At 73.4% G+C, this 113,574-nt stretch carries 107 protein-coding genes and 1 pseudogene (1 of these 108 only partly in view); 28 read left to right on the forward strand and 80 right to left on the reverse strand.

What is annotated here, in order from left to right; all coding sequences use genetic code 11:
• Window positions 1-544: 544 nt before the first annotated feature.
• The 13 genes and pseudogenes from tyrS to VR894_RS15895 all read right to left on the reverse strand — a co-directional run.
• The gene (gene tyrS / locus VR894_RS15835; protein ID WP_324653077.1) at window positions 545-1,813 is read right to left on the reverse strand and encodes a tyrosine--tRNA ligase; all 1,269 of its coding nucleotides are present in this window, start codon (window positions 1,811-1,813) and stop codon (window positions 545-547) included.
• 107 nt (window positions 1,814-1,920) lie between these two features.
• Window positions 1,921-2,532: a DNA-3-methyladenine glycosylase gene (locus VR894_RS15840; protein WP_324653079.1), complete on the reverse strand. Its 612-nt coding sequence runs from the start codon at window positions 2,530-2,532 to the stop codon at window positions 1,921-1,923.
• Window positions 2,529-3,965, reverse strand: a complete 1,437-nt coding sequence (gene argH, locus VR894_RS15845) for an argininosuccinate lyase (protein WP_324653081.1) — start codon at window positions 3,963-3,965, stop codon at window positions 2,529-2,531. The genes VR894_RS15840 and argH overlap by 4 nt, the downstream gene beginning before the upstream one ends.
• The gene (locus VR894_RS15850; RefSeq protein WP_324653083.1) at window positions 3,958-5,247 is read right to left on the reverse strand and encodes an argininosuccinate synthase; all 1,290 of its coding nucleotides are present in this window, start codon (window positions 5,245-5,247) and stop codon (window positions 3,958-3,960) included. Before VR894_RS15850 ends, argH begins: the two co-directional genes overlap by 8 nt.
• Window positions 5,244-5,816, reverse strand: coding sequence for an arginine repressor (locus VR894_RS15855; RefSeq protein WP_324653084.1), 573 nt, complete (start codon window positions 5,814-5,816; stop codon window positions 5,244-5,246). Before VR894_RS15855 ends, VR894_RS15850 begins: the two co-directional genes overlap by 4 nt.
• The gene (argF, locus tag VR894_RS15860; protein ID WP_324653085.1) at window positions 5,813-6,754 is read right to left on the reverse strand and encodes an ornithine carbamoyltransferase; all 942 of its coding nucleotides are present in this window, start codon (window positions 6,752-6,754) and stop codon (window positions 5,813-5,815) included. The genes VR894_RS15855 and argF overlap by 4 nt, the downstream gene beginning before the upstream one ends.
• Window positions 6,751-7,995: an acetylornithine transaminase gene (locus VR894_RS15865; RefSeq protein ID WP_416380855.1), complete on the reverse strand. Its 1,245-nt coding sequence runs from the start codon at window positions 7,993-7,995 to the stop codon at window positions 6,751-6,753. Before VR894_RS15865 ends, argF begins: the two co-directional genes overlap by 4 nt.
• Window positions 7,992-8,918 (reverse strand): acetylglutamate kinase, encoded by a 927-nt coding sequence (argB, locus tag VR894_RS15870; RefSeq protein WP_324653087.1) that lies wholly within the window; start codon window positions 8,916-8,918, stop codon window positions 7,992-7,994. The genes VR894_RS15865 and argB overlap by 4 nt, the downstream gene beginning before the upstream one ends.
• Window positions 8,915-10,111, reverse strand: coding sequence for a bifunctional glutamate N-acetyltransferase/amino-acid acetyltransferase ArgJ (argJ, locus tag VR894_RS15875; RefSeq protein WP_324653088.1), 1,197 nt, complete (start codon window positions 10,109-10,111; stop codon window positions 8,915-8,917). Before argJ ends, argB begins: the two co-directional genes overlap by 4 nt.
• A complete protein-coding gene (gene argC, locus VR894_RS15880; protein WP_324653090.1) occupies window positions 10,108-11,184 on the reverse strand; it encodes an N-acetyl-gamma-glutamyl-phosphate reductase in 1,077 nt (358 codons plus the stop codon). The genes argJ and argC overlap by 4 nt, the downstream gene beginning before the upstream one ends.
• 59 nt (window positions 11,185-11,243) lie before the next feature.
• Window positions 11,244-11,741 carry a flavodoxin domain-containing protein gene (locus VR894_RS15885; protein WP_324653092.1) on the reverse strand — a complete coding sequence of 166 codons (498 nt, stop codon included), beginning with the start codon at window positions 11,739-11,741 and terminating at the stop codon, window positions 11,244-11,246.
• Between the two features lie 25 nt (window positions 11,742-11,766).
• Entirely contained in the window at window positions 11,767-12,885 is a 1,119-nt protein-coding gene (locus VR894_RS15890) for a winged helix DNA-binding domain-containing protein (protein ID WP_324653093.1), read from the reverse strand.
• Window positions 12,886-12,911: 26 nt separating this feature from the next.
• Window positions 12,912-13,145 (reverse strand): annotated as a pseudogene (locus VR894_RS15895) (response regulator transcription factor); the annotation flags it as partial.
• Window positions 13,146-13,376: 231 nt separating this feature from the next.
• Between VR894_RS15895 and VR894_RS15900 the strand changes: the two are divergent.
• Window positions 13,377-13,835, forward strand: a complete 459-nt coding sequence (locus tag VR894_RS15900) for a hypothetical protein (protein WP_324653095.1) — start codon at window positions 13,377-13,379, stop codon at window positions 13,833-13,835.
• Between the two features lie 76 nt (window positions 13,836-13,911).
• Here the strand turns inward: VR894_RS15900 and VR894_RS15905 are convergent, their stop codons facing one another.
• The 4 genes from VR894_RS15905 to thpR all read right to left on the reverse strand — a co-directional run bounded on the left by VR894_RS15905 (window position 13,912) and on the right by thpR (window position 19,170).
• On the reverse strand, window positions 13,912-14,709 hold the full coding sequence (locus VR894_RS15905) for an SDR family NAD(P)-dependent oxidoreductase (RefSeq protein WP_324653097.1): 798 nt from the start codon (window positions 14,707-14,709) through the stop codon (window positions 13,912-13,914).
• Window positions 14,702-17,287, reverse strand: a complete 2,586-nt coding sequence (pheT, locus tag VR894_RS15910) for a phenylalanine--tRNA ligase subunit beta (RefSeq protein ID WP_324653099.1) — start codon at window positions 17,285-17,287, stop codon at window positions 14,702-14,704. The genes VR894_RS15905 and pheT overlap by 8 nt, the downstream gene beginning before the upstream one ends.
• Window position 17,288: 1 nt before the next feature.
• Complete coding sequence (pheS, locus tag VR894_RS15915) at window positions 17,289-18,356, reverse strand: phenylalanine--tRNA ligase subunit alpha (RefSeq protein WP_324653101.1); 1,068 nt, start codon at window positions 18,354-18,356, stop codon at window positions 17,289-17,291.
• Window positions 18,357-18,534: 178 nt separating this feature from the next.
• Entirely contained in the window at window positions 18,535-19,170 is a 636-nt protein-coding gene (thpR, locus tag VR894_RS15920) for an RNA 2',3'-cyclic phosphodiesterase (RefSeq protein WP_324653103.1), read from the reverse strand.
• A 58-nt stretch (window positions 19,171-19,228) separates the two neighbouring features.
• Here thpR and VR894_RS15925 point away from each other — a divergent pair, with 58 nt between their 5' ends.
• Window positions 19,229-19,663: a CBS domain-containing protein gene (locus VR894_RS15925; RefSeq protein ID WP_324653104.1), complete on the forward strand. Its 435-nt coding sequence runs from the start codon at window positions 19,229-19,231 to the stop codon at window positions 19,661-19,663.
• A gap of 22 nt (window positions 19,664-19,685) precedes the next feature.
• On the opposite strand, the gene VR894_RS15930 is transcribed toward VR894_RS15925, so the two are convergent.
• From VR894_RS15930 to infC, 4 genes are all read right to left on the reverse strand, one after another.
• Window positions 19,686-20,528 (reverse strand): RNA methyltransferase, encoded by an 843-nt coding sequence (locus tag VR894_RS15930; protein WP_324653106.1) that lies wholly within the window; start codon window positions 20,526-20,528, stop codon window positions 19,686-19,688.
• Between the two features lie 7 nt (window positions 20,529-20,535).
• The gene (gene rplT / locus VR894_RS15935) at window positions 20,536-20,916 is read right to left on the reverse strand and encodes a 50S ribosomal protein L20 (protein WP_324653108.1); all 381 of its coding nucleotides are present in this window, start codon (window positions 20,914-20,916) and stop codon (window positions 20,536-20,538) included.
• Between the two features lie 28 nt (window positions 20,917-20,944).
• The gene (gene rpmI, locus VR894_RS15940) at window positions 20,945-21,139 is read right to left on the reverse strand and encodes a 50S ribosomal protein L35 (protein WP_324653110.1); all 195 of its coding nucleotides are present in this window, start codon (window positions 21,137-21,139) and stop codon (window positions 20,945-20,947) included.
• 80 nt (window positions 21,140-21,219) lie between these two features.
• On the reverse strand, window positions 21,220-21,861 hold the full coding sequence (gene infC, locus VR894_RS15945; RefSeq protein WP_416380862.1) for a translation initiation factor IF-3: 642 nt from the start codon (window positions 21,859-21,861) through the stop codon (window positions 21,220-21,222).
• A 374-nt stretch (window positions 21,862-22,235) separates the two neighbouring features.
• Between infC and VR894_RS15950 the strand changes: the two genes are divergently transcribed.
• Window positions 22,236-22,784: a hypothetical protein gene (locus VR894_RS15950; RefSeq protein WP_324653114.1), complete on the forward strand. Its 549-nt coding sequence runs from the start codon at window positions 22,236-22,238 to the stop codon at window positions 22,782-22,784.
• Entirely contained in the window at window positions 22,781-23,515 is a 735-nt protein-coding gene (locus VR894_RS15955) for a serine protease (protein ID WP_324653115.1), read from the forward strand. The genes VR894_RS15950 and VR894_RS15955 overlap by 4 nt, the downstream gene beginning before the upstream one ends.
• Window positions 23,516-23,522: 7 nt before the next feature.
• Here VR894_RS15955 and VR894_RS15960 read toward each other — a convergent pair whose 3' ends face one another.
• The 10 genes from VR894_RS15960 to VR894_RS16005 all read right to left on the reverse strand — a co-directional run bounded on the left by VR894_RS15960 (window position 23,523) and on the right by VR894_RS16005 (window position 32,165).
• Window positions 23,523-24,389, reverse strand: coding sequence for an SseB family protein (locus VR894_RS15960; protein ID WP_324653117.1), 867 nt, complete (start codon window positions 24,387-24,389; stop codon window positions 23,523-23,525).
• A complete protein-coding gene (gene priA / locus VR894_RS15965; RefSeq protein ID WP_324653119.1) occupies window positions 24,386-25,117 on the reverse strand; it encodes a bifunctional 1-(5-phosphoribosyl)-5-((5-phosphoribosylamino)methylideneamino)imidazole-4-carboxamide isomerase/phosphoribosylanthranilate isomerase PriA in 732 nt (243 codons plus the stop codon). The genes VR894_RS15960 and priA overlap by 4 nt, the downstream gene beginning before the upstream one ends.
• Before the next feature lie 37 nt (window positions 25,118-25,154).
• Window positions 25,155-25,802: an imidazole glycerol phosphate synthase subunit HisH gene (gene hisH / locus VR894_RS15970; RefSeq protein WP_324653121.1), complete on the reverse strand. Its 648-nt coding sequence runs from the start codon at window positions 25,800-25,802 to the stop codon at window positions 25,155-25,157.
• A 56-nt stretch (window positions 25,803-25,858) separates the two neighbouring features.
• Window positions 25,859-26,395, reverse strand: coding sequence for a hypothetical protein (locus tag VR894_RS15975; RefSeq protein WP_324653123.1), 537 nt, complete (start codon window positions 26,393-26,395; stop codon window positions 25,859-25,861).
• Window positions 26,392-27,003, reverse strand: a complete 612-nt coding sequence (hisB, locus tag VR894_RS15980; RefSeq protein WP_324653125.1) for an imidazoleglycerol-phosphate dehydratase HisB — start codon at window positions 27,001-27,003, stop codon at window positions 26,392-26,394. The genes VR894_RS15975 and hisB overlap by 4 nt, the downstream gene beginning before the upstream one ends.
• Entirely contained in the window at window positions 27,000-28,118 is a 1,119-nt protein-coding gene (locus VR894_RS15985) for a histidinol-phosphate transaminase (RefSeq protein ID WP_324653126.1), read from the reverse strand. Before VR894_RS15985 ends, hisB begins: the two co-directional genes overlap by 4 nt.
• A gap of 118 nt (window positions 28,119-28,236) precedes the next feature.
• Entirely contained in the window at window positions 28,237-28,995 is a 759-nt protein-coding gene (locus VR894_RS15990; RefSeq protein WP_324653127.1) for an ABC transporter ATP-binding protein, read from the reverse strand.
• A complete protein-coding gene (locus tag VR894_RS15995; RefSeq protein WP_324653129.1) occupies window positions 28,992-29,993 on the reverse strand; it encodes an iron chelate uptake ABC transporter family permease subunit in 1,002 nt (333 codons plus the stop codon). The genes VR894_RS15990 and VR894_RS15995 overlap by 4 nt, the downstream gene beginning before the upstream one ends.
• Complete coding sequence (locus VR894_RS16000; protein ID WP_324653131.1) at window positions 29,980-31,110, reverse strand: ABC transporter permease; 1,131 nt, start codon at window positions 31,108-31,110, stop codon at window positions 29,980-29,982. Before VR894_RS16000 ends, VR894_RS15995 begins: the two co-directional genes overlap by 14 nt.
• Window positions 31,111-31,181: 71 nt before the next feature.
• Window positions 31,182-32,165: an ABC transporter substrate-binding protein gene (locus VR894_RS16005; protein ID WP_324653133.1), complete on the reverse strand. Its 984-nt coding sequence runs from the start codon at window positions 32,163-32,165 to the stop codon at window positions 31,182-31,184.
• 367 nt (window positions 32,166-32,532) lie between these two features.
• Here VR894_RS16005 and VR894_RS16010 point away from each other — a divergent pair, with 367 nt between their 5' ends.
• Window positions 32,533-34,749 carry a RecQ family ATP-dependent DNA helicase gene (locus VR894_RS16010; RefSeq protein WP_416380856.1) on the forward strand — a complete coding sequence of 739 codons (2,217 nt, stop codon included), beginning with the start codon at window positions 32,533-32,535 and terminating at the stop codon, window positions 34,747-34,749.
• A 44-nt stretch (window positions 34,750-34,793) separates the two neighbouring features.
• On the forward strand, window positions 34,794-36,263 hold the full coding sequence (locus VR894_RS16015) for a gluconokinase (RefSeq protein WP_324653137.1): 1,470 nt from the start codon (window positions 34,794-34,796) through the stop codon (window positions 36,261-36,263).
• Between the two features lie 6 nt (window positions 36,264-36,269).
• On the opposite strand, the gene VR894_RS16020 is transcribed toward VR894_RS16015, so the two are convergent.
• The gene (locus VR894_RS16020; protein ID WP_324653139.1) at window positions 36,270-37,031 is read right to left on the reverse strand and encodes a SurA N-terminal domain-containing protein; all 762 of its coding nucleotides are present in this window, start codon (window positions 37,029-37,031) and stop codon (window positions 36,270-36,272) included.
• A 64-nt stretch (window positions 37,032-37,095) separates the two neighbouring features.
• Window positions 37,096-38,424: a histidinol dehydrogenase gene (hisD, locus tag VR894_RS16025; RefSeq protein ID WP_324653140.1), complete on the reverse strand. Its 1,329-nt coding sequence runs from the start codon at window positions 38,422-38,424 to the stop codon at window positions 37,096-37,098.
• Between the two features lie 61 nt (window positions 38,425-38,485).
• Here hisD and VR894_RS16030 point away from each other — a divergent pair, with 61 nt between their 5' ends.
• Together VR894_RS16030 and VR894_RS16035 are read left to right on the forward strand one after the other, a co-directional pair.
• Entirely contained in the window at window positions 38,486-38,722 is a 237-nt protein-coding gene (locus VR894_RS16030; RefSeq protein ID WP_324653142.1) for an RNA-binding S4 domain-containing protein, read from the forward strand.
• 101 nt (window positions 38,723-38,823) lie between these two features.
• The gene (locus VR894_RS16035) at window positions 38,824-39,396 is read left to right on the forward strand and encodes a biotin transporter BioY (RefSeq protein WP_324653144.1); all 573 of its coding nucleotides are present in this window, start codon (window positions 38,824-38,826) and stop codon (window positions 39,394-39,396) included.
• A gap of 155 nt (window positions 39,397-39,551) precedes the next feature.
• On the opposite strand, the gene VR894_RS16040 is transcribed toward VR894_RS16035, so the two are convergent.
• The 24 genes from VR894_RS16040 to dinB all read right to left on the reverse strand — a co-directional run bounded on the left by VR894_RS16040 (window position 39,552) and on the right by dinB (window position 65,959).
• Entirely contained in the window at window positions 39,552-40,613 is a 1,062-nt protein-coding gene (locus VR894_RS16040; RefSeq protein ID WP_324653146.1) for a hypothetical protein, read from the reverse strand.
• Between the two features lie 52 nt (window positions 40,614-40,665).
• Window positions 40,666-41,472, reverse strand: a complete 807-nt coding sequence (locus VR894_RS16045; RefSeq protein WP_324653264.1) for an endonuclease/exonuclease/phosphatase family protein — start codon at window positions 41,470-41,472, stop codon at window positions 40,666-40,668.
• 114 nt (window positions 41,473-41,586) lie between these two features.
• Window positions 41,587-45,150, reverse strand: coding sequence for a DNA polymerase III subunit alpha (gene dnaE / locus VR894_RS16050; protein ID WP_324653148.1), 3,564 nt, complete (start codon window positions 45,148-45,150; stop codon window positions 41,587-41,589).
• 84 nt (window positions 45,151-45,234) lie between these two features.
• The gene (locus VR894_RS16055; protein ID WP_324653150.1) at window positions 45,235-45,705 is read right to left on the reverse strand and encodes a GNAT family N-acetyltransferase; all 471 of its coding nucleotides are present in this window, start codon (window positions 45,703-45,705) and stop codon (window positions 45,235-45,237) included.
• Window positions 45,702-46,628, reverse strand: coding sequence for an RluA family pseudouridine synthase (locus tag VR894_RS16060; RefSeq protein WP_324653152.1), 927 nt, complete (start codon window positions 46,626-46,628; stop codon window positions 45,702-45,704). The genes VR894_RS16055 and VR894_RS16060 overlap by 4 nt, the downstream gene beginning before the upstream one ends.
• Window positions 46,621-47,517: a signal peptidase II gene (locus VR894_RS16065; RefSeq protein WP_324653154.1), complete on the reverse strand. Its 897-nt coding sequence runs from the start codon at window positions 47,515-47,517 to the stop codon at window positions 46,621-46,623. The genes VR894_RS16060 and VR894_RS16065 overlap by 8 nt, the downstream gene beginning before the upstream one ends.
• Window positions 47,518-47,581: 64 nt before the next feature.
• A complete protein-coding gene (locus VR894_RS16070) occupies window positions 47,582-48,250 on the reverse strand; it encodes a DivIVA domain-containing protein (protein ID WP_324653156.1) in 669 nt (222 codons plus the stop codon).
• 109 nt (window positions 48,251-48,359) lie between these two features.
• The gene (locus VR894_RS16075; RefSeq protein ID WP_324653158.1) at window positions 48,360-48,653 is read right to left on the reverse strand and encodes a YggT family protein; all 294 of its coding nucleotides are present in this window, start codon (window positions 48,651-48,653) and stop codon (window positions 48,360-48,362) included.
• Window positions 48,654-48,656: 3 nt separating this feature from the next.
• A complete protein-coding gene (locus VR894_RS16080) occupies window positions 48,657-49,127 on the reverse strand; it encodes a cell division protein SepF (protein ID WP_324653160.1) in 471 nt (156 codons plus the stop codon).
• A gap of 111 nt (window positions 49,128-49,238) precedes the next feature.
• A complete protein-coding gene (gene pgeF / locus VR894_RS16085) occupies window positions 49,239-49,991 on the reverse strand; it encodes a peptidoglycan editing factor PgeF (RefSeq protein WP_324653162.1) in 753 nt (250 codons plus the stop codon).
• Between the two features lie 14 nt (window positions 49,992-50,005).
• A complete protein-coding gene (gene ftsZ, locus VR894_RS16090) occupies window positions 50,006-51,217 on the reverse strand; it encodes a cell division protein FtsZ (protein WP_324653163.1) in 1,212 nt (403 codons plus the stop codon).
• Between the two features lie 204 nt (window positions 51,218-51,421).
• A complete protein-coding gene (locus VR894_RS16095; protein ID WP_324653165.1) occupies window positions 51,422-52,360 on the reverse strand; it encodes a cell division protein FtsQ/DivIB in 939 nt (312 codons plus the stop codon).
• A complete protein-coding gene (murC, locus tag VR894_RS16100) occupies window positions 52,357-53,727 on the reverse strand; it encodes a UDP-N-acetylmuramate--L-alanine ligase (protein WP_324653166.1) in 1,371 nt (456 codons plus the stop codon). The genes VR894_RS16095 and murC overlap by 4 nt, the downstream gene beginning before the upstream one ends.
• On the reverse strand, window positions 53,724-54,839 hold the full coding sequence (gene murG / locus VR894_RS16105; protein WP_416380857.1) for an undecaprenyldiphospho-muramoylpentapeptide beta-N-acetylglucosaminyltransferase: 1,116 nt from the start codon (window positions 54,837-54,839) through the stop codon (window positions 53,724-53,726). The genes murC and murG overlap by 4 nt, the downstream gene beginning before the upstream one ends.
• Window positions 54,832-56,112, reverse strand: coding sequence for a putative lipid II flippase FtsW (ftsW, locus tag VR894_RS16110; protein WP_324653168.1), 1,281 nt, complete (start codon window positions 56,110-56,112; stop codon window positions 54,832-54,834). Before ftsW ends, murG begins: the two co-directional genes overlap by 8 nt.
• A complete protein-coding gene (gene murD / locus VR894_RS16115; protein ID WP_324653170.1) occupies window positions 56,109-57,560 on the reverse strand; it encodes a UDP-N-acetylmuramoyl-L-alanine--D-glutamate ligase in 1,452 nt (483 codons plus the stop codon). Before murD ends, ftsW begins: the two co-directional genes overlap by 4 nt.
• On the reverse strand, window positions 57,557-58,651 hold the full coding sequence (gene mraY / locus VR894_RS16120) for a phospho-N-acetylmuramoyl-pentapeptide-transferase (protein WP_324653172.1): 1,095 nt from the start codon (window positions 58,649-58,651) through the stop codon (window positions 57,557-57,559). The genes murD and mraY overlap by 4 nt, the downstream gene beginning before the upstream one ends.
• On the reverse strand, window positions 58,645-60,042 hold the full coding sequence (locus VR894_RS16125) for a UDP-N-acetylmuramoyl-tripeptide--D-alanyl-D-alanine ligase (protein WP_324653174.1): 1,398 nt from the start codon (window positions 60,040-60,042) through the stop codon (window positions 58,645-58,647). The genes mraY and VR894_RS16125 overlap by 7 nt, the downstream gene beginning before the upstream one ends.
• A 64-nt stretch (window positions 60,043-60,106) precedes the next feature.
• Window positions 60,107-61,858: a penicillin-binding protein 2 gene (locus VR894_RS16130; protein ID WP_324653175.1), complete on the reverse strand. Its 1,752-nt coding sequence runs from the start codon at window positions 61,856-61,858 to the stop codon at window positions 60,107-60,109.
• A complete protein-coding gene (locus VR894_RS16135) occupies window positions 61,855-62,238 on the reverse strand; it encodes a hypothetical protein (RefSeq protein ID WP_324653177.1) in 384 nt (127 codons plus the stop codon). The genes VR894_RS16130 and VR894_RS16135 overlap by 4 nt, the downstream gene beginning before the upstream one ends.
• Complete coding sequence (gene rsmH, locus VR894_RS16140) at window positions 62,235-63,236, reverse strand: 16S rRNA (cytosine(1402)-N(4))-methyltransferase RsmH (RefSeq protein ID WP_324653178.1); 1,002 nt, start codon at window positions 63,234-63,236, stop codon at window positions 62,235-62,237. The genes VR894_RS16135 and rsmH overlap by 4 nt, the downstream gene beginning before the upstream one ends.
• A 164-nt stretch (window positions 63,237-63,400) precedes the next feature.
• Complete coding sequence (gene mraZ / locus VR894_RS16145; protein WP_324653180.1) at window positions 63,401-63,832, reverse strand: division/cell wall cluster transcriptional repressor MraZ; 432 nt, start codon at window positions 63,830-63,832, stop codon at window positions 63,401-63,403.
• Window positions 63,833-64,209: 377 nt separating this feature from the next.
• The gene (locus VR894_RS16150) at window positions 64,210-64,584 is read right to left on the reverse strand and encodes a DUF3040 domain-containing protein (RefSeq protein ID WP_324653182.1); all 375 of its coding nucleotides are present in this window, start codon (window positions 64,582-64,584) and stop codon (window positions 64,210-64,212) included.
• A gap of 100 nt (window positions 64,585-64,684) precedes the next feature.
• Window positions 64,685-65,959: a DNA polymerase IV gene (gene dinB / locus VR894_RS16155; RefSeq protein WP_324653183.1), complete on the reverse strand. Its 1,275-nt coding sequence runs from the start codon at window positions 65,957-65,959 to the stop codon at window positions 64,685-64,687.
• 26 nt (window positions 65,960-65,985) lie between these two features.
• Here dinB and VR894_RS16160 point away from each other — a divergent pair, with 26 nt between their 5' ends.
• A complete protein-coding gene (locus VR894_RS16160) occupies window positions 65,986-66,876 on the forward strand; it encodes a fused MFS/spermidine synthase (protein WP_324653184.1) in 891 nt (296 codons plus the stop codon).
• A gap of 58 nt (window positions 66,877-66,934) precedes the next feature.
• Here the strand turns inward: VR894_RS16160 and VR894_RS16165 are convergent, their stop codons facing one another.
• From VR894_RS16165 to VR894_RS16185, 5 genes are all read right to left on the reverse strand, one after another.
• The gene (locus VR894_RS16165; protein WP_324653186.1) at window positions 66,935-67,138 is read right to left on the reverse strand and encodes a cold-shock protein; all 204 of its coding nucleotides are present in this window, start codon (window positions 67,136-67,138) and stop codon (window positions 66,935-66,937) included.
• Window positions 67,139-67,372: 234 nt separating this feature from the next.
• On the reverse strand, window positions 67,373-68,341 hold the full coding sequence (locus VR894_RS16170; protein WP_324653188.1) for a PAC2 family protein: 969 nt from the start codon (window positions 68,339-68,341) through the stop codon (window positions 67,373-67,375).
• A 71-nt stretch (window positions 68,342-68,412) separates the two neighbouring features.
• Entirely contained in the window at window positions 68,413-68,835 is a 423-nt protein-coding gene (locus VR894_RS16175) for a response regulator (protein WP_324653268.1), read from the reverse strand.
• Between the two features lie 5 nt (window positions 68,836-68,840).
• The gene (locus VR894_RS16180) at window positions 68,841-70,445 is read right to left on the reverse strand and encodes a sensor histidine kinase (RefSeq protein WP_324653189.1); all 1,605 of its coding nucleotides are present in this window, start codon (window positions 70,443-70,445) and stop codon (window positions 68,841-68,843) included.
• Complete coding sequence (locus tag VR894_RS16185; RefSeq protein ID WP_324653190.1) at window positions 70,442-71,584, reverse strand: SpoIIE family protein phosphatase; 1,143 nt, start codon at window positions 71,582-71,584, stop codon at window positions 70,442-70,444. The genes VR894_RS16180 and VR894_RS16185 overlap by 4 nt, the downstream gene beginning before the upstream one ends.
• Window positions 71,585-71,723: 139 nt before the next feature.
• On the opposite strand from VR894_RS16185, the gene VR894_RS16190 reads away from it, so the two are divergent.
• The 3 genes from VR894_RS16190 to mgrA all read left to right on the forward strand — a co-directional run bounded on the left by VR894_RS16190 (window position 71,724) and on the right by mgrA (window position 76,279).
• On the forward strand, window positions 71,724-73,931 hold the full coding sequence (locus VR894_RS16190) for a HelD family protein (protein ID WP_324653192.1): 2,208 nt from the start codon (window positions 71,724-71,726) through the stop codon (window positions 73,929-73,931).
• Between the two features lie 80 nt (window positions 73,932-74,011).
• Window positions 74,012-75,229, forward strand: coding sequence for a phosphoglycerate dehydrogenase (gene serA, locus VR894_RS16195; RefSeq protein ID WP_324653194.1), 1,218 nt, complete (start codon window positions 74,012-74,014; stop codon window positions 75,227-75,229).
• Window positions 75,230-75,247: 18 nt separating this feature from the next.
• Window positions 75,248-76,279: an L-glyceraldehyde 3-phosphate reductase gene (gene mgrA, locus VR894_RS16200; protein ID WP_324653195.1), complete on the forward strand. Its 1,032-nt coding sequence runs from the start codon at window positions 75,248-75,250 to the stop codon at window positions 76,277-76,279.
• Between the two features lie 70 nt (window positions 76,280-76,349).
• Here mgrA and nrdR read toward each other — a convergent pair whose 3' ends face one another.
• Both nrdR and VR894_RS16210 read right to left on the reverse strand, forming a co-directional pair.
• Window positions 76,350-76,865: a transcriptional regulator NrdR gene (gene nrdR, locus VR894_RS16205; protein ID WP_324653196.1), complete on the reverse strand. Its 516-nt coding sequence runs from the start codon at window positions 76,863-76,865 to the stop codon at window positions 76,350-76,352.
• Window positions 76,866-76,963: 98 nt separating this feature from the next.
• Window positions 76,964-77,425, reverse strand: a complete 462-nt coding sequence (locus tag VR894_RS16210; protein WP_324653197.1) for a LysM peptidoglycan-binding domain-containing protein — start codon at window positions 77,423-77,425, stop codon at window positions 76,964-76,966.
• 171 nt (window positions 77,426-77,596) lie between these two features.
• Between VR894_RS16210 and lexA the strand changes: the two genes are divergently transcribed.
• Window positions 77,597-78,307 (forward strand): transcriptional repressor LexA, encoded by a 711-nt coding sequence (gene lexA, locus VR894_RS16215; protein ID WP_416380858.1) that lies wholly within the window; start codon window positions 77,597-77,599, stop codon window positions 78,305-78,307.
• On the opposite strand, the gene VR894_RS16220 is transcribed toward lexA, so the two are convergent.
• Genes VR894_RS16220 through hflX form a run of 3 tightly spaced genes read right to left on the reverse strand, consistent with a single transcriptional unit; the run spans window position 78,304 to window position 82,851 of the window.
• Window positions 78,304-79,257 (reverse strand): L-lactate dehydrogenase, encoded by a 954-nt coding sequence (locus VR894_RS16220; protein WP_324653198.1) that lies wholly within the window; start codon window positions 79,255-79,257, stop codon window positions 78,304-78,306. The two genes, lexA and VR894_RS16220, sit on opposite strands and share 4 nt — an antisense overlap.
• 25 nt (window positions 79,258-79,282) lie before the next feature.
• Window positions 79,283-81,367, reverse strand: coding sequence for an ATP-dependent DNA helicase (locus tag VR894_RS16225; RefSeq protein ID WP_416380859.1), 2,085 nt, complete (start codon window positions 81,365-81,367; stop codon window positions 79,283-79,285).
• Window positions 81,364-82,851, reverse strand: a complete 1,488-nt coding sequence (gene hflX / locus VR894_RS16230) for a GTPase HflX (protein ID WP_324653274.1) — start codon at window positions 82,849-82,851, stop codon at window positions 81,364-81,366. The genes VR894_RS16225 and hflX overlap by 4 nt, the downstream gene beginning before the upstream one ends.
• Before the next feature lie 91 nt (window positions 82,852-82,942).
• On the opposite strand from hflX, the gene VR894_RS16235 reads away from it, so the two are divergent.
• Entirely contained in the window at window positions 82,943-83,554 is a 612-nt protein-coding gene (locus VR894_RS16235; protein ID WP_324653199.1) for a class I SAM-dependent methyltransferase, read from the forward strand.
• On the opposite strand, the gene dapF is transcribed toward VR894_RS16235, so the two are convergent.
• From dapF to miaB, 3 genes are all read right to left on the reverse strand, one after another.
• On the reverse strand, window positions 83,546-84,439 hold the full coding sequence (dapF, locus tag VR894_RS16240) for a diaminopimelate epimerase (RefSeq protein ID WP_324653201.1): 894 nt from the start codon (window positions 84,437-84,439) through the stop codon (window positions 83,546-83,548). The genes VR894_RS16235 and dapF overlap by 9 nt on opposite strands.
• Before the next feature lie 10 nt (window positions 84,440-84,449).
• Window positions 84,450-85,361, reverse strand: a complete 912-nt coding sequence (gene miaA / locus VR894_RS16245) for a tRNA (adenosine(37)-N6)-dimethylallyltransferase MiaA (RefSeq protein ID WP_324653202.1) — start codon at window positions 85,359-85,361, stop codon at window positions 84,450-84,452.
• A 146-nt stretch (window positions 85,362-85,507) separates the two neighbouring features.
• A complete protein-coding gene (gene miaB / locus VR894_RS16250) occupies window positions 85,508-87,028 on the reverse strand; it encodes a tRNA (N6-isopentenyl adenosine(37)-C2)-methylthiotransferase MiaB (protein ID WP_324653204.1) in 1,521 nt (506 codons plus the stop codon).
• A gap of 90 nt (window positions 87,029-87,118) precedes the next feature.
• Between miaB and VR894_RS16255 the strand changes: the two genes are divergently transcribed.
• The 4 genes from VR894_RS16255 (at window position 87,119) to VR894_RS16270 (ending at window position 90,470) form a co-directional block, all read left to right on the forward strand.
• On the forward strand, window positions 87,119-87,889 hold the full coding sequence (locus VR894_RS16255; RefSeq protein ID WP_324653206.1) for an amino acid ABC transporter ATP-binding protein: 771 nt from the start codon (window positions 87,119-87,121) through the stop codon (window positions 87,887-87,889).
• Between the two features lie 53 nt (window positions 87,890-87,942).
• Window positions 87,943-88,839 carry a glutamate ABC transporter substrate-binding protein gene (locus VR894_RS16260; RefSeq protein WP_324653208.1) on the forward strand — a complete coding sequence of 299 codons (897 nt, stop codon included), beginning with the start codon at window positions 87,943-87,945 and terminating at the stop codon, window positions 88,837-88,839.
• Window positions 88,840-88,944: 105 nt separating this feature from the next.
• Entirely contained in the window at window positions 88,945-89,619 is a 675-nt protein-coding gene (locus tag VR894_RS16265; protein ID WP_324653210.1) for an amino acid ABC transporter permease, read from the forward strand.
• A complete protein-coding gene (locus VR894_RS16270) occupies window positions 89,616-90,470 on the forward strand; it encodes an amino acid ABC transporter permease (protein WP_324653212.1) in 855 nt (284 codons plus the stop codon). Before VR894_RS16265 ends, VR894_RS16270 begins: the two co-directional genes overlap by 4 nt.
• A gap of 6 nt (window positions 90,471-90,476) precedes the next feature.
• Here VR894_RS16270 and VR894_RS16275 read toward each other — a convergent pair whose 3' ends face one another.
• From VR894_RS16275 to VR894_RS16285, 3 genes are all read right to left on the reverse strand, one after another.
• Complete coding sequence (locus VR894_RS16275) at window positions 90,477-90,965, reverse strand: regulatory protein RecX (protein ID WP_324653213.1); 489 nt, start codon at window positions 90,963-90,965, stop codon at window positions 90,477-90,479.
• A 92-nt stretch (window positions 90,966-91,057) separates the two neighbouring features.
• Entirely contained in the window at window positions 91,058-92,095 is a 1,038-nt protein-coding gene (recA, locus tag VR894_RS16280) for a recombinase RecA (RefSeq protein WP_324653214.1), read from the reverse strand.
• Window positions 92,096-92,337: 242 nt separating this feature from the next.
• Complete coding sequence (locus VR894_RS16285; protein ID WP_324653215.1) at window positions 92,338-92,568, reverse strand: DUF3046 domain-containing protein; 231 nt, start codon at window positions 92,566-92,568, stop codon at window positions 92,338-92,340.
• Between the two features lie 74 nt (window positions 92,569-92,642).
• Between VR894_RS16285 and VR894_RS16290 the strand changes: the two genes are divergently transcribed.
• The 3 genes from VR894_RS16290 (at window position 92,643) to VR894_RS16300 (ending at window position 98,998) form a co-directional block, all read left to right on the forward strand.
• Window positions 92,643-97,439 (forward strand): DEAD/DEAH box helicase, encoded by a 4,797-nt coding sequence (locus VR894_RS16290; RefSeq protein ID WP_324653217.1) that lies wholly within the window; start codon window positions 92,643-92,645, stop codon window positions 97,437-97,439.
• Window positions 97,426-98,205 (forward strand): DNA-formamidopyrimidine glycosylase family protein, encoded by a 780-nt coding sequence (locus tag VR894_RS16295; protein WP_324653218.1) that lies wholly within the window; start codon window positions 97,426-97,428, stop codon window positions 98,203-98,205. The genes VR894_RS16290 and VR894_RS16295 overlap by 14 nt, the downstream gene beginning before the upstream one ends.
• Window positions 98,206-98,296: 91 nt before the next feature.
• Entirely contained in the window at window positions 98,297-98,998 is a 702-nt protein-coding gene (locus tag VR894_RS16300) for a hypothetical protein (RefSeq protein WP_324653220.1), read from the forward strand.
• Between the two features lie 52 nt (window positions 98,999-99,050).
• Here the strand turns inward: VR894_RS16300 and VR894_RS16305 are convergent, their stop codons facing one another.
• From VR894_RS16305 to pgsA, 3 genes are all read right to left on the reverse strand, one after another.
• Complete coding sequence (locus VR894_RS16305) at window positions 99,051-99,389, reverse strand: helix-turn-helix domain-containing protein (protein WP_416380860.1); 339 nt, start codon at window positions 99,387-99,389, stop codon at window positions 99,051-99,053.
• Window positions 99,390-99,499: 110 nt separating this feature from the next.
• Window positions 99,500-100,003: a CinA family protein gene (locus tag VR894_RS16310; RefSeq protein WP_324653221.1), complete on the reverse strand. Its 504-nt coding sequence runs from the start codon at window positions 100,001-100,003 to the stop codon at window positions 99,500-99,502.
• Complete coding sequence (pgsA, locus tag VR894_RS16315; protein WP_324653222.1) at window positions 100,000-100,605, reverse strand: CDP-diacylglycerol--glycerol-3-phosphate 3-phosphatidyltransferase; 606 nt, start codon at window positions 100,603-100,605, stop codon at window positions 100,000-100,002. The genes VR894_RS16310 and pgsA overlap by 4 nt, the downstream gene beginning before the upstream one ends.
• A gap of 59 nt (window positions 100,606-100,664) precedes the next feature.
• Between pgsA and VR894_RS16320 the strand changes: the two genes are divergently transcribed.
• Window positions 100,665-101,966, forward strand: coding sequence for a CapA family protein (locus VR894_RS16320; RefSeq protein ID WP_324653224.1), 1,302 nt, complete (start codon window positions 100,665-100,667; stop codon window positions 101,964-101,966).
• A 105-nt stretch (window positions 101,967-102,071) separates the two neighbouring features.
• Here VR894_RS16320 and VR894_RS16325 read toward each other — a convergent pair whose 3' ends face one another.
• Together VR894_RS16325 and VR894_RS16330 are read right to left on the reverse strand one after the other, a co-directional pair.
• A complete protein-coding gene (locus VR894_RS16325) occupies window positions 102,072-104,696 on the reverse strand; it encodes a DNA translocase FtsK (protein ID WP_416380861.1) in 2,625 nt (874 codons plus the stop codon).
• A 102-nt stretch (window positions 104,697-104,798) separates the two neighbouring features.
• A complete protein-coding gene (locus VR894_RS16330) occupies window positions 104,799-105,209 on the reverse strand; it encodes a hypothetical protein (protein ID WP_324653228.1) in 411 nt (136 codons plus the stop codon).
• 76 nt (window positions 105,210-105,285) lie between these two features.
• On the opposite strand from VR894_RS16330, the gene VR894_RS16335 reads away from it, so the two are divergent.
• On the forward strand, window positions 105,286-105,858 hold the full coding sequence (locus VR894_RS16335) for a TetR/AcrR family transcriptional regulator (RefSeq protein ID WP_324653230.1): 573 nt from the start codon (window positions 105,286-105,288) through the stop codon (window positions 105,856-105,858).
• Window positions 105,859-105,875: 17 nt separating this feature from the next.
• On the opposite strand, the gene VR894_RS16340 is transcribed toward VR894_RS16335, so the two are convergent.
• Together VR894_RS16340 and dapA are read right to left on the reverse strand one after the other, a co-directional pair.
• Window positions 105,876-107,561 (reverse strand): ribonuclease J, encoded by a 1,686-nt coding sequence (locus tag VR894_RS16340; RefSeq protein WP_324653232.1) that lies wholly within the window; start codon window positions 107,559-107,561, stop codon window positions 105,876-105,878.
• The gene (dapA, locus tag VR894_RS16345; RefSeq protein WP_324653233.1) at window positions 107,558-108,457 is read right to left on the reverse strand and encodes a 4-hydroxy-tetrahydrodipicolinate synthase; all 900 of its coding nucleotides are present in this window, start codon (window positions 108,455-108,457) and stop codon (window positions 107,558-107,560) included. Before dapA ends, VR894_RS16340 begins: the two co-directional genes overlap by 4 nt.
• An 81-nt stretch (window positions 108,458-108,538) precedes the next feature.
• On the opposite strand from dapA, the gene VR894_RS16350 reads away from it, so the two are divergent.
• From VR894_RS16350 to VR894_RS16370, 5 genes are all read left to right on the forward strand, one after another.
• Complete coding sequence (locus VR894_RS16350; RefSeq protein WP_324653278.1) at window positions 108,539-109,159, forward strand: GNAT family N-acetyltransferase; 621 nt, start codon at window positions 108,539-108,541, stop codon at window positions 109,157-109,159.
• Window positions 109,160-109,530: 371 nt separating this feature from the next.
• A complete protein-coding gene (locus tag VR894_RS16355) occupies window positions 109,531-111,927 on the forward strand; it encodes a nitric-oxide reductase large subunit (protein WP_324653234.1) in 2,397 nt (798 codons plus the stop codon).
• On the forward strand, window positions 111,924-112,553 hold the full coding sequence (locus tag VR894_RS16360) for a hypothetical protein (RefSeq protein WP_324653235.1): 630 nt from the start codon (window positions 111,924-111,926) through the stop codon (window positions 112,551-112,553). Before VR894_RS16355 ends, VR894_RS16360 begins: the two co-directional genes overlap by 4 nt.
• On the forward strand, window positions 112,546-113,412 hold the full coding sequence (locus tag VR894_RS16365) for a slipin family protein (RefSeq protein ID WP_324653237.1): 867 nt from the start codon (window positions 112,546-112,548) through the stop codon (window positions 113,410-113,412). The genes VR894_RS16360 and VR894_RS16365 overlap by 8 nt, the downstream gene beginning before the upstream one ends.
• Window positions 113,409-113,574, forward strand: the 5' portion of a protein-coding gene (locus VR894_RS16370; RefSeq protein WP_324653239.1) for a hypothetical protein. Its footprint extends 134 nt past the window's final position; the window shows 166 of its 300 coding nt (coding positions 1-166); the start codon lies at window positions 113,409-113,411; its stop codon lies beyond the right edge, outside the window. The genes VR894_RS16365 and VR894_RS16370 overlap by 4 nt, the downstream gene beginning before the upstream one ends.

Genomic DNA, 113,574 nt, shown 5'->3' on the forward strand with positions numbered 1-113,574 from the left:
TGGCACACTGTTGAGTTCTCAAGAAACAGACACACACCGCCAGAACCAGCCCACCAGGACCAGCCCCGGACCGGGGCGACTCTCCATGCTACCCGAGCGGGCCCGTCTCGCCAACCTCGGTCGACGTGACCTGCACCTCTCGGTGTCCACACCCGTCGGGCGAGACTGTGTCTCACTCCCTCGGTGTCGGACTCGCCTCCCCGGGACCGGCCACCGGGCCTCAGGCCCTGGTGTCCGTGCCTCCCTGGGGGGCAACGAGGTGAAACATTACGCGGGCCGGGGGGTCGCGTCAAACGTGCGGCCGAAGGCTGGCTTGCCGCTCGGAACCCCCGTCTGACCTGGGCTTTTGTCGTGTCGGTGGGCCTTCCGAGCCCGCACGCCGCCCAGCTCGGGTCCTGAGAGGTCGTTCACACGGCGTGGTGCGCGGGCCTCCGGAGGACGTCTGCTAGGCGGTGGTGCCCGTTGCCACCGGCCGGCACGGCGAACGCCCCGCCGGTGGTGCCGGCGGGGCGTTCGGGTGGACGGGGTGAGCTGGGGGTGCGTGTCAGGCGCGCGCCACCTCGGCCACGGCCAGGTTGCGGCGGCCGCGGCGCAGCAGGACCCAGCGCCCGGCGAGCAGGTCCCGCGGTGCGAGGACGTGGTCCTCGTCGGTGACCTTGGCGTTGTTGACGTAGGCACCGCCCTCGGCGACGGTGCGCCGGGCGGCGGACCTCCCCGGGGCTAGACCCGTGGCGACGAGGAGGTCGACGACGTTCGACTCCCCCACCACCGCGTCACCGCGTGGGAGCTCGGCGACGGCGTGTCCGAGGGTCTCCTCGTCCAGGTCGTGCAGGTCCCCGCGGCCGAAGAGCGCCCGCGAGGCACGCTCCACGCGATCGGTGGCCTCCGGGCCGTGGACGAGGCTCGTGACGTCCTGCGCCAGGACACGCTGGCCCTCCCTGGCCTGGGGTCGCTCGGCCACCGCGGCCGCGAGCTCGGCGATCTCCTCCCGGCTGCGGAAGGTGAAGATCTTGAGGAAGCGCTCGACGTCGGCGTCCTCGGTGTTGAGCCAGAACTGGTAGAAGGCGTACGGGCTCATCATGTCCGGTGCCAGCCACACGGCCCCGCCCTCGGTCTTCCCGAACTTCGTCCCGTCGGCCTTGGTGATGAGCGGCGTCGTGAGCGCGTGGACCGTGGTCCCGTCGGCCTTTCGTGCGAGCTCCACCCCGGAGAGCAGGTTGCCCCACTGGTCGTTCCCGCCCGTCTGCAGGGTGCAGCCGTACCGGCGGTTGAGCTCGAGGAAGTCCATGCCCTGGAGGATCTGGTAGCTGAACTCGGTGAACGAGATGCCCTCGTCACTGGCCAGCCGGCGCGCGACCGTGTCCTTGGCCAGCATGGTGCCGAGCCGGTAGTGCTTGCCGATCTCGCGCAGGAAGTCGATGGCGGTCAGCCCGTCGGTCCAGTCGAGGTTGTTGACCATGCGGGCGGCGTGCTCGCCCCCGAAGTCGAGGAAGGGCTCGATCTGCGACCGGAGACGCTCGGTCCACTCGGCGACCACGGCGCGGTCGTTGAGCGTTCGCTCCCCCGACATCCGGGGGTCCCCGATGAGCCCGGTGGCACCGCCGACCAGCGCGAGGGGGCGGTGCCCGGCGAGCTGCAGGTGGCGCAGCGTGATGAGCTGGACGAGGTGGCCGTGGTGGAGGCTCGGGGCGCTCGGGTCGAAGCCGCAGTAGTAGGTGACGGGCCCCTCGGCGAGTGCGGCGCCGATGGCGTCGCGGTCCGTGGTCTGGGCGATGAGCCCGCGCCACTCGAGCTCGTCGAGGATGTCACTCACGTTGCTTGCCTCCTGATCGGTGAGGACCGGGGACCGGCCCGGGGTCTAGTGTGCCTCGTCCGCTCCGGTGGATCGTTCCCGTTCCAGCCGACGCGACGGGTCCGGTGCTATCGACGACGACGACGCACGCCGGGCCGGTAGGTCGAGACGGTGGGGTCGTCGGTGAGCCAGAAGCGCCACGGGAACGCCTCGGCGTCGCCGCCGGGGCCTGCGACGCCGACCCGTGGTCCGGTCTGCACCCGCGCCGCGGGCCGGTCCGGCCCGGACAGCTCGGCGCGTCCTCCGGCGCTGAGCGTCACGCCGTTGTCCTCGCCCGTCAGGCCCAGCGCCTGGGCCATCCTGGCCGGCCCGCGCGCGAGGTCGATGTCGCGGCGGGCAGCCGCCCGGCGGGACCGGGCGAGCTCGAGCCCGTCGACGACCTCGCCGCCGCGCAGCAGCACCGCGCTGGCGCGGCCCTCCTCGCCACACACGACGTTCGCGCACCAGTGCATGCCGTAGGTGAAGTAGACGTAGAGCCGGCCGGGCGGCCCGAACATCACCTCGGTGCGCGGGGTGAGCCCGCGGTAGGCGTGCGAGCCCGGGTCGTTGCCGCCGTCGTAGGCCTCGACCTCGGTGAGGCGGACCGTCACCGCGCCCCGGTCGTCGCGCACGGTGAGGTGCGCGCCGAGCAGGCGCGGTGCCACGTCGAGCGAGGTGCGGGTGAGGTCGAGCGCGGTCACGACGCGGCCGGTGCTCCGCTCTGCGTGCCGGCCCACTCCCGCAGCCGGCCGAGCTGGGCCCGGGCGCCCCGAAGCTGCTCGGCCACCCGGTCCGGCGCGGTCCCGCCGCGCCCGTTGCGCGACGCGACGGAGCCCTCGACGGTGAGCACCGAGCGGACCTCCGCCGAGAGGTGCGGGGAGATCCGCGCGAGCTCGGCGTCGGTGAGGTCGGCGAGCTCCTTGTCCGCCTCCTCGCACACCCGCACACAGGCCCCGGCGATCTCGTGGGCGTCCCGAAACGCCACGCCCTCGCGCACGAGCCACTCGGCGATGTCGGTGGCCAGGGAGAAGCCCTGCGGCGCGAGCTCGGCCATCCGCTCCGTCTCGAACGTGAGGGTGGCAACCATGCCGGAGACCGCGGGCAGCAGCACGGACAGGGTGTCGACGCCGTCGAACACCGGCTCCTTGTCCTCCTGCAGGTCACGGTTGTACGCGAGCGGCAGGCCCTTGAGCGTGGCGAGCAGCCCGGTGAGGTCACCGATGAGCCGGCCCGCCTTGCCGCGGGCGAGCTCGGCGACGTCGGGGTTCTTCTTCTGCGGCATGATCGAGGAGCCGGTGGAGAAGGCGTCGTCGAGACGGACGAAGCCGAACTCACGGGTGGCCCAGACGACGACGTCCTCGCTGATCCGCGACAGGTTCACGCCGACCATGGCGACGACGAAGGCGAACTCGGCGACGACGTCCCGCGCGGCGGTGCCGTCGATCGAGTTCTCCACCGAGTCGGCGAAGCCGAGGTCCGCGGCCACCGCGCGCGGGTCGAGACCGAGCGACGAGCCGGCGAGCGCGCCGGAGCCGTAGGGCGAGATGGCGGCCCGCCGGTCCCAGTCCGCCCAGCGCTCGACGTCGCGCAGCAACGGCCACGCGTGCGCGAGGAGGTGGTGGGCCAGCAGCACCGGCTGGGCGTGCTGGAGGTGGGTGCGTCCCGGCATGACGGCACCCGGGTGTGTGTCCGCCTGGTCGACGAGAGCGGCGACGACGTCGAGCACCCCGTCGGCGAGGAGGCGGGCCTGCTCCCGCAGGTAGGAGCGCACGAGCGTGGCGATCTGGTCGTTGCGCGACCGCCCGGCGCGCAGCTTGCCGCCCAGCTCGGGCCCAGCCCGCTCGATGAGGCCGCGCTCGAGCGCGGTGTGGACGTCCTCGTCGTCGGGCTGCGGGGCGAAGGAGCCGGAGACGACGTCGGCCTCCAGCCGGTCCAGCGCGGCCAGCATGCCGGTGAGCTCGGCGTCGTCGAGCAGGCCGGCGGTCGCCAGCGCCCGGGCGTGGGCCCGGGACCCGGCGATGTCGTGGCGGGCCAGCCGCCAGTCGAACTGCGTGGAGCGGGACAGCTCGGTGAGGGCGTCGGCCGGCCCGCCGGAGAAGCGCCCTCCCCACAGGCTCAGCGGCGCCTCAGCCATGGTCGGCGGCCTCCAGCTCGGTGCCCTGGCCGAGGTCGACCGCGTTGCCGAAGGTCGCGTCCCGGGCGGCGGAGAGCTTGGACGTCATGCCGTAGATCTCGATGAAGCCCTTGGCGTTGGACTGGTCGAAGGTGTCTCCGGAGTCGTACGTGGCGAGGTTGAAGTCGTAGAGGCTGGAGTCGCTGCGGCGGCCGGTGACGACGGCACGGCCCCCGTGCAGGAGGAGGCGGATGTCGCCGGAGACGTAGCGCTGGGTGTCGTCGATGAACACGTCCAGGGACCGCTTGAGCGGGGAGAACCACTGGCCGTCGTAGACGAGCTCGGTCCAGCGCTGGTCGACACCCTTCTTGAAGCGGGCCTGCTCGCGCTCGACGGTGACGTTCTCCAGCTCCTGGTGGGCGGTGATGAGCGCGATGGCGCCGGGGGCCTCGTAGACCTCGCGGGACTTGATGCCGACGAGGCGGTCCTCGACGATGTCGATGCGGCCCACGCCCTGGGCGCCGGCGCGACGGTTGAGCTCCTGGATGGCCTGGAGCGGAGTCACCGGCACGCCGTCGAGAGCGACCGGGACGCCCTCCTCGAAGGTGATGACAACCTCGTCGGGGACCGGAGGGAAGGCCGGGTCGTCGGTGTAGCTGTAGACGTCCTTGGTGGGGGCGTTCCAGATGTCCTCGAGGAAGCCGGTCTCGATGGCCCGGCCCCAGACGTTCTGGTCGATGGAGAAGGGGTTGTTCTTCGTCGTCTCGATGGGCAGCTGGTGGCGCTGGGCGTAGTCGATGGCGACGTCGCGGGTGAGCGCGAGGTCACGGACCGGGGCCAGGCACTTGAGGTCCGGGGCGAGGGAGGTGATGCCGACCTCGAAGCGCACCTGGTCGTTGCCCTTGCCGGTGCAGCCGTGCGCGACCGTCGTGGCACCGAACTGGCGGGCGGCGCGCACGAGGTGCTTGACGATGACGGGGCGGGAGAGCGCCGAGACCACCGGGTAGCGGTCCTGGTAGAGGGCGTTGGCCTTGAGCGCCGGCATGCAGTACTCGGTGGCGAACTCCTCACGTGCGTCGGCGACGTAGGCCTCCACCGCGCCGCAGTCGAGCGCGCGCTGGCGGATGACGTCGAGGTCCTCGCCTCCCTGGCCGACGTCGACGGCCACGGCGATGACCTCGGCGCCGGTCTGCTCCCCGATCCAGCCGATGGCCACCGAGGTGTCCAGCCCGCCGGAGTATGCGAGGACGATCCGCTCCTTGCCGGAGGCGGAGGCGGTGGCGGGGGCGGTGCTCTCAGTCATGCGTGGTCTCTTTCGATGGATGGTGCGGTGGGACGCCCGTTCGCGGCACGGGCCGCAACGGGGTTGCTGGGGGCGGCCAGGGACAGGAGCCGGTCGGTGAGATCGGCGCCGGCCTCCGGGTCGCGGGCGATGACGAGGACGGTGTCGTCCCCGGCGATGGTGCCGAGGACACCGGGCAGGACCGCGGTGTCGACGGCGGAGGCGAGCAGCTGGGCGGCGCCGGCGGGGGTGCGGAGCACGACGAGCGCGCCGGCGTGGTCGGCAGAGACGAGCAGCTCGCCGCACCAGCGCGCCAGGCGGGCGGCACCGTGCCCCTCCTCGGGGGCCACCGGCGGGGCCATCGCCCCGGCGGCTCCCTCCTGGGGCAGGGCGTAGACCTGCCGGCCGTCCGGCGTCGGGACCTTGCCGGCGCGCAGCTCGACGAGGTCCCGGGACAGGGTGGCCTGGGTGACCTGGACGCCGTGGTCGGCCAGCTGGGCGCTGAGCTCGCTCTGGGAGGAGATCCGCTGCTGGCTGAGCAGGCGCGCGATGAGCGCGTGACGCGCCGGCCGGGTGACCGGGATGCTCATGTCAGCCCGCCCAGCAGGTGGAGCAGGACGGCCTTCTGGGCGTGACGACGGTTCTCCGCCTCGTCCCAGATGACCGACCGGTCGCCGTCGACGACCTCCGCGGTCGCCTCCAGCCCCCGGTAGACGGGCAGGCAGTGGAGGAAGACCGCGTCGTTGCCACGGGCCATGAGGTCCTCGTCGACGCGGTAGGGCACGAAGGGCGACTCGCGGTCGCCCGCCTCCTGCTCCTGCCCCATCGACACCCACGTGTCGGTGGCGACCGCCGTGACCCCGTCGACGGCCTCCCGGGCGTCGGTCGTGACAAGGACGCTGCCGCCGGTCCGGGAGGCGATCGCGTGGGCGCGGTCGACGACGGCGGGGTCGGGCGCGTAGTCCGCGGGGGCGCCGATCCGCACGTCCAGGCCTGCCGTCACCCCGCCGAGCAGGTAGGAGTGGGCCATGTTGTTCGCGCCGTCACCCAGGTAGGCGAGGGAGCGCCCGGCCAGCGCGGGGCCCTCGGCGGCCAGGCCGCCGCAGTGCTCGGCGACGGTCTGCAGGTCGGCCAGCACCTGGCACGGGTGGAACTCGTCGGTCAGCGCGTTGACGACCGGGACGGCGCTGACCGCGGCCGCGCGCTCGAGCCCGGCCTGGGCGTAGGTCCGCCACACGATGGCGGCCACGTGCCTGTCGAGGACGCGCACCGTGTCCTCGACGGACTCGCCGCGCCCGGACTGGGTCGTGGCGGAGTCGAGCACGAGGGGGTAGCCGCCGAGCTCGTGGACGCCGACGGAGAAGGAGACCCGGGTGCGCGTGGAGGCCTTGTCGAAGATGACGGCGACCGCCCGGCCCTCGAGGGGGCGGGGCGCGACGGCCCCGGACTTGAGCTGCTGGGCGAGCTCGAGGACGGCGCGCTGGGCGTCGGGGGTGAGGTCGTCGTCGCGCAGGAAGTGGGTGGTCACTCGGCACCTCCGGTGTGGAGCACGGTGGGCAGGTCGGTGAGGAACTGGGCGGCCTGGTCCTGGCCGAGGATGAACGGCGGGGCGAGCCGGACGGCGTCGGGGGCGACGGGGTTGACGATGTAGCCGGCCGCGAGCGCCGCCTGGGCGACCTGCGCGGCGACCGGCCGGTCGAGCATGACCGCCAGGAGCAGGCCTTCCCCGCGGACGCCCGCGACGAGCGGGTGCCCGAGCGCGGCGATGCCGTCGGCCAGCTGCCGGCCACGCTGGGTCACGGCGGAGAGGAGGCCGTCGCGCTCGATGACGTGGATGGTGGCCAGGGCCGCGGCCGAGGCGACCGGGTTCCCGCCGAAGGTGCTCCCGTGCTGGCCGGGCCCGAGCAGCGTCGCGGCCCGCTCCCCCAGGGCGACGACGGCGCCGATGGGCAGCCCGCCCGCCAGGCCCTTGGCGAGGACGACGACGTCGGGCACGACGCCGCCACCGACGTGGTCGTGGTGGTGGGCCATCCAGCGGCCGGTGCGGCCCATGCCCGTCTGCACCTCGTCGAGGACGAGCAGCGCCCCGTGGCGCGACGTGAGCTCGCGGGCGGCGGCGAGGTAGCCGGGCGGCAGCGGACGCACCCCGGCCTCGCCCTGGAGCGGCTCGAGGACGAGGGCGGCGACGTCGTCGTCCATGGCGGCGGCGAGCGCGTCGACGTCGCCGAAGGGCAGGTGCTCCACGCCGCCGGGCAGGGGGGCGAACGGGTCGCGGTAGGCAGCCTTGTGGGTGAGGGCCAGGGCGCCCATGGTGCGGCCGTGGAAGGCTCCCTCGAGCGCGAGGATCCGCGGGCGGGTGCCCTCCCCGTGGCGCCGGGCGAGCTTGAAGGCCGCCTCCATCGCCTCGGTGCCGGAGTTGGCGAGGAAGACCCGGGACCCGGCGGGAGCGCCGCCCGGCTCGACGATCTCCAGCAGCCGCTCCGCGAGGTGCACCTGGGTGGGGGTGGCGAAGAAGTTGGAGACGTGGCCGAGGGTCCCGAGCTGCGCGGACACGGCCGAGACGAGCGTGGGGTGCGCGTGGCCGAGGGAGTTGACGGCGATGCCGGCGAGCAGGTCGAGGTAGCGCCCGCCGTCGGCGTCCCACACCCAGGCGCCCTCGCCGCGCACGAGGACGCGCTGCGGCGGGCCGAAGGTGTTCATCAGGGCGTTGCCGTAGCGCTCGGCCCACACGGTGGCGGACTGGTGCGTCTCGAGGACGATGTCGGTCACGGGACCTCCGGGTGGGTGGACGTGCTGGCCCAGTCGGGCAGGACGAGGGTGCCCACGCCCTCGTCGGTGAAGATCTCCAGCAGCACCGAGTGCGGCTGGCGGCCGTCGATGATGTGCGCCTGCGGCACCCCGCCGCGCACGGCACGCAGGCAGGCCTCCATCTTGGGGACCATCCCGGACTCGAGGTCGGGCAGCATGAGGCTGAGGTCGGCGGCGGTGATGCGGCGCACGATCGAGGAGCGGTCGGGCCAGTCGCGGTAGAGGCCCTCGACGTCGGTGAGGACGACGAGCTTGCGCGCTCCGAGGGCGACGGCGAGGGCGGCGGCCGCGGTGTCGGCGTTGACGTTGAGCACCTGGGTCCGGTCGCGGACGTCGGGCGCGATGGTGGAGATCACCGGGATGCGGCCGGCGGCGAGGAGGTCGTCGACGGCGGCCGGGTGGACCTCGACGACGTCGCCCACCAGGCCCACGTCGACCGGCTCGCCGTCGACGACGGCGGTGCGGCGCTCGGCGCGCAGCAGGCCGCCGTCCTCCCCGGATATGCCCACCGCGTGGGCGGTCTTCTCGTTGAGCAGCGAGACGAGGTCGCGCTGCACCTGGCCGGTGAGCACCATCCGGACGACGGCCATGGCCTCGGGGGTGGTGACCCGCAGCCCGCCGCGGAACTCCGAGGCGATCTGCAGGCGGTCGAGCATGGAGGAGATCTGCGGGCCGCCGCCGTGGACGACCACGGGCTGCATGCCGACCTGGTGGAGGAAGTGGACGTCGGCGGCGAAGGCGCGCTGGAGGCGCTCGTCGACCATCGCGTTGCCGCCGTACTTGATGACGACGCGGGTGCCGGAGAAGCGCTCGAGCCAGGGCAGCGCCTGGATGAGCACCTCGGCCTTCTGGTCGGGGCGCAGACTGTCGGGGAGCTCGCTCATGTGGAGTACGCGCTGTTCTCGTGGACGTAGTCGTGCGTGAGGTCGTTGGTCCACACCGTCGCCTCCGCGTCACCCGCGTGCAGGTCGATGTCGATGTGCACCTCCCGGTGGGCGGCGAGGTCGACGGTGGAGGGGTCCGCGGCGGGCCCGCTCGCCCGGCACACCTGGACGCCGTTGATCGTCACGTCGAGCCGGGTGGGGTCGAAGGGTGCGACGTCCTCCGGGACGGTGCCGACCTGCGCGATGATGCGGCCCCAGTTCGGGTCGTTGCCGAAGATCGCGGCCTTGACGAGGTTGGAGCGGGTGACGGCGCGGGCCACGGCCACGGCGGCGTCCTCGCTGCTCGCACCGACGACGCGCACCGCGACGTCGTGGCTCGCTCCCTCCGCGTCGGCGATGAGCGCGCGGGCGAGCCGCGCGCAAACCTCGCGGACGGCGGCGGCGAAGGCCGCGGGGTCGGGGGCTGCTCCGCTGGCACCGGACGCGAGGAGGGTGACGGTGTCCGACGTGGACATCGCACCGTCGGAGTCGATGCGGTCGAAGGTCGTGCGGGTCGCGGCCCGGAGGGCTGCGTCTGCCTGCTCCGCGTCGACCACGGCGTCGGTCGTGACGACGACGAGCATGGTGGCGAGCGAAGGAGCGAGCATCCCGGCCCCCTTGGCCATCCCGCCGACCGTCCACGTTCCGGTCTCGTCCTCCACGGTGACGTGCGCCGTCTTGGGCACCGTGTCCGTGGTCATGATCGCGGTCGCGGCGTCGTGCCCACCGTCGGCGGACAGGGCCGCGATCGCGGGGCCGATGCCGGCGAAGAGCTTCTCGTGGGCGAGCCGGACGCCGATGAGGCCGGTGGAGCAGACGACGACGTCACCCGCGCCGATCCCGAGCCCCTCGGCGACCCTCTCGGCGGTCCCGTGGGCGTCCTGGAAGCCCTCGGGCCCGGTGAAGACGTTGGCCCCGCCGGAGTTGAGCACGACGGCGCCGATGACGCCGTCGGACGCGACCTGACGCGACCAGAGCACGGGGGCGCCGACGACCCGGTTGGAGGTGAAGACCGCGGCGCCGGTGCGGAGCGGTCCGTCGTTGACGACGACGGCCAGGTCGGGCCTGCCCGACGCCTTGAGACCTGCCGTGGTGCCCGACGCCCGGAACCCGGCCGCCGCCGTGACTCCCGCCGAGACTACGCCCTCGCTCACGGCGCCACCCCCACGGTGGTGAGGCCCGCGTCCTCGGGCAGCCCGAGCGCGAGGTTCATCGACTGGACGGCCGCGCCGGCGGTGCCCTTGCCGAGGTTGTCGATGGCGCAGACGACGACGACGCGTCCGGCCCGTTCGTCGACGGTCACCTGGACGTGGGCGGTGTTCGTGGCCAGCGTCGCGGCCGTCGTCGGCCACTGCCCCTCGGGCAGCAGGCGGACGAACCTCTCCGCGGCGTAGGCGCCGGACCAGGCCTCCCGGACGTGGTCGGGCGTCGCCCCCGCCGCGAGCGGGGCCGAGACGGTGGCGAGGATTCCCCGGGCCATCGGCACGAGCGTCGGGGTGAAGGACAGGCGGACGTCGGCGGCGCCTGCGCGGCGCAGGTTCTGCTCGATCTCGGGGACGTGCCGGTGGCTCCCGCCGACGCCGTACGGCGTGGCGGTGCCCAGGCCCTCGCTCGCGAGGAGGTGCGGCTTGAGCGACTTCCCGGCGCCGGAGTACCCGTTGGCAAGGACCGCGACGACGTCGCTCGGGTCGACGACACCCGCGCTCACGCCGGGCTGGAGGGCGAGGGTGACCGCGGTGACGTTGCAGCCGGGCACCGCGATCGTCCGCGCGTCGCGAAGGATCTGCCGCTGCGCGGCGGCGGTCCCCGACTCCCCCGCGTGACGGAGCTCGGCGAGCCCGTACGGCCACGCCCCGGCGAAGGTGCCGCCGTAGAACTGGTCCCACGACTCGGCGTGCTCGAGGCGGTGGTCGGCGCCGCAGTCGACGAGCAGCGGTGCCGGCCCCCCGAGGGCGCTCAGCGCGTCGGTGAGCTCACCGGACGCGCCGTGCGGCAGCGCGAGGACGACGACGTCGTGCTGGGCGAGCCGGGCGGGCTCGGTCGGCTCCAGGACGCGGTCGGCGAGGGGCAGCAGGTGCGGCTGGTGCCGGCCCAGGCTGTCGCCGGCGCTGGCGTTGGCGGTGAGGGCACCGATCTCGACGTCGGGGTGCGCGAGGAGGAGGCGCAGGACCTCACCCCCGGCGTACCCGCTGGCCCCGGCTACGGCTACTGACACAGTCACCCGCATAACTATACACAGTGGTGAATGGCTCGCCAGTCAGTGGCCGCCCGTGTCGGCGCCCGGCGTCACCCGGAGGTGGCGAGGTGCTCGCTGAGCTCGGTGTCGATGAGGCGGGCCCAGGTCTTGACCGCGTCCCAGTCGCGCTGGTCCCCCTCCGCGGCGCGGGTGAGGCGGGTGACCGAACGCTCCCGGAGGTTGAGGAGCGTGGGGTCCAGGCGGCCGGGGAAGGTCGCGGTCCCCACCGGGTCGATCGCCTCGACGATCCGGGCCTCGACCTTCTCGGGCTCGTCGGCCTCGGCGCCGGCGAGGCCGACGGAGAACACCCAGGTCGGCAGGGTGGCGAGGGCGGCGCGGTGACGCTCGGCGAAGTCGCGCGCCGGTGCCATCCAGCGCGACATGTACACGGCGGAGCCGAGCACGACGGCGTCCGCACCGCCGATGCCGGCCGCGTCGATCGGCTCCCGTCGCACGACGTGCCCGAGGGACTCGAGCTCGCCCGCGATCGTGTCCGCGATCTCGGCGGTCGAGGAGTGCTTCGAGGCGGCGACGACGAGGATGTCCATGCCTCCACTGTGCCGGGCGGCACAGCTACGCGCGAGGGACTTTCGTCCGTTCTGCCCGGTCCGGGAGCCACACGTCGAGGTCGTGCTCGAGGCCCAGGAACGCGCCGTACCGCGCGGCGGCCTCCTCGAGGGCGGCGAGCTCCGGCGGCCGCAGGGGACGGTAGGGCATCACCTCGAACCGCACCCGGGACCCGACGGTCCGCTTCATGCCCCCGACCAGCTGCGCGTCGACGAGCGCCATCCCGATCGCCGTCTCCCGGCCGCGCGGGGCGATCCCCTCCGCGTCGAGGACCATGCGGCTGTCCTGGTAGCCGCGGTAGGTCTCGTCGAGGATCTGCAGCAGGTGACCCACGGGCCGGCCGGCGTCGCGGGGTGGCTCCGCGTCCGGGGCGTGCCAGAAGGTCCGCCCGTCGTGGGTGAAGGACGCGAGCCGGTCCCGGTTGAGCTCCAGCCCAAGCCGCACGTCGGTGAGCGTGAGCGTCGCCCAGTAGGCGAGGTCGCGCTCGGTGGCGGGGCCGTGCCCCGAGACGTAGCGGCGCGTGAGCTCGGCCAGCGCCTCCTCGCGGTCCAGGTGCACGGGCGCCGTCACCCGGTCGGCGAACAGCGCGTACGTGTGCGTGCTGCCCCGCTCGCGCCCGGAGCAGACGAGCCGGTCGAGCTCGGTGAGGGCGAGCAGCAGCATGAGCTCGTGACCGCTGATCTCGAGCCCGTCGGCGCTCAGCGCCTCGGTGAGCTCGGCGCGGTCCTGGTCGGTGCGGGCGCCGAGGCTCTCCGTCACCACCGTGACCGCCCGGTCGAGCTGCTCGGTGGTCCACCCGTGGAGGTCGGTGAGCTGCCGCAGGACGACGGGCCGGACCCGCGGCGCCGTCAGCTCGATGAGCCAGCTCGCGTCGGCGGCGGCCACGACGTGCCAGGTCGGGCGGAGCACGTGGGTGCGGATGACCTCGCCGGCGTCGAGCAGCGAGTCGAGCTCGCCGGCGTCGGGCCGGGCGGTCCGGCAGGCGACGGCCCACGCCGCCTGGCTGCGGTTCTCGGCCTGGACGGCGAGCAGACCGCCGACCGCGTCCAGGGCCGTCGGGGCGTGCGGCTCGACGAGGCGCTGGCTGCGCAGCCGCCACCGTGCGATGTCGTGGTCGCTCAGCATGGAAGGAACCCTAGGACCGGATGCGGTCAGCGGGCGTCCTCATTCGACCGGAGCCACTGGAGCACCGCGAGCACCCGGCGGTGGTCGTCACCGGAGGGCGGCAGGTCGAGCTTGTCCAGGATGGCGGCGACGTGCTTCTCCACCGCGTTGGCGGTGACGACCAGCGCCCGGGCGATGGCGCCGTTGGTCCGTCCCTCGGCCATGAGCGCGAGCACCTCCCGCTCCCGCGGCGTGAGGCGGTCCAGCGGCCGCGCGCGCCGAGCGGCGGGTGTAGACCACCACGGCGGGCCGGCGGGCGGGTCCGGGCGCCGGGAGGTGCGTCGAGGGGAGCATGCTCCCAGCCTTCGCCTCCGCCGGGCCCGGATCACTGGTGCCTCCCGGCGTCCTCGCCCGGGGGCACGCCCTACCGGGAGGGAGGTGGGCACCCCCTCGGGTCGCGGGGACGCACGGTCTCCAGTTGCATGGGGGTTCCCGACGAAGAGGAGCTAGTCATGGAACCGTGGATCTGGATCGTCATCGGCGTCGTCGTGCTGGCGATCGTCATCGCCCTCGTGCTGACGGCCACCAAGAAGCGCAAGCAGCGTGAGCAGGAGGAGCGTGCCCTCCGCGAGCGCGAGAACCGCGAGCACGCCCGCGACCTGCGCAGGCACGCCGAGGACCAGGACATCTCCGCGCGGGAGCGGGAGGCGGCCGCCCTCCAGGCACAGGCCGACGCGCAGCGGGCCAAGGTGGAGGCCGAGCGCAAGGAGCAGGAGGCGCGTCAGCGCACCGAGTCGGCCGACGAGGTGCGGGCCCAGGTCGAGCGTGAGCGCGCCGACGCGGACGCGCTGGACCCCGACCTGACCGGTGACTCGCTGGACGAGCGCCACCCCGCAGAGGGCCCGACCCACGGCCGGCACGCCGCGGACGGCGACGTGACCCGCGAGGGCGGCTCGTCCGCGACTCGCTGACCGCGCCCGGTCGGGGGGCACCGGTCGAGTCCCGCACGGTCCCCGCGAGCACCTCTGCTCGCGGGGACCGAGCACGTCAGGCGGGTGGTGCGACGACCCGCAGGCGGCGCTCGTCCGGCCCCAGGCCCCGGGCGGCGAGCGCGCGCAGCGACTCCGGGGTGTCCGCCCCGGCACGGAGGTAGCAGCCGGACAGCGCGTCCAGCTCCCCGCGGGCGACCGAGACGGCGAGGGCGACGACCTCCGCGGGTTCGGTCCACTCGGTGCGGTCCTCGTGGGCCCGCATGGACGCGGTCATGTCGGTACGCACGACCCCCGGCGCGAGCTCGAAGGCGCGCAGGCCGCTGCCGAACCCGGCCTCGTGCAGCGCACCGCCGATGCGGAACAGCGCCGTCTTGGACACGTAGTACGCCGATGCCTCGGGCGCGTCACGGGTACCGGCGCCCGAGTTCAGGTTGACGACGCGGCCGCCGCCGCGCGCCAGCATCCCGGGCGCGACGGCGTGAGCGAGCAGGAACGGACCGCGGACGTTGGTCTCGACGACCGCCCACCACCGCTCCGGGTCGGCCTCCCACAGCGGGACCTCGGGGTCGATGACGCCGGCGTTGTTGACGAGCAGGTCGATGGAGCCCAACCCGGTCTCGGCCGTGGCGACGGCGCGGCCCACGGCGTCCGCGTCGGTGACGTCCGCGGTGAGGACGACGGCCCGCCGTCCGGCCGCCTCGACCTCCTCCGCGGTCGACACGAGCAGCCGCTCGTCCCGGGCGAGCAGCGCGACGTCCAGCCCGGCCCGCGCCAGGCCGATGGCCAGCTCGCGGCCGATCCCCCGGGACGCACCGGTGACCAGCGCCGTCTGGGCGGCGGGAACCTCAGCCACGGAGCACCGCCCCGACCCGCTCGGTGGCGAGCGTGACGATCCGGTCGCGCACCGCGGCGGTCTCCTCCGCCGTCAGCGTGCGGTCCGCGGCGCGCAGCCGCAGCGCGAAGGCCAGCGACTTCTTCCCCTCGCCGAGCTGCTCGCCGGTGTAGACGTCGAAGAGGCGCACCTCCTCGCCGAGCTCCCCGGCACCCTCGCGGACGACGGCGAGGACCTCGGCGGCGGGCACGGCCTCGTCGACGACGAGCGCGATGTCCTCCTTGCCCGGCGGGTAGGTGGACACCGGCGTGGGCTGGACCGGCTGGTCGTGCCCGGCGGCGGTCAGCGCGTCGAGGTCGAGCTCGAAGGCGACGGCGTCGGGAGGCAGGTCGAAGGCGGCGACGACACGCGGGTGCAGCTGCCCGGCGTGTCCGACCACCCGACCACCAGCCGACACCGCGGCGCACTGGCCGGGGTGCCAGGGGGCGTGCTCGGCGGCGGCGAGCTCGACGCTCACACCGACCGCGCCGGCCACGGCGTGGACGGCGTCGACGGCGTCGGCCCAGTCGGCCCGGCGGCCGGGGCCACGCACGCCGTCGGGGACGATCGCGCCGGTGAGGACGCCGGCGACGTGTCGCGGCTGGCGCGGGACGGCGGCGTGCAGGGCGGCGATCTCCGCCGGCGACGGGCGGCGGTCCACGCCCGGTGAGGACGCGGTGCCCACCCCTGCGGGACGGGTGACCAGGCCCAGCTCGAAGACGCGGGTGTCCTCCAGGCCGCGGCTGACGTTGCGGCGCGCGGTGTCGAGCAGCGAGTCGAGCAGCGAGGTGCGCATGGCGGGCGCGTCCTCGGCCATCGGGTTCGCCAGGCGCAGGGTCAGGCGCCGCTCGTCGTCGGCAGGCAGCTGCTGGCGGTCGTGGGTGTCGCCGACGAACGGGTAGGACAGCACCTCGACGAGGCCGACGTCGGCCAGGGCGCGGGCGACGTCGCGGCGGTGACGCTGCCCGGGCGTGAGCCCGCGGCCCGCCGGGGCGGCCGGCAGGATCGAGGGGATCGTGTCGTAGCCGGCCAGGCGCGCGACCTCCTCGACGAGGTGGGCCGGGCCCACGAGGTCGGGACGCCAGCTCGGCGGGGTCACGGTGACGACGCCCTCGGCGTCGGCCTCGGTGACGGTCGCGCCGATGCGGGTGAGCAGCTCGACCACCTGGGCGGCCGGGTAGTCGACGCCGGTGAGCCGGCGGGGCTCGTCCAGGCGCAGCCGCACGGGCGAGGGACGGGAGGTGGCGTCGAGGTCGCTGACGGCCGGGTCGGCCGTGCCGCCGCCGTGCTCGACGAGGAGGTCGACGACGCGCTGGGCGGCCACCGCCTGCAGCTCGGGGTCCACCCCGCGCTCGAACCGCTTGGCGGCCTCGCTCGGCAGCTTGTGCCGGCGCGCGGTGCGGGCGACCGAGACGGGGTCGAAGTGCGCGGCCTCGACGAGGACGTCGGTGGTACCGGGACCGACCTCGGTCTCCGCCCCGCCCATGACGCCGGCGAGGCCGAGGACGTGGCTGCCGCGGGCGCCACCCGGGGAGTCGGTGATGAGGAGGTCCTCGGGGTGCAGGGTGCGGCGCACGTCGTCGAGGGTGGTCAGCTCCTCCCCCGGCGCGGCACGGCGCACGACGACCGGCGCGCTCACGGCGGCGAGATCGTAGGCGTGCAGCGGCTGGCCGAGGTCGAGCATGACGTAGTTGGTCACATCGACGGCCAGGGAGATCGGGCGCATGCCCGCCTGGACGAGCCGCTCGGTGAGCCACGACGGCGACGGCGCGGCCGGGTCGATGCCACGCACGACGCGCGTGACGAAGCGGTCGCAGCCGACGTTCCCGTTCACGGGCGCGGCGTCGTCGACCTCGACGGCGAAGCCGTCCTCGGTGGCGGCCGGCGGCGGCCCGGCGGGGAGGTTCTCCGGCAGGCCGGGGTCGGTGAAGGCCGCCCCGGTCGCGTGGGAGTACTCGCGGGCGACGCCGCGCATGGCGAAGCAGTAGCCGCGGTCGGGGGTCACGTTGATCTCGAGGACCTCCGCTCCCAGGCCGAGCAGCGCGACCGCGTCCGCGCCCGGGGACGGCGTCGGGACGTCGGGGAGGAACTCGCCCAGCACGATGATGCCCTCGTGGTCCTCGCCCAGGCCGAGCTCGCGCGCGGAGCAGATCATGCCGTCGGACGTGTGCCCGTAGGTCTTGCGGGCGGCGATGTGGAAGTCGCCGGGCAGCGTCGTGCCGGGCAGGGCGACGACGACGTCGTCACCGACGGTGAAGTTGTGGGCGCCGCAGACGATCCCCCGGGAGGGCACATCGGCGGGCTCCTTGCCCTCGCCGGGGGCGTCGTTGTGCTCGGGTCCGACGTCGACGCGACAGTAGTTGATCGCCTTGCCGTTCTTGTGCTCCTCGGTGACGACCGAGAGCACGCGGCCGACGACGAGCGGGCCGGTGACGGCGGGCGGGATGATGTCCTCCTCCTCCAGCCCCACGCGCACGAGGTCCGCGGCGAGGTCGGCGGCGGTGGTGCCCTCGGGCACGGCGACGTGGTCGGCGAGCCAGGTCAGCGGGACGTACGGCATGTCAGTGCCCCTTTCCGGTGGTGCCGAACTGGAGGGAGAAGCGGACGTCGCCCTCGACGATGTCGTGCATGTCGGCGATGCCGTGGCGCAGCATGAGCGTGCGCTCGGTCCCCAGGCCGAAGGCGAAGCCGGTGTAGACGTCCGGGTCGATGCCCGCGGCGACGAGCACCTGGGGGTTGACCATCCCGCAGCCACCCCACTCGATCCAGCCCGGGCCGCCCTTCTTCTGCGGGAACCACAGGTCCATCTCGGCGCTGGGCTCGGTGAAGGGGAAGAAGCTCGGGCGCAGGCGGGTGCGGGCCTCGGGGCCGAACATCGCGCGGGCGAAGTGGTCGAGGGTGCCCTTGAGGTGGGCCATCGTCAGGCCCCTGTCCACGGCCAGCCCCTCGACCTGGTGGAAGACCGGGGTGTGGGTGGCGTCGAGGGCGTCGTTGCGGAAGGTCTTCCCGGGGCAGGCGATGTAGATGGGCAGCTCCCGGCTGAGCATCGTGCGCGCCTGGACCGGGGAGGTGTGGGTGCGCAGCACGAGGCCGGGGGTGTCCTGCTCGGCGGTGCCCTGGACGTAGAAGGTGTCGGCCATCTGCCGGGCCGGGTGGTCCGGGCCGTGGTTCAGGGCGTCGAAGTTCAGCCACTCGTGCTCGACCTCGGGCCCTTCGGCGATGTCCCAGCCCATGGCGGTGAAGAAGTCGCCGATCTCCTCGTGGAGGGTCTCCAGGGGGTGGCGGGCGCCGCGGGGGCGCCGCTCGACCGGAAGGGTGACGTCGACGCGCTCCTCGCGCAGCCGGCGCTCCTCCTCCTCGACCTCGAGCTCGGCCTGCCGGGCGGCGATCGCCTTCTGCAGGCGGCCACGGGCCTGGCCGAGGAGCTTGCCGGCGGTCGCCTTGTCCTTGGCCTCCAGCCGGCCGATCTCGCGGTTGGCGAGGGTGAGCGGGGCGTGGTCACCGGTGTGGGCGAGGCGTGCGGCCTTGAGCTCCTCGAGGGTGGTCGCCGCGGCGACGGCCGCGAGCGCCTCCTCGACGGCTGCTGCGACGCCGTCGGCGTCCAGCGGGGACAGGGGTGGGGGTGTCATGCGTACCTTCCGAGCGTCGTCGTGCCTGACGGCATCCAGCACAGGACTGTAGTCGTGCTGCCCGCTCGGGCTGGTCGACGTCCGCGACCGCGGGGACGTCGGTGCGCGTCAGCGCGTGACCCGAACGGGCCCGCTAAATCGACGCATGCACATGGCGACCATGCTGCCACACCCGGCCTCAGTGGCCCAGCGGAAAGCTCGCCACCACCTCGTGCTGGGGGCCGCCGCCCCGTCCGGCGCCGAGACGCGACTGGACCAGCTCGAGGCCCCGCGCCTCCCATACCGGACCGCGGTAGACCGACAGGGCGTGGGCGATGGCGGGCAGGTCGACCGCCGCCGGGCGCGTCGCGCGCCGCGAGCGGCTGCGGCGGCGCCGCTGGGCGGTCTCGCGCTGCTCGCGGGCGCTCAGTCGCGCCACCGTGAGGTGTGCCCGGTGCCGGTCGCGCGGCTCCAGCCGGGAGATCCCCTCCCCCGCCGCCTCCGCGTCGGCCATCAGCCGCACCAGGGCACGCTCGTCGTCGACCGCACGCACCCCCATCCACAGGGTCGCGCCGGAGAACACGCCCGCCCCGGTGACCTGGACACGCATCGGCGTCGTGCCGGCGGCGACGGCGGCGAGCGCGTCGGTGAGGTCGTCGAGCGCGCCGTCGGGCACCTCCCCGTAGAAGGCGAGCGTCACGTGCCGTTGCTCGGGCGCCACCCACCGCAGGGGTGGTGGGCCGTCGTCGAGCGGGACCGGCTCGACGCCCACGAGCGCCTGGTGGAGATGGTCGAGCGCGGCTGCCGGCGGCCGGAGGGACGCGAAGAGTCGCATCCCGCCATCGTGCCACCGAGTCCCTGTGATCCACGTCACGTCCGCGATAGGCTGGGGTATGCGCATCCACGACATCCTCCGCCGCAAGGGTGACTCGGTGGTCACCATCCGCAGCGACGCCACCCTGAGCGAGCTCCTCGACCTCCTCACCGAGCACCGGATCGGCGCCGTCGTGGTCTCCGACGCCGAGGGTGAGGCGACCGGAGTCGTCAGCGAGCGCGACGTCATCGTCCACCTGCAGGCCGAGGGCACGTCCCTCGGGGGCGTCCGGGTCCGGGACCTCATGACCGCGCCCCCGGTCACCTGCTCCCCCGACGACGACCTCGAGGCGCTCGCCCGCACGATGACCGAGCGCCGCATCCGCCACCTGCCCGTCCTCGTCGAGGGCAGGCTCGCCGGCGTCGTCAGCATCGGCGACGTCGTCAAGCAGCGCCTGGACCAGCTGCAGGACGAGCGCGACCAGCTCGTGGGCTACGTCCAGCAGGGCGGCTGACCCACCCGCCTACGACGTCGCGTCAGCGGCGCTGGGCGCGGGCCGACGCGTACAGGCACAGCGTGGCCGCCGTGGCCACGTTGAGGGACTCGGCGAGGCCGTGGATCGGCACGCCGACGACGGCGTCGGCCAGGGCACGCTCGTCCTCCCGCAGCCCGTGGGCCTCGTTCCCGAAGAGCCACGCGGTGGGGCGGCGCAGGTCCGGGTCCGTCGTCGCGGCGGGACCGGGGAGCAGGGCCCGGTCCGCCAGGTCGTCGAGGTCCCACGCGCCGTCGGCCGCGGCGGCAAGGACCTGGGCACCGTCCGCGCGCACCCGTGCGACCAGCTCCCCGACGTCCGCGACCGGGACCACCGGCAGGTGGAACAGGGAGCCGGCGGTCGCGCGCACCACCTTGGGGTTGGTCGGCTCCACGCTGCCGGGCCCGACGACGACGGCGTCGGCACCGGCGGCGTCGGCGGCCCGGATGACGGTGCCGAGGTTGCCCGGGTCCGCCGCCCACGGGAGCACGGCGACCAGCCGGAGACCTCCTGCGGGCAGCTCGGCCACGGGCTCGGCGTGGACGACGGCGAGCACGCCCTGGGCGTCCCCGCTCATCGCGGCGAGCACCTCGGTGGTCGTGAGGTGGACGTGCCGGACGGCGTCCCGTGCCTCGCGGAGGATCTCGGGGTGCCGTCCGGCCGCCTCGGCCGACAGGTAGAGGTCACGCACCCGCTCGGGCGCGTGACGCACCGCCTCCCGCACCCCCTGGGGACCCTCGACGAGGAACTGGGAGTGCCGCAGACGCACCGAACGCCCGGACAGCCGCTTGACCATCCGCACCCGATCGGATCGGGGGTTGGTCAGCAGGTCCGGGCGTTCGGTCATCGAGACGTCAGGCGGCGGGCGCGTTGACGTCCTCGGGCAGGTTCGCCTTGGCGACCGAGACGAGCGTGGCGAAGGCCGCCGCGTCGTTGACGGCCAGCTCGGCGAGCATGCGACGGTCGACCTCGACACCAGCGGCCTTGAGGCCCTGGATGAAGCGGTTGTAGGTCATGCCCTCGGCGCGGACCGCAGCGTTGATGCGCTGGATCCACAGCCGCCGGAAGTCACCCTTGCGGGCCTTGCGGTCGCGGTAGTTGTAGACCAGCGAGTGGGTGACCTGCTCCTTGGCCTTGCGGTAGAGCCGCGAGCGCTGCCCGCGGTAGCCGCTGGCGCGCTCGAGTGTCGTCCGGCGCTTCTTATGGGCGTTGACCGCCCGCTTGACGCGTGCCACGTCGTATCTCCTTTAGGTAGAAAGCGGCTTACTTGCCGAGCAGCTTCTTGATCCCGGGGGCGTCAGCCGCCGAGACCGCCTTGTCCAGGGCCAGGCGGCGGGTCCGCTTGCTGTTCTTGCCCTCGAAGAGGTGCCGGCGGTTCGCCTGCTCGCGCATGAGCTTGCCGCTCCCGGTGGTGCGGAAACGCTTCTTGGCACCGGAGTGCGTCTTGTTCTTCGGCATCGTCTTCCCTGTTCAGGCCGCGCCTGGGCGCGACCGGGTCTGCCGGCTGGCGCCGGTCCTGACAAACACGTAGCGGGCAGCTACGCCTCCTGCTGTGCCTCCGCGGCCGGCTGTGCGGCCTCGTCGGCGGGCTGTGCGGCCTGTGCCGCCTGCGCGGCCTCCTCGGCCTTCTTCTCGCGGGTGCGACGCTGGTCGCTCTTGGCGCCACCCTGCTTCTTCTTGTGCGGTCCGATGACCATGGTCATGTTCCGCCCGTCCAGGCGCGGGGTGCTCTCGACGAACCCGAGGTCGCTGACGTCCTCGGCGAGCCGCTGGAGCAGGCGCATGCCCATCTCCGGACGCGACTGCTCGCGGCCGCGGAACATGATCATGACCTTGACCTTGTCGCCTGCCGACAGGAACCGCACGACGTGACCCTTCTTGGTCGCGTAGTCGTGCGGGTCGATCTTCAGGCGGAACCGGATCTCCTTGAGCGAGGTGTTGGCCTGGTTGCGACGGGCGTCGCGCGCCTTCTGGGCCGACTCGTACTTGAACTTGCCGTAGTCCATGAGCTTGGCCACGGGCGGGCGCGCGTCAGGGGCGACCTCCACGAGGTCGAGGTCGGCCTCCTGGGCCAGACGCAGTGCGTCCTCGACACGGACGACACCCACCTGCTCGCCACCCGGTCCCACGAGACGGACCTCGGGCACGCGGATGCGGTCGTTGATACGGGGCTCGCTGATGTGCTGCTCCTCCTGCTCGTCGATAGCTGCGACGAAGAAGGCCTCCGTCCCAGGTGCGAACGGAGGCCTCACAGGGTCGCTGCACGGCTGGCGCCGTGCCGAGGGTTGCCCCTCAACGACCTGGACCAGGCCTCTGTCGCCCTTGCGGGACGGTCGAGACGAGGTGGGAGAAACTCCGCTTGCACGCCGGAACGTTCGTCCCGGCCGGTCAGTCTGAGAGAATATCAGACATGAGCAGCCGGACACAGAGCGAGCAGGAGTCTGCCCGGACCCCTGACGCGAGCCTACCGGCCGCTTCCACCGGGTCCGGGCGGGCCACCGCCCCGTCCGGGGGTCGCGACCGTGGCCGAGATCACCACCGCCGGTGGCCGGTCGTGGTCCTCGCCGTGGCCCTCGTCCTCGCCCTCACCGGCGTGGTCTACCTCGCACTCCTCTCCCAGGCGTGGTCCGACCGGGCCACCGAGCTCGACGGCGTCGCGCGGGAGCTGGGCACCGAGCTGGCCGACACCCGCGCCGAGCTCGAGGAGACCCAGAGCACCCTCGCCCTCGTCGACAGCCAGCTCGACGGCGCGCAGGAGCAGATCCACGAGCTCGCCGACACCGTGGCCCAGACGGGTGACGACCGGGAGATCCAGCGGCAGGTCGCCGAGTACCAGGCCGAGCTGTTCGCTGCCGCCACCGGCGTGACGGGCACGATGAGCCAGTGCATCACCTCCCAGAGCGAGTACGTCCTCGCCCTGGAGGCCGAGCTGGGCAGGATCCAGGGGCTGCTACGCGCCGCCGGTGAGCAGCCGACCGAGACGCCGACGCCGACGACCGAGCCCGGCCCGGACCTCGGCGCCATGCGGGAGGGGGTCGTGAGCTCCTGCCAGGCCGCCGCCGACGCCCACGAGAGTCTCCAGCAGCGGTTGGGCGACGAATGAGGCGGGTGCGCTCCGCGCTCCTCCTGACGGCCGTCGCCACGGCGCTCGTCGGCTGCGGCACGGTCCCGCCGATGCCGTCGGAGCTGCCCGACGACTACGTCCCCGAGGTCGCTGCCCCACAGCTCGCCGACCCCGGTGCGCTCTCCCCGGACGGGGTGGACGCGGCGGAGCGGATGGCGGTGCGGATCCGCAACGTCGGGTGCGGCTCGCTGGCCACCGGATCGGGGTTCGCGCTCGACGAGCGCACGGTCATCACCAACCGGCACGTCGTCGACGAGGCGGACCGGATCCAGATCACCACCTACGACGGCACGGAGATCGACGCCGTCTCCGCCGGCGCGGCCGACCTCGCCGACCTCGCGCTGCTGCGGACCGCCGAGCCGCTGACCGACGTGCCGGGGCTGGCGGAGGTCGACGCCGAGGTCGGTGAGCAGATCACCGTCGTCGGCTACCCCCGCGGGGGCAAGCTCACCACCGCCTCCGGCTCGGTCCTCGGCTACGAGCTCGACGACCTCGGCTCCGACCTCGGCACGGTCGGACGCACGAACGCCGAGGTCGACCACGGCTCGTCGGGCAGCGCGGTCCTCGGCAGCGACGGGCAGGTCGTCGGCGTCGTCTACGCCATGGACGTGTGGGGCAACAGCTACATGGTGCCGGTGAGCACCCTGCACGACCTGCTGGCCGAGGAGGCCTTCGAGCCCATCACGTCCTGCCGGGACGCCGAGGGCTGAGCGCGTCTCAGCCCTCGACGGTCATCGGGTAGAGCTCGAGGGAGTCGACCCGGTCGGTGAGGACGGGGTCGGCGCTCAGTGCCTCCTGGGCGCGGGTGACGACGTCCATCATCTGCTCACGGGTGAGGCCGGGCCTGAGCGCGAGCAGGGCCCGCAGCTCGCTCCGGCCACCGCGTTCGAGGCGCACGGCGGTGAGCTCGGTGATCCCGCGCAGCGCGTTGGCGGCCACCGGCATGAGCTCGGGGTCCTGCCACGACGGCAGCCACCGCTCGTTGTTGACGATGGCCCACACGGCCGGCCGGCCGAGCAGCGCGGTCACCGGGCCGGCGGCGTCGAGCACGAGCATCGAGTCGGCGTCCGCGACGGAGGAGAGCGCGGCGCGCACGCCCTCGACCGGCACGGGCCGGGCCGTGGCGTCCCACGCCTGCATGGCCTCCACCGAGCTGAAGACGGGCAGCGCCGCCCGGCCGTCGGGCGTGCGCACGGAGACCATGGCGGCCGACGCGCACGCGTCGGCCTGCGGGTCACCGGAGCCGTGCTTGGTGTGCCCGGCGACCGAGCCGTCCTCGGCCCGTCCCGGGTGGGCGTGGGCGACGACGGGGACGATGACCCGCGCCTCCCGCAGCGCGTCGGCGACCGCGACGAGGCGCTCGCTCTCGTCCTCGAGGGCCAGTGCCGCGACGAGCTCCGGGGGCGCGGTCCCGTCGTCGCCGGAGAACGGGTTGGCCTTCAGTGTGCGACCGGTCCAGGGCTGCCCCGCGGAGTCGGTGGCACCGCCCGGCTGACGGCCGCCGAGCCGGGCGCCCGGGGCGGCGTCCACGGGACGGGCAGGGCCGGCCCCGCCGGGCATCATCTCGGGGGGCAGCGGCGTCACGGGCGCCCCGCGACGTCGAGCGCCTCGGGCAGGGTGAAGGCACCCGCGTACAGTGCCTTGCCGACGATGGCCCCCTCCACCCCGGCGTCGACGAGGGTGCGCAGGGCGGCGACGTCCTCCAGCGAGGACACGCCACCGGAGGCCACGACGGGCGCCTCGGTCCGCTCGCACACCTCGCGGAGCAGGTCGAGGTTGGGACCGCGCAGCGTGCCGTCCTTGGTGACGTCGGTGAGGACGTAACGCGAGCAGCCGTCGGCGTCGAGCCGGGCGAGCACCTCCCACAGGTCCCCGCCCTCACGCGTCCACCCGCGCGCGGCGAGGGTGGTGCCGCGCACGTCGAGGCCGACGGCGATGCGGTCCCCGTGGCGGGCGATGGCCCGGGCCGTCCACTCGGGGTTCTCCAGCGCGGCGGTGCCGAGGTTGACCCGCCTGGCGCCGGTGTCCAGCGCCCGGGCGAGGCTCTCGTCGTCACGGATGCCCCCGGAGAGCTCGACGGCGACGTCGAGCTCTCCGACGATCCGGGAGAGCAGCTCGGCGTTGGAGCCGCGGCCGAAGGCGGCGTCGAGGTCGACGAGGTGGATCCACTCGGCGCCCTGCTCCGCCCACGTGCGGGCCGCCTCGCCCGGGTCCCCGTAGGAGGTCTCCGAGCCGGCCTCCCCCTGGACGAGGCGCACGGCCTGCCCCTCGACGACGTCGACAGCGGGAAGCAGCTCAAGGCGGCGGGACATGCTCATTCTCCTTGGTCGGTGCGCGCGGGCTCGCGCGTCAGCGCAGGGTGCTCAGCCAGTTGCGGAGCAGCTCGATGCCGGCGTCGCCGGACTTCTCAGGGTGGAACTGGGTGGCCGCGAGCGAGCCGTTCTCCACGGCCGCGACGAACGGCGCGCCGTGCTCGGCCCAGGTCACCAGCGGCCGCTGGAGCGGGGAGCCCGCCTCGAAGTCCGCCGTCGGGTCCTGCTGCACGGCGTAGGAGTGGACGAAGTAGAACCGCTCGTCCTCCAGGCCCGCGAACAGGGTGCTGCCCTGCGGGGCGCGCACCGGCGACCACCCCATGTGGGGGACGATCGGGGCGGCGAGGCGGTCCACGGTGCCGGGCCACTGGTCCAGGCCGGAGGCGTGCTCGCCGTGCTCGTTGCCGCTGGCGAACATCACCTGCATGCCGACGCAGATGCCCAGGACGGGACGCCCACCGGCGAGCCGGCGCTCGATCATGCGGGGGCCGCCGACCTCGCGCAGCTGGCGCATGACGGCGGCGAAGGCCCCGACCCCGGGGACGACGAGACCGTCGGCCTCGGCGACGACCTCCGGGTCGGACGTGAGCTCGACCCGGGCTCCGGCGCGCTCGAGGGCGCGGACGGCGGAGCGGACGTTGCCCGAGCCGTGGTCGAGGACGACGACGTTCGGCTGGCTGGTCACCGCAGAAGTGTACGCGCTCGGCGGCGCACACGTGAGAGCCCGCTGCAGCCGACCGTTCAGGGGCGCGGTTTGCGCAGGCCCTTCGCGAACATGCGGGCCGCCTTCCACCGCGGCAGGTCGCCGGAGCGCTGGTGGCCGGGGACGTCGGCCACGCGGACGCGGCCGAGCACGACGTCCTCGACGACGTCGTCGGCGCCGGCGAGCACGAGCCCGACGGCGACCTCCTCCCCCTGTTCGCCGCCCGCGTACCGGCGGGCGGTGAGCTGGCCCGACAGGCCGTGCTCGAAGCCGGACTCCTGGGTGAGCGCGGAGGTGATGAGGACGACGCCGGCCTTGGTGAGCCGGGACAGCGTCTTGGCCACCTCGTCGGCCTGGGCGGGGACCGCGTCGGGCTGCCCGCCGAGGAGCTCGCCGATGTCCCAGTCGTCGGACTCCGCGGGCGGCGTCGCGGGCTCGAGCTCGACGACCGCGACCGCGCCGGACCGGGAGGGCACGACGTGGACGTCGACGTCGGACATCGCGCACAGGCCCGCGAGCGCCTGCGCGGACGCGACCGGCGTGAGGACGACGGCGACCGCGGGGATCTCGCTCACAGGGCCCCCTTGGTCGACGGGATTCCCTCGACCCGGGCGTCGGGTGCGACGGCGAGGCGCAGCGCGCGGGCCACCGCCTTGAACTGCGCCTCGACGATGTGGTGCGGGTCGCGACCGGCGAGGACGCGCACGTGCATGGCGATCGCGGCGTGGTGGGCGATCGACTCGAAGACGTGGCGGGTCAGCGACCCGGTGAAGTGCCCGCCGATGAGGTGGTACTCCTGGCCGGCCGGCTCGCCGCTGTGGACGAGGTAGGGCCGCCCGGACACGTCGACGACCGCCTGGGCGAGCGCCTCGTCGAGCGGGACGAGCGCGTCCCCGAAGCGGGAGATGCCGCGCTTGTCCCCCAGGGCGACCCGCAGTGCCTCGCCCAGGGTGATCGCGACGTCCTCCACGGTGTGGTGGGCGTCGATGTGGGTGTCGCCGGTCGCCTGGACGGTGAGGTCGATGAGCGAGTGCTTGCCCAGCGCGGTGAGCATGTGGTCGTAGAAGGGGACCGTCGTGGAGATGTCGGTCTTGCCGGTGCCGTCCAGGTCGAGCTCGACGACGACGCTCGACTCCGACGTCGTCCGGTCCAGTCGCGCCGTGCGCGCCCCGCGTGCAGTCACAGCCCGAGCACCTCCTTCAACGCCGCCCGGAAGGCGGCCATCTCCGCAGCGGTACCGATCGATACCCGCAGCCATCCTGGCGGACCGACGACCCGGATGAGAACTCCGCGGTCGAGCAGTCCCTGCCACACCCTCTCACGGTCCTCGATGGGCCCGAAGAGGACGAAGTTCGCGTCGGACTCCGCGACGGTCAGGCCCAGCTCCCGCAGCCAGGTCACGCAGCGGTCCCGCTCCGCGCGCAGCTCGGCGACCTGCGCCATGAGCTCGCCCCGGTGCCGCAGCGCGGCGCGGGCCACCGCCTGGGTGACCGCCGAGAGGTGGTAGGGCAGGCGGACGACGCGGAGCACGTCGACGAGCCCGGGGGCGGCGGCGAGGTAGCCCACCCGGGCGCCGGCCATCCCGAAGGCCTTGGACATCGTGCGGCTCACCGCGAGGTGCGGGTAGCGGTCGAGGAGGCTCAGCGCGCTGGGTGTCCCCTCGCGGCGGAACTCGGCGTAGGCCTCGTCGACGACGACGACGCTCGCCGTGGGGGCGCCGTCGTCGTCCGGCGGACCGCTCGTGGCGGCGGCGTCGGCGATCGCCGCGATGGTGTCCAGGGGCAGCGCGGTGCCCGTCGGGTTGTTCGGGCTGGCGAGCAGGACGACCGCGGGACGGTGCTCCGCCAGCTGGGCGACGGCGTGGTCCGGGTCGAGGGTGAAGTCCTCCTCGCGCCGTCCGACGACCCAGCCGGTCATCGTGTCGCGGGCGTACTCCGGGTACATCGAGTAGGTGGGCGCGAAGGACAGCGCCGTGCGGCCGGGGCCGCCGAAGGCCTGGAGGAGGTGGAGCATGACCTCGTTGGAGCCGTTCGCCGCCCAGACCTGCTCCGGGCGCAGGAGGGCGCCGGACTCGACCCGCAGGTAGTCCGCGAGGTCCGCGCGCAGGTCGAGGAACTCGCGGTCCGGGTAGCGGTTGAGCCCGTGCGCGGCGTCCGCGACGGCAGCGGCGAGGTCGGCGACGACCTGCTCCGACGGCGGGTGCGGGTTCTCGTTGACGTTGAGGAGGACGGGCACGTCGAGCTGGGGTGCGCCGTAGGGCTCAAGGCCGGCGAGGTCCGGCCGGACGGGGAGGGACACGGCGGCAGTCTATGTCCGGTGCTGCCCCGGCCCGAACCGGCCCGGCAGGTCCTGCGTGTGGGCCTCGGGACCGCAGCGGTCCACAGGTCCACACCCGAGGCACGGGGCCCGGAGGTGGCTACATCGCGTAGACGGCGGTGCGCCGGCCCTCGATGTCGTAGACCCGGACGGCGGTGTCGAAGACCTCGGTGAGGATGTCGTCCTGCATGATCTCCTCGACGGAGCCGGCGTGGAGCACCTCACCGTCGCGCAGCGCGATGATGCGGTCGGCGTAGGCCGCAGCGAAGTTGAGGTCGTGGAGGACGACGACGATCGTCTTGCCGAGCTCGTCGGCGGCGCGGCGCAGCTGCTTCATCATGAGCACGGCGTGCTTCATGTCGAGGTTGTTGAGCGGCTCGTCGAGCAGGATGTACTCGGTGTCCTGCGCGAGCACCATCGCGACGTAGGCGCGCTGCCGCTGGCCGCCGGAGAGCTGGTCGAGGAAGCGGTCGGCGAGGTCGTCCAGACCGAGGAAGCTGATCGCGTCGTCGACGGCGGCGCGGCACTCGGGGGTGGGGCGGCCCTTGCTGTGCGGGAACCGGCCGAAGGCGACGAGCTCGCGGACCCGCAGCCGGGCGGTCACGTGGTTCTCCTGCCGCAGGATCGACAGCTGGGTGGCGAGGTCCCCCGACCTCGTGCGCTGCACATCCATGCCCGCCACCTGCACCCCGCCGCTCGTGGGGTCGAGCAGCCGTCCGATGATCGTCAGCAGGGTCGACTTCCCCGCCCCGTTCGCGCCGACGAGGGCGGTGATGCCGCCCTTGTCGATGGTGCCGGTCACCGGCCCGAGCACCCGGGTGCGCTCGTAGGACTTGGTGACCTCGTCCAGCTCGATCACAGCGAGCCCTTTCGCAGCAGGAAGTACAGGAACGTGATGCCGCCGACGAACTCGATGACGACCGTGAGGAAGCCGCCGGCGTAGAAGATGTGCTGCATGACGAACTGCCCGCCGACGAGGGTGAGCATGCCCAGCAGGAAGGCCATCGGCATGACAAGCTCGTGCCGGTAGCTGCCGGTCACCTGGTAGGCCAGGGTCGCGACGAGGAAGCCGAAGAAGGTCATCGGTCCGACGAGCGCCGTCGAGAACGCGACGAGCACCGCGATGAGGACGAGCATGACCGTGAGCTCGCGCTTGTGGTCGACCCCGATGCTCAGCGCCGTCTCGCGTCCCAGCAGCAGGGCGTCCAGGGTGTGGCGCCGTCGCCAGAAGATCACGCCGACCGCGCCGCACACGACGAAGGCGAGCGGGAGGTAGGTGTCGTCCACCCCGCTGAGCCGGCCGAAGAGCTGGACGGAGAGCATGTCGTAGTCGGTCGGGTTGAGCAGCCGCTGGAGGAACGTCGACAGCGAGTCGAAGGCCATCCCCAGGACGACGCCGACGAGCAGGAGGAGGTACAGGCTCCCGAAGCGCCCGGAGAAGAGCCACCGGTAGAGGATGGTGGCGAAGGCGACCATGAGGGCCGTCTGGGCGAGCAGCTTGGGCAGGCCGTCGGTCTCGGCGATGACGGCGCCGCCGAAGAACCACACGAGCAGCGTCTGCATAAGCGTGTACAGCGAGTCGAAGCCCATGATCGACGGCGTGAGGATGCGGTTCTGCGTCACCGTGTGGAAGACGACGGTGCCCACACCCTGGGCGAAGGCGGCGACGGCCATCGCGCCGAGCATGGTGGCCCGCCGGGGCAGCGCGAAGTCAAAGGACCCGCGGACGAACAGGGTGAGGAAGCACGCGATCGCCACGGCGAGCACGACGCCGAGGACGACCAGGCGGGTGCGGGGCGAGCCCTCGCCGCGGGTGGCCGCCGGGCTCGGCCCGGCGTGCAGGTCACGCACTGACATGACGCCGCTGGCGCACGACGAGCGTGATGAACACGACGGCACCGACGGCACCGAGGATGACCGAGGCCGGGAGCTCCATCGGGGCCACGACGACGCGGCCGACCAGGTCGCAGGCCATGAGCAGCCCGACACCGAGCACGGCGACCCACGGCAGGTTCTTGTGCATGTCGTCGCCCATGACCATGGACACGATGTTCGGCACGACGAGACCGAGGAACGGGATGAAGCCGACGACGACGCTCGTCACGCCGGTCGACAGCGCGACCATCGCGGTACCGAGGATCACGACGTGCTCGTAGCGCATCCCGACGCTGGTGGCCACGTCCTTGCCGAGGCCGGCGATGGTGAAACGGCTGGCGAGCAGCCAGGTGAGCAGGGCGATGACGACCACGGCCCACAGCGGCTCGTAGAACCCGCGCACGACGCTGGAGAAGCCGCCCGAGCGCCAGGAGGACATCGACTGCAGGAGGTCGAAGTTCCCCGCGAGGAAGGTGGTGATCGCGCCGACGACGGCGCCGAGCATGATGCCGACGAGGGGCACGATGATCGAGGACCGCACCGCCACGCGCCGCAGCACCCCGAGGAAGACCATCGTGCCGACGAAGGCGAAGGCGGTGGCGATGAGCATCTTGAGCATCGGCGGGGCGCCGGGCACGACGATGAGGGTGGCGAGCACGCCGAGGCCAGCCCACTGGCTCGTCCCGGCCGTGGAGGGCTCGACGAACTTGTTCTGCGTGATCATCTGCATGATGACCCCGGAGAAGCTCATCGCCACGGCGGCGAAGATGAGGGCCAGGGTCCGCGGGACGCGCGAGATGAGGAACATCTCCCGCTGGGCGGGGTCGGTGAGCAGCCCCTGGAGGGAGATGTCGTAGCCGCCGACCATGAGCGAGGCACCGACGAGGGCGACCGTCGCGGTCGCCGCGAGCCCGAGCAGCAGACGCCGTGCCCACGTGGGCACGGCCCGGCGGGGCAGCGCCTCCTGCGCGGGCTCGTCCACGACGACGCTCGCCGCGCGCTCGCGCCGCTGCGCCGCCGTGACGAACCCGCCCGAGGTCCACGGCACCGTCACCGGTGCGCCGAGGGTGAGGCGGCGCTCCTGGGTTGCTGAGCTCATGACGTCTCCTGGGAAGGACGCCGCCGCGAGGCGCCCGGCACGGCCGGGCACCTCGCGGACGACGTGGGTGCTCATCGGGCGTCGAACGCCTCGGCGATCTGGGTGAAGGCCTCGGTGTAGGCCGCGATGCCCTCTCGCTTGTAGAAGTCCTTGTCCAGGACGATGATCCGGTCCTCGGTCATGAAGTCGAGGTCGGCCCACGCCTCCTGCGCCTCGATGATCTGGCGCGCGGGGGTGGTCTCCTCGCCGGTGGCGGTCGCGGCGTCGCGGTCGAGCACGATGAGCCAGTCCGGGTCCGCCTGGGCGACGGTCTCGGGAGCGAGGCCGGAGTCCTGGTGCACCGACTCGTCGTCGAGGTCCTCGCCGGCGAACACGTCGACAAGGTCGAGCGGCTCGAGCAGGCGCCCGATCCGGCCCGCGCCGTTGTCGATCTTGCCGCCGGAGCTCACCGCGAGAAAGACGCTCTGCCCGTCCGTGGCGGCGGCGGCCTCCTCGACCGCGGACTCGAGGTCGGCGACGAGCTGGGCCGCCACGTCCTCCGCGGCGAAGATCTCACCGAGCGTCGTCGTCTGCTCCTTGAGGGACTCGACGTACCGCTCGTCGTCGGGGGCGACGTCGACGACGGGGGCGATGTCGGAGAGGTCCTCGGTGTACTCCTCGAAGCGGTAGCCGCCGATGATGAGGTCCGGCTCGGCCTCGTTGATGATCTCCAGGTTCGGCTCACGGTGGGTGCCGACGTCCAGGATCGCGTCGTCCTCGAGCCACTCCGCGAAGCCGACCGAGGGGAGGAGCTGCTTGGGCACGGCGACCGGCGCGACACCGAGGTCGCGGACCGTCTCCATCGCGGTGTTGTCGAGCACGACGACGCGCTCGGGGTCCTGCGGAACGGTCATCTCACCGTTGTTCGTCTCGATGGTGACCTCGGCGCCGGAGGCGGGAGCTGCGTCGGCGTCTGCTGCTCCGCCGGTCTCGCCGCACGCGGAGAGGGCCAGCAGGGCGACTGCCGCGGCGCCGGCCAGCCGCACCGGGCGGCGGAGGGGGGAAGCGATGCTCATGTGCGTCCTTCAGTCGATGAGGCGGGAACAGGCCGAGGCGCCTTCGGACCTGATGGGGTCAATCTAAGGCTTAGGTGAGCCTTACCTACAAGCCCCTCGGACCAATTAGGTGCAACCGGTGTTGCGTAATTAAATGCGCCCACACCCGGGTGAGGCGCGGCGTTGCGCGGTTCCGCCGCGCGCCGCCGACGTTGCGGAAATCCTGCGCGTGTGACGTAGTTCACTGCCTGCGCCGGGCGGGCGGGCGGCCGTGGTCGCCACCTCGACCATCGGTGGCCCCTCGGTGGGCCGCGGACGAGGGAGGTGCAGACGGACGTCCGTCACCTCCGTCCCGCGGGCCGACCGGTGCCGCGGGTGTCGGTGCGACATGGGACCGTGGGTGCCGGGAGGCGATGTGGAGACACCGCAGGGCAGGACGACGCAGGACCGCGCACAGGCAGCGCTCCAGGCACTCGTGGGCCGCGCGGACGCGCGGCTGCGGGAGGACCAGTGGCGGGCGATCGAGACGCTCGTGGTCCACCGGCGCCGCGCCCTCGTCGTGCAGCGCACGGGCTGGGGGAAGTCGGCGGTCTACTTCGTGGCCACCGCCCTGCTGCGGGCCGGGGTCGACGGACGCCCGCCCGCAGGCCCCACCGTCATCGTCTCGCCGCTGCTCGCCCTCATGCGTGACCAGATCGCCGCCGCGGCGCGGGCGGGGATCCGGGCGGTGACGATCAACTCCGCGAACGTCACCGAGTGGGACGCAGTGCACGCCGCGATCGCCGCCGGCGAGGTGGACGTCGTCCTCTGCTCCCCGGAGCGGCTGAACAACCCCGCCTTCCGGACCGAGGTCCTCCCCGCCCTCGCGGGGACGGCGGGGCTCGTCGTCGTCGACGAGGCGCACTGCATCTCCGACTGGGGCCACGACTTCCGTCCGGACTACCGCCGGATCCGGACGCTGCTCGAGGACCTGCCGCCCGGCGTTCCCGTCCTGGCGACGACGGCCACCGCCAACGACAGGGTCAGCGCCGACGTCGCCGAGCAGCTCGGCACCGGTGAGCACGCCGACGTCCTCGTCCTGCGCGGGTCGCTCGACAGGGACTCCCTCCACCTCGGGGTCGTGCAGCTGCGCGACCAGGCGCAGCGGGTGGCCTGGCTCGCCGAGCGGGTGGCGGCCTGGAACGGCTCCGGCATCGTCTACACGCTCACCGTCGCCCAGGCCGAGCAGGTCGCCGAGCAGCTGCGGGGTGCGGGGCTGGAGGTGCAGTCCTACACCGGGCGCACCGAGCCGGCACGGCGCGAGCAGCTCGAGGAGGACCTCCGCGCCAACCGCCTGCGGGCGCTGGTCGCCACCTCGGCGCTCGGCATGGGCTTCGACAAGCCCGACCTCGCCTTCGTCGTCCACCTCGGCGCGCCGTCCTCCCCCATCGCCTACTACCAGCAGGTCGGGCGCGCCGGCCGCGGGGTCGACCGGGCCGACGTCGTCCTCCTGCCCGGCCCGGAGGACCGCGACATCTGGGCGTACTTCGGCTCGCTCGCCTTCCCGCCGGAGCCCGCGGTGCGCGAGGTCCTCGCGACGCTCGGCGACGCACCGCTGTCCACCGCCCGCCTCGAGCCGCTCGTCGACCTGCGACGCACCCGGCTGGAGACGATGCTCAAGGTTCTCGACGTCGACGGCGCCGTGGAGCGCGTCGCGGGCGGCTGGCGGGCCACGGGGCGGCCGTGGGAGTACGACGCCGCGCGCTACGCCCGCGTCGACGCCGCCCGCGAGCGCGAGCAGCAGGCGATGGTGGAGTACGTCGGCCTGGGTGCGGGCGAGTGCCGGATGGCGTTCCTGCGCGCGCAGCTGTCCGACCCGGACCTGCAGCCCGGCTGGCGCTGCGGCCGCTGCGACCTGTGCGGCGGGCTCGAGCTCGACCCGAGCGTGGACGAGTCTCGGCTGCAGCAGACCCGCGCGGCCCTCGACCGCCCCGGCGTCGACGTCACCGCGCGCCGGCAGTGGCCCACGGGCATGTCGACCGTCGGTGTCCCGCTCACGGGACGCATCCCGGCCGAGGAGCAGGCCGCGGTGGGGCGCGCGGTCGCGCGCCTCGACGGGCTCGGCTGGTCCGCCGCGCTGCGCGAGATGCTCGAGCCCGCCCCCGGCCGGGAGCCGGCGCGGGAGGCCCGCGGTGGCCACGACGGCGAGCTCCCGGTGGCCCTGCGTGGCGCGGTCGAGCGGGTGCTGTCCGACCAGCTCACGGCCCTCGCTGCCGGAGGCGTCGACGGCGTCGTCGTCATCGCCTCGGCCACCCGGCCGCAGCTGCTCACCCACCTCGCACGCGGTGTCTCCCACCTCGCGCAGGTCCCGCTGGTCGGCGCCGTCTCCCCGGACCCCGCCCGTCCCCCGGGACGGCACGACGTCAACTCCGCCACCCGACTCGCCGGCGTCCACCAGCGCCTGCGCCTGGAGCTCGACGAGGCGGCCCGTGCGGGACTGGCGGGCCGGTCGGTGCTGCTCGTCGACGACGTCACCGACTCCGGGTGGACGCTCACCGTCGCGGCGCGGCTGCTCCGCCAGGCGGGGGCGGCGGCGGTCCACCCCTTCGTGCTCGCGCAGCGCTGAGGCGCCCGCACTACGATCGACGAGCCGCCGACCGGGAGGTTCCCATGCCCGAGTTCACCGTCGACCTCGCCGACGCCCTCGACCCGCTCGTGCTCGGCGTCGACGTGGGGTCCACCGCCAGCCGCGGCGGCCTGTACGACGCGCGTGGCCTGCCGGTCAGGGGCCACAAGCACAAGGTGCCCCACGCCTTCACGACGGCGGTCGACGGCACCTCGGTCATCGACCCCGAGCAGGTGCTCACCGAGGTCGAGCAGATCATCGACGCCGTCGCCCGGCGCACGCTCGTGGGACGGATCGCCGGGGTCGCGCTCGACACCTTCGCGTCCTCGCTCGTCGGTGTCGACGACGCTGCGGTGCCCCGCACGCCGTGCTTCACCTACGCCGACTCGCGGTGCGCGCCGCAGGTCGCCGCACTGCGCCGGGAGCTCGACGAGACGGACGTTCAGCAGCGCACCGGGTGCCGGCTCCACTCCAGCTACCTGCCGGCCCGGCTGCGGTGGCTGCGCGAGACGCAGCCCGACGTGGTCGCCGAGGTCACGCGGTGGCTCTCCCTCGGGGAGTTCCTCGCGCTGCGGCTGACCGGCCGGACCGCCGTCGGCACGGCGGCCGCCGCGTGGACCGGTCTGCTCGACCGCCGGACCGGCACCTGGGACGACCACATGCTGGGTGTGGCGGGCATCGGCGCCGACTCGCTGTCCCCCGTCCACCACCCCGACCAGCCGATCGGCGGCACCACCTCGCGGTGGCCGGCACTGGAGGGGGCGGCCTGGTTCGCCGTCGTCGCCGACGGCTACGCCGCGAACATCGGGACCGGGGCGAGCACCCCCGACACCGTCGTCGCGAGCTTCGCCACGAGCGGTGCGGTCCGCGTGCGCGTGCCGGCGGACATGCCGACGATGCCGCCGGGCCTGTGGTGCTACCGCGTGGACGGGGCGAACGCGCTGCTCGGTGGCGCGCTCAACGACGTCGGGCGGGCGGTCGGCTGGCTCGAGTCCACGCTGCGGCTCGACGGGGTCGACCTCGACGGCGTCCTCGCCGCCGACCCCGACCCCGCGACCCCCATGGTGCTGCCCTTCCTCAGCGGCGAGCGCAGCACGGGCTGGGCCGCCGGCGCCCGGGCCGTCCTCGACGGTGTCTCGGCCGCCAGCACCCCGGAGAGCCTCGCGCGCGGGATGCTCGAGGGCGTGGCCCTGAGCTACGGACGGGTGGTCGAGGAGCTGACGCGGGTCGCCCCGCGCCCGACGGCGATCCTGGCGAGCGGCCGGATGAGCCAGGCCCTTCCCCAGCTGCTCCAGCTCCTCGCCGACGTCACGGGCGTGCCGGTGACGCCCGTGACGATCAGGCGCTCGACGCTCCACGGCACCGCGCTGCTCGCCCTGGACACGGTGGCGCCAGGGGTCGAGCGCGCGGCACCGACGACCGCGCCGACCGTGGAGCCGGTGCCCGCCCGGGCCGACTACTACGCCGAGCGGACCGAGCGCTTCACCCGGCTCTACCGGGCGACCGTCTCCTGAGGACGCCTACTCGAGGTGGTAGGAGATCTCCGCGTCCGCGCGCAGCTGCTCGAGCAGCCCCATCGCGGCCTCGTTGCGGTGCTGCTGCTGGAGCTGCTGCTCCAGCTGGGGGCGGACCTCCTCGAACGCGGGCACCTCGGCGTCCTCGCCCCCGCCGCCCTGGGCGACGGCTGAGTCGTAGAGCGCGCGCAGCTCCTCCTCCGAGGCGCTGAACTCCCCCGCCTCGGCGGCGAAGAGCTGCTCCAGGGCCGTCTGCTGCCGCAGCTCCACCTCGGCCTCCTCACGGCCCAGCCCCTGCTCCTCGAGCGCCGCGAACAGCTCGTCCGCGGAGCCGAGACCGGAGGACGCGGCAATGTCCTCGGCGGCGGCGTCGAGCTCCTCCTGGGTCGGTGCGATCGACCTCGCCTCGGCCTCGGCGAGCAGCAGCTCGGTGTCGACGAGGCCCTCGGCGGTCTGCTGCTTGAGCGTCGCCTGGTCCGGCTCCTCCCCCGTCATCTGCGCCTGCATGGCGGCCTGCTGGAGCTGGCTCTCGTAGACGCGGACGAACTCCTCACGGGTGATCTCCACGCCGTTGACCTCCGCGACGACGTCGGGGACGCCCTCGAGGTCCGGCTCCGGCGGGGTGGGGGCCGCGTCTGCCGGCGCGGTCTCCTCGGTGGCCGGTGAGGAGCTCTCCCCGGTCGGGTCGGCGGCGTCGTCGTCGCCCGTGCTGCAGCCCACGAGGGCGAGCAGGACGGCAGCGGTCGCCACGGCAACCTTGGTTCGCATAGGGGTTCCTCTTCCGAAAGACGAGACCCCAGCGTGCGCGCCGCACAGCAGGCCGCGCAAGTCCTCAGGTCAGACGCAGGTCGACGGCGTCGGCGTGTGCGGGCAGGTCCTCGGACAGCGCGAGGGCGCGGAGCGGGTCGGCGACCTTGCGCAGGGCCGCGTCGTCGTACTCGATGACCTGGACGGGCTTGAGGAAGGCCATGACGCTGAGCCCGGAGGCGAAGCGTGCCGTCCCGCCCGTCGGCAGGACGTGGTTCGAGCCGGCGAGGTAGTCCCCGAGCGGCACCGGGCTGTAGGGCCCGACGAAGATGGCCCCGGCGTTGCGGATCCGCCCGGCGACGGCGGCCGCGTCGGCGGTCTGGACCTCCAGGTGCTCCGCACCGTACGCGTCGCACACCGCGACCCCCTGGTCGAGGTCGGTGACGAGCACGGTGCCGGACTGGGCGCCGCCGAGGGCGGTGCGGACGCGCTCGGCGTGCGTCGTCGTCGCGGCCTGGCGCTCGATCTCGGCGTCGACGGCGTCGGCCAGCCCGGGGCTGTCCGTGACGAGCACCGAGGCCGCCGCGGGATCGTGCTCGGCCTGGGAGATGAGGTCGGCCGCGACGTAGCGCGGGTCCGCGCCGGCGTCGGCGAGCACGGCGATCTCCGTCGTGCCGGCCTCCGCGTCGATGCCGACGCGCCCCATGACGGCGCGCTTGGCGGCGGCGACGTAGATGTTGCCCGGGCCCGTGACGACGTCGACGGGCTCGCAGAGCCGCTCACCGTCCGGGGTCCCGTCCTCGCCGACGGCGCCGTAGGCGAACATGGCGACCGCCTGCGCCCCGCCGACGGCGTAGACCTCCTCCACCCCGAGGAGCGCACAGGCCGCGAGGATGGTCGGGTGGGGCAGCCCGCCGAAGGCCTGCTGCGGCGGGCTGGCGACGGCGAGCGACCCGACGCCGGCCACCTGGGCCGCCACGACGTTCATCACGACGCTCGAGGGGTAGACCGCCAGGCCGCCCGGCACGTACAGGCCGACGCGGGCCACGGGGACCCAGCGCTGACGCACGTGACCACCGGGCAGGACCTCGGTGTCGCGCTCGGTGGGGAGCTGCGCCTCGTGACCGGCGCGGTTGTGCGCGATCGACAGCTCCAGGGCCTCGCGCACCTGCGGGTCGAGACGGTCCAGTGCGTCCCGCAGCGCAGGTGCCGGCACCAGCAGGTGCTCCGGGCGGACGCCGTCGAAACGCTCGGCGAGGTCACGCAGCGCGGCGGCACCACGGTCGCGGACGTCCTGGATGATCGGCAGCACCCGGGCCGTCGCGGCCTCGACGTCGAGCGTGGCCCGCGGCAGCACCTGCGCGAGCTCGCGTGCGGACAGGTCGGTACCACGGAGGTCGATTCGCCTGAGCATGCCCCCGATCGTACGGCGGGCCGGCAGAGAGGTGTGTGCGACGTCCGGCCCAGGAGGAGGCATGATCGGTGCCATGGGTACCGACAACGTCGTCCCGGTCGACGGCGAGATCCGGCTGGGACAGTTCCTCAAGCTGGCGTCGCTCGCGGAGTCCGGCGCGCAGGCACGTGAGCTCATCGCCGACGGCGAGGTGACGGTCGACGGCGTCGTCGAGACCCGCCGCGGTCGCCAGCTCGCGCGCGGCGCCCGGGTCGAGGTGAGCCTGCCGACCGGCCCGCTCACCGCCGTCGTCGGCTGACGACCACGACAGACGGGCGGGGCCGAATCTGTCGAGGGCAGCACCACGGCCCCTCACCGCCGCTCGCTAGCGTGTCCCTGTTCCCGATGAAAGGTGCAGTCATGACCGTGACGACCCCCGTGCTCGCCGACTCCCTGCCCGCCGGACTCGTGCGGGACGCCTCGCTCGTCGCCGGCGGCGCCGTCCTCACCGGCGTGCTCTCCCAGGTGGTCGTGCCGCTGCCGTTCACCCCGGTGCCGCTGTCCCTCGGCACCTTCGCGGTACTGCTCGTGGGGGCCTCCCTCGGCCCGCTGCGCGGCACGCTGAGCATGCTCCTCTACCTCGCCGCCGGCGTCGCCGGGGTGCCGTGGTTCGCCGAGCAGACCTCGGGCTGGCACGCGGCGTCCTTCGGCTACATCCTCGGGTACGTGCTGGCCGCCGGCCTCGTCGGCGCGCTGGCGCGCCGCCGCGCCGACCGCCGGCCGCTGTCCATGCTCGGTGCCGCGCTCCTGGCGACCACGGCCGTGTACGTCGGCGGTGTCCCGTGGCTCATGGTGAGCCTCGGTGTCGGTCTCGGTGAGGCGCTCGTCCTCGGTGTGCTGCCCTTCCTCCTCGGTGACGCCCTCAAGGCAGCCGCGGCCTCCGGGCTGCTCCCCGCCGCCTGGCGTCTCATGGGCCGCACGCCGAGGTCCTGACGCCCGACCTGTCCCGCCGGCAGCCCGGCGTCCGCCGTCGCCCGGCCGGACGTCCGGGCCGGGGCACGCTCGCCGCGTGACACGGGTCGCCCCACTCCTGGCTCGTCGTGACACGGTCCTGCGGTGGTGTCACGAGCCGCTCGGGTCGTCGGCCCTCATGAGGCAGCCGACCAGTCACCGTCGTGGTCCCGGAGCCACGTCTCCTCGCGACCCCCGCTGCCCGGCAGGTCCGTGAGCCACACGGTCGCGTCCGGGTCCCACCCCGCGAGAACGGTCCACCGGCCGTCCCCGAGGTGCCCGGCGCGGCCCGCGGCGGCGAGGTAGCCGGCGAGGGTGAGATGGACGGCGTCGACGTCCTCGGCGACCCGCGACCAGTCGGGCACGACCCACTCGTGGTCCTGCCCCGTGGTGCGGAACCAGTCGTGCCGGCGGGAGGCGGTGACGTCGAGCGGGTGGCGCCGGCACAGCTCGATCCAGGCGTCGAGCCCGTCGATCTCGTGCACTCGCGCGTCGGTCGGGACCGCGACCCGCCGGACCACCGCCCGCTCCCAGCCGAACGCGTCCTCGACCAGCCACAGCCCCGCCGGGCCGGCCGTCCCGACGCTGCCCGTCGTCTGTGCCAGCCCCAGTGGCCGCGACCACCAGGTGCCGCTGTAGGGCGCCCGGGGGTCGCGAGGGGTGTCCCGCCGGGCTGCTGCCTCGTCCTCGCGGGTGCGCTCGACCCATCGGCCGAGCACCTCGGCCGCCGTCCCGCCGGACCGCTGTGCCCCCGTGTCGAAGGTGACCACCCACTGGTCGTCGTGGCGCAGGGACGCCGCCCACCAGCTCGCCGCGGCGGAGGCGAGCACGTGCGCGGCGACGCGCTCCAGTGCGGCGCTCACCTCCGGCGTCCCGGCGAGGACGTCCTCGCCGTCCGGCTCCTGCCAGTAGCGCGCGCTGTCGACGGCGGCGGCCAGCGCGTGGAGCACCGCACGCTCGTCCGGCTCCCCCAGCGGCAGCGCGTCGACGAGGCGGGCGACGTCCGCGGGCGCCGGCTGCGGCAGCGGGTCGGGGACGCTCCAGCCGAACAGGGCGCGCGAGCCGCCCGGGTCGAGGTGGTGGCTCGCGTCAAAGACCGCACTGCGCAGCGCCGAGCCCCCGCCGTCGTCGTCGGCCATGGCGAGGGCGAGCTCGAGGCACAGCCGCCGGCCCCGCGGGCCGGCGAGGATCTGGGACATCGGACCACAGTAGGCCCGGCCGGCAGCCGGCGGGACGGGCGCGGCCCCTCGCCTACTCGCGGTTGTCCAGGTCGACGCCGAGCGCGAGGTGGTCCGACACCGCCGCCCGGCACACCCAGGAGCGGCGCACCCGCGGCAGCCGGCCGTCGCCGAGGGCGTGGTCGAGCTGCAGCCGGGGTCGCTGCGCCGGGTAGCTCACGGCCCGGGCGAGGACGTCGAGGCCCGAGGCCCGCCCGGCGACGGCGGGCGGCAGGTTGAGGTCACCGAGGAGCACGGTCGGTCCGGGCAGCGTGCGCAGCCAGGCCACGGCCCGGCGGAGCTGGACGACGTTCATCCCGGGGACGAAGGACAGGTGGGTCGAGGCCACGGTCAGCGGGCCCGCCGGCGTGCGCACCCGCCCCGCCAGCACCACGCGTGGCTCGTCACGCAGCCACAGCGCGACGCCCGCACCCGGCACGGGGACCGGGAGCCGCACGAACGGTGCCGGCGGGAGACGCAGCACGTGCCAGGAGTCCACCGGGAACCGGGAGAGCAGGGCGACGCCGTAGGCGTCGGACCGCGCGTCGGCGTCCTCCGCCGTCGCGGCACGCCAGCTGAACCCCGGGCTGCCGATCACCGTCGGGACGAACCGCCAGTGGGTCGCCCCCATCGCCTCGGCCGCGACCGCCGTGACGTCCAGGCCCGCGGAGCGGTCCTGCCCGCGGTCCACCTCCTGGAGGGCGAGCACGTCGGTCCCCAGCGAGGCGACCGCCGCGGCGAGCCGGCCGGCGTCCACCCGCCCGTCGTCGAGGCTGCGCCCGTGGAAGACGTTCCACGTCGTCAGGCGCGTGCGACCCGGCGACGTCGGTCCTCCTGCCATGGCCACGCCACGAACTGTACTGACGGCGCACGACGGCGCCGGCCTGCGAGCGCTCCCGCCGGGCGCCGCACGCCGTCCGCGGTGGTGCCGCCACCGCGGCGGCCGGCCGCGGCGTCAGACGAGGCAGCTGGGCCCGAGCAGGGCCTTGAGGTCCCCGAACAGCGACGTGGACGGCTCGACGCGGAAGGAGTCCTCCAGGCGCATCGTCGTCGAGCGGCCGGGGCTGGTGAGCCGGAGCCGCACCTCCGAGCTGCCCGGGTGGTCGGTGAGGATCCCCTTGAGGCGCTCGACGAGCGGCGCGGTGCACCGGTTGGCGGCCAGGGTCAGCTGGACCGGCCCGTCGGTGGCCTGGGAGACGTCCGGGAGGGTGATCTCCGCGGCGTAGATCGTCGGGATGTCGTCCCGGCGGTTGAGCCGGCCCCGGACCGTGATGATCGAGTCCTCGGAGAGCATCGTGGAGACCGTGGAGTAGGTCTGCGGGAAGAAGAGCACCTCGATCGCGCCCTCGAGGTCCTCGACCGTGGCGATCGCCCACGGGTTGCCGTTCTTCGTCATCTTGCGCTGCAGCGAGGTGATGAGGCCGGCGATGGTGACGGTGGAGCCGTCGGAGCGGGTCTCGTCGGTGAGCAGCGTCGCGATCGACACGTCCGCGGCACGCTGCAGGACGTGCTCGAGCCCGAACAGCGGGTGGTCGGAGACGTAGAGCCCGAGCATCTGGCGCTCGAAGGTGAGCTTCTCCGGCTTGTCCCACTCCGGGAGGTCCGGGATCTCGATGGTGAAACCCGTCCCCCCGCCGTCGTCCCCGCCGAGGCCGGCGAAGAGGTCGAACTGGCCCACGGCCTCGTTGCGCTTGACGTCGATGACCATGTCGATGGCCTCCTCGTGGCGGGCGAGGAGCGCGCGGCGGGTGTGCCCGAGGGAGTCGAAGGCACCGGCCTTGATGAGCGACTCGATGGTGCGCTTGTTGCACACGATCGCGGGGACCTTGTCGAGGAAGTCCTGGAAGGAGGTGTACTCCCCCTTCTCCGCGCGGGTGGAGATGATCGCCTCGACGACGTTGGCACCGACGTTGCGCACGGCGGCCAGCCCGAAGCGGACCTCCTCCCCGACGGCGGCGAAGGAGCCCACCGAGGTGTTGACGTCCGGGGGGAGCACGGTGATGCCCATGTGCCGGGCCTCACCGAGGTACAGGCCCAGGCGGTCCTTGTTGACCTGCGTCGAGGTGAGCAGGGCCGCCATGTACTCGGTGGGGAAGTTCGCCTTCAGGTAGGCGGTCCAGTAGGAGATGATCCCGTAGGCCGCCGAGTGCGCCTTGTTGAAGGCGTAGTCCGAGAAGGGCAGCAGGATGTCCCACAGCGTCTTGACCGCCGCGGGCGAGTAGCCGCGCTCGAGCATGCCGGCCTCGAAGCTCGCGAACTGCTTGTCCAGCTCGGCCTTCTTCTTCTTGCCCATGGCCCGGCGCAGCAGGTCGGCCTGTCCGAGCGTGTACCCGGCGACCTTCTGCGCGATCGCCATCACCTGCTCCTGGTAGACGATGAGGCCGTAGGTGGTGCCGAGGATCTCGGCGAGCGGCTCCTCCAGCTCCGGGTGGATCGGGTCGATCTTCTGCTGGCCGTTCTTGCGCAGCGCGTAGTTCGTGTGCGAGTTCGCGCCCATCGGTCCCGGCCGGTACAGGGCGCCGACGGCGGAGATGTCCTCGAAGTTGTCGGGGCGCATGAGCCGCAGCAGCGTGCGCATGCCGGCGCCGTCGAGCTGGAAGACGCCCAGCGTGTCCCCGCGGCCGAGCATGGCGTAGGTCAGGGGGTCGTCCAGCGGCAGGCGCTCGAGGTCCGGGACCTCCTTGCCGTTGCGCTCGATGTTCTCCAGGGCGTCGTCGATGACCGTGAGGTTGCGCAGCCCGAGGAAGTCCATCTTGAGCAGCCCGAGGTTCTCGCACTGCGGGTAGTCGAACTGGGTGATGATCGCGCCGTCCTGCGGGCGCAGCATGACGGGGATGACGTCCTGCAGCGGCTCGCTGGACATGATGACGGCGCAGGCGTGCACGCCCCACTGCCGCTTGATGCCCTCCAGGCCCTGCGCGGTCTCGACGACCGCCTGGGCGTCGGGGTCCGCGGCGTGCACCTGGCGGAACTCCTCCGCCTCGGCGTACCGCTTGTCGCGGGGGTCGAAGATGCCGGCGAGGGTGATGTCCTTGCCCATGACCGTCGGCGGCATCGCCTTGGTGAGCTTCTCCCCCATCTGGAACGGGAAGTCCAGCACCCGCGCGGAGTCCTTGAGGGCCTGCTTGGCCTTGATGGTGCCGTAGGTGACGACCTGCGCGACGCGGTCGTCGCCGTACTTCTCGGTGACGTACCGGATGACCTCGCCGCGCCGGCGCTCGTCGAAGTCGACGTCGAAGTCGGGCATGGACACGCGGTCCGGGTTGAGGAAGCGCTCGAAGATGAGGCCGTGCTGGAGGGGGTCGAGGTCGGTGATGCGCAGGGCGTAGGCGACCATCGACCCCGCTCCCGAGCCACGGCCGGGGCCCACCCGGATCCCCTGGGACTTCGCCCAGTTGATGAAGTCGGCGACGACGAGGAAGTAGCCGGGGAAACCCATCTGGGTGATGACCTCGACCTCGTACCGCGCCTGCTTCTCGACGTGGTCCGGCACGCCGTCGGGGTAGCGGTACCTCAGGCCCTTCTCGACCTCCTTGACGAACCAGGAGTGCTCGTCCTCACCCGCGGGCACCGGGAAGCGGGGCATGTAGTTCGCGCCGTCGGCGGCGGTGCGGAAGGTGACGTCGCACTGCTCGGCGACCAGCAGGGTGTTGTCGCACGCCTCGGGGAGCTCGCCGAAGAGCTCGCGCATCTCGGCGGCGGGCCGCAGGTAGTAGGTGTCCCCGGTGAAGGCGAAGCGGCTGCCGCCCTGGTCGTAGGAGGGCTCGGTGAGCTTGCTCCCCGACTGGAGGGCCAGCATGACCTCGTGGGTCCGGGAGTCCTCCGGGCGGGTGTAGTGGGAGTCGTTGGTGGCCAGCAGCGGTGCACCGATGTCCTTCGCCAGGCGCAGGAGGTCACTGGTGACGCGGCGCTCGATGTCGAGGCCGTGGTCCATGAGCTCGACGTAGTAGTTCTCCCGGCCGAAGATCTCCTGCAGCTCGCCCGCCGCCCGCAGCGCCTCGTCGTACTGGCCGAGCCGGATGCGGGTCTGGACCTCGCCGGACGGGCAGCCGGTGGTGGCGATGAGGCCGTCGGCGTGGGTGCTGATGAGCTCGCGGTCCATCCGCGGCCACTTGCCCATCTGCCCCTCGATGGACGCGCGCGAGCCGAGCCGGAACAGGTTGTTCATGCCCTGGTTGTCGCGGGCCAGCAGCGTCATGTGCGTGTAGGAGCCGCGCGCCGACACGTCGTCCTTCGCCTGGTGCTCCTCGCCCCAGCGCACCCGGGACTTGTCGAAGCGCGACGTCCCCGGCGTCACGTAGGCCTCGAGCCCGATGATGGGCTTGACGCCGTGCTTCTGGGCGCTGGACCAGAAGTCGAAGGCCCCGAAGAGGTAGCCGTGGTCGGTGATCGCCAGCGCCGGCTGCCCGATGCGTGCCGCCTCGGCGAGCAGCTCGTCGACCTTGGAGGCACCGTCGAGCATCGAGTACTCGGTGTGCACGTGGAGGTGGGCGAAGTTGTCAGATCCTCCAGCAGCCATGCCCGCCAGTCTAGGTCGCCCGACCCACACCTCCGGGCACCTCCCGGCGAGACCCTGGTCGCTCGGCGTGTCGACGCCGGACCCTCAGCGGGTGAGGGTGCGGGCCATGTCCTGGTGCCAGATGCCGGCATCGAGGTACCGCTCGCCGGACACGGTCGCGAAGCCGAGCCGCCGGTAGAAGCCCATGGCGCTCTCCTGCGCGCTGAGCACGACCTCGACGGCCGGTGGCTCCCCCGCGGCGTGCCGGTCCAGCGCGACCTCGCCCAGGGCGTCGACGAGCAGCGCGCCGACGCCCCGGCCGCGTGCGGCGCTCAGCACGGCCAGCCGCCCGAGGTGCACGTGCCCGGGCGCGTCCAGCAGGAGCCGTCCCGTGCCGAGCACGGCACCGGATGCGTCGTCGAGGGCCAGCACGTGCGTCGTCGTCGGGTCGGTGTCGAGGTCGTCGACCTCGATGTCGGCGGGCACGCCCTGCTCGTCGACGAAGACCGCGAAGCGCACCCGCCAGGCGGCCTCGAGCTGCTCGCGGGTGGACACCACGGTGGTCCGCACGGTCATCGCCGGCCCTCCCGCATCGCCTCCAGCGCGGTGGCGAGGTCCTCGGGGTAGTCGCTGGTGACGACGAGCTCGCGGCCGTCACGGGGGTGGGCGAAGCCGAGCCGCACGGCGTGCAGCCACTGCCGGGTCAGCCCCAGCCGGCCCGCGAGGACCGGGTCGGCGCCGTAGGTCGTGTCGCCCACGCAGGGGTGCCGCATGGCCGAGGCGTGCACCCGGATCTGGTGGGTGCGGCCGGTCTCGAGGTGGATCTCGAGCAGCGAGGAGCCCGGCATGGCCTCGAGGGTCTCGTAGTGCGTGACGGCCGGCTTGCCGTCGGCGACGACGGCGAAGCGGTAGTCGTGGCGCGGGTCCCGTCCCACGGGCGCGTCGATCGTGCCGGCCAAGGGGTCCATGTGTCCCTGGACCAGCGCGTGGTAGACCTTCTCGACGGTGCGCTCCTTGAAGGCACGCTTGAGCACCGTGTAGGCGAGCTCGGACTTGGCCACGACCATGAGGCCGGAGGTCCCGACGTCGAGCCGGTGGACGATGCCCTGGCGCTCGGCCACCCCGGAGGTGGAGACCCGGTACCCGGCGGCGTGCAGCCCGCCGACGACGGTCGGGCCCGTCCATCCCGGGCTCGGGTGGGCCGCCACGCCGACCGGCTTGTCGACGACGACGACGTCCTCGTCCTCGTAGGCGATCGCCATGCCCGTGACCGGCTCGGGAGCGGCGGGCGCCGGCGCGTCCGGCAGGGTCACCTCGAGCCAGCCGCCCGCGACCAGCCGGTCGGACTTGCCGAGGGGGCGCCCGTCGAGCAGCACGCCGCCGGTCTCGGCGAGCTCGGCGGCGCGGGTGCGGGACAGGCCGAGCAGGCGCGCGAGCGCGGCGTCGACCCGCTCCCCGGCCAGGCCGTCGGGCACGGGCAGCGAGCGGGTCTCAGCCATCGTCGTGGGCGGAGAGTCGGGTCTCGCGCCGGCTGCGCGGCCGGCGGGGCGAGCCGGTCGGGCCCGGCTCCTCGGCGGGCTCGCCGGCGGCGCCGGTCCCCGGCTCGGGGGTCGCCGACGGCGCCTCGGTCTCGGCGGGCCTCACCGGCCGCCACGTCGCCGCGCCGGCCGTGAAGCCCTGGGCGTCGCTCTCTCCCTCGGTCCCCGTCCGGCCGGGCCGGCGGGCCCGACCCTCGCTCACCGACGGCGCACCGGCGGCCCAGGACGCGATGTCGACGTCCTCGTCGGCCGCCCGCGGCACCTCGGGGGTGAAGTCCTCGTCGTCGACGAGTGGCTCCTCGCTCACGTCCTCGTCGCTCTCCGCGGGCACCGGCTCGGCGTCCCCGCCCTTCGCCAGGCGCGTGCCGTCGACCTCGATCCCGAGCAGCGCGAGCAGCGCGATGAGCACGGCCGCCACGACGATGGCGATGTCGGCGACGTTGCCGACGAACCAGCCGTTGTAGTTGATGAAGTCGACGACGTGGCCGCGGGCGAACCCGGGCTCGCGCAGCAGCCGGTCGTACAGGTTCCCCAGCGCACCCCCGAGGAGCAGTCCCAGCGCCACGGCCCACCCGGTCGACCGCAGCCGCCGCGACACGCGGAGCACGACGACGACCACGGCGAGCGAGATGACCGTGAAGACCCACGTCATCCCGGTGGCGAAGGAGAAGGCCGCGCCGGGGTTGTAGATGAGCTGCCAGCCGAGGACGTCGCCGAGCACGGGGACGATGACGCCGGGCGTCAGGCGGTCCTCGGCGAGGTACTTCGTCACCTGGTCCCCGACCCCGACCACCGCCGCCAGGGCGACCAGGAGGATGACGCGCCCGCGCCGGCTCCGCTGCTGAGTCATGCCGTCCTTCCACGCACGCGTCGCGACGGCGGCGGCCCGGTGGGCCGCCGCCGTCGTGGCATGCTCAGCGACCGAACTGCGCCGGGCCGGCGTCGCCGCGCCCGGAGACGTTGCCACGCCCCTCGACGTCGGAGAGGAGCGACTCGAGGTAGCTCTTCAGCCGGGTGCGGTAGTCGCGCTCGAAGACGCGCAGCTCGTCGATCTTGCGCTCGAGGAGCGAGCGCTCCTGCTCGAGCTGGGCAAGGGTGCGGTTGTGGGTGTCCTCCGCCTCGCGCACGATGCGCTCGGCCTCGGTGCGCGCCTCGTGGAGGATGCGCTCACCCTCCTGCTTGCCGTTGTTCACGTACTCGTCGTGCACACGCTGCGCCAGCGCGAGCATGCCGCTGGCCGACGTCGGCTCGTCACCGGCCTGCTCGGAGGGTGCGACCACGGCGGGCGCCGGGGCGACGGTCTGCTCCGGCTCCGGCTCGGGCTCCGGCTCGGGCTCCGGCTCGGGGGCGGGCTCCGGGGCGGCCGCGACGGCCGTCGGCTGCTCACCGCTGCTGAGCTCGGCGATCCGGCGCTCGGCGGCCGCGAGCTTGGCCTTGAGCTCCTCGTTCTCGTTGGTCAGAGCGCTCAGCGTGTTGACGACCTCGTCCAGGAAGTCGTCGACCTCGTCCTGGTCGTAGCCCTCCCGGAACTTCGTCGGCTGAAACTTCTTGTTCAGCACGTCGTCTGCAGTGAGCAGCGCCATAGTCGTCACCTCGGTTGTCCAGTCATTCGGTCGTGAGCGCGCGCGCGACTCACAGGTCCACGTTAGCGGAACGTTACTAGAGGGAGCGCGCGACGCAGAGTCGGGCCCATCAGCTGATCGCCAGCGCCTGGGCAACGCGCATCGCGATGCTCACGCCGAGGAACAGGATGATGAAGCCCAGGTCGAGCGCGATCCCACCCAGCCGGAGCGGCGGGATGTAACGACGCAGCCACCTCAGGGGCGGGTCGGTGAGGGTGTAGATGAGCTCCGCGAGGACGAGGAGCACGCCCCGCGGCTTCCAGTCCCGGGAGAACACCTGCACCCAGTCGAGCACGAGGCGCCCGATGAGCACGAGCAGGTAGAGCAGGAGCAGGAAGTAGAGGATCGAGAAGAGGAGTCCCACGTCTCAGCTCTGGTTGAACAGGCGGCCCCGCGTACCCGCGGGCTCGCCGGAGTCGGAGGCGACCTCCACGCTCGCCGGGGAGAGCAGGAACACCCGGTTGGTCACCCGCTCGATCGCGCCGTGCAGGCCGAACACCAGCCCGGCGGCGAAGTCCACCATGCGCTTGGCCTCGGACTCGCTCATCCCCGTGAGGTTCATGATGACCGGGGTCCCGTCCCGGAAGGACTCCCCGATGACCCGGGCCTCGTTGTAGGTCGTCGGGTGGACGGTGCTGATCCTGCGCAGGTCCTGCTCGACGGGCTCGGGGGCGGGAACCACTCGCATCGGTGTCACCTGTGCCTGCCGCTCCTCGCGCTCGTCCCGGGTCGCCGCCACGGGCTCCTCGTGGCGGGGCACGTCGAGCTCGTCGCCGTACTCGCCCTCGTCCTCGGACAGTCCGAGGTACGCCATCGTCTTCCGCAGTGCTCCGGCCATGACTGCTCCCGTCTCAGTTCTGCGATCACACCTCGTGCCGCTCCTGTGGTGGACGCTAGACCAGCACCGCCGCGCTTCGCCGCACGACTCGCGGCGTGTCGCGGCGCCGTGTCAGGCCGGCCGGACGACGCCGGCGAACCGCCCCGTGCGTCCGTCGCGCCGGTAGGAGTAGAAACGCTCGTCCTCGTAGGTGCACGCGGCTGCCCGGCGCACCCACCGGACCCCGGCGCCGGCGAGCTGGGCCTCCACGCCCGCCGGGATGTCCAGCGCCGGCGTGGACCACGAGGTGGTGCTGCGGGCGGCGGGCACGACGCCGGCAACCTCCTCGCGCAGGGCGGCGGGCACCTCGTAGCACCGGCCGCAGATGCTCGGCCCCAGGGCGGCGTGCAGCTCGGGCAGTGCCGCGCCGTGGTCGGCGAGCATCTCGAGCGTCGCGGCGACGACGCCGTCGGCCAGGCCCTGCCGTCCCACGTGCACGGCCGCGACGAGGTCGCCGCTCCCCGTGGCGAGCAGCAGGGGCACGCAGTCCGCGACCATGACGCCCACGGCGGGCGCCCCGGGGCCGGTGCGCCGCCCGACGAGGGCGTCGTACTCCCCGAGGGTCGTCCTGCCACGTCCCGGTGGCCGGGTGACGAGTCGCACGCGGGCGGAGTGTCGCTGGCTCATCCAGGCGACGTGCTGACCCGCGTGGCGGTCCACGAGGTCCCGGTTGGCGATGACGCGGTCCTCGTCGTCGCCGACGTGGAAGCCGAGGTTGAGCCCGCCCGAACCGTCCCCGGCCGCGTAGGGACCCCAGGAGACGCCTCCGGCGCGCGTGGTGAAGACACCACGCGCGCCGGGGCCGAGGTCAGCCGGCTCGAGCATGTCGCTCGGTCGGCTCAGCGCAGGAAGTCGGGGATGTCGAGGTCCTCCTCGCGGCGCGTCCGCGCCGGCTCCTCGTCGAAGACGCGCGGGACCTCGAGCGGTCGGCGCTCGCCGCCGGCGTAGGCCGGCTCCGGCTGTCGCTGCTCCGGTGCGGGCGCCGGCTCGGGGCTGGGCACGACGGGCGGCTCCGGGGCGCTGGGCGCACTGGCCACGGGCACGGGTGCCACCTCCGGCGGTGCGGCCACGCGCCGCGGGAGGGCGGGGGCCGCCGACCTCGGGGCGGGGTCGTCGAAGCCGGCCGCGATGACCGTGACGCGGACCTCGTCGCCGAGCGCGTCGTCGATGACGTTACCGAAGATGATGTTCGCCTCGGGGTGCGCCGCCTCCTGGACCAGGCGTGCCGCCTCGTGGATCTCGAAGAGCCCGAGGTCGCTGCCGCCCTGGATGGACAGCAGGACGCCGTAGGCGCCGTCGATGCTCGCCTCGAGCAGCGGCGAGGAGATCGCCAGCTCGGCCGCCTGGACCGCGCGGTCCTCGCCGCGTGCCGAGCCGATACCCATGAGGGCACTGCCCGCGCCCTGCATGACCGACTTGACGTCGGCGAAGTCGAGGTTGATCAGACCCGGCGTGGTGATGAGGTCGGTGATGCCCTGGACACCGGACAGGAGCACCTGGTCGGCGCTCTTGAAGGCGTCGAGGACCGACACGTTGCGGTCGGAGATCGACAGCAGGCGGTCGTTGGGGATGACGATGAGCGTGTCGACCTCGTCCCGGAGCGCCTCGATGCCCGACTCCGCCTGGGTGGAGCGGCGCCGGCCCTCGAAGGTGAAGGGCCGGGTGACGACACCGATCGTCAGGGCGCCCAGCGACCGGGCGATCCGTGCGACGACGGGGGCTCCACCGGTCCCGGTCCCACCGCCCTCGCCGGCGGTGACGAAGACCATGTCCGCGCCGCGGAGCACCTCCTCGATCTCCTCAGCGTGGTCCTCGGCGGCCTTCTTGCCCACCTCCGGGTCCGCGCCGGCCCCGAGCCCACGGGTGAGCTCACGTCCGACGTCGAGCTTGACGTCGGCGTCGCTCATGAGGAGCGCCTGCGCGTCGGTGTTGACGGCGATGAACTCCACGCCCTTCAACCCGACGTCGATCATCCGGTTGACGGCGTTGACACCGCCGCCCCCGATGCCCACCACCTTGATCACTGCTAGGTAGTTCTGCGGTGCCGCCACTATCGGCCCCCTCACTTGTCTGCTGCTGCTGGTCCTCGGCCTACCCTCAACCTCTACTTGAGGGTTAGACTTATGTCACGTTCTGGCACCCGGAACGCTAGGTCCCGGCGGGCCGCCCGGCAACGACCGACACGGGTGTGTCGCGCGTCCGTTCCCGGCCGGGGGGCGCCGCGTGTGCTCCACGGTGCACGGGTGGCGCGCGGGTCAGTGGGAGATCGTCGGCGCTCGGGGGACGGTGAGGTCGTAGACGCGCGCCTCGCGCTCCCTGAGCACCGCGAGGACCGACGCCTTGAGCGCCGACTCCTCCACCGCACCCCAGCGCACCTCGGCACCGTCGGTGAGCTCGAGGGTGATCGAGGCGGGGTTGCTCGCGCCCGCGGTCGCGACCTGGGCGCGCAGGTCGGCGGGCAGCTCGGCCAGGACCGTGAGCACCGCCGCGAGCGTCTCCCCGGCGCGCTCCCCCGACAGCGGCACCGTGACGCGCGGCAGGCCCTCCGGGGCCTCGGGGACCGAGCCGACGACGACGCCGTCGACGTCGAGCAGCACGAGGCCGTCCTCCGAGGTCGCGGCCGCCACCGGGACGCGGGCGACCACGTCGACGGCGAGCCCGTTCGGCCACGAGCGGGACACCTGTGCCGAGCGGACGGTCGTGATCGCCGTCAGCTGCTCGGTGAGCGCGCCGGTGTCGAGACGGGGAAGCGGCGTGCCGACCCGCTCCTCGACGAGCGCCACGACCTCGTCACGCGGGACGGTCGTGCCCTCCCCCACCCCGGAGACGGTGACGTCCTCCATGTCGAGGGCGAACAGCGGGGAGACGAGCACGGCCCACGCCGCACCGCCGAGCACGGCGAGCGCGGCGACGACGACGAGCACCTTGCGCCAGGCGAGGCGGCGCCGTGCCCTGGTGCGCTCCGCCAGCCGCTCGACGAAGCCGGGGTCCGCCGCGGTCTGCGCCCGGGACGGACCGACGGGCAGCCACCGGCCACGGCCGGCGGACGGCGGTGTCGCGGCCGGCTCGACCGGGGCGGCGAGCTGGCCGGGCGTGGTCTGCTCGGCGGGGGTGCGGTCCGGCTCGTCGCGCCGTTCCTCCGGAAGCGGCCCCGGGGTGCGCCGTGGCCCGCGCGGCGCCGTCGGGGGCCTCACGCCGACCCCGCCAGCAGCTCCAGGATGCGGGGCGCGAGCTCGGTGACGTCCCCGGCGCCCATGGTGAGGACGAGGTCGCCGGGACGGGCGATCGCCGCGACCTCGGCCGCCGCGGCCTGCCTGTCGGCGACGTACCGCGCCCCGGACATCCGCTCGGTGATGAGCGAGCCGTCGACGCCGTCGACCGGGTCCTCCCGTGCGGCGTACACGTCGGTGACGACGACCTCGTCCGCGGCACCGAGCGCCGCGGCGAACTCGGCGGCGAAGGTCTGCGTCCGGGAGTACAGGTGGGGCTGGAAGAGGACGACGACGCGCCCGTCACCGGCCGCCAGACGGGCCGCGGCGAGCGTGGCGGCAACCTCCGTCGGGTGGTGGGCGTAGTCGTCGACGACGCGGACGCCCGCGGCCTCCCCGTGCGACTCGAAGCGGCGGCCGGTCCCGCGGAAGGCGCCCAGGGCGGACGCCAGCACGTGCGGGTCGGTCCCGAGCGCCACCCCGGCGCACCACGCCGCGGTGGCGTTGCGGACGTTGTGGGCGCCGGTGACCGCGAGCTCCAGGCGCACCGGCGCGGCGAGTCCGGGGTGCTCGAGGAGCGCCGAAGCGCCCCGCGCACCGACGGTGAGCCCGGTGACACGCACGTGACCCTCGCCGAGTCCGGGCGCGGAGCCCGTGCCGTAGGTGAGGACCCGCACCTCGGGTGCCACCTGCCGCGCCAGGCGCAGGGCGCCGTCGTCGTCGGCGCAGACGACGAGCAGACCGGTGACGCGCGCGGCGAAGTCGACGAAGGCCTGCTCGAAGGCCGCGCGCGAGCCGTAGTGGTCGAGGTGGTCCGGCTCGACGTTCGTCACGACGGCGACGGCGGGCCGGTAGTTGAGGAAGGAGCCGTCGGACTCGTCCGCCTCCGCGACGAACGCGCGCCCGGTGCCGAGGTGCGCACCGGTGCCCAGGCCCGCCACCGAGCCGCCGATGGCGTAGCTCGGGTCGGCACCCGCCTCGGTGAGCGCGACGGCGAGCATCGCCGACGTCGTCGTCTTGCCGTGCGCGCCGGCGACGGCGACGAAGTCCTGCTCACCGGCGGCGACGACGAGCGCCTCGGAGCGGTGGATCACCGGCAGGCCGAGCTCGCGGGCACGTCGCAGCTCGGGGTTGTCCTCCCGCACCGCGGTCGAGACGACGACGGTCGCGTCCGCCGGCACGTGGTCCGCGTCGTGCCCGACGTGCGCGGGGACGCCCAGGGACCGGAGGCGCTCGAGCGCCGCGCTCGCCCGGGCGTCGGACCCGGAGACCGTCAGGCCGCGCGCGGCGAGCAGCTCGGCGACCGGCGCCATGCCGGCTCCCCCGATGCCGATGAGGTGGTAGCGGCTCATGGTCGCTCCCCCGCGGCGCGGACGACGAGCTCGGCGAGCCGCGCGGCGCCGTCCCGGATGCCGGCAGCCGCCGCGGAGCGCGACATGGCGGTGAGGCGGGCGCCGTCGCCGAGGAGGTCGAGGAGGGGGCCGGTGACGTAGTCCGGTGTGAGGTCGGCGTCGTCGACGAGGAGCCCGCCGCCGGCCGCGACGACGTCCGCGGCGTTGCGGCGCTGCTCGCCGTTGCCGATGGGCAGCGGGACGTACACGGCGCCCAGGCCGAGCGCCGCGAGCTCGCTCACCGTGCCCGCCCCCGAGCGGGCGAGGACGAGGTCCGCCGCGGCGTAGGCACTGGCCATGTCGTCGAGGTAGGGGCGCACGTGGTAGCCGTCGAGGCCGGCGGCTGCCGCGCGGACCGGCTCGTCCTTGCCCTGACCGGTGAGGTGGAGGACCTGGATGCCCGCGGCGTCGAGCGCGGCGGCACCGGCGGACACCGCGGCGTTGATGCGCTGCGCGCCGAGGGACCCCCCGGTGACGAGCAGCGTGGTGCGCTGCGGGTCCAGACCGAGCGCGGCGGCGCCGGCCCGGCGCCGGCCCGCGGCGTCCGCGGCCCGTTCGGCCACGAGCTCGGCGATGGCGGCCCGCAGCGGCAGCCCGGTGAGCGTGGCGCCGGGCAGCGGGGTCCCCGGGAAGGTGACGGCGACGGACCGCGCCCAGCGGGCACCCAGCCGGTTGGCGATCCCCGGGCGGGCGTTCTGCTCGTGGATGACGACGGGCACGCCGAGGCGCCGGGCCGCGAGGTAGGCGGGGGTGGCGACGTAGCCGCCGAACCCGACGACGACCTGCGCCCGGGAGTCGGTGATCGCCCGGCTCGCGGCGCGCACGGCCGAGCGGAGCCGTCCGGGCAGCCGCAGCAGCTCCGGTGTGGGACGTCGCGGCAGCGGCACGCGCGGCACGATGCGCAGGGGCAGCCCGGCCTCGGGGACGAGACGGGCCTCCAGGCCCTCGGCGGTCCCGAGCACGGTGAGCTCCGCGCCGCCGGGCAGGGCCGCGAGCTCGGTGGCGGTGGCGAGGAGCGGGTTGACGTGGCCGGCGGTGCCGCCACCGGCGAGCAGGGCGCGCAGCTCAGCCACGGCCGCGTCCGCCCACCACCGCCAGCGAGCGGCGCACCGCGCCCCTCCGCGCGCGCAGCCCGGCGGCCGCGCCGGGCTCGTCGCGGGCGAACGCGAGCACGACGCCCATCGCGAGCAGGGTGGCGATGAGCGCGGACCCACCGGCGGAGACGAGCGGCAGCGGGACACCGATGACCGGGAGGAAGCCGATGACGACGCCGATGTTGATGAGCGCCTGGCCCAGGATCCACGCGCCGATGGCGCCGGTCGCGATCTTGACGAAGGGGTCGGGGTGGCGCCGCACGATGCGGAACATGCCGGTGGCCAGGACCGCGAAGAGGCCCAGCACGAGCAACGTCCCGAGCAGGCCGAGCTCCTCACCGAGGATCGCGAAGATGTAGTCGTTGTGGGCCTCGGGCAGGTAGGCCCACTTCTCGCGCGAGGCCCCCAGGCCGACACCCGAGATCCCTCCGGTGCCCAGCCCGTAGAGCCCGTGGAGGGTCTGGTAGCACGCGGCGGTCTCGTCGCAGTCCCCGCCGAAGACGGCGGTGACCCGCTGGAGCCGGTTGGGTGAGCTGATGACGAGGAAGGAGACGGCGGCGGCGCCCCCGACGAGGGCGGCGCCGAACCAGCGCAGCGGCACCCCCGCGACGAACATCGCGCCGGCGACGACCGCCGCGACGACCAGCGCCGTCCCCAGGTCCCGGCCGCCGAGGACGAGGCCGATGGCGACGGCGGCCACGACGAGCCCGGGCACGAGGACGTGCTGCCACTGGCCGAGCAGGTGCGCCTTGCGGGCGAGGACGAGCCCGAGCCACACCGCCAGGGCGAGCTTGAGGAACTCCGAGGGCTGGATCGTCTGCCCCAGTCCCGGGATGTAGATCCAGTTGGTGTTGCCCTTCTCGCCGCGCGCCAGCGGCGTGAAGATCAGTGCCTGGAGGATCAGCCCGAGGCCGAGGGCGGGCCACGCGAGCCGCCGGTACCACACGACGGGCACCCGGCTGGCGACGACCATCGCGGGGATGCCGACGAGGGCGAACTTCGCCTGGTCCAGGAAGTAGCCCCACGGGCTCCCGGTCTCCCGGATCGAGGTGATCGAGGAGGCGGAGAGCACCATGACGACGCCGATGGCGAGCAGCAGGAGTGCCGCCCCTCCGACCAGGTAGTAGCTGAGCACCGCGGGCCCGCGGGGGACGGCGGCGTCCCGGGCGCCGGTCCGCATGGTGCCACTGCCGCCGCGCGGGAGTGCAGGCGCGGCGGCACGCGCCCGGCGTCCCGGCTGCACGGCGGTCACGCCGGGTCCCCGGGCAGCTCGCGGACCGCGGCCGCGAACGCGTCACCGCGGGCCGCGTAGCTCGCGAACTGGTCCATCGACGCGCACGCGGGCGCGAGCAGCACCGTGTCGCCCGGACGGGCGAGCCGGGCGGCCGCGGCGACGGCGTGGGTCATCACGTCCCCAGTGTCACCAGTGTCGACCTCGGTGAGGGGAACATCGGGTGCGTGTCGTGCAAGTGCCTCGCGCAGGGGGGCACGGTCCACCCCGATGAGGACGACGGCGTGCAGCCGGTCGGCCACGTCCCGGACGAGGTCCTCGAAGCGGGCGCCCTTGGCCAGTCCACCGGCGATCCACACGCCCCGCCCGGTGGGCAGCGCACCGAGGCTCGCGCGGGCGGCGTGGGCGTTGGTGGCCTTGGAGTCGTCCACCCACGTCACTCCCCCGCGGGTGGCGACGGCCTCGATCCGGTGCCGCCCGCCGTCGTAGGCCCGCAAGCCGGCCTGGACAGCGGCTGCGGGGACGCCGTGCGCGCGGGCGAGGGCGGCGGCGGCGAGGGCGTCGGCGACGACGTGCGCGGGGACCTGACCCCCGGGTGCGAGGTGGGCGAGGTCACCGAGTGTGGCGAGCTCCGCCGCGGCGGTCTGCCGGCTCGGCTCGAAGGCGCGGTCGCACAGGACGTCCTCGACGATGCCGAGCTCACCCACCGCCGGCGTGCCGAGCACGGTGCCGACGGCGCGGGCCCCGTCCGCGACGTCGGCCTCCTCGACCATCGCCCGGGTCACGGCATCGGTGTACACGCAGGCGCGGCGGGTGCGTGCGTAGACGGTGGCCTTGGCGGCACGGTAGGCGGCGAACGAGCCGTGCCAGTCGAGGTGGTCCGGTGCCAGGTTGAGGCACACGGAGGCCTCGGGCGCGACGCTGTGGGTGAGGTGGAGCTGGAAGCTGGACAGCTCGACGGCGAGCGCGTCGACCCCGCCGTCGGCGACGACGCTGACGACCGGGGTGCCGACGTTGCCGACGGCCGGGGCCCGGAGCCCGGCGGCGGTGAGGATGGAGCTGAGCATGCCCACCGTCGTCGTCTTGCCGTTGGTGCCGGTGATCGTGAGCCAGGGAACCGGCGCCGTCGTCGCCGTGCGCTGCACCTGCCAGGCGAGCTCGACCTCGCTCCAGCACGGCAGACCGACGGCGGCCGCCCGGGTGAGGAGCGGGGAGCCCGCCGGGACGCCCGGGGACACGACGGCGAGGTCGGCGCCGGCGGACAGGACCGCCTCCGCGAGGGCCTCCTCGTCCGGCGCCGACACCAGCTCGACGCCGGTGCCCAGCTCGGCGCGCGCCGCGTCGACGGCGGCCTCGCTGCGGTCGACGCCCAGCACCCGCGACCCGAGGGTGCGCAGGACCTCCGCGGCGGCGCGCCCGGACGTGCCGAGGCCGACGACGACGACGCGGGCGTCCGCCAGCGCGCTCACGCCGCCGTCACCCACTCCGCGTAGAACAGGCCCAGTCCCAGGGCCACGCACAGCGCGGCGATGAGCCAGAAGCGGATGACGATCGTCACCTCTCCCCAGCCACCGAGCTCGAAGTGGTGGTGGAGCGGGGCCATCCGGAAGACGCGTTTGCCGGTCGCCTTGAAGAAGCCGATCTGGATGACGTCGCTCATGACGATGATGACGAACAGGCCACCGATGACGATGGCGAGGAACTGGGTGTGGGTGAGGATCGAGAAGCCGGCGATCGCGCCGCCCAGGGCGAGGGAGCCGGTGTCGCCCATGAAGATCTGCGCCGGGGAGGCGTTCCACCACAGGAAGCCGAGGCAGGCGCCGATGAGCGCGGCACCGATGAGCGAGAGGTCGCGCGGGTCGCGGACCTCGTAGCAGGCGGACCACGCGGCGCTCGGGTCGGAGAGGAACTGGCAGTTCTGGTTGGACTGCCACATGGCGATGACGGTGTAGGCGGCGAACACCATGGCGGAGGCGCCGGTGGCCAGTCCGTCGAGGCCGTCGGTGAGGTTGACCGCGTTGGACCACGCCGTGATGAGGAAGTTGGCCCACAGGATGAACAGCACGAGGCCGAGGAACGTGCCGGCGAAGGCGAGGTCGATCGAGGTGTCGCGCACGACGGAGACGTGGGTCGAGCCGGGCGTGCGGAAGTTCTCGTTGGGGAACTGCAGCGCGAGGACCGCGAAGGTGATGCCGACGAACGCCTGGCCGATGATCTTCCAGCGGGCCCGCAGGCCCAGCGACCGTTGCCGGCTGATCTTGATGTAGTCGTCGGCGAACCCGATGACGCCCAGCCCCACGATGAGGAAGAGGAGGAGCAGCCCGGAGGCGTTCGGCGTCCGTCCCGCGGTGAGGTTGGAGACGGCGTACCCGATGAGGGTCGCAAGGATGATGACGACCCCGCCCATGGTCGGTGTCCCGCGCTTGGTGTAGTGCGCGGTGGGTCCGTCCTGGCGGATGAACTGGCCGTAGTTGCGTCTGGTGAGGAAGCGGATGAACAGCGGGGTGCCGAACAGGGCGACGACGAGGGCGGTCGCCCCCGCGACAAGGACGGTCACCACGCGGCGCCACCACTCTCGGTGAGGCGCTCGGCCAGGCGCCACACGCCCGAGCCGTTGGAGCCCTTGAGCAGCACGAGGTCACCCTCCTGGAGGAGCTCACCGAGGAGGGCCGCGGCGGCGTCGACGTCGGCGGGGCAGTGCGTGTGCGGGCCTCCCGCCGCTCCGCGTCGCACCTGCTCCCCGGTCGGGCCCGGGGCGACGAGCACGTCGATCCCGAGCTCCGCGGCGAGGCGTCCGACGTCCTCGTGGGCGCGCTCCGCCTCCTCCCCGAGCTCGAGCATCTCCCCGACGACGGCGATCCGCCGCCGCGCGGGCATCGCGGCGACGGCGCGGAGCGCGGCGCCCATCGAGTCGGGGTTGGCGTTGTACGCGTCGTCGACGACGACGACGCCGTCGGGCCGGTGGGTCACGGCCATGCGGTGGGCGCTGACCCGCTGCGCGCTCCCCAGGGCCTCGGCCACGGCGCCGGCGTCGAGCCCGAGCGCGAGGGCGGCCCCGGCGACGGCCAGCGCGTTGGACACCTGGTGCTCGCCGTGCAGGGCGAGGTGGACGTCGTGACGCGCGCGCACGCCCGAGGCGTCGGTGTGCAGCATGAACGAGGGCCGCGCCTCCTCGTCGAGGGTGACGTCGGTGGCCCGGACGTCGGCGTCCTCGCCGCGGCCGAAGTAGGTGACCGTCCCGGGCGCGGCCGGTGCCATCGCGGCCACCCGGGCGTCGTCGGCGTTGAGCACGGCCGTGCCACCCGCTCGCAGGCCGGCGACGATCTCGGCCTTGGCCCGCGCGACGGCGTCGATGGTGCCGAACCCGCCCATGTGGGCGTGCCCGACGACGAGGACGACGGCGACGTCGAGCGGTGCGATGCGGGTGAGGTAGTCGATGTGTCCGGGGCCGCTCGCCCCCATCTCCAGGACGAGGTACCGGGTCTCCCGAGTGGCCGACAGCACGGTGAGCGGCAGGCCGATCTCGTTGTTGAAGGACTCACGGGGGGCGACCGTGGGCCCCGCCTGGGCGAGCACCTGGGCGAGGACGTCCTTCGTCGTCGTCTTGCCGACCGAGCCGGTGAGCCCGACGACACGCAGCGAGCCCTCCGCGCGCAGCCGGGCGAGCACCTCCCGGGCCAGCTCCCCCAGCGCGACGACGGAGTCCTCGACGAGGACGTGGGGCGCCTCGACGGGCCGCTCGGCGACGACGAGGGCCGCGCCGGCGGCGGCCGCCGCCTCGGCGTGCTCGTGACCGTCGGTCCGCTCCCCCCGGACCGCGACGAACACGGCGCCGGGGCCGGCGAGCCTGGAGTCGGTGACGACCCCGCCGGTGATGAGGAGCTGGGGGTCCACGTTCACCGGGCGGCCACCCACTGCCCGGGCGAGCTGGGCAACGGTCAGCTGGATCACGGCTGCCCCCACCGGGGGCGCTGGTCGTCGGAAGTCACGTCGGGACAATCTATCCGCAGCGCGCTCACTCTGCCCGCATCGGGAAGAGTGACGCTGGCGTCATCGACGGCGCGATGCCCATGTGCTGGAGCGTGAACCCGGCGATCTTCTTGAAGGCCGGGGCAGCGATGATCGACGACGGCGCCTGGTGACCCGGGTGGTAGACGACGATGCCCACGGCGAACTGGGGGTCCTCGGCCGGCGCGACGCCGACGAAGTTGGCCACCGTCCGGGTGAGGTTGCCGTTGGCGTCGGGGACCTGCGCGGTGCCGGTCTTGCCCGCGAGCCGGTAGCCGTCGAGCTGGCCGAGCACGCCGGTGCCCTCCTGGGTGACGACCCCCTCCATCATCGTGACCATCTGGTCGGCGGTGTCCTCGCTGACGACGCGCGAGCCCTCCGGGCTCTCCACGGCGTGGTAGCGCCCCGCGGCGTCGGTCGTCCCGTCGATCAGCCGCGGTGGCAGGTGGACACCGCCGTTGCCGAGCGTGGCGGCGATCGAGGTGTTCTGGAGGAGGTTGACGGCCAGCCCCTGGCCGAACATCGTGGTGTACCGCTGTCGTCCGTCCCACGCCTCGGGGGCCTCGAGCATGCCGGGGCTCTCGCCGGGCAGCTCGATGCCGGTCCGCTCGCCCATCCCGAAGGCCCGGAAGTACTCGTACCGCTGCTCGTCGCTGATCCGGTCACCGATGAGGACGGTGCCGGTGTTGGAGGAGGTGGCGAGGATCCCGGCGACCGTCATCTGCTCGGTGGCGTGGGGGTCGGCGTCGGAGAAGGTCTGCCCGGACGGTGTCGTGATGCGGTCGGGCGTGGTGAAGGTCGTCGTCGGCGTCACCGCGCCGAGGTCGATCGCGGCGGCGAAGGTCGGCAGCTTGCCGGTGGAGCCGTTCTCGTAGGCCGCCTGGACGGCCCGGGAGCCGCGGTTCTCGGGCGGGGTGGCCTGGTAGTTGTTCGGGTCGACGGCGTCGGAGTCGGCGATGGCGAGGAGACGCCCGGTGCTGATCTCCTGGACCACCATCGCGCCCCAGGCGGCGTCGAACGTGTCGACCGTCTCGTCGATGACCTCCTGCGCACGGAACTGGATGTCGCGGTCGATCGTCGTGTGGATGGTGTCCCCCGGCTCGGCCGGCGTCATCTCCCGGAGCCCGGTGGGGATGGACTGGCCGTGCAGGCCGACCTCGACGACGCTGCTGCCCGGGACCCCGCGCAGCTGGTCCTCCAGGGTGAGCTCCAGCCCGGCGAGACCCTCGCCGTCGCGGCCGACGTAACCGAGGATGTTGCCGGCCGTGTTGCCGTTCGGGTAGATGCGCTCGGTGGTCGGCTCCGGTTCGACGCCGGGGATGCGCAGCGCGGCGACCTCCCGCCACTCCTCGGGGGTGAGGCCACGGGCGATGTAGACGAACGTCGAGTCGCCGACCATCTCGGCACCGAGCTCGGCCGCGTCGCGACCCAGCAGCGGGGCGAGCAGCGCAGCGGCCGCCACGGCCCCCTGCTTCTCCTCGCCGTCGACCTCCGCGACGAAGTCGCGCACCTTCACCTGGTTGACGCCGACGTTGTAGCGCTGGACGGAGGTGGCCAGCACCTCGCCGTTGGCGTCGAGGATGTCCCCGCGGGAGGCCTGGAGGGTGGAGTGCCACAGGCGGCCGTTGAGGGCGTCCTCGGCGAGCCGCGGGCCCTCGAGGGCCTGGACGTAGACGAGGCGACCGGCGAAGACGATGGCGATCGCCAGGATGATGACGAGGACGGCGTTGTGGCGCCGGACGAGGGTGCGGGAGCTCACTCCTCCTCACTCCCGCCCAGGATCCTGCCCTCCCGCAGCGAGACGAAGTCGACCCGCTCGGCGCGTTCCATCCCCAGCTCCTCGGCGCGGCGCTGGAGGACGGCGGGCGAGCCGGCCTGCTCGACGTCCTGCACCAGGGAGGTCTCGGTCTCGAGCAGCCGGTTGAGCGTGCGCTGGCTGTCCTGGATCGCGTAGGCGTCCACGGCCATCTGGGTGTTGATGACCAGGGCCGCGACGAGCGAGCCGAGGAGGATCGTCGCGCACAGCAGCAGGTAGGGGACGAGGGACCGGGCCGGGGCCGGACTGCGCACCACCTGGAGTCTCGGGCGCCAGGACCGGCGCGGTTCGGCGGCGGCGGTGCGGGCGGGCATCGCGCTCATGCGGCGCTCCTTGCTCCTGGTCGCATGTGGTCGGGGGTCGGTCTCGTGCGTTCGGCGGCGCGCAGCCGCACGGAGGTGGCGCGCGGGTTGGTGGCGCGCTCCTCGTCGTCGGCCTCCTCGGACCCGCGGGTGAGGAGGCGCAGGTAGGGCCGGTGGGTCTCCGGCTCGACCGGGAAGTCCGGCGGTGCCGAGGAGGTCGCGCCCCGGGCCAGTGCCCGCTTGACCGCGCGGTCCTCGAGCGAGTGGTAGGCCAGGACGACGATCCGGCCGTGGACGACGAGTGACTCCAGCGCCCTGGGCAGTGCCCGTTCGAGGACCGCGAGCTCGTCGTTGACCGCGATGCGCAGTGCCTGGAAGGTCCGCTTCGCGGGGTTCCCCCCGGTCCGGCGGGTCGCCGCGGGAATGGCGGCGCGGACGACCTCGACGAGGTCCGACGTGCGCGTGAACGGCTGCCGTTCCCGACGGCGCACGATGGCGGTGGCGACGCGGCCGGCGAACCGCTCCTCGCCGTAGTCGCGCAGGATGCGGCGCAGCTCCTCGACGGGGGCGGTGGCGAGGAGCTCGGCGGCGCTGGTCCCGGTGGAGGGGTCCATCCGCATGTCGAGGGGGGCGTCCTGCGCGTAGGCGAACCCCCGCTCCGCCTCGTCGAGCTGGAGGGAGGAGACGCCGAGGTCCATGAGGATCCCCTCCACTCCCCCGGGAGCGTGCGTGGCGACGACGTGGTCGACGTCGTCGTACACGGAGTGGACGGCGGTGAAGCGGTCACCGAAGGCGGCGAGGCGTGCTCCGGCGAGCTCGATGGCCTGCGGGTCCCGGTCGATGCCGATGACCCGCAGCTCCGGGAAGCGGCGCAGGACGAGCTCGCTGTGCCCGCCCATCCCGAGCGTTGCGTCGACGAGCACCGCACCGGGCCGTTCGACGGCGGGGGCGAGGAGGTCGAGGCACCGCTCGGCGAGCACGGGAACGTGGCGCTCGGCCGTGCTGCGGTCGTCGCTCATGTCCTCACCTCCTCGTCCGTCGGTGCTGTCGTCGGGCTTGCTGCCACTGGGGCGGTCGGGGGGCCCTCCACCACCCGACCAGGACTCTCGCCGCCGGGCTCTGGCGCCGGGGAAGTGCGCCAGAGTCGCGGTGAGAGACCTCGCCGTGCGGGGTCGGGCCGTCGTCAGAAGAGTCCGGGGACCACCTCCTCGGCCGTGTCGGCGAAGGCGTCCTCGGAGGCGGTGAGGTAGTCCTCCCACGCAGCGGCCGACCAGATCTCGACCCGGGACCCGGTGCCGATGACGGCGAGGTCCCGCTCGAGCCCGGCGTACGTCCGCAGGTGAGGGGGGATGGTGATGCGGCCCTGCTTGTCCGGCTGCTCGTCGGTGGCGCCGGCGAGGAGGACGCGAGAGTAGTCGCGCACGCGGCGGTCGGTGATGGGCGCCTTGCGCAGCTGCTCGTGGATCTCCTCGAACTCACGCATCGGGTAGGCCGCCAGGCAGCGCTCCTGCCCCTTGGTGAGGACGAGGCCCCCGGCGAGCTGGTCACGGAACTTCGCCGGGAGGATGAGGCGGCCCTTGTCGTCCAGACGCGGGTGGTAGGTGCCGAGGAACACGCAGCCCACCACCCTTCGCCGAACCACAGACCGCCATTGCGCCCCACATTACTCCACTTCCCTCCCCCGTCAACGACAGAAGAGGCCCGTCAGCGCTGTGATGTGGCTATCACTGCAGGTCAGCAGCGGTGGGGAGAAGTGGAGGGATTTTCCGCGACCGGGCGCACCGGCGCGTCGTCACGCCGGCGTTCCCCGCGCCGCACGGCCGGAGGCGAGCACGGAGCCGCGGGGTGGAGCGATGTGGAGGCGCCCGGTGGAGCGATGTGGAGGCGCAGACCGGTGGGGCGAGGGGCGCTACGTCGCGGCCCCGACGCTTCCGGGAACGACGTGAGGGGTTCGGGTCCTGTCAGGACCCGAACCCCTCACGATGGTCGGTGTCAGCGGCCGCGGTCGTCGCGGCGGCGGTCCCAGCGGTTCTCGAGGCGCTGCATGAACCCGGCGTCCCGGCGGCCTGCCGGGCGGGCCTTCTTCCCCGGGGCGGCGGGCCGGGCGACGGCACCGCGCGGCTTGGAGATCGCCAGCATGACCCCGCCGAGCATCGCGATGAAGCCCAGGACGCCCAGCCACACGAGGGAGGCGGCGACGCCTCCGACGAGCATGCCGAGACCGGCGAGGACAAGAAGAGCTCCGAGCGCCAGGCGCCGCCCGGAGTAGCGCTGCTCGGAGGTGAAGGTGCTCACCAGCCGCGGGTCGGAGCGGAGCTGCTGCTCCATCTGGCTGAGCACCCGTTGCTCATACTCAGAAAGAGGCATCGGTCCTCCGATCCGGTCACGGTGCCCTACCTCGAGGGCGACTACGACAAGTTTAGGTCTCCGACGCGTCCGGGGAAAGCCGACTGGGGGTGAAGACCGGTCACCGTGTGGTCGAACCGCTCCGCTGGCCGGGCCCACGGCCCGCGCGGGGCCCGCCGCGCGCGTCGCGGGACGGGTCGAGCAGGGCGGCCGGGCGAAGCGCGCCGGGCCCGAACCGCTGCCGGATCGTGTCCATCGCCGTCTCGGCCTCGCGACGGTTGTCCTCCTCACCCAGCCGCAGCTGGACACCCTCGCCGGCGTCCTGGAGCTGTTCGACCCGCACCCCCAGCAGCCGCACCCCGCCGGGGGGCAGCGGCACGTCGTCGAGCAGGGTGCGGGCGACGGTGAGGACGTCGTGTGCGACGTCGGTGGCCTCGGTGGCGCGCGAGCGGGTGATGGTGCGGAAGTCGGAGAAGCGCACCTTGATCGCCACGGTCCTCGCGACCAGGCCGGCGGCTCGCAGCCGGGCCGCGGTCCGGTGCGCCTGGTCGAGGAGCACGGCCTCCAGGGTCGCGCGGTCGGTGACGTCCGCCGCGAACGTCGTCTCCGTGCCCACCGACTTCTCCACGTGCTCCGGCTCGACGGCGCGCGGGTCGCGTCCGTTCGCCAGGTCGTGGAGCCGCTGACCGGCCGCGACGCCGAGGACGCGGTGGAGGGACCGCACCGGCTGGGCGGCGAGCGCCGCGACCGTGTCGATGCCGTGGCGGTGCAGCCGCTCCCGGGTCTTGTCCCCGACTCCCCACAGTGCGCCGACGGGCAGTGAGTGGAGGAAGGGCACGGTCGCGTCGCGAGGGACGAGGAGCAGGCCGTCCGGCTTGGCGTGCCCGGAGGCGAGCTTGGCGACGAACTTGGTCGCGGCCACCCCCACCGACGCCGGCACCCCGAGCTCGGAGTGGATGCGCCGCCGGACGGCCCGGGCGATCTCCACGGGGGACCCGAGCCGCCGCCGCGCCCCCGAGACGTCGAGGAAGGCCTCGTCGATGCTCACCTTCTCCATGACGGGTGTGACGTCCGCGAGGATCGCCATGACCTGCCGGGAGACCCGGGCGTAGGTGTCGTGGTGCGGCGGGAGCACCACGGCCTGCGGGCACAGCGCCCGTGCCCGGGCGACGGGCATCGCCGAGTGGACGCCGAAACGGCGAGCCTCGTACGTGGCGGAGAGCACGACACCACGTGACTCGCCGCCCACGATGACGGGCCGCCCGACGAGGTCCGGCCGGTCGAGCAGCTCGACGGCGGCGAAGAAGGCGTCCATGTCCACGTGCAGGATCGGGCAGTCGGTGTCGTCCGCGCCCCAGTCACGCCGGGCTGCGGCACTGCGCTCGCCTCTGCTCATCCTGGTCAAAGGCTAGCCTGGAGGGTATGCCCGAGCGTCCAGCCACCCGTCGGCGCGGCCGCGGTCGGCGGCTGCCCCTGCCCCAGCTGCCCGACGGTCCTGTCCGGACGTCGACCGGAGTCGTGGAGCTCCTGCGCGACCCGGCCCGACCGTCGGCCGTGACCGTGTTCATCAACGACGCCGAGAGCTCCTACGTCGACCTCGCCGACCCGCACCACCTCGAGTTCGAGTACATGCAGCAGATGACGGCGGTGCTCGACGAGGTCGGTCCCCCTCCCCCGGCCCCGGTGAGGGCCGTTCATCTCGGTGGCGCCGGCTGCGCCCTCCCGCGGGCACTGGATGCCGCCCGACCCGGCTCCAGCCAGCTCGTCGTGGAGATCGACGCGGAGCTCGCGCGGCTCTCCCGCGTCTGGTTCGACCTTCCCCGTGCCCCGCGACTGCGTGTGCGGGTGGCCGACGCTCGCGACGCCCTGGCCACCCTGACGCCCGGCGCCTGGGACGTCGTCGTCCGCGACGTGTTCGCGGGCATCGAGGTGCCTCCGCACGTGCGGACGGTGGGCGCCGCACAGGAGGCGCGCCGGGCGCTCGCTCCGGACGGGCTGTACCTCGTCAACCTCACCGACCGGCCGCCGCTCACCACGGCTCGCACCGAGGTGGCCACCCTCCGGGAGGTGTTCCCGCACGTCGCCCTCATCGCCGACCCGGCGATCCTGCGTGGCCGGCGGTACGGCAACGTCGTCCTCGTGGGGTCCGAGCAGCCGGTCCTCACGACGGGGCTCGAGCGGGCGCTCCGGGGGCTGCCGCTGCCCGTGCGGCTCGTCGGCGGCGAGGAGCTCGCGGCCTTCGCCGGTTCGCACCTGCCACGGCCCGACGTCGTCGCCCCAGCCGCGGGGTCCGTCGTCGCCGACGAGACCTGAGGACAACGCACAGGGGCCCCCACCGTGACGGTGGGGGCCCCTGTGCTGTGAAGGGTGGTCAGATCGCGCGAACGCTCTCCGCCTGCGGGCCCTTCGGGCCCTGCGTGATCTCGAACTCGACGCGCTGCGCCTCCTCGAGGGAGCGGTAGCCATCGGACTCGATCGCGGAGTAGTGGACGAAGACGTCAGCGCCGCCGCCGTCCTGGGCGATGAAGCCGTAGCCCTTCTCCGAGTTGAACCACTTGACGGTGCCCTGTGCCATTGTGCTGTGTCCTTCCGGGGACGTCGTGGAGGCGACCGTGTGCCGTCTCCGTCGTGCCGCAATGCCTCGTCCCACGTCGTGCACAGCCCGGCCGCGGCCAGGGTCATACGTAAGCGAACTGCAACTGCAACGGCTCCAAGTGTGGCACGTCGGCGCCGATGTGACTAGCGCTTACGCCCTCGGCATCACCCGCGCGGTCGCTGGCGTTTCCACCGCCCGGCGCCGCCGTCCGAGCTACTCGCCGGGTGCCGTGCCGAGGGGGTCGTCGTCCTCGTCACCGGCTGCGGGGCCACCGGTCGGTGGCTCCCCCGTCGCGTCCGCCTCCTGGAGGAACGCCTCGACCGCCGCGCCGATCTCGTCGGCGGTGGGCAGCTCGACCGGCTGGGCCAGCAGGGTCGCCCTGGTCTCCTGGTTCGCGCCGCGCATGAAGGCGTCGTACTGCTGCTCGAGCGCCTGCACGACCGCCGTCACCTCGGGGGACGCCGACACCTGCCGCTCGATCTCGAGCGCCGCCTCGCTCGCCGCCTGCTCGAGGTCACCGACCGGGAGCGCGAGCTCCCCGCTGCGGGCACTCTGGCGGACCAGCTCGGCGGCGGCCTGGTGGAAGTGGCTCTGCGCGAGGTAGTGCGGCACGTTCGCCGAGAAGCCGACGGCCTGGTGGCCCGCCTGACCCAGCCGGTACTCGAGGAGCCCCGTGACGCTGCCGGGCACCTGGACGGTCCCCACGATCTCGGGCTGTGAGGGGATCAGCCCGGGCTCGCTCGCGTGCGCGGTCACGGTCGTCGGACGGGTGTGCGGGACACCCATCGGCACGCCGTGGATGCTGATGGTGCGCTGGACCCCGAAGCGCTCGACGGCGTCGATGACGGCGTCGACGAAGGCCGTCCACCGCAGGTCCGGCTCGCTGCCGTGGAGCAGCAGGAGCTCGGTGCCCTCGTCGTCGCGCACGAGGTCGAGCACGACGTAGGGCTCCTCGTAGTCCGTCCAGCGCCAGTTCTCGAAGGTCATCGCCGGCCGGTGGGCGCGGTAGTCGATGAGCTCGTCGACGTCGAAGGTGAGCACGCGCTGGGTGTCGAGCGTCGCGGTGAGGTGCCGGGCGGCGAGCGCCGCCGCGTGCCCCGCGTCCATCGCCCCGGTGAGCGCGTTGATGAGCACGCGCGCCTGCACGTCGCCTGCGTCGGGGTGTACGTCGTACAGCTCCACCACCGTCTCCCTCCTCCACTCGTCGGTCTGTGGGTGGAACGATGCCGGGTCCTCCGGCATTCCCGGCGCCGTCAGCGGGTGGGGAGGCGCACGACCGAGACGAAGAAGTCGTCGATCTTGCGCACCACGGAGATGAAGCGCTCGAAGTCCACCGGTTTGGTGACGTAGGCGTTGGCGTGCAGGTTGTAGCTGCGCAGGATGTCCTCCTCGGCCTCCGACGTCGTGAGGACGACGACGGGGATGCGCCGCAGCTCCGGGTCCTCCTTGAGCTCGGCGAGCACCTCGCGGCCGTCCATCCGGGGCAGGTTGAGGTCGAGCAGGACGAGGTCGGGCGTCGGCGCGTCCGCGTACTGGCCCTGCTTGTGCAGGTAGGACATCGCCGACTCGCCGTCGGAGACGACGGTGAGCCGGTTGGCGACCTTGTACTCGGCGAAGGCCTCCTCCGTCATGAGGACGTCCCCGGGGTCGTCCTCGACCAGCAGCACCTCGATCATGTCGCTCACGACTCCACCCTCTTCGTCTCCGGGCCGGTTGACCCCCCGGCCATGATCCCACGGTCGGCCCCGGTGTCCTGCTCGACGGTCAGCAACGGCTCCGCGTCCGTGGCGGGAAGGGTCCACCGCACGGTGGTGCCCTCGCTCGGGTCCTGTTCCTCGACCCAGATCCGGCCGCCGTGGTGCTCGACGATGCGCTTGCACATCGCCAGGCCGATTCCCGTGCCACTGTAGGCGTCCTTGGCGTGCAGCCGCTGGAAGATCGCGAAGACGCGCTCGGCGTGCCGCGGCTCGATGCCGATGCCGTTGTCGCTGCAGCGGAAGAGCCACTCCGACCCCACCCGCTCGGCACCCACGTGGACGTGCGGGACTGTGTCGGGTCGCCGGAACTTCACCGCGTTGGCGACGAGGTTCTGCAGCAGCTGGACGAGCAGGCCGGCGTGCCCGACGACCTCCGGCAGCGGGTCCCTCGTCACCTCGGCGCCGGTCTCCGCCAGCGTCTCGGAGAGGTTGTCCAGGGCCTCGGTCAGGGCCCGGTCGACCGACACCGGAGCCGGGTCCTCCTGGGTCCGTCCGAGGCGGGAGAAGGCCAGGAGGTCCTGGATGAGGCGCTGCATCCGCCGGGCGCCGTCGGACGCGAACTCGATGTACTGGTGTCCCCGCTCGTCGAGCTGGTCGCCGTAGCGACGCTCGAGCAGCTGGGTGAAGGACGCGACCTTGCGCAGGGGCTCCTGGAGGTCGTGGGACGCGACGTAGGCGAACTGCTCGAGGTCTCGGTTGGAGGCCTCGAGCTCGGCCCGCGCGCTCTCCGTCGTGGCGATCTGCGCGACGAGGTGCCGGCGCATCCGGTCGACGTCGTCGGCGAGCGTGAGGATCTCGTCGGGCCCCGTCCCGGCCACCGGCCGGTCCAGCTCCCCCTCGGCGACGGCACGGCTGGCCACTGCCAGCTGGTCGAGCGGGTCGGTGATCCACTGGCGCAGGTAGCGCCACAGGAGGATGCCCGTGACGAGCGCGAGGACGGAGAGTGTCACGACGGCGCCGAGGAGGACCTGCTGCCACATCTCCATGGCCCTCGCGCCGTCGGATCGGTAGCCGATGAGCTCGTTGAGGGCCGCCCGCTGGTGGTCGCGCATCTCGTTGAACAGGACGACGCCGTCCTCCTGCCACTCGAGGAACGCCTCCCCGCCGCCGTGCTCCCGGGTGTCCTGGATGAGGGGCTTCGCGTAGCCCGCGCGCCAGTCGTCGGTGGCCGCGGCGAGCAGGTCGAAGTGACGATCCAGGTCCGGGATGTTCGGCAGGACCTCGACGAGGCTCGACCGCACGGCGTCGGGCCTCCCGTAGGCCAGGCGGGTGTAGGACTCGAGGAGGTCCTCGTCCCCGCTCAGCGCGAAGGCACGGACGCCCGCCTCGGCGTCGACGACGTCGGCCTGCAGCTCCTCCAGCTCGATGATGGCGTCGAAGACGACACCGGTCACCTCCTGCTGGTAGCGCCACAGCTGGCTGAAGGCGAAGACGGCGACGAGCAGCACGAGGCCGAGCGACGTCCCGGCGAAGACGATCGCCGTCCGCAGCCTGCTGCGCAGCGACCACGCCCGCGGTCCGCGCCTCACGCCGGCGCCCACCCCAGCAGGATGAACTGGTCCTCGATGTGACCCGGCCCGTAGGCCCGGACGACCCGCTCGATCGTGTCGGCCAGGGCTGCCTCGTCGCCGGCGCCCCTCGTGGCGGCGTCGAGCACGGCGGCGAGCGGCGAGTCCCCGCGGTCCCCCGCCTGCTCGATGAGCCCGTGGTGGAGCATGAGCAGCCGGTCCTGCTCGCGCAGGCGCGCGGCGACGGCCGGGCGGGCACCCGGTCCGGTGCCCAGCGGTGCGCCCTGCCCGTCCTCCCCGGGCACCGTGAGGGTGCTGACGTGGCCACGGGAGAGCAGGAGCGGGGCGTGGTGGCCGGCCAGGTGGCACACCGCCGCGCGGCTGGCCGCGAGCAGCTCGACGACGGCCGCACGCACCGAGACGGGCTCGGCGCTCGCCATGACGAGGCGGTCCAGGGCGTCGACGACGTCGGTCACGGGCAGCCGGCTCAGCGCGAACGCGCGGAACGCCGCGCGGACCGTCGCTGCCAGGGCCGCGGCCGCCGGTCCGGTCCCCTCCGCCGTGCCGACGACGGCGAGCACGCTGCCGTCCGGACGCTCGACGACGTCGCACAGCTGGGAGCTCAGCGCGCCGCCGCCCTCGCTCCGCACGAGGAGGCGGACCGGTGCGGTCGGGGTGTGCGGGGCCGGGCGCAGCTCCTCGGCGAGCCGCGCGACCTCCTGCGCGCGGGCCCGCAGCTGCTCCTGCGTGCGGCGCTCACGGTCCCCGCGACGGCGTTCGACGGCGTACCGCACGGCCCTGCCCAGGGCCTCGCCGTCGACCGTGCCCTTGACGAGGTAGTCGTGGGCGCCTGCGCCCACGGCGGCGAGCCCACGGTCGGCGTCGTCCAGGCCCGTGAGGACGACCACCGCGGCGTCCGACGCGTCCCGCAGCCTCACGAGCGCGTCGAGCCCGGAGGCGTCGGGCAGCCCGAGGTCGAGCAGGACGCAGTCGACCGGCATCGCGAGGGCGTCCACCGCGGCCTCGAGGCTCCACGCCCGGGTCATGTCGGTGTCGATCCCAGCGTCGCTGAGCAGCTCCTCGACGAGCAAGGCGTCGCCGTCGTCGTCCTCCACCAGGAGAAGGTGGAGGGCAGGCTCACGGGCCTCGCTGTCGGTCACGGCGGTCCTTCCGGTCGGTGCGGACATCGTACGCAGAGCGCGAGGTCACCACGGACGAGCACGTGCAGGGCGCCGTCGTCGTAGATAATGGTCTGCCGGTCGAGGGACGGAAGCGGGGTTGTGTGTGGTGCAGTCGAACGTGACACGAGCTGGTGTGCCGTGGGAGGCGGACCAGGAGTTCGTCGACCACGTGTACGCGCGGCTGGACGACCTCCGGCACCGCTACCGCGAGCGCCTCGAGGCGATCCGTCGCCAGGGCGCCTCGGGCACGCCGCAGAACAGGTCGGAGCGGGACGCCTTCGCCACGCACTACGAGGACACCCTCGCGCGGCTGGAGCAGGTGGAGAACCGTCTCGTCTTCGGCCGGCTCGACCTGGAGAACGACGCCAGCCGCTACATCGGCCGGATCGGGATCTCCGACGAGGACCAGGAGTCGCTGCTCATCGACTGGCGCGCCCCGGCCGCCCGGCCCTTCTACCAGGCCACCGCGGCCCGGCGGGGCGACGTCGTCCGTCGCCGGCACCTGGTGACCCGCGGCCGCCGCGTCACCGGGGTCGAGGACGAGCTGCTCGACACGGACGCGGACCTCGACGGCCTCACCGGGGAGGGGGCGCTGTTCGCGGCGATGGCGGCGGCGCGCGAGGGCCGCATGGGCGACATCGTCGCGACCATCCAGGCCGAGCAGGACGAGATCATCCGCTCGGCCGTCGACGGGATCCTCGTCGTCGAGGGCGGTCCCGGCACGGGGAAGACCGCGGTGGCGCTGCACCGAGCCGCGTACCTGCTCTACACCCACCGCGAGCGCCTGGAGCGTTCCGGCGTCCTCGTCGTGGGTCCGAGCCGGGTCTTCCTCCGCTACATCGAGCAGGTCCTCCCGTCGCTCGGTGAGAGCGGAGTCGTCGCGACGACTCTCGGTGACCTCCTCGCCGACGTCCCGGTGACGGCCACCGAGCCCGAGGAGGTCGCGGCGGTCAAGGGACGGGCGGTCATGGCCCAGGTGCTGCGCCACGCGGTGCGTGGGCTGCCGCGCCGGCTCGCGCAGACGACGCTGCTCGACGTCGACGGCGAGCAGGTGCGCCTGGAGCCGGAGGACGTGCGGCTGGCCCAGGAGCGGGCACGGCGCAGCGCCCGCCCGCACAACGTCGCGCGCCGGACCTACGCCACGGCGGTGCTCGAGTCCGTCGTGCGGCGCTGGGCCGAGGAGAAGGGCCTGGACCTCGAGTCGGAGCACGGCTACCTCCTGCAGTCCCTGCGTGAGTCCCGCGACGCCCGCAGGGAGATCAACCTGCGGTGGATGCCGACGACGCCCGAGCAGCTGCTGCGGCGGCTCTACGCCGACCCCCAGCTCCTCGCCCGCCACGGGCGTGGCCTCGGTGCGGACGAGCGGCGGCTGCTGCACCGGCCGGTGGACGCCCCGTGGACGGCGGCCGACCTGCCGCTGCTCGACGAGCTCGCCGTGCTCCTCGGCCGGCTGGAGGACCCGCAGGCCGAGCGCGCCCGGCTGGCCCGCGAGGCGGAACGCGCGTCCGCCGTCGCCTACGCCGAGCACGCCATCCGTGAGGACGGCCTCGGCGGCGGGATCGTCGACGCGCAGACCCTCGCCTCCCGGTTCGACGCCCCGGAGGCGCGGCTGTCGGTGGCCGACCGCGCGGCGGCGGACCGCGACTGGACCTACGGCCACATCGTCGTCGACGAGGCGCAGGAGCTCTCGCCCATGGCGTGGCGCGCGCTGCTGCGGCGCAACCCCTCACGCTCGATGACCCTCGTCGGGGACCTGGACCAGCGCTCGGGTCACCGGCCGGCCCGCAGCTGGGCGGAGCTGCTCGGCACCGCGGCGAGCGAGCACGTGCGCACCGCGTCCCTCACCATCAACTACCGCACCCCCGCCGAGGTCATGGAGTCCGCGGTCCGGGTGCTGAGGGCGGCCGGCGGTGCGCACGCCGCGCCGGCCCGGTCGGCACGGGACGTCCCCGGGGCGCTCCGGCTGAGCGCCATCACCGACGGCCACGAGGTGGTCGACGTCGTCGCCACCGAGTACGCCGCGCTGGGTGAGGGCCGCCTCGCCGTCATCACGGCACCGGGCACCGTCGGGGCCGTCCGTGAGCTGCTGTCCACGCGGCTCGCGGCAGAGCTCGAGACGCCCGGCGGCGACGTCCTGGCCGCGCGGGTCGCGGTTCTCGACGCCGTCGCGGCCAAGGGCCTGGAGTTCGACGTCGTCGTCCTCCTCGAGCCCGCCGAGATCACCGCCGGTGGCCCGGGTGACCTCTACGTCGCCATGACCCGGCCCACCCGCCGCCTCCACGTCCTGCACCGCGGCCCGCTCCCGGACGGCCTGGTCGAGCGGTAGCAGGCACCGGGGCGAGGGGTGGCGCGTCCGGTGGGCGGATCGGTTTCCCGGTTCGGGGGGCGGTGCGACACGATAGGCGGGTGCGCGCACTGCTTCTGGAGAACCCACACGAGAACGCCGACACCGCCCTGGAGAACGCCGGGATGGAGGTGGTGCGCCATCCGGGCGCGATGGACGAGGACGAGCTCATCGCCGCGCTCGACGGCGTCCAGGTGCTGGGCATCCGGTCCAAGACCACCGTCAGCCGCCGGGTGCTCGACGCCGCACCCAGCCTCCTCGCCGTCGGCGCGTTCGCCATCGGCACCAACCAGATCGACCTGTCCGTCGCCGCCCACCGTGGCGTGGCCGTCTTCAACGCCCCCTTCTCCAACACCCGCTCGGTGGTGGAGCTGGCCCTGGGCGAGATCATCGCGCTGAGCCGGCGGCTGACCGTCGTCGACGACGCCCTGCACGACGGCCGCTGGGAGAAGTCGGCGGCCGGGTCGCACGAGGTCCGCGGCCGCACCCTGGGGATCGTCGGCTACGGCAACATCGGCACCCAGCTCTCCGTGCTCGCCGAGGCGCTGGGCATGCGCGTCGTCTTCTACGACACCGCGGAGAAGCTGGCGCTCGGCAACGCCCGCCGGATGGCGAGCCTGGAGGCGCTGCTCGACGTCGCCGACGTCGTCACGCTGCACGTCGACGGCCGCGCCGGCAACGCGGGCATGTTCGGTCCCGAGCAGTTCGCGCGGATGCGTCCGGGCTCGATCTTCCTCAACCTCTCGCGTGGCTTCGTCGTGGACTACACCTCCCTGCGCGAGCAGATCGAGGCGGGCAGGATCGTCGGCGCCGCCGTCGACGTCTTCCCCGTCGAGCCCAAGCGCACCGGTGACCCCTTCGACTCCGAGCTCCGCGGCCTGCCCAACGTCATCCTCACCCCGCACGTCGGCGGCTCCACCGAGGAGGCCCAGGAGGGCATCGGGGCGTTCGTCTCCACCAAGCTCGCCCGGTACGTCCGCGAGGGCACGACGACGATGAGCGTCAACGTCCCCCAGCTCGCGCTCGACCCCGCACCCGCCGCCCGCTACCGGGTCACCTACCTGCACCGCAACACGCCGGGCGCGCTGGCGCTGGTCAACCAGGCACTGGCGGAGAGCGGCGCGAACATCGAGGGTCAGATCCTCGGCACCTCCGGCGACCTGGGCTACGTCATCACCGACATCGGCGGGGAGCTGCCCACCGAGGCCCGTCAGGCGCTGGACGAGGTGCCGGACGCCATCCGGCTACGGGTCCTGCTCGCCGAGCACCACGCGAGCTGAGCCATCTACGGTGGGCCCATGACCTACACGCCTGCCGAGAACCGTTACGACTCGATGACCTACCGCCGCTGCGGCCGCAGCGGCCTCGACCTGCCCGCGATCGCCCTGGGCCTGTGGCAGAACTTCGGCCACGAGAACCCCGAGGCGACGCAGCGGGAGATCGTCCTGCACGCGGTCGACCGCGGCATCACCCACATCGACCTGGCGAACAACTACGGCCCACCGCCCGGTGCGGCCGAGTCGTTCTTCGGTCGGCTGCTCGCCACCGACCTCGCTCCCTACCGCGACGAGCTCGTCATCTCGAGCAAGGCCGGCTACCGGATGTGGCCCGGCCCCTACGGGGAGTGGGGCTCGCGCAAGTACCTCCTCAGCTCGCTCGACGCGTCCCTGCGCCGACTCGGGCTCGACTACGTCGACATCTTCTACTCCCACCGTGACGACTCGACGACCCCGCTCCACGAGACGATGGGGGCCCTGAAGACGGCCGTGGACTCCGGGCGGGCCCTGTACGCGGGGATCTCCTCCTACACCGCCGAGCGTGCCGCCGAGGCGGTGACCGTGGCCGCGGAGATCGGCCTCACGCTGCTCGTCCACCAGCCCTCCTACTCCATGCTCAACCGCTGGGTCGAGCACGGCGAGCCCAGTGCGCTCGACGTCACCGAGCGGGCCGGCATGGGCAACGTCGTCTTCTCCCCGCTCGCCCAGGGGATGCTCACCGAGAAGTACCTCGACGGCGTGCCGGAGGGCTCCCGCGCCGCGAGGAGTGGGTCCCTCCGCGAGGAGTTCCTCACCGAGGAGACGCTCGGGCACGTGCGTGCCCTCGCGGGCATCGCCCGCGACCGTGGCCAGACGCTCGCCCAGCTGGCCATCGCCTGGGTGCTGCGCGACCCGCGCGTCACCACCGCGCTCGTCGGCGCCTCGAGCGTCCGTCAGCTCGACGACTCGCTGCGGGCCCTGGACAACCTCGACCTCAGCACCGAGGAGCTCGCGCGGATCGAGGAGCACGCCGTCGACGCGGGGGTGAACATCTGGGCCGGCCGGACGCGGTAGCAGCCGGCGCCGTCACGACATGAGGAACCGGTGACGGTGGCGGCTTCCCCTCCGCCACCGTCACCGGTGGTCAGCGCGAGCCGGGCTCGCTGGGATCCACCCTAGCCCCCGTCCCCGGGGGCTCGCTCGGCGGATCGAGGGGACGCTCCGAGCGCAGTGCGGCGATCGCCGTCTCGAAGTCGTCCAGCGAGGTGAAGGCGGAGTACACGCTCGCGAAGCGCAGGTAGGCGACCTCGTCGAGCTCACGCAGCGGACCGAGGATGGCCAGACCGACGTCATGTGCGTTGATCTGCGCGGCACCGGCGGCCCGCACCGTCTCCTCGACCTGCTGGGCGAGGAGGGCGAGGTCGTCGTCGGAGACGGGCCGGCCCTGGCACGCCTTGCGGACGCCGGCGACGACCTTCTCGCGGCTGAACGGCTCGACGACGCCGGAGCGCTTGACCACGGACAGGCTGGAGGTCTCGATCGTGGTGAACCGGCGGTGGCAGGCGGTGCACTCGCGCCGACGCCGGATCGCCGAGCCGTCGTCCGCCGTGCGCGAGTCGATGACCCGGGAGTCAGCGTTCCGGCAGAAGGGACAGTGCACGCCCCGCTCCTCGTCGATCGGGCGGGCCGGAGGTCGGCACCGCTCCGGTGCACGGTACGGGCGCTCGACCGCGGCGTGCAAGGCGCGCTGCCCGCTGCTCAGCCCGCGGGGACGAGCAGCTGCTGCCCGACGGAGACCTCACCCGAGGCGAGGCCGTTGATCCGGAGGATGTCCTCGACGACGTCGCGCACGTCCTGCCCGTCCCCGGCGGTCGCCGCGGCGATGGCCCAGACGGTCTCCCCGGCACCGACGCTCACCCGCTCGGTGGGGCCGGAGTAGGACTGCGCGTCGGCCGTGACACCGCCCAGCCAGGCGCCGCCGGCCACCGCGACCCCGACCCCGGCGGTCAGCGCGAGGACGGACCGCACGAGACGGCCGCGCGCGGTGAGCCGCACGGCCGGGCGCCGCCCGCGGCGCGGCGCCACCCGGGTCTCGCTGCGCCGGGGGGACGCCGGGACGAAGTCGGGGCCCACGAGCTGGAGGTGGCCGCGGCGCGCCGGGGCGCCACCGTCTCGGGCGGGTGCCGGGTGGACCGGGGTCGGAATGGCCAGCGCACTCATCTGTCTCTCTCCCTCGAACGTCTGTACGTCGAACGTCTGTGCGACACCGTACTCCTCGCGCCCGCCGCTGTCGACACGCCGTCGAACAGATGTTTGATATCGGGCGCGGGGCCTTCTACGCTGTCGAGCACGAGCACATCAGCGACCACTGACATCCGAGGAGCACGAGCCGTGAACGCAGGCCAGGACGACCCCGACCAGGGCGGTGCCACGGTGCACGAGCTCCCCGAGCAGGAGGCGCACGACGGGGCCCTCACCGAGCGCCAGCGCCTGGTCCTGGAGACGATCAGGCGCAGCGTCGACGAGCGCGGCTACCCACCGACGATGCGGGAGATCGGCCTGCTCGTGGGACTGACGAGCCCCTCGTCGGTCAAGCACCAGCTCATGGCCCTGGAGCGCAAGGGCTACCTGCGCCGCGACCCGAAGCGGCCCCGCGCGATCGAGATCGTCGGCACCGAGGTGCGCGGTCCCCAGCTCGGCAGCCCAGAGGACGCCAGCGACACCCCCGCGCCGACCTTCGTCCCGGTCGTCGGCCGCATCGCGGCCGGCGGGCCGATCCTCGCCGAGCAGGCGGTCGAGGACGTCTTCCCCCTGCCCCGACAGCTCGTCGGCGACGGCGAGCTCTTCCTCCTGCGGGTCAGCGGCGACTCGATGGTCGACGTGGCCATCTGTGACGGCGACTGGGTCGTCGTGCGCCGCCAGCCGGTGGCGGAGAACGGTGAGATCGTCGCCGCCCTGCTCGACGACGAGGCCACGGTCAAGACCTTCCAGCGCAGGGACGGCCACGTGTGGCTGCTCCCGGCGAACGAGGCCTACTCCCCCATCGACGGCGACGAGGCGCAGCTCCTGGGACGGGTCGTCTCGGTGCTGCGGAGCCTCTAGAGACCGAGCTGGCGCGCGACGGCGCGGATGCTCTCCGCGCTGTCGCGCAGTCCGGCCTGTTCGGCCCGTGTCAGCGGTGGCAGGAGCTGCTCCTGCGCACCGTTGGCACCGACGACGGTCGGCACGGACAGGCACACGTCGGAGATCCCGACGTAGTCGCTGAGCAGCGTCGAGACGCTGAGGATGCGGTTCTCCGCGCGCAGTACCGCCTGGATGATGCGCACCGCGGCCAGCGCGATGGCGTAGTTCGTCGCGCCCTTGCCCTCGATGATCCGGTAAGCCGCCGTGACGACCTCGGCGGCGATGTCCTCCCGTGCCGTCTCGTCCAGGAGCGGTGCATGGGTGCTGCTCCAGTCGAGCAGCGGGACCGCCCCGATCATCGCCGAGCTCCACAGCACGAGCTCGGAGTCGCCGTGCTCGCCGACGACGTAGGCGTGGACGTTCGAGGCGGCGACGCCCGTCTTGCGGGCGATGAGGTAGCGCAGGCGCGAGGTGTCCAGCACCGTCCCGGACCCGAAGAGGCGCTGGGGCGGGAGGCCCGAGATGGTGAGCGCGGCGTGGGTGACGATGTCGACCGGGTTGGTCACCATGAGGTAGACGGCGTCCGGCGCGACCGCCGTGAGCTGCGGTACGAGGGTCCGCATCAGGCCGACCGTGCTCGCGGCGAGGTCGAGGCGGCTCTGTCCCGGCTTCTGCTTGGCGCCGGCGGTGATGACGACGACGTCGGCGTCCCGGCACGCCTCGATGTCGTCGGAGCCGACGATCTGGGCGGGCGGCATGAACTGGATCCCGTGGGCGAGGTCGAGTGCCTCCGCCTCGACCTTGGCGCGGTTGACGTCGTAGAGCACGACCCGGTGCGCCGCACCCTGCATGAGGAGCGCGTAGGCGAGCGTCGCACCCACCGCGCCCGCTCCGACGACCGCCACCGTGCTCGTCCGTGCCTGTGCCATGCCGATCCTCTCGTCGTGCCCGAGCCTAGGACGCCGGGACGGGTGTCGCAGCGAGCCGCCGCAGTGCGCCGCGCGCGACCTCGCCGTCCGTCGTCGGCCACAGCGGGGGCATGGACCGGCGCAGGAAGGTGCCGTAGCGCGCGGACGCGAGCCGCGAGTCGAGGACCGCGACCACGCCGCGGTCGTCCACCGACCGGATGAGGCGCCCTGCGCCCTGGGCGAGGAGGAGGGCGGCGTGGGTGGCGGCGACCGTCATGAACCCGTTCCCGCCCGACGCGGCGACGACCTCCGAGCGCGCGGAGCGGACGGGGTCGTCGGGCCGGGGGAAGGGGATCCGGTCGATGACGACGAGCCGGCAGGTCCGGCCGGGGACGTCCACGCCCTGCCACAGGGACAGCGTCCCGACGAGGGTGGCCGCATCGTCCGCGGCGAAGCGTCGCACGAGCGAGGGCAGCTGGTCCTCCCCCTGGCACAGGACCGGGGTGTCCAGCTCCTCCCGGAGGAGCTCGGCGGCCTCCTCGGCAGCGCGCCGCGAGGAGAACAGACCCAGGGTGCCTCCTCCGGCGGCGCGGACGAGCTCGACGAGCTCCGTGCTGGCGGCCTCGCTGGGGCCCTCCCGACCGGGAGGGGGCAGGTGTCGCGCGACGTAGAGGATCCCCTGGCGGCCGTAGTCGAAGGGGGAGCCGACGTCGACGCCGCGCCACGTGCGGGCGGCTCCCGGGCCTGCCCGCCGGTCCGCGGCGGCGCCGTCCGGCGGCACGGGCGTGCTGGCGCCGTCCGGCGGCGCGGGCGTGCGGGCGCCGTCGCCGTCCGAGGACAGGTGCTCGAGCAGGCTGACACCGAGGGTGCGCGCGACGGGGTCGAAGCTGCCACCGAGGGCGAGGGTCGCTGAGGTGAGCACCGCCGCCCGACCGGCGAGCAGCTCGGTGGCGATCGGGCGGGCGACGTCGAGCGGCGCGAGGTGGAGCCGGGCGGACTCGAAGCCGGTGCGTCCCCTGTCGCACCACAGGACGTCACGCCGTTGGGCGACCCCGTCACCGAGCAGCCGCTCGGCGATCTCGTGGAGCACGAGCACTGCCGAGCGGGCCATCAGCCTGCCGCCCGCCTCCGCATCGCCGTCCCCACGCATCGCGCTCAGCGCCTCCCGCGTGCCGGCCTCGAGGAGGGTGACGGCGTCGAGGAGGTCGGCGGGCACGCTGCGGAGCCGGCCGCTCGGAGCCGTCTCCAGGTAGCCACCGAGGGCGCGCCCCGCGGACTCGAGCGCCTCGACGCTGACGCCGGCGTGCTTGCGGGCGAGCCGGACGGTCCGGTCGACGACGGCGGCGGAGAGCTCGAGGGTGGACTGAGCGGTCACCCGGTCGGCGAGCTCGTGGGCCTCGTCGACGACGAGCACCTCGTGCTCCGGCAGCACCCGCGGCGACCCGGCCGCCGCGATGCCGAGCATCGCGTGGTTGGTGACGACGACGTCGGCCTCGTGGGCCGCCCGTCGTGCCGCCTCGGGGAAGCACTCCTCGAGCATCGGGCAGCTCGCGCCCAGGCACTCGAGCTTGGTGACCGAGACCTGGCGCCACGCCCGGTCGCTGACGCCGGGGTCGAGGTCGTCGCGGTCGCCGCTGTCGGTCTCCTCGGCCCACTCGCGCAGGCGGACGACCTGCTCGGCGAGCGTCCCGCGCGCCGGGGCGGTCGCCGCGTCCGCAGTCACGGCGTCGGCGGCGAAGAGACCCGGCTCGTCCTCCGCCGGGTAGCCACCGGCGACCTTGTGTCTGCACACGTAGTTGTGCCAGCCCTTGAGCAGCGCGACCTGCGGGCGGGGCGCCCCCGAGGCGGCGACGACGTCGGCGACGAGCGGGACGTCGTGGGTCAGGACCTGGCGCTGGAGGGCGAGGGTCGCCGTCGAGATGACGGCTCGCTCGTGGTGGCGCACCGCGTGGTCGAGGACCGGGACGAGGTACCCGAGCGACTTGCCGGTGCCGGTGCCGGCCTGGACGAGCAGCGCGCGGGGCTCGCGCAGGGTCCGCGCCACCTCCTCGGCCATCTCGCCCTGGCCGTCCCGCTCAGTGCCGCCGAGCTTACGGACCGCCGCACCGAGGAGCTCGGCCGTGCCGCTCACGCCGACTGGGCGGCGGCGAGCTCGGCCGCGAGGGTCTCGTCGACCAGCGCCGTGAGCTGCGTGCCGGTGCCGGTGTGCTGCTCGGCGAGGACCTCCCCGGTGGCGTGCGCGCGGGAGACGAGGTCCCCGCGCGAGTACGGCACGAGGACCTCCACCCGGACCGAGGGGCGCGGGAGCAGCTCGGCGATGCGCTCGCGCAGCTCCTCGATCCCGTGGCCGGTCCTGGCGGAGACCGCGATGGCGCCCGGGTAGCGGGTGCGCAGCGCGGCGACCGAGCCGGGCTCGGCGAGGTCGACCTTGTTGAGGACGATGAGCTCGGGCACGGCGTCGGCGCCCGGGATGTCGGCGAGGACGTCGCGCACCGCCTTGACCTGTCCCTCCGGGTCGGGGTGTGCGGCGTCGACGACGTGGAGGACGAGGTCGGCCTCGGCGACCTCCTCGAGCGTCGAGCGGAACGCCTCGACGAGCTCGTGCGGCAGGGAGCGGACGAAGCCGACGGTGTCGGCGAGCGTGTAGGCCCGCCCGTCCGGGGTCTCGGCACGGCGCACGGTGGGGTCCAGGGTGGCGAACAGCGCGTTCTCGACGAGTACGCCGGCCCCGGTGAGCCGGTTGAGAAGGGAGGACTTCCCGGCGTTGGTGTAGCCGGCGATCGCGACGGACGGGATCTGGGACCGGTGCCGCGAGGAGCGCTTGGTCTCCCGGGACGGCGCCATGGCCGCGATCTGGCGCCGCAGGCGCGCCATGCGGGTGCGGATGCGCCGGCGGTCGAGCTCGATCTTCGTCTCACCGGGCCCACGGGAGCCGATCCCGGCACCACCGGCGACGCGGCCACCGGCCTGGCGGGACATCGACTCGCCCCAGCCGCGCAGCCGCGGGAGGAGGTACTCCAGCTGGGCCAGCTCGACCTGCGCCTTGCCCTCCCGCGACTTCGCGTGCTGGGCGAAGATGTCGAGGATGAGCGCGGTCCGGTCGATGACCTTGACCTGGACGACGTCCTCGAGGGCGCGGCGTTGGGAGGGGCTGAGCTCGGAGTCGACGACGACGGTGTCGGCACCGAGCTCGGCCACCGTCTCGGCGAGCTCGGCCGCCTTGCCCTTGCCGAAGTACGTCGCGGGGTCCGGGGCGGCTCGACGCTGCAGCACGGCGTCGAGGACGACGGAGCCGGCGGTCTCGGCGAGCGCGGCGAGCTCCCGCAGCGACACCTCGGCGAGCTCGGCGTCGGGGCCGGACCACACGCCGATGAGGACGACCCGCTCGAGGCGCAGCTGCCGGTACTCGACCTCGGTGACGTCCTCGAGCTCGGTCGACAGGCCGGCGACCCGGCGCAGCGCCGAGCGCTCCTCGCGGTCGAGCTGCTCGCCGTCGCTGTCCGGGTCGTCGGACGCGTCCGCCTGCAGCGCGGTCCCCGCGCGGGCGAGGACCCGCGCCACGACGTCGTGCGCGGGGTCGCGCGGCGTCGTCGGGTCGTCGTCGTGCTCTGCCATGGTCTCCCAGTCGTCGTCCACCACGTCCAGGGTCCCACGACGACTTCGACCCGGCGACCAGTTATCCCCAGGGCGGAGGTAGGTTGCGGGGGTGAACGAGCACTACTTCTCCGCGCGCCCTGCCTCCCCGGCAGAGACGCGCGTCATCGACGTCGTCCTGCGCGGCCGACCGGTACGGGTCCGGACAGCACCGGGGGTCTTCTCCGGCGACCGGCTCGACCCGGGCACGCGGGTGCTGCTCGACGCGGCGCCCGAGCCGGTGCCGACCGGCACCCTGGTGGACCTCGGCTGCGGCTGGGGCCCGATCACCCTCGCCCTGGCCGACGCCGCGCCGGACGCGCGGGTCGTCGCCGTCGACGTCAACGAGAGAGCCCGGGACCTCACCGCCCGCAACGCCACCGCCCTCGGGTACGGCAACGTCGTCGTCGCCGACCCCGAGGACGCCGCGGACCTGGTCGCCGACGGGATCGACGAGCTGTGGTCCAACCCACCGATCCGCATCGGGAAGCAGGCGCTGCACGAGCTGCTGCGCACGTGGCTGGGCCGGCTGGCACCCGGTGGCCGGGCGCTGCTCGTCGTGAGCAAGAACCTCGGCGGGGACTCGCTGCACCGGTGGATCGAGTCCGAGCTCGCGCTGCCGACCTCCCGGCTGGCGAGCGCCAAGGGCTTCCGGGTGCTCGACGTCAGGCGACCGTCAGCGTAGGACCACCTGGGCCACGAGGGTCGCGGGCCCCGTGAGGAGCGCGCGACCGTCGTCGGTGAGCCGCACGAGGAGCTCACCGCCGGGCAGGAGCACGCGCCACAGCCGCGGCGCCTGCGCGCCGCCCCACGCGTGGAGCGCCACGGCGACCGCGCACGCGCCGGTGCCGCACGAGCGGGTCTCCCCCACTCCGCGCTCCTGCACGCGCATCCGGACGGTGCCGACGACCTCGCCGTCGGTCGTCGTCTCCCCGAGCGGCACGACGAGCTCGACGTTCGTGCCCTCGACCGGAGGAGGGTCGACGGCGACCTGCGGGCCGAGGTCGAGGCCGTCGAGCTCGGCCGTGTCCGGCAGGGCGACGACGGTGTGCGGGTTGGGCATGGCGACCTGCAGGCCCGCGCGGGTGCCCTCGAGGCCGGCGACCTGGACGGCGACGTCGAAACCCCGTCGCACGGCGTCCTCGCCACCGGGGACCTGCCAGGGCCCCATGTCGACGGTGTAGTCACTGCCGCTGCGCCACACGGTGCGCACCCCGCCGCGGGTGCCGACCCGCACGGGTGCTCCGTCCGAAAGGTCGAGGAAGCCCTCGGCCTCGAGGTAGGCGGCGAGCAGCCGCAGGGCGTTGCCGCACATCTCGGCGAGTGAGCCGTCGGCGTTGCGGTAGTCCATGAACCACTCCGCGGCGTCCTCGCCCGTCGTCGTCCGCGTGGAGCGGACCGCCCGGACGAGTCCGTCGGCACCGATGCCCGACCGCCTGTCGCACAGCGCGGCCACGGTGGCGGCGTCCAGGTCGAGCGCGTCGTCCGGGTCGGCGAGCAGCACGAAGTCGTTCTCGGTGGCGTGCCCCTTGGTCAGTGGCACCCCGCGCAGCGCGGTGGGCTCGGACATGGCCTCCACCCTATGTCGTCGCGAGCTCGACGACGCGTGCCGGCAGTGCCGCGGACAGCTCCAGCCACCGCACCCGAGGGTCGCGGCGGAACCACTTCTCCTGGCGGCGGGCGAGCTGGCGCGTCGCCGTGGTGATGGCCTGGTGGGCGTCCTCGGCGCTCATCCGCCCCTCGAGGACGGCGACCGCCTGGGCGTACCCGACGGCCCGGGAGGCGGTGCGTCCCTCCGCGAGGCCCTGCCCCAGGAGCTCGTGGGTCTCGGCGAGGAGGCCGCCGGCGAGCATGGCCGCCGCGCGGGCACCGATCCGGTGGTCGAGCTCCTCGCGGGGGACGTCGATCGCGACCTGGACCGCCGGCAGGTGGTAGCGGTGCTCGGGCAGCGAGGCGGAGAAGGGACGGCCGGTGAGCTCGATGACCTCCAACGCGCGGACGACGCGTCGCGTGTTGGTCGCCAGGATCCGCTCCGCCGCCAGCGGGTCGCGCGCGGCGAGCTCCGCGTGCAGGGCCCCGCTGCCCTCCTGCTCCGCGCGTTCCTCGAGCCGGCGCCGCACCTCCGGGTCGGTGCCGGGGAACTCCAGCTCGTCGAGCACCGCCCGGACGTAGAGGCCCGAGCCGCCGACGAGCACGGCGCGGCGGCCGCGGCCGTGGATGGCGGCGATGTCGGCGCGGGCCTCCCGCTGGAAGGCCGCGACACTGGACTCCTCGGTGACGTCCAGGACGTCGAGCTGGTGGTGAGCGACGCCCCGCCGCTGGTCCGGTGGCAGCTTCGCGGTGCCGACGTCCATGCCCCGGTAGAGCTGCATCGCGTCGGCGTTGACCACCTCCGCGGCGTCCGGACCCCCGAGCAGCTCGACGACGTCGAGCCCGAGGTCGGACTTGCCCGTCGCGGTCGGGCCGACGACGGCGATGACGGGGGCAGGCACGCGCCCCAGGCTACGGCGTCGGCCGGCGGCGGGACCTCGGGCACCGACCGCCGGCGTCCGCTGGGTCGCCCCTTCCACTCACTCCACCCTGACGACAGGGGCGGCCGACGATCGGAAGGGGCGGATCAGCGGAGTGTGGTCCGTGCTCAGGCCCGCCGGAGGGACGGCATTCCGAGGGTGACCGCGCCCCCGGGCGCCGGCTCGGCGCCGTCGTGGTCGTGGTCGCCGCGGCGGGCGCGTTCCCCGGCGTCGCCGGCGCGGGTGCGGCGGAGCGCGTAGGTGCCGCCGAGCGCCGGTGAGTCCGCGACGAGGTGGTGCGGGGCGCCGTGGGTGATGGTCGCGGTGACCATGTCACCCGGGCGCGGCAGCTCGGCCTCGGTGAGGTCCTCCGGCAGGGCGACGTGGACGAGACGGTTGTCGGCGGCGCGTCCGCTGATCCGGGAGGTCGCGCCGTCCTTGCGGCCCTCGCCGTCCGCGACGAGCACCTCGACGGTGCGCCCGACCTGACGCTCGTTCTCCTGGGTGCTGATCCGCTCCTGCAGGGCGAGCAGCCGCTGGTAGCGGTCGGCGACGACGTCGGCGGGGACCTGGTCCGGCAGGTCCGCCGCCGGGGTGCCGGGACGCGGTGAGTACTGGAAGGTGAAGGCGCTGGCGAAGCGGGACGCCTCGACGACGTCGAGGGTGGCCCCGAAGTCCTCCTCGGTCTCCCCCGGGAACCCGACGATGATGTCGGTGCTGATCGCGGCGTCGGGAATGGCGGCACGGACCCGGTCGAGGATGCCGAGGAACTTCGCCGAGCGGTAGGACCGGCGCATGGCCCGCAGGACCCGGTCCGAGCCGGACTGGAGAGGCATGTGCAGCTGCGGCATGACGTTCGGCGTCTGGGCCATCGCCTCGATGACGTCGTCGGTGAAGGCGGCCGGGTGCGGTGAGGTGAAGCGCACCCGCTCGAGGCCCTCGACGTGCCCGCACGCGCGCAGCAGCTTGGCGAACGCACCGCGGTCCCCGAAGCCGACGCCGTAGGAGTTGACGTTCTGCCCCAGCAGCGTCACCTCGACGGCCCCCTGCGCGACGACGGCCTCCACCTCGGCGAGCACGTCCCCGGGCCTTCGGTCGCGCTCCTTGCCGCGCAGGTGCGGCACGATGCAGAAGGTGCACGTGTTGTTGCAGCCGACCGAGATCGACACCCAGCCGGCGTAGGCGGACTCCCGCTTGGTCGGCAGCGTCGAGGGGAAGACCTTGAGCGACTCCTCGATCTCCACCTGCGCCTCGGCGTTGTGGCGTGCGCGCTCGAGGAGCGTGGGGAGCACGTCGAGGTTGTGCGTACCGAACACGACGTCGACCCACGGTGCCTTGTCGACGATGCCGTCGCGCATCTGCTGCGCCAGGCAGCCGCCGACGGCGATCTGCATGCCCGGCCGCGACCGCTTGACCGAGGCGAGCTGGCCCAGGTTGCCGAACAGCCGGCTGGCGGCGTTCTCCCGGACCGAGCAGGTGTTGATGACGACGACGTCCGCACCCTGCTCCAGGGCATCGGTGTGCCCGTCCGCCGGCACGTAACCCGCTGTCTCGAGCATGCCGGCCAGGCGCTCGGAGTCGTGGACGTTCATCTGGCAGCCCATGGTGCGCACGACGTAGGTGCGGGGCGCGCTCGCGGTGGCAGTCATCGTCAGCCAAGTGTAGGTGCGGCACGCCGTGTCCCGACCGTGACCCGAAATTCATGACCTGCGCCACATTGTGTAGTTAGGTTGGCGACTATGACCGACTCGGGCCCCATGCCTGCCCCCTCCACCGAGCCGCTCGTGGAGATGCACGACGTCAACAAGTACTTCGGCGAGCTCCACGTCCTCAAGAACATCAACCTCACCGTGCACCGCGGTGAGGTCGTCGTCGTCATCGGGCCGTCGGGCTCGGGCAAGTCCACGCTGTGCCGCACGATCAACCGGCTGGAGCCCGTGAGCTCCGGTGAGATCCGGATCGACGGCACCCCACTGCCGGAGGAGGGGAAGGCGCTGGCGCAGCTCCGGGCCGACGTCGGGATGGTCTTCCAGTCCTTCAACCTCTTCGCCCACAAGACGGTGCTCGAGAACGTCACCCTGGGCCCGGTCAAGGTCAAGGGGCTGCGGACGAAGGAGGCCAAGGCGCGTGCGATGGAGCTGCTCGACCGCGTCGGGGTGGGCAACCAGGCCGCCAAGCTTCCCGCACAGCTCTCCGGTGGTCAGCAGCAGCGGGTGGCGATCGCCCGCGCGCTGGCGATGCAGCCCAAGGTCATGCTGTTCGACGAGCCGACCTCAGCGCTCGACCCCGAGATGATCAACGAGGTCCTCGACGTCATGACCTCCCTCGCGCGGGACGGCATGACGATGGTCGTCGTCACCCACGAGATGGGCTTCGCGCGCAAGGCCGGTGACCGCGTCGTGTTCATGGACGAGGGCGAGATCGTCGAGGAGAAGACCCCCGAGGAGTTCTTCACGAACGCCGAGTCCGACCGCGCCAAGGACTTCCTCGGCAAGATCCTCAGTCACTGACGGCCACACGGCGGCATCGGCACAGTTCCCAGTAACCGACGAAGGAGTTCACGATGAAGACGACACGAGCAGCACTGGCGGCCGTGGCCGCCATCGGCGCCCTCACGCTCGCCGCCTGCACAGGAGAGCCCGGAGCCGGGGACCCGGAGGCCGACGGCGGCGACGTCACGACCGAGACCGACGACGCCGACGACGGCGCCACCGGCGGCGGGGCCGAGGGCTCGATCCGGGTGGGGATCAAGTTCGACCAGCCGGGCCTGGGCTACCAGGACGGCAGCAGCTACACCGGGTTCGACGTCGACGTCGCGACCTACATCGCCGAGGAGCTGGGCTACTCGGCGGACCAGATCGAGTGGGTGGAGTCCCCGTCCCCGCAGCGGGAGACGATGCTGCAGAACGAGCAGGTGGACATGATCGTCGCCACCTACTCGATCACCGACGAGCGCGACGAGGTGGTGGACTTCGCCGGACCGTACTTCGTCGCCGGTCAGGACCTGCTGATCCGGTCCGAGGACGCCGACACCATCACCGGCCCGGACGTGCTCGACGGCAGGAACCTGTGCTCGGTGTCCGGGTCCACCTCGGCGGCGAGGGTCAAGGAGGACTTCTCCCCCGACACCCAGCTGGTGGAGCTCAACGGGTACTCGGAGTGCATCCAGTACCTGGTCGGTGGGCAGGTGGACGCCGTCACCACCGACGACATCATCCTCGCGGGCCTGGCCGCCTCCGACGGCAGCGGTGAGCTGCAGGTCGTGGGCAACACGTTCTCCGAGGAGAACTACGGCGTGGGCCTGCCCCCGGACTCCGACATGTGCCAGCCGGTGACCGACGCGATCAACGCCATGATCGAGGACGGCAGCTGGCAGGAGTTCATCGACGCCGCCACCGAGGGCACGGGCTTCACCCCGAACGCCGAGCTCAACCCGCCCACGCCCGCCGACTGCGCCTGAGCCGAACCCGAGGCAGCACCTGCCTCCGCCCGGGCACGGCCGGCGGCCCGCGAGCCGCCGGCCGTGCCCGTCCGCCCCGCTTGATCACGCCAAGGTGGTACGCCCGTGAGTGACTTCCTCGAGGTTCTCTCCAACTACGACATCGTTGGCGCCTACTGGATGAACCTCCGACTGGCCTTCTTCTCGGCGATCTTCTCGCTCGTGCTCGGCACCATCCTGGCGTTCATGCGGATCTCACCGATCCCCTCGCTGCGCTGGGCGGGCGCCACCTACGTCAACCTGGTGCGCAACATCCCCCTGACGGTGGTGATGATGTTCGCCGCGTTCGTGCTCTGGCCACAGCTCGGCGTCCAGTTCGCCGAACGGTTCGACGCCAACTTCTTCTGGTTGGCGGTGTGGGCACTGTCGGTGTACACCGCCTCGTTCGTCTGCGAGTCGATCCGCTCCGGGGTGAACACCGTCCCGCTCGGTCAGGCCGAGGCGGCCCGCGCCGTGGGTCTGTCGTTCATGCCGGCCGCGCGGCTGGTGATCATGCCGCAGGCCTTCCGCGGCGCGATCGCACCCCTGGGCAACACCCTCATCGCGCTCATCAAGAACACCACCGTGGCCGCGGCGATCTCGGTGAACGAGATCTCCCTGCTGATGGCCGGCATGCTGGACCGGGACGCGAACTACGTGATCCCCATCTTCCTCACCGTGGCGGCCGGCTTCGTCGTCATCGTCATCCCCGTGGGCCTGGCCGTCACCCACCTCTCCCGGCGACTGGCGGTGTCCCGATGAGCGCACAGTCGGTCCTCTTCGACGCCCCCGGACCGCGCACCCGGCGGCGCATGCTGGTCGCGAACGTCATCGGCACCGTCGTGGTGCTCGGGGGGCTCGTCCTCGTGCTGTACCAGCTGCACGTGCACGGCCAGCTGGACGGCGACCTGTGGGCGCCGATGCTCGAGGCGCGCACCTGGCTGTACTACTTCCTGCCGGGCCTGCAGAACACCCTGGTCGCCGCGGCCTACTCGATCGTGCTGGCACTCGTGTTCGGGCTGCTGTTCGGGGTGGGGCGACTGTCGGGCGTCCGCGCGATCCGCTGGTTCTGCGGTGTGGTGGTGGAGTTCTTCCGGGCCGTCCCGGTGCTCATCCTGATGATCGGCGGCTGGTTCTTCAGTGCGCAGTTCCTCCAGGTGGCTCCCTCCCTCAGCCCCCTCCTCGGTGTGGTGATCGGCCTGACCCTGTACAACGGGTCGGTGATCGCCGAGCTGGTGCGCTCCGGTGTGCACGGCCTGCCCTCGGGACAGCGCGAGGCGGCACTGGCGATCGGGATGACCCGCGGCCAGTCGATCCGCTCCATCGAGCTGCCGCAGGCGCTCATGGCGATGCTGCCCTCACTGGTGAGCCAGTTCGTCGTGGTGCTGAAGGACTCGGCGCTGGGCGCGATCATCACCTACAGCGAGCTGCTCCGCTCCGCCCGGCTGATCGGTGCGGACGCCCCGTTCCCGGTGCTGCAGTCGTTCTTCGTGATCGCGCTGGTCTACATCGTGCTCAACATCGTGCTGGCCTGGGCCGCCGGGAAGGTGGCGCGCCGGATCGGTGGGCGCACCGCGGCGAAGGTCACCGTCCAGCGGCCACGGGCGGAGTGACCGGACTCAGCCCGGCTCGTCCCAGCCCCGGTCCTCGTCGGGCTGGCCCTCCGCGGCGAGCGCCTCGTCGACGGCACGCATGGCCACGCCGGGTGAGTAGCCCTTGCGGGCGAGCATCCCGGCGAGCCGACGGCGGCGCTTGACCGGGTCCAGGCCCCGGTTCGAGCGCGCCTTGCGGACGGCGAGGTCGAGGGCCGCGGTGTGCTCGTCGTCGTCGTCGATCTGCTCGAGGGCGTGCTCGGCGACCTCCGGGGCGATCCCCTTGAGCCGCAGCTCGTGGGACAGCGCACGTCGCGCGAGCCCACGTTCCTGGTGCCGGGAGCGGACGAGCATCTCGGCGTAGGCGGCGTCGTCGACGAGGCCGACCTCCTCGAAGCGGTCGAGCAGCCGCTCGGAGAGCTCCTCGGGCACGTCGCGTGCGGCGAGCTTCTCCGCCAGCTGGGCGCGGCTGCGCGGGGCCGCCGCGAGCTGGCGAAGGAGGATCGCGCGCGCCACCTCCTCGGTGGGTGGCTCGGCGTCCTGGGCGGCCGCCCCGGTGGTCGGCGGCTCAGGCGCGGGCCTCCGACCACCGGTGCTGTGGCCGGACCTCAGAACTCGACCTCCGCCTCGGGTGCGGCCTCCGGGGTCGCGCCGATGCCGAGCTTGTCGAGGATCTTCTTCTCGATCTCGATGGCGAGCTCGGGGTTGTCCCGCAGGAACCCGCGGGCGTTCTCCTTGCCCTGGCCGAGCTGGTCGCCCTCGTAGGTGAACCAGGCGCCGGACTTGCGCACGATGCCGTGCTCGACGCCGAGGTCGATGAGACCCCCCTCGCGGGAGATGCCCTGCCCGTAGACGATGTCGAACTCGGCCTGCTTGAAGGGCGGCGCCATCTTGTTCTTGACGATCTTCGCCCGGGTCCGGTTGCCCACGGGCACCGTGCCCTCCTTGAGGGTCTCGATGCGCCGGACGTCGATGCGCACCGAGGCGTAGAACTTCAGCGCCTTCCCACCGGTGGTGGTCTCCGGGGAGCCGAAGAACACACCGATCTTCTCGCGCAGCTGGTTGATGAAGATCGCCGTGGTGCCCGAGGCGGACAGCGCACCGGTGATCTTGCGCAGCGCCTGGGACATGAGACGCGCCTGGAGACCCACGTGGGAGTCACCCATCTCGCCCTCGATCTCCGCCTTGGGCACCAGCGCCGCGACGGAGTCGATGACGACGATGTCCAGCGCGCCGGAGCGGATGAGCATGTCCATGATCTCCAGCGCCTGCTCACCGGTGTCCGGCTGGGAGACGAGCAGGGCGTCGGTGTCCACACCGAGCTTCTTGGCGTACTCGGGGTCGAGCGCGTGCTCGGCGTCGATGAAGGCGGCGATCCCACCGGCACGCTGGGCGTTGGCCACGGCGTGCAGGGCCACGGTCGTCTTACCCGAGGACTCCGGGCCGTAAATCTCCACGACACGGCCGCGGGGCAGGCCGCCGATGCCCAGGGCGACGTCCAGGGCCACCGACCCGGTGGGGATGACGGCGACGGGGGGACGGGTCTCGTCCCCCAGCCGCATGATCGACCCCTTGCCGAACTGGCGGTCGATCTGGCTGAGCGCGGCCTCCAGGGCCTTGCTGCGATCTGCTACGGGAGCGGCCATGCGGGTTCTCCTTGTGTCGTGGCCGGTGTCGGCCGGCCGTGCGGGACGGGGCTGGTCTTCTCAGGGCCCGCCCTCTCCGGACGGCTACCTGTGGGGAGGCTATGTCCGACCACTGACATCCGGGTCGCGGCCACCACTGGCTGTGGAGACCCCGGGTCCGTCCTTCCCTGGGGACCACAGTAAACCGAACGGCTGTTCGACCGCCGACGACACGCGGCGTGTCCCCGCCGAGCGGTGAGCCGTCAGCCGCGCTTGCGGTCCAGGGTGCCGCGGTGGCGCCAGCGCACGCGCTCGTCGAGCTCCATCTCCTCGCACACGGCGTCCCAGACCTCCTGCGGCGGCACGCCCGCGGCGAGCGCCTGCTCCGGCGTCCGGTTGCCGAGCGGCACGAGGACGAGCTCGGCCACCAGCGTCCGCCCGTAGGCCGGCCCGAACGTCTCCTCCAGCGCCTGCCGGAACTCCGAGTGCTTCACCGCACCAGGGTGCCACGGCCACCGGCCCGCGCGCTCGCCGCGTGGATGTCGGTGCCCCCTTGCACAATGTGCCCATGGTGGAGGACGCGCTGGCCGGCTTCTCGGCGCCCACGCGCGCGTGGTTCGGCGGAGCCTTCGCGGAGCCCACGCCGGCGCAGACAGGGGCCTGGGAGGCGATCCGGGCCGGTGACCACGCCCTCGTCGTCGCCCCCACCGGCTCGGGGAAGACGCTGTCCGCCTTCCTCTGGTCGGTCGACCACCTGCTCACCGGCCCCGAGCCGGCACCCGAGCGGCGGGCCCGCGTCGTGTACGTCTCCCCGCTCAAGGCGCTGGCGGCCGACGTCGAGCGCAACCTGCGCTCCCCGCTCGTCGGCATCACCCGCGCCGCGGCCTCCTCCGCGACGCCGCTGCGCGAGGTCACCGTCGGGGTGCGCACCGGGGACACACCCGCCGCGGAGCGCCGTTCCCTCGCCACCCGCCCGCCGGACATCCTCATCACCACGCCGGAGTCCCTCTACCTCGTCCTCACGTCCGCGGCCCGGGAGGGCCTGCGGGGCGTGGAGACCGTCATCGTCGACGAGGTCCACGCCGTCGCGGGGACCAAGCGCGGCGCCCACCTCGCCGTCACGCTCGAGCGGCTCGACGCGCTCCTCCCGCGCCCCGCCCAGCGGGTGGGGCTCTCGGCCACCGTCCGGCCGGTGGAGACGGTCGCCCGCTTCCTCGCCGGCACACGCAGCCCGGCCGACGGCGGTCGCGTCGTGCGCGTGGTCCGCCCGGACATCGCCAAGGAGCTCCAGGTCGACGTCGTCGTCCCGGTCCCCGACCTCGCCGACCTTCCCGACGCCCCCGCCGCGACGCCCGGCGGCGCGGCCCAGGAGCCCGACCTGTCCGGGAGCGCGGCCGGCAGGCTTCCCGGCCCGCGCCGCGCCTCGATCTGGCCGCACGTCGAGGAACGGCTCGTCGACCTCATCACCGCGCACCGCTCGACCATCGTCTTCGCCAACTCCCGCCGCGGGGCCGAGCGGCTCGCCGCACGCGTCAACGAGGTGTGGGACGAGCGCCGCGCAGCCTCCGGGACGGCCCCCTCGGACGGGGACGCCGGCCAGCCGGGAGGCCCACTCGAGGGCGCCGGACGCGTGGAGCCGCCGCGGGACGCGGGGGCCGCGTGGGCGGCCCTGGTCCCCGGCCAGTCGGGCACCGCCACACCGGCGGGGGACGGCGAGCTGGCCCGCGCCCACCACGGCTCGATGAGCAGGGAGGAGCGCACCCGGATCGAGACGGCGCTGAAGTCGGGCGCGCTGCCCGCCGTCATCGCCACCTCCACCCTCGAGCTCGGCATCGACATGGGCGCCGTCGACCTCGTCGTCCAGGTGGGCTCCCCACCGTCGGTGGCCTCGGCGCTCCAGCGGATCGGCCGGGCGGGCCACCAGGTCGGCGCACTGTCCCGGGGAGTGGTGCTGCCGACGCACCGTGGGGACCTCTTGGCCGCGACCGTCACCTCGGTGCGCGCGCAGGAGGGCGCCATCGAGGCGCTCCAGGTCGTGAGCAACCCGCTCGACGTGCTGGCCCAGCAGGTGGTGGCGATGCTCGCCGTGGAGGACTGGTCGGTCGAGGACCTGGCCGCCCTCGTGCGGCGCAGCGCCCCCTTCGAGTCGCTCGGTGACGCCTCGCTGCACGCCGTCCTCGACATGCTCTCCGGCCGCTACCCGAGCGAGGACTTCGCCGAGCTGCGGCCCCGGGTGGTGTGGGACCGCTCGGCGGGCACCCTCAGCGCGCGGCCGGGGGCCCTGCGACTGGCGACGACCAGCGGCGGCACGATCCCCGACCGCGGCCTGTACGGCGTCTTCCTCGCCGCCACCGTCAGCGCGGAGGACTCCGGGTCGGTGACGTCCGCCGGGCGGGGTGGGCGCCGCGTCGGCGAGCTCGACGAGGAGATGGTCTTCGAGTCGCGGGTCGGTGACACCTTCACCCTGGGGTCGAGCACGTGGCGCATCGAGGACATCACCCCCGACCGCGTCCTCGTCTCCCCCGCGCCCGGTCAGCCGGGCCGCCTGCCGTTCTGGAAGGGTGATGCCCCCGGACGCCCGGTCGAGCTCGGACGGGCGCTCGGCGCGTTCGTCCGCACGACCGCGGCCCTGCCGCCCGAGGAGGCCCACGCCCGGCTCGCCGACCAGGGGCTGGACGAGTGGGCCCGGGACAACCTCCTCGGCTACCTCGCCGAGCAGCGCGAGCACGCCCAGCTGAGCGACGACCGCACGATCGTGCTCGAGCGGTTCCGTGACGAGCTCGGCGACTGGCGGCTGGTCATCCACTCCCCGTTCGGCTCCCGGGTCCACACGCCGTGGGCACTCGTCCTCGCCGCCCGCCTCCGTGAGCGCCTCGGCATGGACGTCGCCGCGATGGCCGCCGACGACGGCATCGTGCTGCGGCTGCCGGACGTGGGACCCGAGGGTGGTGAGCTCCCGGTCTCCGCCGAGGACCTCCTCCTCGAGCCGGACGAGGTCACCGGCCAGGTGGTCGAGGCACTCGCCGGGTCCGCGCACTTCGCGGCCCGCTTCCGGGAGGCCGCCGCCCGCGCCCTGCTCCTCCCGCGCCGGCGCCCCGACCGCCGCCAGCCGCTGTGGCAGCAGCGCCACCGGTCCGCCCAGCTGCTTGGTGTCGCCGCGGACCACCCCGACTTCCCGATCGTGCTCGAGGCCGTGCGCGAGTGCCTGCAGGACGACTTCGACACCCCCGCCCTGGCCGGGCTCATGGGGCAGGTCGGGCGGCGGGAGATCCGCGTCCTCGAGGTCGCCACCCCCACCCCGTCGCCCTTCGCGCGCAGCCTCCTGCTGGGGTACGTCGGTCAGTTCCTCTACGACGGCGACGCCCCCGCCGCCGAGCGCCGGGCCGCCGCCCTCACCCTCGACCCGCGCCTGCTCGCCGAGCTCATCGGCCCCGGGGCGAGCGAGCTCGCCGACCTCCTCGACCCGCTCGCGCTCGCCGAGATCGAGGCCGAGGTGTCGCTGCGCCGTCACCCCGCACCGGACGTCGAGGCGCTGGTCGACCTCGTGCGGCGGCTGGGGCCGGCGACGACGGCGGACCTCGCCGTGCGCTGCGACCCTCCCACCAGCGCCGAGGCGTGGCTGGCCGAGCTCGAGGCCGCTCGGCGCGTCATCCGCGTCACCGTGGGCGGCGCGCAGCGCTGGGCGGTGCTCGAGGATGCCGGGCGGCTGCGGGACGCGCTCGGGGTGGCCCTGCCGGTCGGGCTGCCGCAGGACGTGCTGGAGCCCGTCGCCGACCCGCTCGGTGACCTCGTGCGCCGGTACGCGCGGACGCACGGCCCGTTCACCGCGCAGGAGCTGGCCGCCCATCTCGGCGTGGGCACGGCGGCGATCGCCCCCGTGCTGCGCCGGCTCACCGCGGCCGCCACGCTCGTCACCGGGCGACTGCGGCCCGGCGAGGAGCAGGTGGAGCAGTACTGCGACTCCGAGGTGCTGCGTCGCATCCGGCGCCGCACGCTGGCGGTGCTCCGCGCGGAGGTGGAGGCCGTCCCCGCGGTCACGCTCGGTGCCTTCCTCCCGCGCTGGCAGCAGGTGGGCACCGCCGGGGCGGGGACCGCCGCGCTCGCCTCGGTGGTCGACCAGCTGGCGGGCTCCCGGGTGCCGGCGTCGGCACTGGAGGGGCTCGTCCTGCCCTCGCGGGTGACCGACTACCGCCCGGCACTGCTCGACGAGCTGACGACGGCGGGCGAGGTCGTCTGGTGCGGGGCCGGGTCGCTCCCCGGCGTGGACGGCCACCTCGTCCTGGTCCCGGCCGACTCGCCCGAGCTGCTCCCCGCGCCCGCCGAGGTGCCCGACTCCGAGCTGCCGCGGGTGGTGCTCGACGTGCTCGCGGGCGGAGGGCTGTTCTTCCGCGACCTCCTCGTCGAGTGCCGTGCGCAGGGGGCGACCGCCGGCGCGGACGACGTCCTCGAGGCGCTGTGGGAGCTCGTGTGGGCGGGGCACGTGACCAACGACTCCCTGGCTCCTGTCCGCGCCCGGCTCTCCGGCGGGCGTCCGGCTCACCACTCCCCGCGCCGTACTCCACCGCGCGCCCACGGGGCACTGTCCCGCCGCCGCTCCCTCATGGCCGCGGCGGGGTCACGCCCCGGTGGGACGCTGCCACCCGCCGCCGCGGGACGCTGGTCCCTCGTCGCACGCGGCGGCGACACTGCCACGACCGTCCTCGCCCAGGTCGCGGCGCTCCTCGAGCGGCACGGTGTCCTCACCCGCGGCGCGGCCGGCCTGGAGGACCTGCCGGGCGGGTTCGCCACCGTCTACCCGGTCCTCACGCGCCTCGAGGACGCGGGAAAGGTGCGGCGGGGCTACCTCGTGGAGGGGCTGGGTGCCGCCCAGTTCGCGCTGCCGGAGTGCGTCGACCTCCTGCGCGACTCCGCCCGGCGCTCCGAGCAGGCGCCCCTCCTGCTGGCCGCGACGGACCCGGCGAACCCCTACGGTGCCGCGCTGCCCTGGCCCGACCCCACCACCGGGCGTCCACGACGCGCGGCCGGCGCCGTCGTCGTCCTCGTCGGCGGTGAGCTGTGCCTCTACGTCGAGCGTGGCGGACGCACCCTGCTGTCCTTCACCGAGGATCCCTCCCGGCTGGCGGCGGCTGCGCAGGAGCTTGCCGAGGCGGCGGCGCGGGGCCGGCTGGGCCGGGTCACCCTCCACCGGATCGACGGCGAGCCTGCCCTGGGAGCCGCCGGACCAGCCCGCGACGCCCTGGAGGAGGCAGGCTTCTTCGCCACCCCGAGGGGCCTGCGGCTGCGGGAGAACCGGTCTAACGGCCGGGCGGGCGAGCCGACCGGCCGCGCCGCACGGCCAGAGGGGGGTGCGCGTGCCCGAGGGTGACATCGTCCTGCGGGTGGCGCGCCGGCTGGACCTCGCCCTCGCGGGGCAGCGACTGGCACGGGGTGAGCTGCGGTGGGGCGACCTCGGCGACGTCGACCTCGCGGGGAGCACCGTCCTCACCAACCTCCCGGTCGGCAAGCACCTGCTCACCCGCCTCGACGACGGCCGGACGCTGCACACCCACCTGCGCATGGACGGGAGCTGGTGGATCACCCGCGCGGGTGAGGAGCGCGGCGCCGACCGCTCGCACCGCGTGCGTGCCGTGCTGGGCACGGACCGATGGACCTGTATGGGCCGCTCCCTGGGCATGGTGGATCTCGTCCGCACCCGCGACGAGCGACTCGTCGTGGGCCACCTGGGCCCCGACCTCCTCGCCGACGGCGTCGACCTCGAGGAGTGCGGCCGCAGGGTCCGAGCACAGGGCGACCGCCCGATCGGTGCGGTCCTGCTGGACCAGACCGTCGTCGCCGGCATCGGCACGCTCTACCTCGCCGAGTCCCTGTGGGCGCACCGGATCCACCCGCTGCGACCCGCTCACGAGGTCAGCGAGCCCGTCTGCGTGACCGCCCGCGAGCTCATGCTCCGCTCCGCCGACGCGCCGCTGCCGACGGCCACCGGCGAGACCGCGCCCGGACGCACCAGCCACGTCCACGGCCGCGGCCGGCTGCCCTGCCGGCGCTGCGGGACGCCGATCGCCGAGCTCCAGGTCGGACCGCCGGACAAGCTGCGGCCGGCCTTCTTCTGCCCACGGTGTCAGCCCGCGTGAACCGGCGGCGAGGGATCCACGCCGCCGGCAAAGGCGGGACGTCCGGCTGCTCGGCCTGGCATGCTGTGGCGACAGTGGATCGGAGCCGACCATGACGCGAACCTCCCGCCCGGGCGGACGACGGCCACTGCTGGTGGCGGTCCTCCTCGCCGCCCTTCTCGGGCTGCCCCCGACGACGGCCCACGCCGCCACCGTCCCCGACGACGTCACCGAGTGGTTCACCGAGGTCGCCGCAGCAACGGCCACCGCCGTGTGGCCGGGCCCCGACGACGTCGGCTCTCGGGTCTCCGCCGGCGAGCCGCGACCGCTGTACCAGTGGAGCGAGGAGTTCCGCAGCGGTGCCGCGACCGACGAACCCGTCACGGCGGTCGAGGAGTGGATCGCGCCGGTCACCAGCGCCGGCGAGCCCGCGGGCGTCGTCGTGGCGTGGCGGCACGAGGGCGAGATCGCCCTGGCGTACACCGAGGAGGACGCGGCGCTCGCCGCGGCGATCGCCGGGCTTCCGGGGGCGGCGCTGGTCGTGCACGAGCCGGTGATCGGCGCACACTTCGCCGTCGACGACGGCACGGTGAGCACGCTGCGGTCGAGCACGTTCCCGTCCACCGGACCGCTGCCGCTGGCCGACTTCCAGCCGGTGCTCACCGAGCGGGTTGCGGAGATGTCGGTCCCGGACGAGCCCGAGGGCGGCTCGCGTTGGTGGCTGCCTGCCGTGTGGGTCGCGCTCGGAGGGCTGGTGCTCGCCGGCCTGGCGCTCGTGGCAGCTGCCGCGTGGCGGCGCCGGGGACACGCCTAGCCCCGGGGACACGTCAGCCCCCGGCGGGTTGCCGGGGGCCGTGTGGAGCTCGTCAGGCGACGCCGACGAGCTCCTCGCGCAGGGAGGAGACGAGCTCCTCGGGCACGGTGTCGGGGACGAGGACGCCTTCGGCGACGGCGATGCGGTCGGAGACCTTCCGCAGTACGAAGGACATCGGGATGTTGAGGGCGGTGCAGATGGAGGCGAGCAGCTCGGACGATGCTTCCTTCTGCCCCCGCTCGACCTCACTGAGGTAGCCGAGGGAGACACGCGCTGCGGAGGAGACCTCACGCAGCGTCCGGCCCTGGTGCTGACGCACCGTGCGGAGCACATCGCCGATCTCGCGTCGTAGGACGATCACCGGGGCCACCTCCTGTCGCTCGCCGTGCATTGCCATACCGTACCCCGGCGCGGGCGAGGGCGCGGGTCGGGTGGGGCGCCGTCCCACTGGGTGGCGCGTCGGACGCACTGCCGTGCGGCCGAGGGGAGCTGTCGTAGTCATCACTGAGGAGAACGCACGCGCCGGCCGAGTTGTTCCCGGTCGGCGAGGAGCCCCGACAGCAGCGCGAGCGCGGCGGTGACGCTCGCTCGCCGCACGGCCGGCCGCGTGCCCGCCAGGAGCAGCCGGCGCGTCCGCACCTCCTCGGCGAGGGTCACCGCGAGGTACACCGTCCCCGCACCGTGTCCGTCAGCCGGTCCCGGACCCGCGACGCCGGTCGTCCCGACCCCGCAGTCCGCGCCGAGGAGGCGTGCCGCGCCACGCGCGAGCTGTCGGGCGACCTCCGCCTGGACCGGTCCACCGGTGTCGAGGAGCTCGTCGTCCACCCCCAGCACCCGCGCCTTGACGTCGGTCGCGTAGGCGAGGACGCCACCCCGCACGGCCAGGGACGAGCCGGGCACGTCGACCAGCGCCGCACTGAGGAGCCCGCCGGTGAGCGACTCGCCCGTCGCCACCGTGAGGCCGGTCGCCCGCAGGCGTTCCACGACCTCCCGGGCGAGTGTCACGCCGCGCCGCGCGTCGGCGCCCGGGCGATCCGCACGGCCCGCACGACGTAGTCCACGCCGGTGACGACGGTGACGAGCACGGCGAGCAGCATCACCCACCAGGTGCACAGGAGTACGACGTCGGCGGCCGCCTGCGGGAGGAGCGCACCCCACGGGACGAGGTAGCCGGTGATGAAGACGATCTGCAGCACCGTCTTGAGCTTCCCGCCGTTGGAGGCGGCCATGACGGCCCGCCGCACCATGATGAAGCGGAGCAGGGTGATGCCGAGCTCCCGCACGATGATGGTCACCGGCACCCACCACGGGATGGTGCCCTCCGCCCACAGCAGGAGCAGGGCCGCGATGACCAGCGCCTTGTCGGCGATGGGGTCGGCGATCTTGCCGAAGTTCGTCACCAGCCCACGGCTGCGGGCGATGTGTCCGTCGAGCTTGTCGGTCGCGGCCGCGACGAGGAAGACGACGACGGCGCCCACCCGAGCCGCCGTCGAGTCACCGAGCATGAGGACGGCGAAGACCGGCACGAGTGCGACCCGGACCATGGTCAGCACGTTCGCCAGGTTCCACAGCGGGACCTGTGTCGCCCCCTCGTTGTGCGTCGGCATGGGCCCAGCGTACGGCTCACCGTGCCGAGGGCCCACTCGCTGCCAGTACCCTCGGCGCCATGAGACGCCACGCGCAGCCGGCACGACGCAGTGCGCTGCCCCTGGTGCTGCTCGTCCTCGCCGTGCTCACCGCCGCCCTCGTCGTCGCCGCCCTGTGGCGCCCGTGGCAGACCGTGCCGGGGACGGGCGCGAGCGAGGCGCCCACCGTCCCCGCGGTGACGCCGTCGACCGCGGAGCCGACGAGCACCCCGACCGCCGAGGCCCGGCCCGACGCCCGGTTCACGATCATCGGTGGCGGGGACGTGCTGCCGCACACGACGGTCATCAACACGGCCGCGACCGGCAGCGGCTACGACTTCGCACCGATGCTCGCGGCCACCGCCGACTACACGCGCGGCGCCGACCTCGCGCTGTGCAACTTCGAGGTCCCGCTCGCGCCCCCGGGCACCGCGCCGAGCGGCTACCCGATGTTCGGCGCGCCGGAGGAGCTGGTGGCCGACCTCGCGGAGCTCGGCTGGGACGGCTGCTCCACCGGGACCAACCACAGCCTCGACAGGGGGATGGACGGGCTCGTCCACACGCTCGACGTCATGGACGAGGCCGGTCTCGGGCACGTGGGCACGGCCCGCAGCGCGGCCGAGGCGGACAGCCCCCAGTGGTACGAGCTGGAGCGCGCGGGCCAGACCGTGCGGGTGGCGCAGATCGGGGCGACGTACGGCACGAACGGCATCCCCGTGCCCGGCGACAGCCCCTGGGCCGTCGAGCTCATCGACGCCGACCGCCTCGTGCGGATGGCTACCGCGGCGCGCGAGGCGGGCGCCGACCTCGTCGTCGCGAGCATCCACTGCTGCAGCGAGTACAGCGGCACCCCGCACCCCGACCAGGTCGCCCTCGCCGAGACGCTGGCGGACTCGGGTCAGGTGGACCTCGTGCTGGGTCACCACGCGCACGTCCCCCAGCCGATCGACCGGCTCCCGGGCGGGCCCGGCGGGACGGGCATGTGGGTCGCCTACGGCCTGGGCAACTTCATCTCCAACCAGGACGAGCGGTGCTGCGTCGCGCAGACCGCCACGGGCCTGCTCGCCCTGGCGCACGTCGTCAAGCCCGACGGTGAGCCCGCCCGCGTCGAGACGGTGGAGTGGACGGCGGTCACGGTCGACCGGGTCGGCGCCCAGCGCCTCCACGTGCTCTCCGACCTGGTCGCCGGGCAGCGCCCGGAGGGGCTCACCCTCAGCGAGGCGCAGATCGCGAGCCGCTACCAGCAGGTGCTCGACGTCGTCGGCGACGTCGCGGCCGAGCGCACCGAGCCGCCCGAGCCGACCGGTCCCCCGCCGCGGGTCGTGCCCCGCCCCACGGACTGAGCGCACGGGCGGTCTGCGGCGGCAGCCGGCGCTCCCGTCACGTCGGGAGCGCTGGCCCCGCGCTGCGCGCCCGGTCCCCCGGCCCGAGCCGCGGCGCGGCCACGCTCAGCGGCCGGTGAGGTTCCAGGCGTCCTCGTCGGAGGCGACGTCGTCGTCGTAGTACTCCTCGGCGGGCTCGGCGGTCGGCAGCACCGTCGTGGCGTCCACCTCGGCGGCGGCGTCGTAGGGGACGTCACCCCCCGCAGGGGCCGGCGTCTCCTCGCCGCGCAGCATGGCGAGCGTGCCGGGGAGGTCGTCGGGCTGGACGAGGACGTCGCGGGCCTTGGAGCCCTCCGAGGGCCCCACGATCTCGCGGGACTCGAGCAGGTCCATGAGCCGTCCGGCCTTGGCGAAGCCGACCCGCAGCTTGCGCTGGAGCATCGACGTCGAGCCGAACTGGGAGGTGACGACGAGCTCGGCCGCCTGGAGGAGGAGGTCGAGGTCGTCGCCGATGTCCTCGTCGACCTGCTTCTTGGCGGCCGTGACGACGACGTCCTCGCGGTAGCTCGGCTGCAGCTGGCCCTTGACGTGCTCGACGACGGCGTGCATCTCCGACTCGGTGACCCACGCGCCCTGGACGCGCATCGGCTTGGGCGCGCCCATGGGCAGGAACAGCGCGTCGCCCTGGCCGATGAGCTTCTCGGCGCCGGGCTGGTCGAGGACGACGCGGGAGTCGGCGAGGGACGACGTCGCGAACGCGAGCCGGGAGGGCACGTTGGCCTTGATGAGACCGGTGACGACGTCGACGCTGGGGCGCTGCGTGGCCAGGACGAGGTGGATGCCGGCGGCGCGGGCGAGCTGGGTGATGCGCTGCACCGAGGCCTCGACGTCGCGCGGGGCCACCATCATGAGGTCGGCGAGCTCGTCGACGACGACGAGGAGGTAGGGGTAGGTCGAGATCGTGCGCTCGCTGCCCGGCAGCGGCTTGACCTTGCCGGAGCGGACCCCGGCGTTGAAGTCGTCGATGTGCTTGTACCCGAAGGCGGCGAGGTCGTCGTAGCGCGCGTCCATCTCGCGCACCACCCAGTCCAGGGCCTCGGCGGCCTTCTTCGGGTTGGTGATGATCGGGGTGATGAGGTGCGGGATGCCCTCGTAGATGGTCAGCTCCACCCGCTTGGGGTCGACGAGCACCATGCGCACCTCCTCAGGGGTGGCGCGCATCATGATCGAGGTGATCATCGAGTTGACGAAGCTCGACTTACCGGCGCCGGTGGCACCGGCGACGAGCAGGTGCGGCATCTTGGCGAGGTTGGCGACGACGTAGCCGCCCTCGACGTCCTTGCCGACACCGATGACGAGGGGGTGCTCGACCCGACGTGCGGCGGAGGAGCGCAGCACGTCACCCAGGGAGACCGTCTCGCGGTCGGCGTTGGGGATCTCGATGCCGATCGCGGACTTGCCGGGGATCGGCGAGAGGATGCGCACGTCGGCGCTGGCGACGGCGTAGGCGATGTTCTTGCTCAGCGCGGTGACGCGCTCGACCTTCGTGCCGGCTCCCAGCTCGACCTCGTAGCGGGTGACCGTCGGCCCGCGGGAGAAGCCGGTGACCTTGGCGTTGATGTCGAACTGCTCGAGGACGTTGCTCAGGGCCTCGACGACGCGGTCGTTCGCCGCGGAGCGCACCTTGTGCGGCGCGCCCTTGACCAGGACGTCGTCCGCCGGGAGCTCGTAGACGATGTCGGGAGCGAGCTCGAGCTGCTCCGCCCGGGCAGGCAGCGGCTCGGTCGGCGGGGCGTAGAGCTCCTCCGGCTCGGGCTGGGGCTCGGGCTCCGCGGCGGCCGGCTTGCGGCGGCCCTTGCCCTTCCCGGCCGACGGCACCGTGGCGTCGGCCGCGGAGTCGGTCTCGGCGGCCCGGACGAAGGCCTCGTCGGCCTGGTACTCCCCCGGCACGACCTCGGCGGCGGGCTTCTTCGCCCGACGGCGGGGCTTGGGAGGCCGGGCGGCGGCCACCTCGTCCTTGGCCGGGGCGGGGTCGGGACCGTGACCGTCCCGGTGGCCGAGCGCTGCGAGCTTGCGCGGGATGGCGGCCACGGGGGTGGCGGTGATGATGAGGACGGAGAAGAAGCCGAGCAGCGCGAGCACCGGGATGGCGACCCACTCGCTGAGCAGCACGGTGAGCGGCGTCCCGAGCAGCCAGCCGACGATCCCGCCGGCGTCCTGGACGACGGCGAACTCCTGGGTGGGGCTCGGGGTGCCCTGGGCGACGTGGATGATGCCGGTGACGGCGACGACGGCGACCGCGACGCCGATGGTCACGCGGCCGTTGTCGTGTCCGCGCTCGGGGTGGCGCATGAGCCGGATCGCGAGCACGACGAGGAGGACGGGGAGCAGCACGGCGAGGACGCCGACCGCGCCGGCGGTGACGGCGTGGATGACCGAGCCGGCCGCACCGGACAGGGCGAACCACTCCCGGGCGGCGACGACGATCGCCAGCGCGAGCAGCAGCAGGGCCACCCCGTCCTTGCGCAGCGCCGGGTCAAGCCCGCGGGCACCACTTCCCATACGACGCAGCGTCCCTCCGATGATGTGGGCGATCCCGAGCCACGTTCCGCGCACCATCCGCACCGGCCACGGGGATCGTGGTGGCTGCTTCGGGGCGCGACTCGACCGTCCACCGGCGCGCGTCGCCGAGCGAGCGCTCGGCTTGGCTGACCGGGCGGACCGTGCGGGGGAAGTCGTACGGGTCGCCATGAGTGTCCTCCAAGCGGTGCGTCACAGACGCACCTGCGGGTCCACTGAACCACACCACGCCCGTCGATCGCCCGGTGGACACGCGAGCACCGCCCGATTCCCTCAGGCGCCGAGCAGCCCCACGCCGAGCGCGAGGAGCCCCGCGACGAGGAACATCGCGCCGAGGTAGAGCAGCACGACCAGCCGGTTGGGACGCTCCCGGCCCGGGCCGAGGGCCGAGAGGAAGAAGCCCGCGGGCATGAGGATGGCGGCGACGAGGACGCCGGTACGGGCGAGCCACGCCCACCCGCCGGACAGGCCCGTCGCCTCGGTGAGGAGGAGGCAGACGAGGCCGAGGGTGATGAACACGCCGGCGTGGGCGTGGCCGGCACGGAAGAAGGACGTCTGGAACGGGGTCGCGGGGACCGCGCCCGTGACCACGCGGGTCATGAAGTAGCCGCCGGAGGTCACGGTGACCGCCGCGAGCACGGCGACCCCGGCGGTCGTCAGGGCTGCCTGGGACAGGTCGAGCATGAGGGCCTCCATCGATGTCTAACACCGTTATCTAACAGCGTTAGACATGCTCCGTCAAGACCGTAGACTGCCTCTCGTGCCCCGCCCCCTCCCCCACGACGACACCCTGCGCGACCGGCTCGTCGAGCTCGCCTCGCGGACGGTGGCGGAGCACGGCAGCCGCGGCCTGTCCCTGCGGACCGTCGCCGCCGAGGCGGGCACGACGACGGCGGCGATCTACACCCTCTTCGGTGGCCGGGACGGGCTGGTGCGCGCCGTCGTCGACGAGGGGTTCCGGCGCTTCGCGCAGCACCTGGACACCGTGCCCCGCAGCGCCGACCCGCGCGCCGACCTGCTGGCGCTGGGTGTCGCCTACCGCGACAACGCGCTGGCCAACCCGCACTTCTACCGCGTGATGTTCGGCCCCGGAAGCGGGCGCGACCCGGCCGGCGACGTCCCCCCGGCCGTCCGGCCGACGTTCGCTGTCCTGCGTGACGCCGTGGCCCGCCTCCCCCACGTCACCGACGCGGAGGAGCTCGCCCTGCGGCTGTGGGCGCTCGTCCACGGGATGGTCAGCCTCGAGCTGGCCGGCCTGCTCCCGGGGTCCACCGAGGATCACGGGCGCCGGTACGTCCAGGCGCTGCGCGCCTCCCGGCTGAGCCCCGGGTAGCGCCGCGACGAGCGGCGTCAGGCCTCGACGACCACCGGGATGATCATCGGGCGTCGGCGCAGGCGCGAGGACGCCCAGCGTCCCACGACCCGCCGCATGACCTGCTGGAGCTGGTGGATGTCCGTGCTCCCACCCTGGGCGGCCGTGGTCAGCTCCTCCGCGACCTTCGGCAGGATCGCGTCGAAGACGGACTCGTCCTCGGCCATGCCGCGCGCCTGGATGTGCGGGCCGGCGACGACCGCACCGGTGGCGGAGTCGACGGCCGCGAAGATCGAGATGAAGCCCTCCTCGCCGAGGATCCGCCGGTCCTTGAGCTCGGCCTCGGTGATCTCGCCGACGCTCGAGCCGTCGACGTAGACGTACCGGCTCGGCACCGCCCCGACGATCCGTGCCCTGCCGTCGACGAGGTCGACGACGACGCCGTCCTCGGCCAGCACGACCCGCTCCGCCGGCACCCCGGTCTTGACCGCGAGCGCACCGTTGGCGACGAGGTGGCGCACCTCCCCGTGCACCGGCATGACGTTGCGCGGCTTGACGATGTTGTAGCAGTAGAGGAGCTCGCCGGCGCTGGCGTGACCCGAGACGTGGACCCGGGCGTTGCCCTGGTGCACGACCTTGGCGCCGAGGCGGGTGAGCCCGTTGATGACCCGGTAGACCGAGTTCTCGTTGCCGGGGATGAGCGAGGAGGCGAAGATCACCGTGTCCCCCGGCCCGACGGCGACCCGGTGGTCACGGTTGGCGATCCGGCTCAGGGCCGCCATCGGCTCGCCCTGCGAGCCGGTGGCCATGAGCACGAGACGGTCGTCGGGCAGGTCGTCGACGGCCTTGATGTCGATGACGGTGTCCTCGGGGACGTGGAGGTAGCCGAGCTCGGAGGCGATGCGCATGTTGCGCACCATCGAGCGTCCGACGAAGGCGACCTTGCGGTCGTGGGCGTACGCGGCGTCGAGCACCTGCTGGACCCGGTGGACGTGCGAGGCGAAGGAGGCGACGACGATCTTGTGGTCCGCCTCGGCGAAGACGGAGTCGAGGACGGGGCCGATCTCCGCCTCGGCGACCGTGAAGCCGGGGACCTCGGCGTTGGTCGAGTCGGTCATGAACAGGTCCACGCCCTCCTCCCCCATCCGGGCGAAGGCACGCAGGTCGGTGATCCGGCCGTCCAGCGGCAGCTGGTCCATCTTGAAGTCACCGGTGTGCAGGACGGTGCCCGCCCCGGTCCGCACCATGAGGGCCAACGCGTCGGGGATCGAGTGGTTCACGGCGATGAACTCGCTCTCGAACGGCCCGAAGCGCTCGACCTGCCCCTCCGTGACCGCGAGGGTGACGGGCTTGATGCGGTGCTCCTTGAGCTTGGCCTCGATGAAGGCCAGCGTGAGCTGGGAGCCCACCAGCGGGATGTCCTCACGCAGCCGCAGGAGGTAGGGCACGGCACCGATGTGGTCCTCGTGACCGTGCGTGAGCACGATCGCCTCGACGTCCCGGATCCGGTCGGCGATGTAGTCGAAGTCGGGAAGGATGAGGTCGACGCCCGGCTGGTCGTCCTCCGGGAAGAGCACACCGCAGTCGATGACGAGCAGCCGGCCCTCGCACTCCAGGACGGCCATGTTCCGGCCGACCTCGCCCAGCCCGCCGAGCGCGACGATGCGCAGCGCACCCGCCGGCAGCGGTCCTGGCGGTGTGAGGTCCGGGTGGGTGTGGCTCACAGATGTCCTTCCTGGCGCAGCACCGCTCCCAGTGCCGCGATCTCGTCCTCGGCGGCGCGCACCAACGGCAGCCGCACGGCAGGGCTCGGCAGGCGGCCCTGCAGGTGCAGTGCCTCCTTGACCATGACGGCGCCCTGCCCGCCTCCCATGATGGCATTGACCACGGCACGCGTCCGGTTGGCGACACCGCGGGCCGCCACGAGGTCGCCGTCGTCGACCTCCGCGACCATTTCGGCGTAGGCGCCGGCGAGCAGGTGGCCGACGACGCTGACGACGCCCGAGGCACCGTGCGCGAGCCAGGCGAAGTTGAGGTTGTCGTCACCGGAGTAGAACTCCAGACCCGTGCGGGCCATGCGCTCGAAGCCGTGGGGGACGTCGCCGGTGGCGTCCTTGACGGCGAGGATCAGGGGGTGCTCGGCGAGCTGGTCGAGTGCCTCGTCGCTGATCGCCACGCCGGTGCGGCCGGGGATGTCGTAGAGCATGACCGGCAGGTCGGTCGAGTCGGCGATCGTCCGGATGTGGGTGACGACACCGGCCTGGGAGGGCCGGTTGTAGTACGGGGTCACGACGAGCAGGCCGTGGGCGCCGGTGCGCTCGGCGCTCTTGGCGATCCGCACGGCGTGCGCGGTGTCGTTCGAGCCGGCACCGGCGACGACCATCGCACGGTCCCCGACCGCCTCGACGACGGCCCGCACCAGGGCGTCCTTCTCCGGCTGGTGCGTGGTCGAGGACTCCCCGGTCGTGCCGTTGACGACCAGGCCGTCGCAGCCGGCGTCGACGAGCTCGACCGCAAGGCGCTGGGCGGTGTCGACGTCGACGGAACCGTCCGCGTGGAACGGCGTCACCATGGCGACGGACACCGAGCCGAAGGTGCGTGAGGGCACGGCAGCGTTCATGGGGACGACCGTACCGCCAGCGCGCCGGCGCGCTCACCGGCGTCCGCACCCTGGCCCGCGGGATAGCCTGCCGAGGTGACGATGGACAGCGGACCACACGACCCCGACGACCTCCTCGGCGCCCTCGCAGCGGGGCAGGTGCCCGACGAGCACGCCGGGCACGACCACGGCCCGACGGCGGACGTGTCGGTCCGCCCGGCCACCCCGGAGGACGCCCCGCTCGTCACGGCGCTCCAGCTGCGCGCCTGGCGGGCCCGCGGGCTCGTCACCGACGAGCTGCTCGCCGCGATCGACACCTCCTCGGTCACCACGCAGTGGCACTCCGCGATCACCGACCCGCCCTCCTCGCGGCACCGGGTGCTCACGGCCGTCGCCGGCGCCGACGTCGTCGGCTTCCTCGCCTGCGCACCCGCCACCGACGTCCCGCTGCCGGACACCGCCGGGGACGAGCCGGTGGAGGTGCTGACCCTGGAGGTCGACACCTCCCGGACCCGCGAGGGCCACGGCTCCCGCCTGCTCGCCGCGTGCGCCGACCTCGCTCGCGAGGTCGGCGGGACGGCCCTGGTCACCTGGGCGGCCCAGGACGACGACGCCCGGACCCGCTTCCTCTCGACGGCGGGCTTCGCCCCCGCAGGCCCGCGGAGGGTCCTGGACGCGGCCGGTACCGAGGTCGTGGAGAGCTGCTGGTTCGCTCAGATCTGAGCGGCTGGGGGACCGGGAAGAACACGAAAGAAATCGTCGCCTCATCCCTTCGCGGAGTACGTCGTCCAGATTTCCTTCCTTCGTCCAGTGCCCGCTGCCGAGCGGGTGACCGGCGGGGTCGGACCGGTGGGCGTTCCGGCCCTCCGGACCGTCATGGCGCGGCTCGTCGCTGGTCCACGGGGGTCCCTCGGGGCCGGCGCCACCCGTCGGACCGGGGACCCGCGCCTCGGTCCCGTGGTCGACAACCCCACGCCGAGACGGCATAGTCGGCGCCAGCAGAGCCGCTGACAACGACCGGCCGGCTCGACGTACTCCATGGGGTGCCGTCCAGAAAGGTCTGGCGGTCACCTCCAAGGACCGGGGGGACCAGAGTGAGCATCAAGAGTCCGCAGGAATCCACATCGGAGATCGCGATCTCCAAGGGCTGGGTCCAGGGCGTCGCCCTCGTGCTGGTGTTCGGGTTCCTCGTCATGGGGATCCTGGCCTACCGCACGTACTCGGACTCCATGCCGCTCCCGCAGCAGGCGGTGAGCACCTCCGGAGAGGTCGTCTTCACCGAGGAGGAGGTCACCGAGGGGCAGCAGATCTTCCTGCGGCGCGGGCTGCAGCAGTACGGCTCGATCGTCGGCCACGGCGCCTACCTGGGACCCGACTACACCGCCGAGTACCTGCGGCTGAGCAGCGAGCACGTCCGTGAGTCCCTCGAGGCGCAGGGCGTGGCGGACCCTCAGACCGCGACGCGGGAGATGCTGCGGACCAACCGGTACGACCCCGGCTCCGGTGACGTGATGCTCACCGACGAGCAGATCGCCGCGTTCGAGGACATCCGCGGCCACTACGCCGACTTCTTCGGCGTCGACACCACCGAGCACGGGCTCCTGCCGAGCAAGATCACCGACCCGGAGGAGATCCACGCCCTCACGGCGTTCTTCGCCTGGACGGCGTGGGCGAGTGCTGCCGAGCGGCCGGGGCACGACTACTCCTACACCAACAACTGGCCGCCGGAGCCGCGCGTCGACAACAAGCCGACCGCGGACATCCTCGTGTGGTCCGGGATCTCACTGGTCGCGCTGCTCGCGGGCCTCGGCATCCTCTTCGCGATCTACGGCCGGTGGAGCAGGAACATCGGGTGGAAGGGCAGTGAGTCGCCCTCGCTCCGCTTCCTCCAGCCCGGGGCGGTCGGCATCACCAAGGCCCAGAAGGCGACGGCGTGGTTCTTCTTCGTGGTCTCGCTGCTCTTCCTCGTCCAGTCGACCCTCGGGGCCGCCGTCGAGCACTACCGCGTGGAGCTCAGCGGCTTCTTCGGTCTGGACCTCGCCCAGCTGCTGCCGTTCAACCTCTCGCGCACCTGGCACGTCCAGCTGTCCCTGCTCTGGACCGCCGCCGCGTTCCTGGCCGCGGCGATCTTCCTGGCGCCCATCATCTCGGGCCGGGAGCCCAAGCGGCAGCACTGGCTGGCCTACGGCCTCCTGGGCGCGCTGACCGTCGTCGTCGTGGGGATGCTCGGCGGCACCGCCGTGAGCATCTTCGGGCCCGAGTGGGCCAAGGGCTCGATCTTCTTCGACCAGCAGTGGGAGTACCTCGACCTGCCGCGGTTCTGGCAGATCCTGCTGGTGATCGGCCTGTTCCTGTGGATCATCATCATCTACCGGGCGATCCGGTCCCGGCTGCGGACCGAGTCCAAGTTCAACATGCCGTGGCTGTTCCTCTACGCGGGGCTGGCCATCCCCGCGTTCTACGCCGTCGGCCTCCTCGCCACCCCGGAGACCCACCTCACCGTGGCCGAGTTCTGGCGCTTCTGGGTGGTCCACCTGTGGGTGGAGGACTTCCTCGAGCTGTTCACCACGGTGATGGTGGCCTACGTCTTCGTCATGCTCGGCGTGGTGAGGCGCAAGATCGCCATCCAGGTCATCCTCCTCGACGTCATCCTCTACTCGATGGGTGGGGTCATCGGCACGATGCACCACCTGTACTTCTCCGGGACCCCCGTCGAGCACATGGCCCTGGGAGCCTTCTTCTCCGCCCTCGAGGTCATCCCGCTGACCTTCCTCACCATCGAGGCCTGGACGTTCCTGCAGCTGGGGGCCCGGCAGGAGTCACGCAACAGCGCCCCCTTCCCCCACCGCTGGGCGGTGATGTTCCTCGTCGCCGTCGGCTTCTGGAACTTCCTCGGCGCGGGTGTCTTCGGGTTCCTCATCAACCTGCCGATCGTGTCCTACTACCAGATCGGCACGGCCCTCACGGCCAACCATGCGCACGGCTCGATGATGGGCGTGTACGGGATGCTGGCGATCGGGCTGGCGCTGTTCGCGCTGCGCTACATCATCCCGCCCGACAGGTGGCCGGACAGGCTGGCCAAGCTCTCCTTCTGGTCGCTGAACATCGGGCTGGCGTGGATGGTGTTCGCCACCCTGCTGCCGCTGGGCGTCATGCAGCTGTGGAACTCGGTGAACCTCGGCTACTACGAGGCACGCACCCTGGGGTACATCACCCAGCCGGGGAACGTCGTCCTCGAGTGGCTGCGGATGCCCGGTGACGTCCTGTTCCTCCTCGGCGGCATCCTGCCGTTCGTGTGGATCTGCTGGCTGGGCGTCCGGCACGGCGTCAAGGCCACCGTCACCCGGATGGAGCCGGAGACCCTGTTCGTCGAGGAGCACGAGGAGGCGCGCGAGGACCGCACCGGGATCGTCGCCGGGACCGGTGGGGGCACGGGGAGCCGGTACGCCTCGGACCGGAGGGCCGACGGCGGAGGGGAGGCCGGGCCGTGACCGAGACGATGACCTGGGTCGCCGCCGGCTACGGGACGGTGCTGCTCCTCGTCGCCTACGGCATCGACCAGTTCGCGCGGCGCGCCCAGACCGCCCACGAGAAGCAGCAGACGCCGGGGTTCACCTACCACGAGGACCACGACGCGTGGCAGTGCCCCGAGGACCAGTGGCTGTGGCCGCAGTCCTTCGACCCCGACAACCGGGTGATGCGCTACCGGGGCAGTCCCACGGTCTGCAACTCCTGCCCCGTCAAGGACAGCTGCACCACGTCCGACGACGGGCGGGAGATGAAGCGGATGATCGACGTGTGGCCGGCGTCGGAGTCGGCGAAGTTCCACCGCGGCATCGCCTGCGCGGTGGCCGTGCTGGCGGCGGCGTGGCCGCTGGCCACGACGTTCACCCTCGACGACGCCGCCGGCCAGCTGCTCCTGCTGGCCGTGACGCTCGGGATCGTGCTGGCCTCGCTGCCGCTGTGGTCCCACCTGCGGCGCACCCAGGCGGTCCCGGAGGGCGTGCGGTTCAAGACGCTGGACGAGAACCTCGCCGACCGCACCGTCGTCGCCGAGGCGGTCGCGCGTCGGCGCACCAGCTACGCCTCCGACCGAAGGGAGCCCGAGGATGCCTAGTGGGCTGCTCCTCGCCATCGTCCTGGCCGTCGTCGCCGTCGTGCTCGTGGTGCTCTCGCTGCGGATGGTCCGCGAGTACGAACGCGTCGTCGCGTTCCGCCTCGGGCGGCTGCGTGGTGCGTTGGGCCCGGGGATCGTGGTCCGGCTGCCGTTCCTGGACACGCTCGTGCCCGTCGACCTCCGCGTGGTCACCCTGACCATCCCGCCGCAGGAGGTCATCACTCGCGACAACGTCACCGCCCGGGTCAACGCCGTCGTGATGTTCCGGGTCATCGACCCGGTGAAGTCGGTGATGGCGGTCGAGAACCACGCGGTGGCCACCTCCCAGTTCGCCCAGACCACCCTGCGCTCCGTCGTCGGGCGCGCCGACCTCGACACGCTCCTGGCGCACCGCGCCGACCTCAACGACGACCTCCAGCAGTCGATCGCCCGCCAGGCCGTGCCCTGGGGCGTGGAGGTCTCCGTCGTGGAGATCAAGGACGTGGAGATCCCCGAGATGATGCAGCGCGCCATGGCCCGGCAGGCCGAGGCGGAGCGGGAGCGCCGCGCGAAGGTGATCAGCGCTCACGGCGAGCTGGAGGCGTCACAGGAGCTGCGGGACGCCGCACTCACGCTCAGCGAGGCACCGGCCTCGTTGCAGCTGCGCTACCTGCAGACGCTGCTCGAGCTGGGTGCCGACCAGAACTCCACCGTCGTCTTCCCGTTGCCGATGGACATCGTCGGACCGCTGCTGAACGCGTTCGGGCAGGGCGCACCCGCCGCCCCCGACAAGCACGGCGCCGCTCGGCGCGACGGGTCAACGTCCGACACGCGCGGGCTGAGCGTCGTCGACGACCACGCAGAAGGGGAGTCCCGATGAGCGAGTCCGTTCACGACGCCGCACCGCCCGGCCGGCCGGTCCGTCTCGTGCCCACACCGCCCGGCTTCTGGCGACTCGTCCTGGGCGTCTGCACCGCGACGTTCGCCCCGCTGTTCGGTTTCCTGGTGGGATCCATCACCGGCTCGCCGGAGGCCGGGACGG

The sequence above is a fragment of the Georgenia sp. H159 genome (assembly GCF_035607575.1).
Classification (GTDB): Bacteria; Actinomycetota; Actinomycetes; order Actinomycetales; family Actinomycetaceae; genus Oceanitalea.

Coding starts and splice junctions, on each gene's coding strand:
- argH (WP_324653081.1), bottom strand. CDS start 3,965: ATGGCTGAGGCGCCGCTGAGCCTGTGGGGAGGGCGCTTCTCCGGCGGG.
- VR894_RS15850 (WP_324653083.1), bottom strand. CDS start 5,247: ATGACTGAGAGCACCGCCCCCGCCACCGCCTCCGCCTCCGGCAAGGAG.
- VR894_RS15855 (WP_324653084.1), bottom strand. CDS start 5,816: ATGAGCATCCCGGTCACCCGGCCGGCGCGTCACGCGCTCATCGCGCGC.
- argB (WP_324653087.1), bottom strand. CDS start 8,918: ATGAGCGAGCTCCCCGACAGTCTGCGCCCCGACCAGAAGGCCGAGGTG.
- argC (WP_324653090.1), bottom strand. CDS start 11,184: ATGCGGGTGACTGTGTCAGTAGCCGTAGCCGGGGCCAGCGGGTACGCC.
- VR894_RS15885 (WP_324653092.1), bottom strand. CDS start 11,741: ATGGACATCCTCGTCGTCGCCGCCTCGAAGCACTCCTCGACCGCCGAG.
- VR894_RS15890 (WP_324653093.1), bottom strand. CDS start 12,885: ATGCTGAGCGACCACGACATCGCACGGTGGCGGCTGCGCAGCCAGCGC.
- VR894_RS15900 (WP_324653095.1), top strand. CDS start 13,377: ATGGAACCGTGGATCTGGATCGTCATCGGCGTCGTCGTGCTGGCGATC.
- pheT (WP_324653099.1), bottom strand. CDS start 17,287: ATGCCGTACGTCCCGCTGACCTGGCTCGCCGACCACGTCGCCGTGCCC.
- pheS (WP_324653101.1), bottom strand. CDS start 18,356: ATGACACCCCCACCCCTGTCCCCGCTGGACGCCGACGGCGTCGCAGCA.
- thpR (WP_324653103.1), bottom strand. CDS start 19,170: ATGCGACTCTTCGCGTCCCTCCGGCCGCCGGCAGCCGCGCTCGACCAT.
- VR894_RS15925 (WP_324653104.1), top strand. CDS start 19,229: ATGCGCATCCACGACATCCTCCGCCGCAAGGGTGACTCGGTGGTCACC.
- VR894_RS15930 (WP_324653106.1), bottom strand. CDS start 20,528: ATGACCGAACGCCCGGACCTGCTGACCAACCCCCGATCCGATCGGGTG.
- rpmI (WP_324653110.1), bottom strand. CDS start 21,139: ATGCCGAAGAACAAGACGCACTCCGGTGCCAAGAAGCGTTTCCGCACC.
- VR894_RS15955 (WP_324653115.1), top strand. CDS start 22,781: ATGAGGCGGGTGCGCTCCGCGCTCCTCCTGACGGCCGTCGCCACGGCG.
- priA (WP_324653119.1), bottom strand. CDS start 25,117: ATGTCCCGCCGCCTTGAGCTGCTTCCCGCTGTCGACGTCGTCGAGGGG.
- VR894_RS15995 (WP_324653129.1), bottom strand. CDS start 29,993: ATGTCAGTGCGTGACCTGCACGCCGGGCCGAGCCCGGCGGCCACCCGC.
- VR894_RS16000 (WP_324653131.1), bottom strand. CDS start 31,110: ATGAGCTCAGCAACCCAGGAGCGCCGCCTCACCCTCGGCGCACCGGTG.
- VR894_RS16005 (WP_324653133.1), bottom strand. CDS start 32,165: ATGAGCATCGCTTCCCCCCTCCGCCGCCCGGTGCGGCTGGCCGGCGCC.
- VR894_RS16010 (WP_416380856.1), top strand. CDS start 32,533: ATGGGACCGTGGGTGCCGGGAGGCGATGTGGAGACACCGCAGGGCAGG.
- VR894_RS16015 (WP_324653137.1), top strand. CDS start 34,794: ATGCCCGAGTTCACCGTCGACCTCGCCGACGCCCTCGACCCGCTCGTG.
- VR894_RS16020 (WP_324653139.1), bottom strand. CDS start 37,031: ATGCGAACCAAGGTTGCCGTGGCGACCGCTGCCGTCCTGCTCGCCCTC.
- hisD (WP_324653140.1), bottom strand. CDS start 38,424: ATGCTCAGGCGAATCGACCTCCGTGGTACCGACCTGTCCGCACGCGAG.
- VR894_RS16030 (WP_324653142.1), top strand. CDS start 38,486: ATGATCGGTGCCATGGGTACCGACAACGTCGTCCCGGTCGACGGCGAG.
- VR894_RS16035 (WP_324653144.1), top strand. CDS start 38,824: ATGACCGTGACGACCCCCGTGCTCGCCGACTCCCTGCCCGCCGGACTC.
- VR894_RS16040 (WP_324653146.1), bottom strand. CDS start 40,613: ATGTCCCAGATCCTCGCCGGCCCGCGGGGCCGGCGGCTGTGCCTCGAG.
- VR894_RS16045 (WP_324653264.1), bottom strand. CDS start 41,472: ATGGCAGGAGGACCGACGTCGCCGGGTCGCACGCGCCTGACGACGTGG.
- dnaE (WP_324653148.1), bottom strand. CDS start 45,150: ATGGCTGCTGGAGGATCTGACAACTTCGCCCACCTCCACGTGCACACC.
- VR894_RS16055 (WP_324653150.1), bottom strand. CDS start 45,705: ATGACCGTGCGGACCACCGTGGTGTCCACCCGCGAGCAGCTCGAGGCC.
- VR894_RS16060 (WP_324653152.1), bottom strand. CDS start 46,628: ATGGCTGAGACCCGCTCGCTGCCCGTGCCCGACGGCCTGGCCGGGGAG.
- VR894_RS16065 (WP_324653154.1), bottom strand. CDS start 47,517: ATGACTCAGCAGCGGAGCCGGCGCGGGCGCGTCATCCTCCTGGTCGCC.
- VR894_RS16070 (WP_324653156.1), bottom strand. CDS start 48,250: ATGGCGCTGCTCACTGCAGACGACGTGCTGAACAAGAAGTTTCAGCCG.
- VR894_RS16080 (WP_324653160.1), bottom strand. CDS start 49,127: ATGGCCGGAGCACTGCGGAAGACGATGGCGTACCTCGGACTGTCCGAG.
- pgeF (WP_324653162.1), bottom strand. CDS start 49,991: ATGCTCGAGCCGGCTGACCTCGGCCCCGGCGCGCGTGGTGTCTTCACC.
- murC (WP_324653166.1), bottom strand. CDS start 53,727: ATGAGCCGCTACCACCTCATCGGCATCGGGGGAGCCGGCATGGCGCCG.
- VR894_RS16135 (WP_324653177.1), bottom strand. CDS start 62,238: ATGAGCGCGATGCCCGCCCGCACCGCCGCCGCCGAACCGCGCCGGTCC.
- rsmH (WP_324653178.1), bottom strand. CDS start 63,236: ATGAGCGACGACCGCAGCACGGCCGAGCGCCACGTTCCCGTGCTCGCC.
- VR894_RS16150 (WP_324653182.1), bottom strand. CDS start 64,584: ATGCCTCTTTCTGAGTATGAGCAACGGGTGCTCAGCCAGATGGAGCAG.
- dinB (WP_324653183.1), bottom strand. CDS start 65,959: ATGAGCAGAGGCGAGCGCAGTGCCGCAGCCCGGCGTGACTGGGGCGCG.
- VR894_RS16160 (WP_324653184.1), top strand. CDS start 65,986: ATGCCCGAGCGTCCAGCCACCCGTCGGCGCGGCCGCGGTCGGCGGCTG.
- VR894_RS16165 (WP_324653186.1), bottom strand. CDS start 67,138: ATGGCACAGGGCACCGTCAAGTGGTTCAACTCGGAGAAGGGCTACGGC.
- VR894_RS16175 (WP_324653268.1), bottom strand. CDS start 68,835: ATGATCGAGGTGCTGCTGGTCGAGGACGACCCCGGGGACGTCCTCATG.
- mgrA (WP_324653195.1), top strand. CDS start 75,248: ATGACCTACACGCCTGCCGAGAACCGTTACGACTCGATGACCTACCGC.
- VR894_RS16210 (WP_324653197.1), bottom strand. CDS start 77,425: ATGAGTGCGCTGGCCATTCCGACCCCGGTCCACCCGGCACCCGCCCGA.
- VR894_RS16220 (WP_324653198.1), bottom strand. CDS start 79,257: ATGGCACAGGCACGGACGAGCACGGTGGCGGTCGTCGGAGCGGGCGCG.
- hflX (WP_324653274.1), bottom strand. CDS start 82,851: ATGGCAGAGCACGACGACGACCCGACGACGCCGCGCGACCCCGCGCAC.
- dapF (WP_324653201.1), bottom strand. CDS start 84,439: ATGTCCGAGCCCACCGCGCTGCGCGGGGTGCCACTGACCAAGGGGCAC.
- miaB (WP_324653204.1), bottom strand. CDS start 87,028: ATGACTGCCACCGCGAGCGCGCCCCGCACCTACGTCGTGCGCACCATG.
- VR894_RS16255 (WP_324653206.1), top strand. CDS start 87,119: ATGACCGACTCGGGCCCCATGCCTGCCCCCTCCACCGAGCCGCTCGTG.
- VR894_RS16260 (WP_324653208.1), top strand. CDS start 87,943: ATGAAGACGACACGAGCAGCACTGGCGGCCGTGGCCGCCATCGGCGCC.
- VR894_RS16270 (WP_324653212.1), top strand. CDS start 89,616: ATGAGCGCACAGTCGGTCCTCTTCGACGCCCCCGGACCGCGCACCCGG.
- recA (WP_324653214.1), bottom strand. CDS start 92,095: ATGGCCGCTCCCGTAGCAGATCGCAGCAAGGCCCTGGAGGCCGCGCTC.
- VR894_RS16290 (WP_324653217.1), top strand. CDS start 92,643: ATGGTGGAGGACGCGCTGGCCGGCTTCTCGGCGCCCACGCGCGCGTGG.
- VR894_RS16300 (WP_324653220.1), top strand. CDS start 98,297: ATGACGCGAACCTCCCGCCCGGGCGGACGACGGCCACTGCTGGTGGCG.
- VR894_RS16305 (WP_416380860.1), bottom strand. CDS start 99,389: ATGCACGGCGAGCGACAGGAGGTGGCCCCGGTGATCGTCCTACGACGC.
- pgsA (WP_324653222.1), bottom strand. CDS start 100,605: ATGCCGACGCACAACGAGGGGGCGACACAGGTCCCGCTGTGGAACCTG.
- VR894_RS16320 (WP_324653224.1), top strand. CDS start 100,665: ATGAGACGCCACGCGCAGCCGGCACGACGCAGTGCGCTGCCCCTGGTG.
- VR894_RS16325 (WP_416380861.1), bottom strand. CDS start 104,696: ATGGCGACCCGTACGACTTCCCCCGCACGGTCCGCCCGGTCAGCCAAG.
- VR894_RS16330 (WP_324653228.1), bottom strand. CDS start 105,209: ATGCTCGACCTGTCCCAGGCAGCCCTGACGACCGCCGGGGTCGCCGTG.
- dapA (WP_324653233.1), bottom strand. CDS start 108,457: ATGAACGCTGCCGTGCCCTCACGCACCTTCGGCTCGGTGTCCGTCGCC.
- VR894_RS16350 (WP_324653278.1), top strand. CDS start 108,539: ATGGACAGCGGACCACACGACCCCGACGACCTCCTCGGCGCCCTCGCA.
- VR894_RS16365 (WP_324653237.1), top strand. CDS start 112,546: ATGCCTAGTGGGCTGCTCCTCGCCATCGTCCTGGCCGTCGTCGCCGTC.